Below are 115,343 nucleotides of genomic sequence, written 5' to 3'. Positions count from 1 at the left end.
CGATGACGATGGAGAACTCGCCGCGCGCGACCAGCGTGCCGCCGGCCCGCCAGGAGCCCTTCGCCGAGATCCCGTTGCGCCGCGCCGCCCAGTAACCGGTGGCGATCTTCGTACCGGCGGTGACCACCGCGAGCGCCAGCGCGGGCAGCAGCACCGGCGGAATGCTCGTCGGGTCCGTGTGCAGGCCGAAGAAGACGAAGAACACGGCCGCGAAGAGATCCCGCAGCGGGCTGAGCAGGTTGTGCGCGCCCTCGGCGACCTCACCGGACAGGGCGATGCCGACCAGGAACGCGCCGACCGCCGCCGACACCTGGAGCTGCTGGGCGATGCCCGCCACCAGCAGGGTCAGGCCCAGGACGACCAGGAGCAGCTTCTCCGGGTCGTCGCTGGAGACGAAGCGGGAGATCAGCCGCCCGTACCGGACGGCGACGAAGAGCACCAGACCGGCCACGCCCAGCGCGATGGCGAGGGTGACGCTGCCGGCCGCGAGACCGGCACCGGCCAGCAGCGCCGTCACGATCGGCAGGTACACCGCCATCGCCAGGTCCTCCAGGACCAGGATGCTGAGCACCACCGGCGTCTCGCGGTTGCCCAGCCGGCCGAGGTCCCCGAGGACCTTGGCGATGACGCCGGACGACGAGATCCAGGTGACGCCGGCCAGCACGACCGCCGCCACCGGACCCCAGCCGAGGAGCAGGGCCATCGCCGCGCCGGGCAGGGCGTTCAGCGCCCCGTCGACGAGACCGGCCGGGTACTGCGTCTTGAGATTGGTGACCAGATCGGTCGCCGTGTACTCCAGACCGAGCATCAGGAGCAGCAGGATGACGCCGATCTCGGCGCCGATGGCGACGAACTCCTCGCTGGCGCCCAGCGGTAGCAGTCCTCCCTCGCCGAAGGCGAGTCCGGCCAGGAGGTACAGGGGTATGGGCGAGAATTTCAGCCGCCCGGCCATGCGGCCGAGCAGGCCGAGACCGAGGATGATCGCTCCGAACTCGATGAGGAATACGGCGGACGAATGCACCGATCACTCCCTTCCAAGGATCGCGGCGGCGGCGTCGACGCCTTCATGGGTACCGATGACGATGAGGGTGTCCCCGCCGGCCAGCCGGAAGCCGGGCCCGGGGGACGGGACGGCGTCCGCGCGGCGCAGTACGGCCACGATCGACACGCCGGTCTCCGTGCGCATGCGGGTCTCGCCGAGGGTCCGTCCGTTCCAGTGCGAGGCGGAGGAGAGCTCGATCCGCTCCGCGACGAGCCCCAGCTCGGTGGTGTGCAGCAGGTTCGGACTGTGGTGGGAGGGCGTCAGCGCGTCGATGAGCGCGGCGCTCTCCCCGGCGGTCAGGTGCAGCGACTGGAGGCAGTCGTCGGGATCGTCCGACCGGTAGACGTTCACGCTCCGCGTGCCGTCCCGGTGGGCGATCACCGACAGGTGCCGGTGTTCTCGTGTGGTCAGGTCGTACTGGACGCCGATGCCGGGAAGCGGCGTCGAGCTCATCCGTGAAGTGGGCACAGCCCCGACTCCTCGTGTTCGTCTCCGTGTGAGCGCGCGCGGCGAGGAGGCCGGTGCCCCTCCCACGGGAGGGCGGGCCGGGGCCGCGGCCGGAACATCATGCCATCTACCAGGGATTTCGCGCATGGGTGTCGTCACGGATGGACACGGCCCCGGACCGCCGCCAGGATGAGGCGGGGACGTAGGCTCCCTCGCAGGCCACGAGGCCCTCCACGCGCCGGGAAGGACCCGGCGGCATCCGGTGGAGCCACAGGGGAGAGCGGGACGGTGTCACTGTACGGACGGATCTTCCTCCTGAACGCGGCCGTCCTGGTGCTCGCCACCGGGCTGCTGCTCGGGCCCGTCACCGTCTCGTCGCCGGTCCTCGCGGGCGAGGCGATCGTCCTCCTCGTCGGCCTGGTCCTCATGCTGGTCCTCAACGCGGCCCTGCTCCGGGTGGGCCTCGCCCCGCTCGGCCGGCTCGGCCGCGCCATGGCCACCGCCGACCTCCGCCGGCCGGAACCCCGCCCCGAGGTCACCGGGCGGGGCGAGATCGCCGACCTCACCGCCGCGTACAACGCCATGCTCGACCGCCTGGAGGCCGAGCGGACCACCAGCAGCGGCCGGGTCCTCCTCGCGCAGGAGGCCGAGCGGCAGCGGATCGCCCGCGAGCTGCACGACGAGGTCGGCCAGACCCTCACCGCCGTCCTCCTCCAGCTCAAGCACACCGCCGACCACGCTCCGGTGGAACTGCGCGAGGACCTGCGGCAGGCGCAGGAGACCACCCGCGCCGGCCTGGAGGAGATCCGCCGCATCGCCCGCCGGCTCCGCCCCGGGGTCCTGGAGGAGCTGGGCCTGCACAGCGCGCTGCGCTCGCTGGCCGGGGAGCTGTCCACCTCCCGGCTGCGGGTCACCACCCACCTCGCCCCCGGCACCGGCCCGCTCGACCCGGCGACCGAACTCGTCGTCTACCGGGTCGCCCAGGAGGGCCTGACCAACGCGGCCCGGCACGCGGGCGCCGCCCACGTCGAACTGCGCCTCGGCCCGGCCCCCGGCGGCGGCGTCCGGCTCCTCGTCCGCGACGACGGCCGGGGCACGGCGGGCGCCGCCGAGGGCGCCGGCATCGGCGGGATGCGCGAGCGCGCCCTGCTGGTCGGCGCCGACCTGCGCATCGGGCCGGGGGAGACGGGCGGCACGGAGGTCCGCCTCGACCTGCCGGCCTACCCGGAGACGGGTCCCGTACCGCCCCCGTCCGCTCCGGCCTCCGTCCGCTCCCTCCGGCCGCCGACCCCTGGACACGAGAGATGACCACCCCCGCACGCACGCCCGCCCGGATCCTGCTCGTCGACGACCACGCGCTGGTCCGGCGCGGGGTCCGGCTGATCCTCGACGCCGAACCGGACCTGGAGGTCGTGGCGGAGGCCGGGGACGGGGCCGAGGGCGTCGCCGCCGCCCGCCGCGACGACGCGCTCGACCTGGCCGTCCTGGACATCGCCATGCCCCGCATGACCGGCCTCCAGGCCGCCCGCGAACTGGCCCGGCTCCGGCCCGGCCTGCGCATCCTCATGCTCACCATGTACGACAACGAGGAGTACTTCTTCGAGGCGCTGCGGGCCGGCGCCAACGGCTACGTCCCGAAGTCCGTCGCCGACCGGGACCTGGTGGAGGCGTGCCGGGCCGCCCTGCGCGACGAGCCGTTCATCTACCCCGGCGCCGAGACCGCGCTGATCCGCAGCTACCTCGACCGGGCGCGGTCCGGCGCGGGCCTGCCCGAACGGCCGGTCACCGAGCGCGAGGAGGAGATCCTCAAGCTGGTCGCGGAGGGCCACACCTCGAAGGAGATCGGGGACCTGCTCTTCATCAGCCCGAAGACGGTGGAGCGGCACCGCGCCAACATCCTCCAGAAGCTCGGCCTCAAGGACCGCCTGGAGCTGACCCGGTACGCCATCCGGGCCGGGCTCATCGAACCCTGACACCCGCCCGGGGCGTCCTCTCCCCATTTCCCCCGCCGCCCCGCCCCCGTGCGGCACACTGACCGGGTGCGCATCGTGATGATGACGGCGGGGTCGCGGGGCGACGTCGCGCCGTACACGGGTCTGGGCGCCGGTCTCGTACGGGCCGGGCACGAGGTGACGCTCGCCACGCACGGGGTGTTCGAGCCCCTGGTGGCGGGATCGGGCGTGCGGTTCCACCCGCTGCCCGTCGACCCCAGGGCCGAGTTGCACTCCGCGCGCGGCCGGCGGCTGCACGACGCGAGCAGCGGCGCCGGGAAGCTCGTCCGGCTGGCCTCCATGGCCCGGACGGTGGCCGACGCGATGACCGAGGGCCTGGTGGCGGCGGCCCGCGGGGGCGACGTCCTGCTGGTCGGCGGAGCGGTGGGACCGCTCGGATACGCCCTTGCCGACGCCCTGTCCGTGCCCGCCCTCGGACTGCACCTCCAGCCGCTCCACCCGACCCGCGAGTTCCCCGCCCCCGTCCTGGGCACCCGCTCCCTGGGCGCGGTGGGGAACCGGCTGAGCGGCCGCGTCGTCATGGGCGCGGTGGAGCTCCTCTTCACCGAGCCCGTGCGCTCCCTGCGCCGGTACGGGCTCCGCCCCACGGGCCGCCGCCGCCGGCCGAGGCCGGTGCTGCACGGCTACAGCGGACTCGTCGTCCCCCGCCCCCGGGACTGGCCCGCCGAGCTGGAGATCGCCGGATACTGGTGGCCGCACGAGACGGGACGGCTCTCCCCGGAGCTGGAGGACTTCCTCGACGCCGGGCCCCCGCCCGTCTTCGTCGGCCTGGGCAGCGCCACCGTGCCCGACCCCGAGCGGACCAGCCGCGAGATCGTCGCCGCGCTGCGCGCCGCGAAGGTGCGCGGGATCGTCCAGCGCGGCTGGGCGGGGCTCGGGGCCGGCGACGACGACATCCTGACCGTCGACGAGGTGCCGCACTCCCTGCTCTTCCCCCGGACCGCCGCCGTCGTCCACCACGCGGGAGCGGGCACGACCGGCGCCGTCCTGCGCGCCGGAGTGCCCGCCGTGCCGGTGCCGGTCCAGTTCGACGCGGCGTTCTGGGCGTCCCGGCTGACCGCGCTGGGCACCGCCCCCGGGGCGATTCCGCTGCCCCGGCTCACCGCCGGGACCCTGGCCCCCGCCCTGCGCCGGGCGACGCGGGACGGCGTCCACGGCGAGCGGGCCCGCGCGCTCGCCGGCCGGCTGGCGGCGGAGGACGGCGTGGCGCCGGTCCTCGCCGCGCTGGAGCGGTCGGCGCGCTGACCCCGCCCGGCGCCGGGCTTCCCCGGGAGACCCACCGGACTTCCCCGGGAACCCGCCGGAGGGCGACCCTCTAGGATCCTGATCCGTGAGGCGTCCGAGCGGGCGCCTCGGGGGAGTCGTTGCTACGGGGGAACCGCCTTGTTCGGAATCATCAGACCGTGCCGTCACCGCCTGGGCGAGGGCCTGCGCACCGAGTGGATGGCGCACCTGTGCGGGCTGTGCCTGGCGCTGCGCGGCGAGTACGGGCAGTTCGCGCGGGTGGCCACCAACTATGACGGCCTGATCGTCTCGGTGCTGACCGAGGCGCAGTCGGAGCGCACCGGGGACTGGCGGAGGGCCGCCGGACCCTGCCCGCTGCGCGGCATGCGGTCGGCGGACGTGGCCCGGGGCGAGGGCGCGCGGCTGGCGGCGACGGTGTCGCTGGTGCTGGCCGCGGCGAAGATCCGCGACCACGTGGCCGACGGCGACGGCCTGGTGGCACGCCGCCCGGTCGCCCTGGCGGCGCGCAGGGTCGCCCGGGGCTGGGAGCGCGCGGGCGCCGCCGGCGGCGAACGGCTCGGCTTCGACACCGGGGTGCTCCTCGGGGCGGTCGAGCGCCAGCAGGAGATCGAGCGCGGGATCCTCCCGGGCGGATCGCTGCTGACGGTCACGGAGCCCACCGAGACGGCCACCGCGGCGGCCTTCGCCCACACCGCGACCCTCACCGGCCGCCCCGGCAACGCCGAACCGCTCGCGGAGGCCGGGCGCCTCTTCGGACGGCTGGCGCACCTGCTGGACGCCGTGGAGGACCTGGAGGAGGACGCCGCGTCGGGCGCCTGGAACCCGGTCGCCGCGACGGGCACGGACCGCGCCGAGGTCCGGCGGCTCTGCGACGACGCCGTCCACGGCATCCGACTCGCCCTGTCCGAGGCCGACTTCGTCGACGGCCGTCTGGTACGGACCCTGCTCGGCGGCGAGTTGGAGCGCGCCGTCGACCGCGCCTTCGACCCCCGCCACCGCCACCACCGCGACCACCGCCGGTCGGCCGACGCCCCCCGCTTCCTGCCCCGGCTGGGCCGCCGCACCGAGGAACCCGAACACGCCTGCGGAGTCGGGGCGCTCACCGGTACGGCCCCGCGGGGCGGCGCGGAGGCGGCGAACCGCCCGCCGGACGGGGAGTGCCGGCGATGCCGCGCCTGGCGCCGCCTGTGCGCCGACTGCCGGCTCTGCTACGAGTGCTGCCGCTGCGCCGACGACACGGACGACGGCGACGTGGAACCCGTACAGTTCGGCGACGGGAACCGCGACGGCGGCTCGGGCCGGGACGGTTCCGGAGACGGCTGGTTCGGCGGCCGGGGCGGCGGCGGTGGCCATTCGGGCGGCAACTCGGGCGGCTGGTCCGGCGGTTCGGGCGGCGGCCACGGCTCGGGCGGCTCCGGCGGCTCCCGCGGCGGCTCGGGCGACGGTTGCGGGGACGGCTGCTGCAACCCCTGCAAGTGCTGCTGCGACTGCTGCGACTGACCCGGCTCCGCCCCGCCCCCGGTGGGGACGGGGCGGAGCCGGGGCCGGTCAGGCGTCGACGACGGGGGAGGTGCCCAGCCGGATGTTGTCCACGGCCCAGAACCAGTTGTTGCCCGCGTGGTGGACCCGGAAGCCCACCTTCACCGAGCGCGCGTCGGCCGGCACCGGGAAGGAACAGGTGACGAGGCGGTTCTGCTGGTCGCGGCCGCCGTTGGTGTTCCCCGACGCGGCACCGGAGTAGTGCAGCACCCGGGAGGTGGCGCCGGTGTCGAAGACCACGGTCACCTCGGCCTCCTGCGGGCTCTCCTGCCGGTAGTGGGAGTCGAAGCCCAGGTACAGCGTCGGGGTCCCCGCCGGGATCGCGACCGGGGGCGTCGTCAGCGTCGAGTCGAAGGCGCCGCGGGCGGACGGGCTGCCCGTGTCGTCCCAGTCGTCGGGGTCGGCGACGGCGACGACGCCCAGGGACCGGCTGAACGCGCCGCGTTCCTGGCCGGCCGGGAACCAGAACTGCCGGGACAGGAACGACCAGCCGTCGAGTTCCTCCGTGCCCCGCGGCATCCCGGCCGCGTTGGTGACCGTCCACCCCTCGGGCGCGGTCCGCGTCCAGCCCCGCAGCCCCGGACGGCTCAGGTCGGTGGCCGGGGCCAGCCGGTCGGCGAGGGACTCGAAGTTCTCGCCGAGCAGGTAGCCGGTCATCACCGGCCCCACCCGGACGGCCAGTGTCCCGGTCCGCTCCACCGCCGCGCCGCCCGCGCCGCGTCCGCCGACGGTCGCCGTCAGCGTCGCCGCGGTCCGGGCCGCCGAGGCGGGCGCCGTGACCTTCCAGACCACCTTCACCGACGTACGGGCCGGAACCGAGCCGGGGGTGCCGTCGGCCGGTTCGGCCCGCCACCCCTCCGGCACCGCCAGCGCCGCCGACAGGGCGGTGAGCGGGGCGCTCCCCGCGTTGGTGACGGTCGCGGTCACGGCCAGCGGCTCCCCCGGGTACAGCGCGCAGCCGTCGGTGCCGGGAGAACTCGCCGGCGCGGTCAGGGCGAGGCTCACCGCGCGGGCGACCTCGGCCCGGCCCCGGGTGTCCGCGATCCGCAGCAGGCCGTCGCCCTCGGCGCGGGCGGCGACGGCGAGCGTGCCGGCGGTGGCGTCCGCCGCGGGCGTGACGGTGAACCGCAGGTCCGCCGAGCCGCCGCCGGGCAGGGTCCGCGGGACCGGCCCGGCGGGCTCGACCGTCCAGCCGGCCGGGGCCGACAGCGACACCGCGAGGTTCCGCAGCCGGCCGCTCCCCTCGTTGCGCACGCGCACCGCCACCTCGGCGGGGCTGCCCTGCACGAACGGGGCGGTCAGCGGGGGCAGTGGCTCCGGCAGGGTGAGCGCCGCGCTCAGCACCGGTCCGGTGCCGATCGCCGGGTCGGTGGCGCCCGGTCCGGCGTCCGCGGGCCGACCGGCCATCCGCCGCAGGAAGCGCGGGTCGTCCTCGTCGAGCACCACGATGTCGTACCAGCCGTGCCGGGCGAGCGGCACGGACACGGTCCGCTTCCGGCCGGGCGCCAGCCGGACGGTCCGTACGCCGCCCTCGCCGTGCCGCGGATGGGTGGACTCGCCGATCAGGAGGGTCCGGGTCCGTCCCGACGGGTTGGCGCACTCCACGTCCACACTGCGGGCGTGGGCGCGCTCCACGACGTGCGCCTCGGCGCCGATGCCTGAGCCGCGCAGTTCCCACAGGGCCCAGCCGGGGCCGTGCACCTGGAGGTCGTAGCCCCCGGGGCCGTACGGCAGGCTGTCGGTGGCGCGGTCCCGGCCGGCCACGGTCCAGGTGCGCGGGGCGGTCCCGTCCCCCGGGTACGCGGTGATCGCGGCGGTCCGCCGCCCCTCGTTGCCGAGCCCCAGCCGCACCTCGGTGTCGGTGACGGTGGCGCGCAGCGAGAGCCGGTACGGGGAGGGCCGGGTGGCGCGGACGCCGGGCTCCTGGACGGATCGCTCCTGTGCCGTCGGCGGCACCGGGTTCCAGCGGCCGACCGGCGCCGGGACCGCGCCGGGCCGTTCCACCTCGGGCTGCCGGTGGGCGCGGTCGAAGTCGAACACGGAGGTCAGGTCGCCGAAGACGCTGCGCCGCCAGGCACTGATGTTCGGTTCCTGGACCCCGGTCCACTTCTCCAGGAACCGGATCACCGAGGTGTGGTCGAAGAGTTCGGAGTTCACGAATCCGCCGACCGTCCAGGGGGACACCACGGTCATCGGGACGCGCGGTCCCGGGCCGACGGGACGGCCGCCCACCCAGTCGTCGCCGTCGCCGCCGTCCGGCCGGGGGGCGGTGGGGGCGGGGACGTGGTCGAAGTAGCCGTCGTTCTCGTCGAAGTTGATGAACAGCGCGGTCTTCGACCAGGTCTTCGGGTCCGAGGCGATGGCGTCCAGCAGGTCGTGGACGAGGCCGGCGCTGCCGACGGGCGTGGAGGAGCTGGGGTGTTCGGACAGCGCGGCCGTGGGGACCACCCAACTGACCTTCGGGAGGGTCCCGGCCTTGATGTCGGCCTTGATCCGGGTGATCAGGGTGCCCGGTTCGGAGCGGTGGGCGCCGCGCAGGAACAGCCGCCGCTCGCCCTCGGGGAGGGCGTCGACCGCTGTGCGGAACCGGGCCAGGTCGGCCCGCCGCTCGCCCTCGCCCTTCGCCCACAGCTTGTCGTAGAACTCCTCGGTGGTGGCGTACGGGAACCCGGCGGAGGTGAGGATCTTCCGGCCGATCCGCTTCCACGGCTTGAAGTACTCCACCGCGTTGTCGGTGAAGTTGTCCCACTCCTGGTAGATCTGCCAGGACACCCCGGCGGCCTCCAGCCGCTCCGGATAGGTGGTCCAGTCGTAGCCGGCGTGGCCGTAGGAGTAGGCGGCGTTGGTGACGGCCCGGCCCCCGCCGCCGGGCTCGAAGCCGGTGGTGCCGGTCCACAGGTAGTTGCGGTTGGGGTTCGTGGAGCCGAAGACGGAGCAGTGGTAGGCGTCGCAGAGGGTGAAGCGGTCGGCGAGTTCGTACTGGAGCGGGATGTCGCGCCGGTCGTAGTGGGCCATGGTGCTCTGGCCCTTGGCCGCGACCCAGTCGTTCCACCAGCCGTTCGCGCGGGCCTGCACCCCGTCGGCGAAACCGTGCGGCAGCGAACCGAGGTACTGGATGTCGCTCTCGGGCCGTCCGGCCTCGACGGCCGCCCGCCGCGCGGAGAACGGCGGGACGGCGGGCCCGCCGGAGCGGGGCTGCTCGAACACGCTCGTACCGTCGGGCAGCCGCAGCGCTCTCGGGTCGCCGAAGCCGCGCACACCCCTGAGCGCACCGAAGTAGTTGTCGAAGGAACGGTTCTCCTGCATCAGCACGATGACGTGCTCGATGGTCCGCAGACCACCGCGCGGCATGGGGGCGGCCATGGCCGTCAGGAGGGAGGGCGGCAGGACGGAGAGCGCGGAGCCCGCGGCGAGGGTGCCGAGGACCTTGCGGCGTGAGAAGTCGGACATGGCGGGGAGGCTATGACGCGCTACGGCGCCTCCGACACCCGTCGCGCCAGGGGTTCGCCCACTGTTCACGCGGGAGACGCGTACGAAATCCGCAGGTCAAAGCCATGATCGCGATGAACTGGAGGGTGCGGAGGGAGTACGGCGGCCCGGCCCCGGCCCGGTCCGCCGCGCGCGTTCCCCCGACCTCGACCGCGCCCCGCCTCCCTCCCGGCACCTGCCCCGCTCCGGGGGATCGGCCGCCGGTGTGCGGCCGGCGGTGTGGCAGGGTGGTGCGCACGTGGGCCTCTGGGGCCCGTGAACGTGAGAGAGGTATGCCGTGAACGAGGCCGAGCTCAGGGCGCTGTTCGACGAGATCGACACGGATGGCGACGGGCGGATCAACATCGTCGAGTTGGCGGAGGGCTTCAAGGCCGAGGGCGCCCACGGGCACCTCGCGGAAGAGGTCAAGAAGGCCATGGCGGCCGACGCCAACCGCGACGGGGTCCTCGACTTCGACGAGTTCCGCACCCTGCTGAAGTAGCACCGGACCTGACGGCACGGGCGCCCGGACCCCGCTCCGGGCACCCGCGCCGACGCGGCCTCCGTCCGCGTACCCCCTACGGCCTGTGTGTCTTCGCGGGCCCCACGAAGACGCGCAGGACAGCCCCTAGAAGAACCCGAGCTTCTTTGGGGAGTAGCTGACCAGCAGGTTCTTCGTCTGCTGGTAGTGGTCGAGCATCATGCGGTGGTTCTCGCGGCCGATGCCGGACTGCTTGTAGCCGCCGAAGGCCGCGTGGGCCGGGTAGGCGTGGTAGCAGTTCGTCCAGACGCGGCCCGCCTGGATGGCGCGGCCCGCGCGGTAGGCGGTGTTGGTGTCGCGGGTCCAGACTCCGGCGCCGAGGCCGTACAGGGTGTCGTTCGCCGTGCGGATCGCGTCGTCGAAGTCCGTGAAGGAGGTCACCGCCACGACCGGGCCGAAGATCTCCTCCTGGAAGATCCGCATGCGGTTGTCGCCCTCGAAGATCGTCGGCTGGATGTAGTAGCCGCCCTCCAGGTCGCCGCCGTGGCCCACCTGCTGACCGCCCGTCAGGATCTTGGCGCCCTCCCGCTGGCCGATCTCCAGGTAGGAGAGGATCTTCTTCATCTGCTCCGCCGACGCCTGCGCGCCGATCATCGTCGCCGGGTCCAGCGGGTGGCCCGCCACGATCGCCTCGGTGCGGGCGACCGCCGCCTCCATGAACTCCCCGTAGTGGCCGCGCTGCACCAGCGCCCGCGAGGGACAGGTGCAGACCTCGCCCTGGTTGAGGGCGAACATGGTGAAGCCCTCCAGCGCCTTGTCGCGGAAGTCGTCGTCCGCCGCCCACACGTCGTCGAAGAAGATGTTCGGCGACTTGCCGCCCAGCTCCAGCGTCACCGGCTTCAGGTTCTCGGTGGCGTACCGCATGATCAGGCGGCCGGTCGAGGTCTCGCCGGTGAAGGCGATCTTCGCGACCCGGGGCGAGGAGGCGAGCGGCCTGCCCGCCTCCTCGCCGAAGCCGTTGACGATGTTCAGCACGCCCGGCGGCAGCAGATCGGCGACCAGGCTCAGCCAGAAGTGGACCGAGGCCGGGGTCTGTTCGGCCGGCTTCAGCACCACCGCGTTGCCCGCGGCCAGCGCCGGCGCCAGCTTCCACACCGCCATCAGGATGGGGAAGTTCCACGGGATGATCTGCGCCACGACGCCCAGCGGCTCGTGGAAGTGGTACGCGACGGTGTCCTCGTCGAGCTCGCTGAGCGTCCCCTCCTGGGCCCGCAGCGCCCCCGCGAAGTAGCGGAAGTGGTCGATGGCGAGGGGGATGTCGGCGGCGAGGGTCTCCCGGACCGGCTTGCCGTTGTCCCAGGTCTCCGCGACCGCCAGCGCCTCCAGGTTCGCCTCCATCCGGTCGGCGATCCGCAGCAGCACCGTCGACCGCTCGGCCGCCGGGGTGCGGCCCCACGCCGGAGCGGCGGCGTGCGCCGCGTCCAGGGCGCGCTCCACGTCCGCGGCCGTACCCCGGGCGATCTCGGTGAACGGCCTGCCGTCGACCGGACTCGGGTTCTCGAAGTACCGTCCCTCGGCCGGGGCGACGTACGCGCCGCCGATCCAGTGGTCGTAGCGCGGCTGGTACGCCATCAGCGCGCCCTCGGTGCCGGGTGCGGCGAAACGGGTCATGGGCAGACCTCCCTGCGGGTCGGACGGTTCCGGGCCGCCGCGGCCCGCCGGGGACCGGTGCGCGGCGGCGGCCGGACGGCGCGCACCCGTCGTCCCGACCGGCGCGCTCTCACCGCCGAGTGTGCGGAAGGGGACGTTGCAGTCCCGTTGCGCCATGGGCGAGTTCGGCCTCCAGGGCGTCGAGCCGGGCCCGTACGGGGGCGAGTTGGGCGGCCGGGACCGCCGCGCACAGGGCCCGCCACACCTCCAGGTCCTCCTCGCCCCAGGCGCTGTGTGCCCAGTCCGCGAGCAGCAGCGGATCCGCCCGCGCCACCAGCGCCGCCCGCAGCCGGCCCGCCAGCCGTTCCCGGAGCCGTACGACCCCGGGGGCGGCCGAGCCGGGCAGCAGCGGGCCCGGATACTGCCCGGCGGCGGACGTCACCGCCCCGGCGGCGAGCCGGCGGTCCACCGCCGCGAAGTCCGCGTCGACCGGTGCGGCGAGCCGGTACGGGCGCGAGCGCAGCAGCGCCGGGCCGAGCAGGGGCCGCAGCCGGGACAGCTCCGCCCGCAGTGTCACCGGCGTCGCCGCCCCGTCCTCGTACAGCAGGGTCAGCAGCCGGTCGCCCGGCACCCCCTCCGGGTGGTGGGCGAGCAGGACCAGGATCTCGCTGTGCCGACGGCTCAGCCGGAGCCGCCGCCCGTCCACCGCGAGCAGCGCCTCGTCCCGGCCGAGCGCGGTGAGCCGGGCCCGGCCGGGCGCCGGGGCGGGGGCGAGCAGCGCCAGCTGGGTCTCGGCCGCCCGCGCCACCGCCCGTACAAGGCCGAGGCTGTGCGGATGGGCGAGGGGCGCGCCGCCGGTCAGGTCGACGGCGCCGAGCAGCCGCCCGCTGCGGGGGTCGTGCAGCGGGGCCGCCGCGCACGTCCAGTCCCGCACGGGCGGCCGGAAGTGCTCGCCCGACACCACCTGCACCGGCCCGTCGACGGCGAGCGCCGTCCCCGGCGCGTTCGTGCCGGCGGCGGACTCCGCCCAGCTCGCGCCGGCCACGAAGTTCATCCGCCGGGCCTGCCGCAGCGCCGCCGGGTCCCCCTCGACCCACAGCAGCCGCCCGGCCGCGTCGCAGACGGCGAGCAGGTGCCCGCCGTCCCGGGCGTCCGCGCCGAGCAGTTCTCTGATCACCGGCATCGCCGCCGCCAGCGGATGCCCCTCCCGGTACGCGGCCAGCTCCTCCTCGTCCAGCTCCACGGCCGCCGCGCCGTCCCGGCTGACCCGGGCCCGCTCGGACCGCCGCCACGACTCCGCGACCAGTGCCCGCACCGCCGGGCGGACCCCCGGCCGAGGCCCCGCGCCCGGCTTCACGCCCGGCCTCGTCTCCGGTCCGGCTCCCGGACCGCACGGCTCGCCCCGCCGCGCCGTCGGCTCGCCCCGCCGCGCCGTCGGCTCGCTCACATCGGCCTCCCCGTCGAGGACGTACGGCTCGTGGCGCACATCGTCGTGGCCCCGGCCGCCGCCGACAAGGTCCCCGGGAGGGGAGCACATGTGTTCCGGCCGGGGCGCGCTCGCGCCGGGAACGCACCCCGGCGCGGGGGGCGGGAAGCGCGGGCCGGGGGCGGGCCAGGGCCGCCAGAGCCGGGGGAGGTGCGGGTCAGGGGCCGTCCGGACCGGAGAAGGTGCGGGTCGGGGTCCGTCCGGGCCGGAGAGGCGCGGTTCGGGGTCCGTCCGGACCGGGAAGGCGCGGTTCGGGGGCAGGGGTGGGGCAGGGTCAGAGGCCGTCCGGGGCGGGTTTTCCGCGCCGCGACGCCATCAGGAGCTTCTGGAGCTCGCGGGCGGCCCGCGGCGGGGCCACGTCGCTGCGGTGCGCCAGGGCGATCGTGCGGCGCAGGCCGGGGCGGGCCAGGGCGGTGACCCGCAGGTCGCGGCCGGCCCGGGCGGCGACCATGGCCGGGACGACGGCGAGGCCGAGCCCGGCCCGGACGAAGCCGAGGACCGCGTCCAGCTCGCCGCCCTCGACCGTGAAGGTGGGCTCGAAACCGGCCGCCCGGCACGCGCCGACGGTGAGTTCCCGCAGGTCGTAGCCGTGCCGGAACATGACCAGGGGCTGATCGCGCAGGTCCGTGATCCGCACCGGCCGGCGCGGCGGCGGCGCCGAGGCCGCCGACACCACCACCAGGTCCTCGCGGAGCAGTTCCACCGTGGTCAGCGCGGGGGACGGGGTCGGCAGCGGCAGCACCACGAGCGCCAGGTCGAGGGCGCCGCGCGCCAGCTCCCGCACCAGGTCGTGCGAGCCGCCCTCCTCGATGAGCAGCTCGATCCCCGGGTGCAGGTCGTGGAAGGCGCGCAGCACGTCGGGCAGGAGGCCGGTGCAGAGGCTGGGGGTCGCCCCGAGCCGCACCCGGCCGCGCTTGAGCTGCGCCAGCTCCTGCACCTCGCGGCGGGCCGTCTCGGTGTCGGCGAGGATGCGGCGGGCCAGCGGGAGCAGGGCCTCACCGGCGTCGGTGAGCGCGATGTTGCCCCGGGCCCGGCTGAACAGCTCCGCGCCGAGCTCCTGCTCCAGCGCCTTGATCTGCTGGGAGAGCGAGGGCTGCGAGACGTGGACGCGCTCGGCGGCCCGGGTGAAGTGGCGGGTCTCGGCCACGGCCACGAAGTAGAGGAGCTGCTGGAACTGCATACGTCCCAGCCTAGGGCACACGAATAGCTCCAGCCTATGGAGATCAGCCGGACCATGTCTTGGACCTCTCGGGCCCTTCGGCCCTAGCGTCGAAGGCATGGCTCTGGCATCCAGCAAGGAGGCGGCGGCACCCGCCCGCCCGCCGTCCGGCACCCCCTCCCGAGGCTTCTGGTCCTCCACCCTCGGCAAGAAGACCGTGATGGCCGTGAGCGGCCTGATCATGCTCGGCTACCTCGTCGCCCACGTGGCCGGAAACCTCAAGGTCTTCTTCGGCCCCGAGGAGTTCGACGGCTACGCCCACTGGCTGCGCGTCATGGGCGCCCCCGTCCTGCACCACGAGTGGGCGCTGTGGATCGTCCGGATCGTGCTCCTCGCCGCCGTCGGCGCCCACGCCGTCTCCGCGTACCAGCTCAGCCGCCGCGACGTCCGGGCCCGACCCACCCGCTACGCCCACCGGCGCAAGGGCTCCTCCTACGCCACCCGCACCATGCGCTGGGGCGGGATCATCGTCGGACTCTTCATCGTCTGGCACGTCCTCGACCTCACCACCGGAACCGTGCACCCCGGCGGCTTCGAGCAGGGCAAGCCCTACCAGAACGTCATCGACACCTTCTCCACCTGGTACGGCAACACGATCTACATCGTCGCGATGCTCGCCGTCGGACTCCACGTCCGGCACGGCTTCTGGAGCGCCGCGCAGACCCTCGGCGCCGGCAGCGCGCGCCGCGACCGCGCCCTGCGCCTCGTCGCGAACGGCCTCGCGCTCGCCTTGACCGCGGGCTTCATCGCCGTCCCCGTCGGCGTCATGACCGGAGTGGTGAACTGACCATGGAATACACCGACTTCACCGTCGGCGAGCCGATCGCCGACACCAAGGCCCCGGCCGGACCGATCGCCGAGCGCTGGGACACCCGCCGCTTCGAGGCGAAGCTGGTCAACCCCGCCAACCGGCGCAAGCACCGGATCATCGTCGTCGGCACCGGCCTCGCGGGCGGCTCCGCCGGCGCCACCCTCGCCGAACAGGGCTACCACGTCGTCCAGTTCTGCTTCCAGGACTCCCCGCGCCGCGCCCACTCCATCGCCGCCCAGGGCGGCATCAACGCCGCGAAGAACTACCGCAACGACGGAGACTCCGTCCACCGCCTCTTCTACGACACCGTCAAGGGCGGCGACTTCCGCGCCCGCGAGTCCAACGTCCACCGGCTCGCCCAGATCTCCGTCGAGATCATCGACCAGTGCGTCGCCCAGGGCGTGCCCTTCGCCCGCGAGTACGGCGGCCTCCTCGACACCCGCTCCTTCGGTGGCGTCCAGGTCTCCCGCACCTTCTACGCGCGCGGCCAGACCGGGCAGCAGCTCCTCCTCGGCGCCTACCAGGCCCTCTCCCGCCAGATCGCCGCCGGGAACGTCGAGATGCACCCCCGCACCGAGATGCTCGACCTGATCGTGGTCGACGGCCGGGCGCGCGGCATCGTCGCCCGCGACCTGATCACCGGCGCGGTCACCACCCACTACGCCGACGCCGTCGTCCTCGCCACCGGCGGCTACGGCAACGTCTTCTACCTCTCCACCAACGCGATGAACTCCAACGCCACCGCCGTCTGGCGGGCCCACCGGCGCGGCGCGTACTTCGCCAACCCCTGCTTCACCCAGATCCACCCCACCTGCATCCCGCGCACCGGCGACCACCAGTCCAAACTGACCCTGATGAGCGAGTCGCTCCGCAACGACGGCCGCATCTGGGTCCCGAAGGCGAAGGGCGACGCCCGCCCCGCCGCCGAGATCCCCGAGGACGAGCGCGACTACTACCTGGAGCGGATCTACCCCTCCTTCGGCAACCTCGTCCCCCGCGACATCGCCTCCCGCGCCGCCAAGAACGTCTGCGACGAGGGCCGGGGCGTCGGTCCCGGGGGCCAGGGCGTCTACCTCGACTTCGCCGACGCCATCGGCCGGATGGGCCGCGCCGCCGTCGAGGAGAAGTACGGCAACCTCTTCGACATGTACGAGCGGATCACGGCGGAGAACCCGTACGAGGTCCCCATGCGGATCTACCCCGCCGTCCACTACACGATGGGCGGACTCTGGGTCGACTACGACCTCCAGACCACCGTCCCCGGCCTCTTCGCCATCGGCGAGGCCAACTTCTCCGACCACGGCGCCAACCGGCTCGGCGCCTCCGCCCTCATGCAGGGCCTCGCCGACGGCTACTTCGTGCTGCCCGCCACCATCAACGACTACCTCGCCCGTCATCCGGGCGGCGAGCCCGTCACCGACGACCACCCGGCCGTCCGCGAGGTACTGGCCGAGACCGAGGACCGGCTGAACCTCCTCCTCGCCGTCGACGGCGACCGCACCCCCGACTCCTTCCACCGCGAACTCGGCGAGCTCATGTGGGAGTTCTGCGGCATGGCCCGCACCGAAGAGGGCCTGCGCACCGCACTGCGCCGCATCCCCGAGATCCGCCGGGAGTTCTGGGCCCGCGTCAAGGTCCCCGGCACCGGCGAGGAGTTCAACCAGTCCCTGGAGAAGGCCAACCGGATCGTCGACTACCTCGAACTCGCCGAACTCATGTGCCTCGACGCCCTGCACCGCGCGGAGTCCTGCGGCGGCCACTTCCGCGAGGAGTCCCAGACCCCGGACGGCGAGGCGGCCCGCGACGACGAGTCCTTCGCGTACGCCGCCGCCTGGGAGTTCACCGGGGAAGCCCCCGTCCTCCACCAGGAGGACCTCGCCTTCGAGTACGTCCACCCCACCCAGCGGAGCTACGCATGAAGCTCAACCTGCGCGTCTGGCGCCAGAAGAACGACGCCGCCGAAGGCGCCATGGCCACCTACCAGGTGGACGGCATCTCCCCCGACATGTCCTTCCTGGAGATGCTCGACACCCTCAACGAGGACCTGATCCTGCGCGGCGAGGACCCCGTCGCCTTCGACCACGACTGCCGCGAGGGCATCTGCGGCGCGTGCAGCCTCGTCATCAACGGCGACGCCCACGGCCCCGAGCGCACCACCACCTGCCAGCTCCACATGCGCTCCTTCCGGGACGGCGACACCGTCGACGTCGAACCGTGGCGCGCCTCGGCCTTCCCGGTCGTCAAGGACCTCGTCGTGGACCGCTCCGCCTTCGACCGGATCATCCAGGCCGGCGGCTACGTCACCGCCCCCACCGGCGCCGCCCCCGAGGCGCACGCCACCCCCGTCCCGAAGGCCGACGCCGAATCCGCCTTCGAGCACGCCGAGTGCATCGGCTGCGGCGCCTGCGTCGCCGCCTGCCCCAACGGCTCCGCGATGCTCTTCACCTCCGCCAAGGTCAACCACCTCAACGTCCTGCCCCAGGGCGCCCCGGAACGCGAGACCCGCGTCCTCGACATGGTCGCGCGGATGGACGCCGAGGGCTTCGGTGGCTGCACCCTCACCGGCGAATGCGCCACCGCCTGCCCCAAGGGCATCCCCCTGCCGTCGATCTCCGCCATGAACCGCGAATGGCTGCGGGCACGGCGGAAGGCGAAGGGATAGCGGCGCCGGAGGCCGGCTGAGGGGGAGGGCCACTACTCCCGACCGGCCTTCCCGAGCCCCAGGGCCTTCGCCAGATAAGGCGCCGTGCGGCTGTCCCGCGAGGCCGCGACCTCGCGGGGCGGGCCCTCGGCGACGACGCGGCCACCGGCCTCGCCGGCACCCGGACCGAGGTCGATCACCCAGTCGGCGGCGGCGACGACGTCCATGTCGTGCTCGACGACGACCACCGTGTGCCCGGCGTCGGACAGGCCGCGCAGCTGCCGCAGCAGGACCTCCGCGTCGGCGGGGTGCAGACCGGTGGTCGGCTCGTCGAGGACGTAGAGGGTGTGGGAGCGGCGGGGCCGCTGGAGTTCGGAGGCGAGCTTGATGCGCTGGGCCTCGCCGCCGGACAGTTCGGTGGCGGGCTGTCCGAGCCGGAGGTGGCCGAGGCCGACGTCGAGGAGGGTGGTGAGGCTGCGGGCCGCCGCCGGGACGCCGGCGAAGAACTCCGCCGCCGACTCCACCGTCAGGTCGAGGACTTCCGCGACCGTCAGGCCCCGCAGCCGCACCTGGAGGGTCTCCGGGTTGTAGCGGGCGCCGCGGCAGTCGGGGCAGGGGGCGTACGTGCTCGGCAGGAACAGCAGCTCCACCGAGACGAAGCCCTCGCCCTGGCAGGTCTCGCAGCGTCCGCCCGGCACGTTGAAGGAGAACCGCCCGGCCTTGTACCCCCGGGCCCTCGCCTCCTCGGTGTCGGTGAAGAGCCTGCGCACCACGTCGAACAGGCCGGTGTACGTGGCCAGGTTGGAGCGCGGGGTGCGGCCGATCGGCTTCTGATCCACCGTCACCAGCCGCTCCACGCCCGGCGTCTCCTCGGTGAGCGCGCCGACGAGCGTCGACTTGCCGGAACCCGAGACGCCGGTGACGGCGGTGAGCGCGCCCCGGGGGAAGGCGCCCTCCGTGCCGCGCAGGTTGTGCCGGGTGACGGGCCCGGTGCGCAGCCACTCCCGGGGCGCGAGGGCGGGCCGCGCGGGCACCGGCGTCCGGTCGAAGAGGAAGCGCCGGGTGGACGACTCCTCGACTCCGGCGAGGAGTTCGGGCGGTCCGCTGTGCAGCACCCGGCCGCCGTGCTCCCCGGCGCGCGGGCCGACGTCCACGAGCCAGTCGGCGTGCCGGACGACGTCGAGGTGGTGCTCGACGACGAAGACCGTGTTCCCGGCCGCCTTGAGCCGGTCGAGGACGACGAGCAGGGCCTCGGTGTCGGCGGGGTGGAGTCCGGCGGACGGTTCGTCGAGGACGTACACGACGCCGAAGAGGCCGGAGCGGAGCTGGGTGGCGAGCCGGAGCCGCTGGAGCTCGCCGCTGGAGAGGGTGGGGGTGGCGCGGTCCGTGGAGAGGTAGCCGAGGCCGAGCTCGGTGACGGTGGCGATCCGGGCGAGCAGGTCCTCGGCGAGGACGCGGGCGGTCTCGCCGCCCCGCCCGGCGGCGGCCGGGGCCAGCACCTCGGCGAGCGCCGTCAGCGGCAGCGCGGCCAGTTCGGCCACGGTCCGCCCCGCGAAGGTGACCGCCAGCGCCTCCGGGCGCAGCCGGCCGCCGCCGCAGACCGGGCAGGGCGCGCTGGTCAGGAAGCGCTCCGCCCTGGCCCGCAGCGCGGGGCTCTTGGAGTCGGCGAAGGTCCGCAGGACGAGCGTGCGGGCGCCGGTGTACGTGCCCTGGTACGGGCGCTGGATCCGGCCCGCCTCCCGCACCGGGTGCACGGTGATGACCGGCTGCTCGTCGGTGAAGAGGATCCACTCCCGGTCCTTCGGGTCCAGCTCGCGCCAGGGCCGGTCGACGTCGTACCCGAGCGCGTCGAGGACGTCCCGCAGGTTCTTCCCCTGCCAGGCGCCGGGCCAGGCGGCGATCGCGCCCTCCCGGACCGAGAGGGACGGGTCGGGGACGAGCAGTTCCTCGCTGGTCTCGTGGATCCGGCCCAGGCCGTGGCAGGACGGGCAGGCTCCGGCGGCCGTGTTGGGGGAGAAGGCGTCGGAGTCGAGGCGCGGCGCCCCGGCCGGGTAGTCGCCCGCGCGGGAGAGGAGCATCCGCAGCGAGTTCGACAGGGTGGTGACCGTGCCCACGGAGGAGCGGGCGGACGGCGTGGAGCGGCGCTGTTCGAGGGAGACCGCCGGGGGCAGTCCGGTGATCTCCCCGACCTTCGGCGCGCCGATCTGGTGGATGAGCCGGCGGGCGTAGGGGGCGACGGACTCGAAGTAGCGGCGCTGGGCCTCCGCGTAGACCGTCCCGAAGGCGAGGGACGACTTTCCGGACCCGGACACTCCGGTGAAGACGGTGAGGGTGTCGCGGGGGATGTCGACGTCCACGTTCCGGAGGTTGTGCTCACGGGCGCCCCGGACGCGGACGAACGGGTCGGGGGCGGTGGGACCGCCGGGGGAGGCGGCGGCGGGCTCGGGGGTGGGGCCGGTGCCGAGGCCAGGGCCGGGAACGGAGGTCGGATCCTGCATCCGAATATATTATCCAATATCCCTTTCCCCGCCCGAGTGCCTCGCGGACCGTCCCACCCGGAGGACGCGGGCACTCACGTCGTCCGTCTCCACTTCTGGATCATGGCGATGAGCCGGTCGGGGTCGACGGGTTTGGGGATGTAGGCGGAGGCTCCGGAGGCGAGGGCCTTCCTGCGGTCGTCCTTCATGGCGTTGGCGGTCAGCACGATGATCGGCAGGTCCGTGAACTGGGGCATGAGCCGGATGGCCTTGATGGCGGTGTGCCCGTCCATGCGCGGCATGGCGATGTCCATGAGCACGAGGGAGACGTCGGTGTGCGCTTCCAGCGTCTCGATGGCCTCCATGCCGTTCTCGGCGTACAGGACGTTCAGGCGGTGATCCTCCAGCACCGTGGTGATCGCGAACACGCTGCGGATGTCGTCGTCGACGATCAGCACCCTTTCGCCCCTGAAGACGGGGCCGGAGCGGTGCCTCCCTCCCGACCGCGCCAGGGCATCGGCCCGCTCCTCCGGCAGCCGGACGGGTGACGGAGCGGCCGGCCCCGGCAGCGGAGCCGGCACCTCCGGGTGGCCGCCGTCGAACGGCTCCGGTTCCAGGGCGTGCGGCGGCAGGTAGAAGGTGAACGTGGAGCCACGGCCCGGTTCGCTCACCGCGCAGATCTCCCCGCCCAGCAGCCGCGCGATCTCCCGGCTGATCGCCAGGCCCAGCCCCGTGCCCCCGAACCTGCGGTTCGTCGTGCCGTCCTCCCTGAAGGACTCGAAGACGCCGTCCAGCTTCTCCGGGGCGATGCCGATGCCGGTGTCGCTCACCGAGAACGCGATCACCGTCTCGTCGTCCTCCCGGAGCGCTCCCGCGTTCCGGAACCGCTGCCGGGCCGGACCGGGCACCTCCTCGACGACCGGCTGGATCGCCAGGGTCACCGTGCCGGAGAGGGTGAACTTCACCGCGTTCGACAGCAGGTTGCGCAGCACCTGAAGGATCCGCTGCTCGTCGGTGTGGAGCGTGGGAGGCGTCTCGGGCGAGATCCGCAGGACCAGGTCGATCCCCTTCTCCGCCGCCAGCGGCCGGAACACGGTGTCCACGTAGTCGGCCAGCTGGAGCACCGCGATCCGGGCGGGGGACACCTCCATCCTGCCCGCCTCGACCCTGGACAGGTCGAGGATGTCGTTGATCAGGGCGAGGAGGTCGGACCCGGCACCGTGGATGGTCTCGGCGAACTCCACCTGCTTGGGGGTCAGGTTGGCCTCGTCGTTGGCCGCCAGGAGCCTGGCCAGGATCAGCAGGGAGTTGAGGGGCGTGCGCAGCTCGTGCGACATGTTGGCGAGGAAGTCGGACTTGTAGCGCATGGAGACGGCGAGCTGTTCGGCGCGTTCCTCCAGGACCTGCCGGGCTTCCTCCGTCTCCATGTGTCTGAGTTCGATGTCGCGGTTCTGCCGCATCAGCTCGTTCGCCCGCTGCTCCAGCGCGCTCGAACGCTCCCGGAGCTGCTCGGTCAGCACCTGCGACTGGCTCAGCATCTCCTGGGTCCGCTGCTGCTGGAGTATCTCCGAGCTGCTGTGCTCGATGAGCCTGCGGACGGCTTCGGGGATGTCGGCGTGGCGCTCGCCGAGCCAGCGCTGGGCCTCGGCCACGCGGGTGGCGGACAGCAGGTCCGCCTCGCTCGCGCGCTCCTCCACGACGGCGAGCCACTGCTGGAAGTCGGCGTCCTCGTCCACCCAGCCGGCCAGCCGCTTCCACTCGCGGATCAGCGCTTCGTGGGCGATCTCCGCGGTGTCGGCACCGCCCGGCCCGATGACGACGAGCCGGTGCTCGGGCTGGGCGAGGAGCTGGGCGATGAACCAGTCGGCGCCCAGGTGGGCCCGGAGGGCCGTGACGCGGACTGCGCTCGCGGAGCCGCCGCGGGCGCGCACCATGGACAGCAGGACCCGCCGGATCCGGGTCTCGGAGAACTGCTCGGCCAGGAAGGTGTAGACCTTTTCCGCATGCCGGTTCAGGGCTCCGGAGACGCCGTCGACGCTGTGGTAGCTGTCGAAGCTGAGGTGGCGGTCGCGTTGCAGCGGCCACAGCTCGGTCAGGGCGAACTCCAGGAGGGGCAGGCTGCCCGCGGACTTGCTCGCCTCGTTGGCGATGGCTTCGGCGAGGCCGGGGGTGAACGCGACGCCCGCGCGCCTGGCGGGTTCGACGATCACCGTGGTCAGCGCGTCCTCGTCCAGCGGGGACACGTTCAGCTGGCGGTCCTGGAAGCGCGAGCCGACGTCGGGGAGTTCGAGGAGGTCGGGCAGGAAGTCCGCGCGCAGCGTGCAGACGAGCCGTACGCCGGCGCTCGGCAGCGTGTCCGCGGGAGGGAAGAGGTGCCGCAGGAGCGCGAGCCGTTCCTGCGCGTCCGGCCCGCCGCCGAACACCTCTTCGAACTGGTCCCCGATGAGGAGCAGGCGCCTGCCGGTGAGGACGGACAGGCGTTCGGCGACCTTCCAGAAACCTTCGTCGCGCAGGGAGGCGGTACGGGCCTCCAGCTGTTCGAGGGTGTGCGCGCCGTCGGGGTGTTCGAGGTGCAGCAGGGCGCGTGCCACGGATTCATAGGGCGAGGAACCGGGACGGAAGGTGGCCACCGTCCAGCCCTCGTCCTCCAGGGCCGGCTGGAGGCCGGCGGCGACGAGGGACGACTTGCCGACGCCGGAAGGGCCGGTCACCATCGCGAGCGGCTGGATCCTGACCATGTCGCGGAGCCGCTGGACCTCCCAGTCCCGGCCGACGAACAGCCCCGCCTCGGCGTCCGCGGCGGTGAACGCCTGTAGCCCGCGGTAGGGGCAGGGCGGCAGGACGGTCCGGCCGAGGACCTCGGGCCACGCGGCGGCGATCCGCGCGAGCGGCAGTGCGTAGGCGTCCGCGGCCGCGCCGTCCTTGGCGGCGATCACGAGCATGCCCACGACGGCGTCGCCCCACCGGTCCCTGACCACGACCGGTGATCCGCTGTAGCCGGGCTGCACGCGTAACGCGGCCTCGTCGCCGGCGTCGAGCTGGATCAGACCGCCTCCGACCGCGCCGCGCAGGACGCAGGAACTCCAGGCGCCGTTCACCCCGCGGGCGGGACGGCTCGGATAGCCGAACGCCGAGACGTCCGTGTCACCGGCCTGGGTGTCCAGCAGGCGCGCGGGGCCCGCGCGGGAGGGGAGTTCGTCCCCTCCGACGATCGTCAGACCGGCGACGTCGCGCCCTTCCTGCCCCGCCGAGGCGGGCGGGTCCCACGCGCTGATCCGGAAATTGCGGACGGGGCCGCCCTCGGCGTCGCCCAGGAGGACGAACTCGACCTGCACCCGGGCGTCCTCGGGCGGCCGGCTCCGGTCCGGTTTGGACCGCCCCAGCGCCACGTTGACCACGTGGGCGCACGTGACGATCTGCTTGTCGCCCACGACGAAGCCGACGCCGACGGCTTCGTCCGAGGTCCCCAGCCGGACCTTGACGATGAATCCCTCGCGCTGAACTCGCATGCGGCTCAGGCGGAACGGTGCCAGACCAGACGGACGGCGAAGTTCACCTCTGCCGTTCCCTTCGCGATGATCACGCCGGTCTCTCCCCCCATCTTCAGGCCGAACTGGATCTCGACCTCCTCCGGGCCGAGGTCCCGCGTGGTCTCCACGACACGGGCCAGAACGGGCCGCACCTGGTCCAGTGCCTCGGACAGGGAGGCCCGGGCCCTGACGGCCACGCCGCCGGCCGCGAGCTCCAGATCGGATCCCGCGTCGCCGTCCACCTCGAAGACGGCGGTGCCACCGCCTTCGGCGTCCAGCTCCATCGTGAACAGCCGACCGTCGCTCATCGCACCCTCCCTCACCCGTCGGCGCCAGCTCCCTGCCGCCGAAGCCCTCATCCTCGGGTACGGCCCCCGCTCCGCGCAGCGGTATCCGCCGAAAGATCGACGGGGGTGGCACAACCGGTCGGCGGGGCAAGGGGATCAAGCCATGCGCGGGCGCCCCGGGAGGGTGGCGGCGGGGGTCAGAGGGCGCGGGCGGCGGTGGTGACGGCGGCGCAGCGGCCCGCCGCCCATTCCAGGGCCATGCGGTGCTCGCGTTCGGAGAAGTCGGCCACGGCGTCGGCGACGACGAAGGCCCGGATGTCGTGCGTCCAGGCGTCGCAGGCGGTCATCAGGACGCCGATGTGCGCGTACACCCCGGTGATCACGAGCTGGTCGCGGCCCTGGGAGCGCAGGAGGTCCAGGAGGTCGGTGCGGGCGAAGGCGCTGTACTTCCACTTGGTCAGGAGGTGGTCGCCGGGGCCGGGGGCGACGGCGTCCGCGACGGCCGCGGCGTGCGGGTCGTCCGGGATGCCGGGGCCCCAGAAGTCCTGCTGGAGGCCGCGCTGTTCGGGGGTCTGGCCGCCGGGCTGGGCGGTGTAGACGACGGGAACGCCGAGCCGGGCGGCCCGCTCGCGGAGCCCGTTCAGGTGGGTGAGCAGCGCGGTGAGCGGTTCGGCCTCCGGGTCGAAGGGGGCCAGGAAGTGGTTCTGGAGGTCGTGCACGAGGAGCACGGCGCGGTCGGGGTCCACGGTCCAGTCGACCCGGTTGGCCGGCAGGTCGGCGGGGCGGGGCATGGGGTACGGCGGTACGGCGGGGAGGCTCATGGCGGTCCGTTCACAGGTGCGGGAAAGGGGGCGGGCGGGGGTCAGGCGGGGGCGCTCTCCGCGCGGAGGTCCTTCTTGGAGATCTTCCCGACGCCCGTGGTGGGGAAGGCGTCCACGAAGACGATCCGGTCGGGGACCTTGTAGGCGGCGAGGCCGCGCTCCCGGACGAAGCGCTTGAGGGCCGCCGCCCCGGTCTCCTCGGCCCCCTGACGGCGGATCACGTACGCGCAGCTGCGCTCGCCGAGGTACGGGTCGGGTTCGGCGACCACGTTGGCGTCGTGCACCGACGGGTGGGCCAGGAGGTGGTTCTCGACCTCCTCGGCGGCGATCTTCTCGCCGCCCCGGTTGATCTGGTCCTTGGCTCGGCCCTCGACCACCAGGTGGCCGCCGGGGGTGAGCCGGACGAGGTCGCCGGTGCGGTAGAAGCCGTCCTCGGTGAAGGCGCGGGCGTTGTGCTCGGGCGCGTTCCAGTAGCCGCGGATGGTGTACGGGCCCCGGGTCAGCAGGTGGCCGGTGGCGCCGGTGGGCAGGTCCCGGTCCTCGTCGTCGACGATCCTGATCTCGTCGTCGGGGGAGATCGGGCGGCCCTGGGTGGTGACGACCGTCTCGGGGTCGTCGTCCAGGCGGGTGTAGCAGACCAGGCCCTCGGCCATTCCGAAGACCTGCTGGAGGGCGCAGCCCAGGGCGGGCCGGATCCGGCGGGCCGCCTCGTCGGAGAGCCGGGCGCCGCCGACGAGGAGCACGTCGAGGCTGGAGAGGTCGTACGGGGTGCCGGTGGCGGCGGCGGTCCAGGCGAGCGCGAGCGGCGGGACGAGCCCGGTGATGGTCACGCCCTCGTCCTGGATGAGGGGGAAGGCCACGTCGGGGGCGGGCCGCGGGCACATGACGACCCGGCCGCCCGCGTACAGGGTGCCCAGGGAACCGGGCGAGGAGAGCGGGAAGTTGTGGGCGGCGGGCAGCGCGCACAGGTAGACGCTGTGCTCGTCGAGCCGGCAGATCTCGGCGGAGCCGCGCAGCGAGTAGACGTAGTCGTCGTGGGTCCGGGGGATGAGTTTGGGCACGCCGGTGCTGCCGCCGGAGAGCTGGAGGAAGGCGGTCTCGGAGGGGTCGCGCTCGGGCAGCGGGACGGGGACGGCGGGGACGTCGGCGAGGGACTCGAAGGGACCGGGGTCCCCGCCGGTGACGAACACGTGCCGCAGGGCGGGGGAGCGGGCGAGGACCGTGGTGGCCAGGGTGCGGTGGTCGAAGCCTTCGTGGACGCCGGGGATCACGTAGGCGACGGCGCCGGTGAAGGAGCAGAAGTAGGAGATCTCCGACGCGCGGTGGGCGGGCAGGGCGAAGACGGGCAGGGCGCCGAGGCGGAAGAGGGCGAAGACCAGTTCGAGGAATTCGGCGGTGTTGGGCAGTTGGACGACGACCCGGTCGCCGGCGGTGATGCCGCGGGCGGCGAGACCGGCCGCGAGCCGGTCGGCGCGCAGGTCGAGGTCGGCATAGGTCAGGGCGCGCCGGGTGCCGCCGGGGCCGGCGTGGTCGACGACGGCGACCCGGTCGGGGTGGGCGGCGGCCCGGTCGCGGAGCATCGCGCCGAAGGTGAGGCCCTCCCACCAGCCGGCCGCCCGGTAGCGCGCGGCGACGTCGGCGGGCCAGGTCGGCGTGGTGTACGGAGTGCCGGCGGGCGTGCTGGAAGGCGTACCGGAGGAGGGGCGGGACGGGGCGGTCACAGGTCGGCTCCCACGGCGTGGAGGAAGGTGCGGAACTTGGCGGCGGTCTCGGCGGTCTCGTCGGCGGGCACGGACGCGGAGACGACCCCTGCGCCCGCGTAGAGGCGCAGGGTGCGGTCGTCGGCCTCGGCGCAGCGGATGGTGACGACCCATTCGCCGTCGCCGTCGGCGTTGCCCCAGCCGACGATGCCGGTGAAGAACCCGCGGTCGAAGGGCTCGGTCTCCCGGATGACCTCGCGGGCCAGCGGGGTCGGGGTGCCGCAGACGGCGGGGGTGGGGTGGAGCGCGGAGGCGATCTCCAGGGCGGACGCCTCGGGGTGGGCGAGGGTGCCGGTGACGGTGGTGGAGAGGTGCCACATGGCGGCGGTGCGGATCAGGGACGGCCGGGTGGGGACGTCGATGGCGGAGCAGTACGGGGCCATCGCCTGGTGCACGGCGTCCACGACGACCGCGTGTTCGTGCAGGTCCTTGGCGGACTCCAGGAGGGCCGCCGCGCGCCGGACGTCCTCGGCGAGGTCGTCGCTGCGGGGGGTGGAGCCGGCCAGGGGGTTGGAGACCAGCCGGTTCCCGTGCCGGGAGACGAGGAGTTCGGGGCTGGCCCCGAGCAGGGTGCGCCCGGCGTGGGTGGGCAGGGCGAAGGTGTGGCCGTGCGGGTCGCGGCGGGCGAGCCGGCGGACCATGGCGGCGAGGTCGAGGCCGTCGGGGCCGGTGACCTCCAGGGTGCGGGCGAGCACCACCTTGCTGAACTCGCCGTTCCACATGCGGTCCACGGCGGCGGCGACGCCCCGGGCGTACTCCTCCGGGTCCGGGTGGGGGCGCACGGTCCAGGCGCGGGCGCGGGGGGCGTCGGCGGGCAGCGCGACGAGCGGGTCGGAGGCGAGGGCCGGTCCGGTGCGGACCGTCTCGGGGACGACGAGGGCGGCCGGGGCGGTCTGGTCGAAGGGGATGGCGCCGAGGACGACGGGGGAGGGGTGGCGGCGCGCGTCCCGGGCCTCGGCGAGGGCGGCGGCGGCCCGCGCGGCGACCGGGGCGGTGCCGTGCGGCACCTCGGTCAGGACGCCGTGGGCGAGCAGGGTCCGGGTGGGGGTGGCGAGGAGGCGGTCGCCGGCGCGGAAGGCGTCGAGCAGCCCGGTGGCGGCTCCGACGGCGGAGGGGACGGGGGCGGTGGCGCGGGCGGGCGCCGGGGCGGGCGGGGGTACGGGCGCGGGCGGGTGCGCGGCGACCCGGGGGACCGTCGACACGGGTGGGCTCCTTGGTTCGGTGGGTTGAGGGTTGAGGGGGGCGTGCCGCGCGGGCCGTCAGCGCAGGGTGGCGCCGCCGTCGACGTACAGGTCCTGCATGGTGATGTGGCGGGCCCGGTCGGAGGCGAGGAAGACGACGGCCTCCGCGATGTCCTCCGGCCGGGCGAGACGGCGCAGGGGGATGCCGGTGCGGTGGGCGGCGAGGTCGCCGTCGAGGACGCTGTCGGGGACGGAGTCGCCGTCCCACAGGGCGCGTTGCATCGGGGTGTCGGTGGAGCCGGGGCAGACGGCGTTGCAGCGCACGCCCCGGGCGGCGACCTCCAGGCCCAGGCATTTGGTGAAGGCGACGGCCGCCGCCTTGGAGGCGGCGTACACGCTCATGTCCGCCCGGGGGATGCCGGCGGCGTTGGAGGCGACCGTCACCACGGAGCCGGAGCCCCGGGCGGCCATCCCGGCGACGACGGCCCGGGAGAGGTGGAAGACGCCGGTCGTGTTGACGGCGAAGACCTCGGCCCAGTCGCGGTCGGTGGTCTCGACGGCCGGTCCGGTCCGCAGCACTCCGGCGACGTTCACCAGGATGTCCACGGGGCCGAGTTCGCGGGAGACGCGTTCCACGGTCGCCGCCACGTCGTCCGGCGCGGTGACGTCGAGCCGGTAGGGGACGACCGGGCCGGCGGCCGGGGCCGTACCGGTCCTTCCGGTCAGCCGGGTGACGCTCCGGATGAGTTCCCGCTCCGAGAGGTCGGTCGCCGCCACGGCGGCGCCGCGGGCGGCGAGGGCGTGCACCACCGCCGCGCCGATGCCCTGGGCGGCGCCGGTGACGAGGGCCACGCGGCCCGCCAGCTCGCCGTCCGGCGCCGGGCGGCCGGGTTCGTTGTCGTCCATGACGGAATCCCCTTCTACTTAGGTAAGCCTACCCTAAGTTCTTCTGATTTCTGGTCAGTTCCCCGGCGTCCGGGGCCGGTCGTGTTCCGGGGTCCGCCGGGGCGCGACCGCCGCGGCGGCACGCAGCGCCTCGTCCAGGAGCGGACCGATCTCCGCCAGCGACTCCGGGGCCATCAGCTCGTCGTGCCCCCGGTCCAGGACGTGCTCGGTGAACGCCCCCGCCACATGCGCCGGCCACACCGCGCCCGGTGCGTCCTGCGGCGCGGTCGTCCGGGAGGCCGTGAAGAACAGCACATCGCCGTCGAAGTGCCGGGTCGTGCTGCGCGAGAGCAGCCGCACGCAGTGCACGTTGGTGTCCACGATCGCCCGCAGCAACTCCTCGTCGAACCCGGCGAGCAGACCCTGACTGTCCCGGATCGCCGCGACGGCCTCCTCCCGCGTCACCCCGCCGCGCCCGGACTCCGCCGCGCCCAGCCCCGCCACCGAGAGCAGGAAGCCGTTCTCCTCCCGCTCCAGGCGCGCGCGCCAGTCCGGCCCGTCCAGGTACGACCAGTCGTCCCGCTCCGGCGGATAGGCGTCGAGCAGCGCCAGGAAGGCGACCTCCTCGCCCCGCTCCCGCAGCATCGACGCCAGCGTGTGCGCCACCGTCCCGCCGAAGGAGTAGCCCGCGAAGTGGTACGGACCCTCCGGCTGCACCTCCCGGACCGCCGTCAGGTACAGCTCGGCGAGCTCCGCCACGTCGGCCGCGTCCGGCAGCTCCCCGGCCAGCCCCGGCGACTGCACCGCGTACAGCGGCCGGTCCGGGTCCAGGTGGCGCAGCAGCCCCGTGTACTGCCAGCCGAAGCCGGACGCGGGGTGGAAGCAGAACAGCGGCTCCTTCGTGCCCCGTTCGCGCAGCGGCAGCAGCGTCCGCAGCGCGTCCCGGCGCGAGTCCGACCCGATCCGGGCCGCCACGTCCGCGACCGTCGGCGCCGACATGACCGTGCCCACCTGCACCGGCACACCCAGCTCGTCGCGGATGCGCCCCACGAGCCGCATCGCGAGCAGCGAGTGCCCGCCCAGCTCGAAGAAGTTGTCCTCCACGCCGACCCGCTCCAGCCCCAGCACGTCCGCGAAGATCCCGCAGAGCAGCTCCTCGCGGGCGTCCTTCGGCGGCCGGCCGCCGCCCGCGTCCGCGAACACCGGGGCGGGCAGCGCCGCCCGGTCCACCTTGCCGTTCACCGTCAGCGGCAGCGCCGCCAGTTCGACGAACGCCGACGGCACCATGAACTCCGGCAGCGTCGCCGACAGCAGGGCGCGCAGCTCCGCCGCCTCCGCCTCCGCGTCGGTGCGGACCGCGTCCGAGGCGGGCACGGTGTACGCCACGAGCCGCTTCACGCCGTTCGCCCCGGTGTGCACGACCACCGCGGCGGAGGCCACCCCCGGAGCGGCGGCGAGCGCCGACTCGATCTCGCCCAGCTCGATCCGGAAGCCGCGGATCTTCACCTGGTGGTCGGCCCGGCCCAGGTAGTCGATCTGCCCGTCCTCGCGCCGGCGCACCAGGTCGCCCGTGCGGTACATCAGCGTGCCCGGCTCCCCGAACGGGTCGGCGACGAACCGCTCCGCCGTCAGCGCCGGACGCGCGAAGTAGCCCCGGGCCAGACCCGCGCCCGCCAGGTACAGCTCGCCCGGCACCCCGCACGGCACCGGCCGCAGCGCGCTGTCGAGCACATAGGCCCGGGTGTTGTAGATCGGCCGGCCCACGCAGGACGAGACGCTCATCTCCACGTCGGCGCCCAGCGCGTTGATCGTGTACTCGGTGGGCCCGTACAGGTTGTAGCCCATCGTGCCCTCGGTCTCCGCCAGGAGCGACCAGAGGGAGTCCGGCACCGCCTCGCCGCCGAGCAGGACCAGCGTGGGGCGGTGCCGGTCCGCGTCGAGCAGCCCCGCGTCGACCAGCTGCTGCCCGTACGACGGGGTGACGTTGACGACGTCGATGCCGACCCGGTCGTAGTGCGCCGTCAGGGCCGCCGGGTCGAGCCGCAGCTCCTCGCCGATGACGTGCACCTCGTGCCCGTCGACCAGCCAGAAGAACTCCTCCCACGACATGTCGAACGCGAACGACACCGTGTGCGCCACCCGCATCCGGCGCCCGCCCGCCAGCTTCACCGCCGGCTCGAAGATCCGCTCCCGGTGGTTGAGCAGCATGTTGACCAGACCCGAGCCCGGCACCACCACGCCCTTGGGGCGGCCGGTCGAACCCGAGGTGTAGATGAGGTACGCCGGGTGGCGGCCGTCGCGCGGCGCGGTCAGTTCCTCCTCCGCGACCGGACCGCCCGGCAGCGCCGCCAGTTCGGCGACGACCGCCGGGTCGTCCAGGGCGAGCGGCGGCACGCCGTCCACGACCGGGACCCGGCCCTTCACGGCGTCCACGGTGACCAGGCAGACCGGCAGCGCGTCCTCGACCATCGCGGCGAGCCGGTCCACCGGGTGGTCCAGGTCCAGCGGCAGGTACGCCGCCCCCGCCTTGAGCACCGCGAACAGCGCGACCACGAAGTCCGCCGAGCGCGGCAGGCCCAGGGCCACCGTCCGCTCCGGACCGGCCCCGCGCGCGATCAGCGCCCGCGCGAGCCGGTTGGCCCGCTCGTCCAGCTCCGCGTAGGTCAGCCGCTCGTCCTCGAAGACGAGGGCCGTGGCCTTTGGGGTCCGCGCCGCCTGCCGGGCGAACAGGTCCACCAGCGGCACGTCCGGCACGTCGTGCCCGGTGTCGTCGCCCAGGGCGAGCAGTTCCGCCCGCTCGGTGTTCTCCAGGGTCCGCAGCCGGCCCACCGGCACCGCCCCGCCCGCCGCGAACTGCTCCACGAGCAGCCGCAGCCGGCCCGCGAGCCGCTCGGCGGTCTCCCGGTCGTACAGGTCCGGCCGGTAGGCCAGGCTCAGTTCGAGCGAACGCTCCGGGGTCACCGCCAGGGTCAGCGGGTAGTGCGTGCCGTCGACGCTGTGCATCCAGCCGATCTGGTGCCGCTCCACCGCCTCCTCGCGCGCCGCGTCGTCCAGCGGCGTGTTCCGGAACACGTACAGCGTGTCGAAGAGCTGTCCGATCCCGGTCTCCCGCTGGATCGTCCCGAGCCCCAGGTAGTGGTGGGGCAGCAGCTCCGCGTGCTCGCCCTGCGTCCGTACGAGCAGGTCCCGCAGCGTCTCCGAGGGACGCAGCGTCACCCGGAACGGCAGCGTGTTCATGAACATGCCGATCATCTGGTCGACGCCCGGCACGTCCGCCGGACGGCCCGAGACCGTCGCGCCGAACACCACGTCGTCCCGCCCGGTCAGCCCGGACAGGGACAGCGCCCAGGCCGCCGAGAGGACCGTGTTCAGGGTGACGCCGCAGCCCCGCGCGAACGACCGCAGCCGGTCGCTGGTCTCCTCGCCGAGCGCGATGTCCACCACCTCGGCGGTCACCGGCTGCCGGGTGGGATCGGCCGGCGCGACCAGGGTCGCCTGGTCCAGGCCCGACAGGTGGCCGCGCCAGGCGGCCCGCGCCGCGTCCCGGTCGGTGCCCGCGAGCCAGCGCAGGTACTCCCGGTACGGCGTGACCGGAGGCAGGATCTCCTCGCGCCCGCCCGCCCCGTACAGCGCGAACAGCTCCTCGAAGAACAGCGACTCCGACCAGCCGTCGGTGAGGATGTGGTGCTGGGTCACGCACAGCATCCAGCGGTCCTCGGCGAACTTCAGCAGCGTCACGCGCATCAGCGGCGGCGCCGCCAGGTCGAAGCGGGTCGCCGCGTCCGCGAGGGAGAACTCCCGCTGCGCCTCGTCCTGCGCGGCCCGGTCGAGCCCCGTCAGGTCGCGGACCTCCCACGGCAGCTCCCACGCGGCGGGCACCACCTGCACCGGGCCCGGCAGGCCCTCGTGCCAGAACGCGGACCGCAGGTTCGGGTGGCGGCGCAGCATCGCGTCGAACGCCGAGCGCAGCGCGGCCGTGTCCACGGCGTGCCGCAGCTCCACGAAGTTCTGCATCAGGTAGACGTCGAGCGCCCGGTCGTCGTACTGCGCGTGGAAGTACAGGCCCTCCTGGAGCGGCGCCGGCGGCAGCACCTCCTCGGCGCCCGGGAAGACCCGCTCCAGGACCTTCCGGCCGGCCTCGTCGAGGTCCACCAGGGGGGCGCCCGCGTCGACCGCCGAGGCGGCCGCCGCCTTCTCCTCCGGCGTCCGGGCCGCGAGCGCCAGCGCCGCGACCGTCCGCCGCTCGAACACGTCGCGCGGGGAGAGCACCAGGCCCTCCTTGCGGGCCCGGGTCACCAGCTGGATGGAGACGATGCTGTCGCCGCCCAGGGCGAAGAAGTCGTCGTCCACGCCCACCGACGCGAGCCCCAGGACGTCGGTGAAGACCCGGCACAGGGCCTCCTCGCGCTCCCCGGACGGCGCCCGCGACCCCTCGGAGCCGCCGAACACCGGCGCGGGCAGCGCCGCCCGGTCCAGCTTGCCGTTGACCGTGAACGGCAGCGCGTCCAGCACCACGACCGCCGCCGGGACCAGATGGTCCGGCAGGGTCGCGGCCAGCTCCTCGCGGACCGCCACCGGGTCGGCCGTGCCCGTCACGTAGCCGACGAGCCGCTTCACCCCCGGCGTGTCCTCGCGCACCACCACGGCCGCCGCGCCGACCCCGCCGACCGCCGCGAGCGCGGACTCGACCTCGCCGGGCTCGATCCGGAAGCCCCGGATCTTCACCTGGTCGTCGCTCCGGCCCAGGTACGCGAGCTGCCCGTCGGCGCGCAGCCGTGCCAGGTCGCCCGTACGGTACATCCGCGACCCCGGGGGGCCGTACGGGTCGGCCACGAACCGCTCGGCCGTCAGCGCGAACCGGCCCAGGTAGCCGCGCGCGATGCCGTGCCCCGCGAGGTACAGCTCGCCGGTCGCCCCGGCGGGCACCGGCCGCAGCGCCGCGTCGAGCAGGTACGCGCGCGTGTTGCCGATCGGCCGGCCCACCACCGGGGCGGCCGAGGCCGCCAGGTCCGCCGCGAGCGCGTCCACCGTGTACTCGGTCGGCCCGTACAGGTTCACCGACATGACGCCGGTCGCCGCCCGCACCGCCGACCACAGCGCCTCCGGCACCGCCTCGCCGCCGAGCAGCAGCAGCGCCGGACGGTGCGCGGCCGGGTCCAGGAGCCCCTGGTCGAGCAGCCCGAGCGCGTACGTCGGGGTGACGTCCATCGTCTCGATCCGGTGCTCCCGCACGTACGACACGACGAACTCGGCGTCCCGGCGGCCCACCTCGTCCAGGACGTGCAGCTCGTGCCCGGCGACCAGCCAGAACAGCTGCTCCCAGGAGGTGTCGAAGCTGAACGACGCCGTGTGCAGGGCCCGCAGGCGCCGGCCGCCGGTCGCCTCGACCACCGGGCCGAACACGTCCGCGATGTGGTTGGCGTACAGGTTGGACAGACCGCCGTGGGTCAGCACGACGCCCTTGGGGCGCCCGGTCGAGCCGGACGTGTAGATGACGTACGCCGGATGCCCGTCCGCGACGGCCGGGGAGGCGAACTCCGCCGGGGCCGCGGCCAGGGCGGCGGCCGTCCCCGGCGCGTCCAGGACGATCCGCTCCGGCCCGTCACCGGCCTCCGGCAGCAGCTCCAGGCCGCGCGCGGTGGTCACCACGCACGCCGGCCGCGCGTCGTCGATCATCAGGCCGAGCCGCTCCGCCGGGTGGTCCAGGTCGAGCGGCAGGTATGCGCCGCCGGACTTCAGGACGGCGAGGATCGCCACCACCGTCTCCGCCGAACGCGGTACGGCCAGCGCCACCACCGACTCGGGGCCCACGCCCCGCGCGGCGAGCAGCGACGCGAGCCGCGCGGCCCGCGCGTCGACCTCCGCGAAGGTGAGCGACGCCGCGCCGCACACCACCGCCACCTCGTCGGGGGCCTGGGCGACCCGCTCCGCGAACACGTCCGCGACCGTGCCCGACGGCACGTCCCGCACCGCCCCCGGCCAGCTCCCCCGCACCCGCGCCGACTCGGCCTCCGGCAGCAGCGGCAGCGCCCCCACCCGGGTGCCGGGCTCCTCCGCGATCCGGTCCAGGACATGGGCGAGCCGGTCCGCGATCAGCCCCGCGCGCCGGTCGTCGAAGACGTCCGGGCGGTACTCCAGGCGCAGCAGGGCCCGCTCGTCCAGGGAGACGGCGAGGGTCAGCGGGTAGTGGGTGGCGTCCTCCGCCTCGACCCCGGTCACCCGCACCCCGGCGGCGACGGTCTCGCGCGCCGCCGGGTCCACCGGATAGTTCTCGACGACGACGAGGGTGTCGAACAGCTCGCCCGCGTCGCTCTGCTTCCGGATCAGCCGCAGCCCCAGGTGGTGGTGGGCGAGGAGGGCGTTCTGCTCGTCGCGGAAGCGCCGCAGCAGCTCCTCGACGGTCTCCTCGGGGCGGACCGAGAGCCGCACCGGCACGGTCGTGATGAACAGGCCGAGCATCGACTCGACGCCGGGTATCTCGTCCGGACGGCCCGACACGGTCAGCCCGAACAGCACGTCCCGGCGGCCCGTCAGACCGCCCACCAGCAGGCCCCAGGCGCACTGCACCAGGGTGCTCGGCGTGGTGCCCAGGCGGCGGGCGGCCGCCGTCAGCCGGGCGGTGGCCTCCGCCGACAGCTCCAGCGACCGCACGCCGGGCCGCACCGGGACGCGCGCCGGGTCGGGCTCCGCGACCAGAGTCGCCTCCTCGACCCCGGCCAGCGCCGTCCGCCAGGCGGCCTCGGCGGCCGGCGCGTCCTGCTCCTTCAGCCACTTCAGATAGGTCCGGTACGGGCGCACCGGAGGCAGCCCGGAGGCGTCGCCGTCCGCCGCGTACAGGGCGAGCAGATCGCCCACGAGCAGCGGCATCGACCAGCCGTCGACCAGGATGTGGTGGACCGTGATCACCAGCCGGTGGTCGTCCTCGCCCACCCGGGCGAGCACCAGGCGCAGCAGCGGCGGCCGGTGCAGCGGGAAGCGGCGGGCCAGCTCGGCCCGGCGCAGTCCGGCGAGCCGGTCCTCCACCGACGGACCCGCGGCGCCCGGCGCGCCGCCCTCCGTCAGGTCGGCCCGCTCCAGCCCGAAGGAGACCTCCGCCGGCACGAACTGCACCGGCTGCGGCACCCCCTCGTGCCAGAAGCCGGCCCGCAGGTTCGGGTGCCGGCGCAGCAGCGCGGCGGCCGCCCGCTCCATGCGGTCGGCGTCGACCGGGCCCGCGAGCCCCACCGACACCTGCACGGTGTACACGTCGGCCGCCCCGTCGTCGTAGACGGAGTGGAACAGCATGCCCTGCTGAAGGGGGGACAGCGGCAGCATGTCCTCGATACGAGCCTGCGTCACTGCTGGGCCCTCCACATTTCTTCGAGCATGGTGATCTGGTTCTGGTCGAGGTCGAGCAGGTCGAGGTCGGACGGGGTGTGCCCGGCCCCGGCCCCGCCCGCCGCCCAGGCCGCGAGCGCGTCGAGGGCGGCCGTCCAGCCGTCCGCGAGCGCCGCGACCGTGTCCTGGGGGAGGGCGTCGCCCGCCCACAGGAAGGAGGCGGTCAGCTCCGGCCCGTCCGGGCCGTGCTCCACCTCCGCGTCCACCTGGAGGGGGTACGCGAGCGGGGCGTCCGGCTCCGGGCCGACGGCGAGCGCGCCGGACTCCTCGGCGGGCCCCCACGGGGTCTGCCGGGCGGCGGTCTGCCGCCCCAGGTAGTTCCACAGGATCTCCGGGCGGTCCGCCGGGTCGAACAGGCCGGCGGTCGCGGCGTTGGCGTACCGCAGCAGCCCGGCGCCGATGCCGCCGTCCGGGACCCCGCGGATCCGCTCCTTGATCTCCTTGAGGGCCGCCCCGGCGTCCTGCGTCCCGCCCACGACCGCACGCGCGTCGTAGGAGTCCGCGGTGAGCCGCAGCGGATACACGCCGGTCAGCCAGCCGACCGTACGGGTCAGGTCGGCGCCCGGCACGAGGTCCTGCTCCCGGCCGTGGCCCTCCAGCTCCACGGTCAGGCCGTTCGCCGGCTTCCCCCGCCGGGCCGCCCAGTCGCCCGCGGCGAGCGCGAGCGCGGTGAGCAGCGTGTCGTTGACCGTGCCGTGGAACGCCTGCGGCACGGCCGTCAGGAGCGGTTCGGTGCGCGCGGCGGAGAGCCGCACGGTCAGCCGCCGCGCGGTCGCCACCGTGTCCCGTACGGGATCGAGCGCACGGTCCGTCAGGAGCCGCCCGCCGGTCGCGGACTCGGCCAGCCACCGCCCCAGCTCGGCGGTCCTGCGCGCGCTCTGCGCCTCGGCGAGCAGTCCCGCCGTCCAGGTGCGCAGCGCCGTCGGCACGGCGTCGAGGACGGGCGTCCGCCCCTCCGCCGCCGCCTCGCACGCGGCCCGCAGGTCCGGCAGCAGGATCTGCCACGACACCTCGTCCACCACCAGGTGGTGGGCGACCAGCAGCAGCCTGCCCGGCGCGCCGGGACCGGCGTCGAAGCGCACGGCCCGCACGGTCCGCCCGGACTCCGGGTCCAGTTCGTCCGCCGCCCGGTCCGACTCGCGGGCGACCAGCTCCCGCAGGGCCCCGGCGCCGAGCCCGGCGGCGTCCACCGTCCGCAGCACCGACGCGGCCGTCAGCGAACCCACCGGGGCGACCTCGGCGCTCCACACCCCGGGCCGGGCCACGGTCAGCACCTGCCGCAGCCCGTCGTGCCCGTCCAGCACCGCCTGGAGCGCCGCCTCCAGGTCCGCGTGCCGCACCCCCGCGGGCAGCAGCACCAGACGGGCCTGGCAGAACCGGCGGTACGGGCCGCCGCGCGCCGCGAACCAGTGCGCCACCGGCGGCAGGACCAGCGGGCCCGTCGCCCGCTCGGCCGGCCGCTCCGGGGCCCTGCCCGCCGGGGCGGCGGGCGCGGCGACGGCGGCCAGACCGGCCGGCGTCGGGTGCTGGAACACCTGGCGGGCCGTCAGCGTGAACCCGGCCTTGCGGGCCAGGCTGACGTACCGGATGGAGACGATGCTGTCGCCGCCCAGCTCGAAGAAGTTGTCGTCGGGCCCCACGGCGGGCAGCCCGAGGACCTCGGCCATCAGCCGTGCCAGCAGCACCGCCGGGGTCTCGGCGGCGGCCTCGGGACCCGCCGCCGGACGGGCCTCCGGCGGTGCGGGCAGGGCGCGGCGGTCGAGCTTGCCGTTGGGGGAGAGGGGGACGGCCGGGATCTCCAGGATCACGGCCGGGACCATGTACTCCGGGAGTCGCGCCGCCGCGTGCGCCCGCAGCGCGTCCGCGTCGAGCGGTCCGCCGCCCGCCGGGACGGCGTAGCCGACGAGCCTGCGCACGCCCGGCCGGTCCTCGCGGACCACCGAGACGGCGCGGGCCACCCCGGGCGCCCCGGAGAGCACCGCGTCGATCTCGCCCAGCTCGATGCGCAGTCCGCGGAGTTTGACCTGGTCGTCGGTGCGGCCGAGGTACTGGAGCCGTCCGTCGTCGTGCCGGACGACGAGGTCGCCGGTGCGGTACATGCGGGAGCCGGCCGGACCGTACGGGTCCGCGACGAATCGTTCCGCCGTCAGGTCGGGTCGGGAGAGGTAGCCGCGGGCGAGCTGGACGCCCGCGAGGTACAGCTCGCCGGGGACGCCGACCGGGACCGGCCGCAGCCGGTGGTCCAGGACGTGGACGCGGGTGTTCCACACGGGGGAGCCGAGGGAGGCCGAGGCTGCCGTCGCGCCGGGGAGGGCGGTGGCGGCGGTGACGTCGACGGCTGCTTCGGTGGGGCCGTACAGGTTCTCCAGGGTGACTGTCCGGTCTCCGGCGGAGGTGTGGAACCGGTTCACCAGGTCGGTCGGCAGGGCCTCGCCGCTGCACACCACGAGCCGCAGGCTCGGGCAGTCCGCGACCTCTGTGTCCGCGACGAACGCGGCCAGCATCGACGGCACGAAGTGCAGCACGCTGACGCGCCGCTCACGGATCACCTCGGCCAGGTACTCCGGGTCCCGGTGCCCGTCGGGCCGGGCGACGACGAGCGGCACGCCCTGGGCGAGGGGCCAGAAGAGTTCCCAGACGGAGACGTCGAAGGTGGTCGGGGTCTTCTGGAGGACCCGGTCGGCGGGCGTGAGCCCGTACGCGCCCTGCATCCACTGGAGGCGGTTGACGATGGCCTCGTGCTCGACCATGACGCCCTTGGGGCGGCCGGTGGAGCCGGAGGTGAAGATCACGTACGCCGGGTGGCGCGGCAGGAGCGGCGCCCGCCGGTCCGCGTCCGTCACCGCGTGCGCGTCCGCGCCCGCCCACTCCGCCGCCACGGCGGCCGAGTCGAGCACGATCCGCTCCGCCGTGAGCCCCGCCGGGAGGTCCGGTGCCGAGGCCGTGTCGGTGAGGACGGCGACGGGCCGGGCCGTCGCGCACATGTGGGTGAGGCGGTCGGCGGGCAGGGTGGGGTCGAGCGGCAGGTAGGCGCCGCCGGCGCGGACCACGGCGTGGATCGCGACGAGGAGGTCGAGCGAGCGAGGGAGGGCCACGGCCACGACCGACTCGGGGCCGACGCCCCGGCCGATCAGCAGTCGGGCGAGGCGGTTGACCCGCGCGTCGAACTCGGTACGGGACAGCTCCTCGTCCTCGAAGATGAGCGCCGGACCCTCGGCCTTCGCCGCGCCCGCCGCCACCAGGTCCGCGAGGGTCCGGGGACCGTCGACCACACGCCCGGTCGCGTTCCACCCCTCCAGGGCGTGCCGCTCGTCCCCGTCCATCAGCTCCAGGGCGGAGACCGGGGTGCCCGGGTCGGCCGCCACGGCGTCCAGGAGGCGGCCGAGCCGCTCCACGAGCCGCTCGGCGCCCGCCCGGCCGAAGAGGTCGGTCGCGTACCGCAGACCGCCCTCGATCCGCCCGTCGTCCTCCGAGCCGCCGAACGCGAACTCCAGGTCGACCTTCGACCCGCCGATCTCCACCGGCAGTTCACGGGCCGCGACCCCGAAGAGCGAGGACACCTCGGTGGACACCGAGTGGTACGTCACCATCGCCTGGAACAGCGGGTTGCGGGCCTGCGAGCGGGCCGCGCCCACCGCCTCCGCCACCGCCTCCAGCGGCAGGTCGGCGTGGGCGAAGCCCGCGAGCCCGATGTCCCGCACCCGGCCGACGAGTTCGGTGAACGTCGGCTCGCCCGACAGGTCCGCGCGCAGCACGAGCGTGTTCAGGAAGAAGCCCACGAGCCCGTCGAGCCGCTCGTCGCCGCGCCCGGAGACCGGGGTGCCGAGGGGGATGTCGTCCCCGGCGCCGAGCCGGTGCAGCAGGGCCGCGACGGCCGCGTGCACCACCATGAACATCGTCGCGCCGGAGGTGCGGGCGATCCGGGCGAGCCCGGCACCCGTCGCGGCGGAGACGGCGAACGGGACCACGTCACCGCCGTGCGTCGGCGTCACCGGGCGCGGGGTGTCGGTGAAGAGGCCCAGTTCCTCCGGGAGTCCGGCCAGGGCCTCCCGCCAGTAAGCGGTCTGGCGCGCCGCCGGAGAATCCGACTCCGCCGCGTCACCCAGGAGTTCGTACTGCCACAGGGCGTAGTCGGCGTACTGGACGGGGAGTTCGGGGAACTCCGGGGCCCGTCCGGCGGCGCGGGCGCCGTAGGCGGTGTCGAGATCGGTGAGGAGCGGCCCGGTGGACCACTCGTCGGTCGCGATGTGGTGCAGCAGCACCACGAGGACGTGCTCCTCGTCGGAAGCGCTGAGCAGCGTCACCCGTACCGGAATCTCCCGGGCCAGGTCGAAGACGTGCCGGGAGGCGGCCTCCGCCTCGGCGGCCAGCTCGCCGGCGCGCACGCGGCGCGCCGCGAACGGCACCCGGGCCTCGCCGGGCGCCAGGACCCGCTGGTACGGCTCGCCGTCCGCCTCCGCGAACACGGTCCGCAGCACCTCGTGCCGCGCCACCACGTCCGCCACGGCGGCCCGCACGGCCTCCGCGTCCACGGGCCCGTCGAGCCGGACCGCGAAGGGCACGTTGTACGCGGTCCCCGGCCCCCGCACGCTGTCGAAGAGCCACAGGCGACGCTGGGCGTACGACAGCGGCAGCCGCTCGGGCCGCACGGCGGGGGCGAGGGCGGGCCGCCCGGAGGCGGTGCGCTCCGCGAGCCGGGCCGCGAGCGCCGCGACCGTCCGCGCCTCGAAGACGTCCCGCACCGAGCACTCCACGCCGAGCGCGGACCGCATCCGGCCCGCCGCGCGGGCCGCGAGCAGGGAATGCCCGCCGAGGTCGAAGAAGTCGTCCTCGACACCGGCCGTCTCCAGACCGAGCACGGCCGAGACGATCCCGAGCAGGATCTCCTCCCGGGCGTCCCTCGGCGCCCGCGAGGGCCCGGCGACGGCGTCCGGCGGTGCGGGCAGGGCGCGGCGGTCGAGCTTGCCGTTGGGGGAGAGCGGCACGGCCGGGATCTCCACGAGTACGGCCGGGACCATGTACTCCGGCAGGCGGGAGGCCGCGTGGGCGCGCACCGCGTCCACGGGGACCGGCCCGTCACCGGTGCCGACGACGTACCCCACCAGCCGCTGCACGCCGGGCCGGTCCTCGCGGACCAGCGTCACCGCGTGCGCCACGCCGGGGGCGGACGCCAGGACCGCGTCGATCTCGCCGAGTTCGATGCGCAGTCCGCGCAGCTTGACCTGGTCGTCGGTGCGGCCGAGGTACTGGATCCGGCCGTCCGCGTGCCGGACGACGAGGTCGCCCGTGCGGTACATGCGGGAGCCGGCCGGACCGTACGGGTCCGCGACGAATCGTTCCGCCGTCAGGTCGGGTCGGGAGAGGTAGCCGCGGGCGAGCTGGACTCCGGCGAGGTACAGCTCGCCGGGCACGCCGACCGGGACGGGCTGGAGGCGCCCGTCCAGGACGTGGACGCGGGTGTTCCAGACCGGGGAGCCGAGGGAGGCGGAAGCCGTGGTGGCGCCGGGGAGGGCGGTGGCGGCGGTGACGTCGACGGCGGCTTCGGTGGGGCCGTACAGGTTCTCCAGGGTGACCGTCCGGTCTCCGGCGGAGGCGTGGAACCGGTCCACGAGGTCGGTCGGCAGGGCCTCGCCGCTGCACACGACCAGCCGCAGGCTCGGGCAGTCCGCCACCGTCGCCGAGTCCAGGAACGCGGCGAGCATCGACGGCACGAAGTGCAGCACGCTGACGCGCTGTTCGCGGATCACCTCCGCGAGGTGTTCGGGGTCCTTGTGGCCGTCGGGCCGCGCGATGACCAGCGGCACGCCCTGGGCGAGCGGCCAGAACAGTTCCCAGACGGAGACGTCGAACGTGGTCGGGGTCTTCTGGAGGACCCGGTCGGCCGGGGTCAGCCGGTAGGTGCCCTCCATCCAGGCCAGGCGGTTGACGATGGCCTCGTGCTCGACCATGACGCCCTTGGGGCGGCCGGTGGAGCCGGAGGTGAAGATCACGTACGCCGGGTGGCGCGGCAGCAGGGGGGAGCACCGGTCCGCGTCCGTGATCCCGGTGTCCGCGAGAGCGGCCAGCTCCGCGCGCACCTCGGGCGCGTCCAGGGCGACCGGCCCGGTCACCGCACCGGCCGGCAGCGTGCCGAGCGACGGCAGGTCCGTCAGGACGCACACCGGACGCGCGGTGTCCGTCATGTGGGTGAGGCGGTCGGCGGGCAGGGTGGGGTCGAGCGGCAGGTAGGCGCCGCCGGCCCGGACCACGGCGTGGACGGCGATCAGTAGGCCGAGCGAGCGGGGCAGGGCCACGGCCACGACCGACTCGGGTCCGACGCCCCGGCCGATGAGGAGCCGGGCGAGGCGGTTGACCCGCGCGTCGAACTCGGTACGGGACAACTCCTCGCCCTCGAAGACCAGGGCCGGGCCCTCGGCCTTTTCGGCACCCGTCGCCACCAGGTCCGCGAGGGTCCGGGGGCCGTCCACGACACGGCCGGTCGCGTTCCACTCCTCCAGGACCCGGCGCCGCTCGTCCCCGTCCATCAGAGCGGCCGAGGACACGGGAGCGTCGGGCGCGGTCGCCACGGCGTCCAGGAACAGGACGAGCCGCTCCGTCAGGCGCTCGGCGCCCGCACGGTCGAAGAGGTCCGTCGCGTACCGCACGCCGCAGGTCATCCCGGTGCCGTCCGCGTCCCGCGTGCGCCGGAACAGGATCTCCAGGTCGAACTTGGCGGCCCCGCCCCGCACCGGGAACTCGGTGGCGTCGGTGCCGAGCAGCCGGGAGAGGTCCGGGCCGCCGCCCTCGTACGCCACCATCGTCTGGAACAGCGGGTGGCGGGCGAGCGAACGGACCGGCGCGACCGCCTCCACGACGGCGTCGAAGGGTAGGTCGGCGTGGTCGAGGGCCGCGAGTCCCGCCGTGCGGGCGCGGCCGAGCAGTTCGGTGAAGGACGGGTCGCCGGACAGGTCGGTGCGCAGGACGGCCGTGTTCACGAAGAAGCCGACGAGACCGTCCAGGGCCGGGTCGGAGCGGCCCGCGACCGGGGTGCCGAGGGGGATGTCGTCCCCGGCGCCGAGCCGGTGGAGCAGGGCCGCGACGGCCGCGTGCACCACCATGAACATGGTCGCGCCGGAGTCCGCCGCCAGCCGGTCGAGGCGGGCGACCAGCCGCCCCGGGAGCGCGGTGGTGACGGTGTCGCCCCGGTGGGTCGGGGCGGCGGGCCGGGGCCGGTCGGCGGGCAGTGCCAGCTCCTCCGGCAGCCCCGCGAGGGCGTCGCGCCAGAAGGCGGACTGGCGGGCGGCGAGGGAGGACGGGTCCGCCGCGTCACCGAGGAGTCCGTCCTGCCAGAGGGCGTAGTCGGCGTACTGGACGGGGAGTTCGGGGAAGTCCGGGGACCGGCCCGCGAGACGCGCGGTGTAGGCGGTGTCCAGGTCGGTCAGGAGCGGTCCGGCGGACCACTCGTCGGTCGCGATGTGGTGCAGCAGCACCACGAGCACGTGCTCGCCGTCGGGCGTTTCGAACAGGGTGACGTGGAGCGGGAGTTCGTCCTCCAGGCCCAGAGGCTCCGCGATCGCCGCCTCCACCGCGTCCGCGAGCGCCTCGGGAGCCACTTCGCGGACCGCGAACGGCACCCGGGCCTCGCCGGGCGCCAGGACCCGCTGGTACGGCTCGCCGTCGGCCTCCACGTATACGGTCCGCAGCACCTCGTGACGGGCCGTCAGGTCGTCGAACGCGGCGCGCAGGGCGTCGGCGTCGGGCCGTTCCCGCAGCCGCAGGGCCAGCGGGACGGTGTAGGTGGAGCTCGCGCCGTCCATGCCGTACTGGAACCACAGGCGACGCTGGGCGTGCGACAGCGGCAGTCGCTCGGGCCGCACGGCGGCGGGGGCGAGGGCGGGCCGCCCGGAGGCGGTGCGCTCCGCGAGCCGGGCCGCGAGCGCCGCGACCGTCCGCGCCTCGAAGACGTCCCGCACCGAGCAGGCGCGGCCCGCCGCCCGCACCCGGGCCACCAGGCGCGTCGCGAGCAGCGAGTGCCCGCCGAGCGCGAAGAAGTCGTCCTCGGCGCCGATCGACGCCAGGCCCAGCACCTCCGCGAACGCCCCCGCGAGCCGCTCCTCCGTCTCGCCGCGCGGGGCGCGGGACGGCGCGGCGGCCGTCACGGCGGGCGCGGGCAGGGCGGCCCGGTCCAGCTTGCCGTTGACGTTCACCGGCAGCGCGTCCAGGGCGACGACCGCCGCCGGGACCATGTACTCCGGCAGCCGGGCCGCGACCGCGCGGCGCACCGCGTCCGGGTCGGCGCCGCCGGTCACGTACGCCACCAGGCGCGGTATCCCCGGGACGTCCTCGCGGACCAGGACGGCCGCCGACGTCACCCCCTCACAGGCCGTCAGTTCGCTCTCGATCTCGCCGGGTTCGATCCGGAAGCCGCGGATCTTCACCTGGTCGTCGGCGCGGCCCAGGAACTCGATCAGGCCGTCGGGGCGGTGGCGCGCCAGGTCGCCGGTGCGGTACATGCGGGAGCCGGGCGGGCCGTACGGGTCGGCTACGAACCGCTCGGCGGTGAGCGCCGGACGGCCCAGGTAGCCACGGGCGTTCTGGTCGCCCGCCAGGTACAGCTCGCCGGGCACGCCCGGCGGCACCGGCCGCAGCCGGGCGTCCAGGACGTGCGCCCGGGTGTTGTCGAGCGGCCGGCCCACCACCGGGGTCGCGCAGTTGGTGACCCGGGCGACCAGGGCGTCCACCGTGAACTCGGTGGGACCGTAGTAGTTGACGGTCTCCACACCGGGGACCGCGCGCAGCTCCGTCCACAGCGCGGGCGGCACGGCCTCGCCGCCGAGCAGCAGCAGCGGGGGCCGGTGGCCGCCGGTGAGGAGGCCCGCGTCGATCAGGTGGCGGCCGTACGACGGGGTGACGTCGAGCGCGTCGATCCGCGCCTCCCGCACGTGCGCGACGACCGCGTCCGCGTCGCGCCGCCCGTACTCGTCGAGGACGTGCAGCTCGTGCCCCGCGATCAGCCACAGGAGCTGCTCCCACGAGGAGTCGAAGGAGAACGAGGCGGTGTGCAGGGCCCGCACGCGCCGCCCGAGCCGGTCCGCGACCGGGCGGTGGAGCCGCCGCTCGTGGTCCCGGTACAGGTTCGTCAGACCGGCGTGGGGCAGGCCCACGCCCTTGGGACGGCCGGTGGAACCCGAGGTGTAGACGACGTACGCCAGGTCGTCCGGGCCCGGCGCGCGGAGCATCGTGCCCCGGGCGGCCGCCCGCCGGTCCCGTACCGCCGGATCGTCCAGGACCAGCCGGGGCGCACCGGTCGCGTCCGGCACCCGCCCGGCCACGGCCCGGGTGGTGACGACGAGGACGGGGGCGGCGTCGGCCAGCATGTACGCCAGCCGCTCCTCCGGGTGGTCCAGGTCGAGCGGCAGGTAGGCGCCGCCGGCCTTGAGGACGGCGAAGGCGGCGACGACCGAGTCGGCCGAGCGGGGCACGGCGAGCGCCACGACCGCGTCCGGCCCGACGCCCTCCCCGGCGAGCAGCAGCGCGAGCCGGGTGACCCGGTCGTCCAGCTCGGCGAAGGTGAGGCTCAGGTCGCCGCAGACCAGGGCGGTGGCGTCCGGGGTCTGCCGGGCGCGCTCGGCCAGGATCTCCACGACGGTCGCGCCGGGGCGGTCGGTGCCGGTGGTGCCCGGGTGGTCCACGGCGGTGTCGTTCCACCGCTCCAGGAGCGCCCGCTCCTCGTCGGAGCACAGCTCGTACGCGGAGACCGGGAGGTCCGGGGCGGCGACGGCCCGGTCCAGGAGGCGGAGGAGCCGGTCGGCGAGCGCGTCGGCCGTGGCCCGGTCGAAGAGGGCGGACGCGTAGAAGAGCTCCAGGTCCAGCGCGTCGCCGTGGGCGCTGTCGGAGAAGGTGATGTCGAGGTCGAACTTGGTGACGCCCGGATCGGTGCGGTCCACGGCCGCGTCCAGGCCGAACAGGGCGCGCACGTCCTGGGTGACGGTGCTGTGCGACACCATGGTCTGGAAGACCGGGTGCCGGGTGAGGGAACGCTCCGGGGCGACCGCCTCCACCACCGCGTCGAACGGCAGGTCGGCGTGGTCGAGCGCGGCCAGGTCGGCGCCGCGCACCCGCTCCAGGAGGGCGGCGAACGACGGATCGCCGGACAGGTCGGCGCGCAGCACCACCGTGTTCACGAAGAAGCCGACGAGACCGTCCAGGGCCGGATCGGAGCGGCCCGCGACCGGGCTGCCGAGCGGGATGTCGTCGCCCCCGCCGAGCCGGTGCAGCAGGGCGGCGACGGCCGCGTGCACGACCATGAAGACGCTGGTGCCGGACGTGCGCGCCAGGCGGCGGACACCGGTGGCGAGGGCGGCGGGCACCTCGCGGTGCACCATGCCGCCCGCGTGGTCGGGCGCGGCGGGCCGGGGCCGGTCGGTGGGGAGGGGCAGCTCGGCGGGCAGCCCGGCGAGCGCCTCCCGCCAGAAGGCGGCCTGCCGGGCGGCCGGGGACCCGGGGTCCGCCGGGTCGCCGAGGGCGGCGCGCTGCCAGAGCGCGTAGTCGGCGTACTGCACCGGCAGCGGGGCGAAATCGGGCGCCTCGCCCCGGAGCCGGGCCGCGTAGGCGTGCTCCAGGCCGTGCAGGAACGGGCCCATCGACCACTCGTCGCTCGCGATGTGGTGCAGCAGCACCACCAGGGCGTCGGCGCCGCGCTCGGCGTCGCGGACCAGGGTGACCCGGACCGGGGCCTCGGCCGACAGGTCGAAGAGGTGGCCGAGGGCCGCCGCCACGGCCGCGTCGACACGGTCCGGGGAGGTCTCCTCCACGCGCAGCCGCACCCCGGCGTCGGCCGGGGCCAGGATCCGCTGGTACGGCGCGCCGTCGCGCTCCGCGAAGACCGTGCGCAGCGCCTCGTGCCGGGCCACCACGTCCCCGAGGGCCGCGTCCAGGGCCGCCGGGTCCAGGAGCGTGCCGAACCGGGCCACGAACGGGATGTTGTACGTGGCGCTGGGGCCTTCGAGCTGGTGCAGGAACCAGAGGCGGTGCTGCGCGTCGGACAGCGGAAGGACCTCGGGCCGCTCCCCGGCGGTGAGCGGCGGGCGGGCGGCCGGCGCGGCGCGGGCGGCCAGCCGCTCGGCCAGGGCCGCCGGCGTCCTGGCCTCGAAGACGTCCCGCACGCCGCAGTCGGCGCCCAGCGCGGTGCGCAGCCGGGCGGCGACCCGGGCGGCGAGCAGCGAATGCCCGCCGAGGTCGAAGAAGTCGTCGGCGGGGCCGGCCGAGGCCAGCTCCAGGACGTCCGCGTACACCCCCGCGACGATCTCCTCGCGGGCGTCGCGCGGGGTCCGGCCCGCGGTCGCGGCGGCCCCGGCCAGGTCGGGGGCGGGCAGCGCGCGCCGGTCCACCTTGCCGTTCGCGGTGAGCGGGAAGGCGTCCAGGACCACCACCGCCGACGGCACCATGTGCGCGGGCAGCCGCTCGCCCGCCGCCGCGCGCAGCCCGGCCGGGTCCGGGGCGGAGCCGGCCGCGCCGGTCACGTACCCGACCAGGAGCGGGGAGCCGGGGACGTCCTCGCGGACCACGACCACGGCCCGGTCCACCTCCGGACGGTCCGTCAGGACGGTCTCGATCTCGCCGGGTTCGATGCGGAAGCCGCGCACCTTCACCTGGTCGTCGGCGCGGCCCAGGAAGTCGAGGACGCCGTCGGGGCGGCGGCGCACCAGGTCGCCGGTGCGGTACATGCGGGAGCCGGGCGGGCCGTACGGGTCGGCGGTGAACCGCTCGGCGGTCAGTGCGGGGCGGCCCAGGTAGCCGCGCGCCAGCTGGTCGCCCGCCAGGTACAGCTCGCCGGGGCGGCCGTGCGGGACGGGGCGCAGCGCGGAGTCGAGGACGTGGGCCCGGGTGTTCGGGAACGGCAGGCCGATGTCCGGGGTGCCGGTGTGGTCGGGGGCGAGGCCGGCGGAGGTGGCCCAGACGGTCGCCTCGGTCGGCCCGTACACGTTGGTGACCGAGGAGGCCGTGCGGGCGAGGCGCTCGGCGAGGGCGGCGGGCAGCGCCTCGCCGCCGACGAGGACCCGGGTGCCGGCCAGGGCGCGCGGGGCCCCCTCCTCCAGCAGGGCGTGCCACAGCGACGGCGTCGCCTGCATGACGGCCGGCCGGTGGGCCTCGACCAGGGCGGCGAGCGCCGCCGGGTCGCGGACGGTGTCGCGGCCCGCGAGGACGACCGCCGCGCCGCTGATCAGCGGGACGTGGATCTCCAGGGCGGCGATGTCGAAGGAGACCGTGGTGACGGCGACGAGCCGGTCGCCGGGACCCATGGCCAGCTCGCGGGCCTGCGTGCGCAGGAAGGTGGCGAGCGCGGAGTGCGGGATCACCACGCCCTTGGGGCGGCCGGTGGAGCCCGAGGTGTGGATGACGTACGCCGGGTGCGCGCCGTCCGGGACCGGCAGCGGTCCGGCCGTCGGGGCGGCGGGGTCCGCGAGGGCGGCCAGGACGTCGGGGGAGTCCAGGACGAGGGTCTCGGTGCCGGGCACGTCGGGGGCGTCGGGCGCGGCGGCCAGGGTGGTCAGGACGCAGACCGGGCGGGCGTCCTCGACCATGAACTCCAGCCGCTCGGCCGGGTATTCGAGGTCGAGCGGCAGATAGGCGCCGCCCGTCCTGAGGACGGCGAGCAGGGCGACGATCAGCTCGGGGCCGCGCGGCAGGGCGAGACCGGCGAACCGCTCGGGGCCGACGCCGTGCGCGGCGAGCAGCCGGGCCAGCCGGTCGACGCGGGCGTCGAGTTCCGCGTACGTGAGCTCCTCGCCGCCCGCGACGAGCGCGACGGCCCCGGGGTTCTCCCGCACCCGGGCGGCGAAGCCCTCCACGACGGTGCCGGGCGCGGGCTCGCCGGAGGCCGCGGCGGCCCGTTCCGCGAGCCCGCGCAGGGCGGCGGCGTCGAGGAGGTCGGGGCGGCCCACCGGGGCGTCCGGTCCCAGGGCGGCGGCCTCGGTGAGGAAGTGGACGAACTCGGCGCCGCGCGCCTCCAGTTCGGATTCGTCGTAGGCGCGCGGGTTGCCGTCGAGTTCGAGGACGATGCGGCCGGTGGGGGTGTCGTGGCGGACGGCCAGGGTGAGGTCGTCGACCGGCCCGGCGGCCACGTTGTGCACGGTGCCGGGGGCTCCGGCGAAGTCGAGGGCGTTGTCGAACGCCTTGACGTTGACCATCGGTCCCAGCGGGCCCCGGTCGCGGCCGACGAGCCCGAGGTCGCGGCGGATGTCCTCGGCGCGGTGGCGCTGGTGGCGGCGCAGGTCGCGGACGCCTGCGGCGACCTCGGCGACCAGCTCGCCCAGGGGGAGGTCCGGGCGGACCGCGACGCGCAGCGGCAGCACGTTGACCACCATCGCCGGGACGGCGAGGGCGGCCGAACCCAGACGGGCCATCGCGGGCAGCGACAGCACCACGTCCCGGTCGCCGGTGGAGCGGTGCAGGAAGGCGGCGAAGGCGGCCGTCACCACGTCCGCCCAGGTCGCCTTCGCGGCGCGGGCCAGCGCGAACACCCCGGCGGTCGCCTCGGGCGTGAGGGCGGCCCCGGTGCGCAGGAATCCGGGCGCGGCCGGGAAGGAGGCGCCGGACAGCGGCTCGTGGTCGCCCAGGTCCGCGAGCCGGTCCCGCCAGTAGGCGCGGTCGGCGGCGTACCGCTCGCCGTCCCGGTGGGCGGCCTCCTCCTCGACCACGGCCGACAGCGGGCCGAACGGCGAGGGAGCGGGCTCCTCGCCGCGCGCGAGCGCCGTGTAGACCTCGGCGGTGCGGCGGGACAGCAGGGAGAAGCCGTAGGCGTCGAGCGCGATGTGGTGGACGCGCTGGTACCAGAGCGTGCGGTCCGGGGCGACCCGGTGCAGGGCGAAGCCGAACAGCGGGGCGGTGGCCGGGTCGGCGGGCGCGGCCATGTCGGCGCGCATCGCGGCGAGCGCGGCGGCTTCCGGATCGGCCGCGCCGAGGTGGTCGACGACGGTGACGACGGGGCCGTCCGGGGGAGTGTCGGCGAGGAGCTGGAAGGGCTGCCCGTCCTCGTCCTCCCCGAAGCGGACGGTGAGGGCCTCGCACTCCCCGACGACGCGGCGCAGGGCCGTCGCGAAGAGGTCCGGGTCGAGCGCGCCGTCGACGGCGACGTACTGGCCGACGTTGTAGACCGGGGAGTCGGGGTCGAGCCGCTGGCCGTACCAGACACCGGTCTGGGCCCCGGTCAGGGCGAGGCGTCGCAGGGCACGCTCGGTCATGGGTCTTGCTCCAGGGGTCATCCGCGGCGGCTCGGGGCCGGACGCGGGACGGGACGGGAGGGACGGGAGGGGGGTGTCTTCCGCCGGGCCGGGATCAGCCGGCGGCGGCCCGCGGGGCTTCTTCGGCGGGGGAGGGGGCCGGGGCGGGGTCACCGGGCGGGCCGTCGGGCCCGGCCTCCTCCTCCTTCTCGCGGGGGAGGGTCGCCCCGCGCAGGCCGGGGACGGTGACGGCCACGACCACGGCGGCCGCCGCGCACACCACGCCGTTCACGACGGCGGCACCGGCCGGGTTGAACCACCGTGCGACCAGGGCGACTTCGACGTCGCCGACGATGTCTCCGGTGGTTCCCTGGGCGGTGAGGACGCTCACCATGCGGCCGCGCAGCCGGTCCGGGGTGCCGTGCTGGACGAGGGCGTATTCGAGGATCTCGTACACCGTCCCGGCGGCGCCGCCCAGGGCCAGCGCGGCGAAGGCGACGGCGGCGCTGCCGCTGAGGCCGAAGCCGACGATGGCCAGGCCGCCGACGAAGGCGGCGGTGAGCAGCAGGCGTCCGGGGCGGGCGGCGCGGGTGATCCAGCCGCTGGTGGCGGAGACGAGGATCGCGCCGACGGCCGGGGCGGTGTACAGCAGGCCGAGCATGACCTCGCCGCCGCCGAACCGCTTGTCGACCAGTTCGGGGAAGAGTACGACCGGCATGTTGAACAGGGCGTTGATCCCGCCGAGGACGAGGAGGCCGCCGACGACGCGGTCGCGCACGGCGAACCGGAAGGCCGCGAGCGGCGACCCCGTGTCCCTGTCCCCGTCGCCGTCCGTGTCGTCCTCGTCCCCGTCGTCGCCGACGGGCGGCAGCGGCCGGAGGCGGAGGAGGAGCAGGGTGGTGACGGCGGTGGTGGCGGCGGTGAGGGCGAAGACCGGTCCGGGGCCGGAGAGGGCGAGCAGGATGCCGCCGAGGAAGGGGGCGGCGACCGAGCCGATCTCGCCGGTGAGGGAGATCAGGGCGCCGGCGGCGGGGAGTTGGTCGGGGCGGACCAGGGTGGGGGCGACGGCCATCAGGGCGGTGACGCTCACCCCGGTGGCGAGTCCGTCCCACGCGACGCACAGGTAGACCGCCCACAGGCTCGGCTCGGGCGTGAAGGCGTTGACCGCCAGGCCGGCGAAGGCGAGGGCGGCGGAGGCGCGCGCCCACAGGATCAGCTTCCGCCGGTCCATGCGGTCCGCGGCCCAGCCGCCCCAGAGGGAACCCGCCAGCACGGTGACGCTCATGATCATGCCGGAGACGGCGACGCCGAAGGTGGTCCCCGTCAGGTCGTAGACCTGCTTGGACAGGGCGACGGTGGCCATGCCGAGGCCGAAGAGGGACACGATCCGGGCGAGGAAGACCGCCCGGAAGTCGCGGCTGGTCCGCAGCGGGCCGATGTCGACGAGGAGGTCAGCCGCGCGCACGGGGCGCTCCCGACGGCCGCCCGAGGAGGGCGGCCCACTCCCGGAGGGTGGGGTGTTCGGCGAGTTCGACGAAACCGGTCTCGGCGCCGTCGGCGCGCCAGGTCTCGACCAGCGACATCAGCCGGATCGAGTCCAGGCCCTGGTCGATCAGGCTCTCGTCGGGGTCGATCTCGCCGGGCTCGACGTAGAGCACGCCGGCGACGTCGCGGACGAGCCGCTCCAGGGCGAAGGTCTGCGATCCGGCCGTGTCGGCCATGGGGGTGCCTCTGCTTTCCCGTCCGATGGATCAAGATTACTTAGGTAAGGCTTACCTAACTTACTATCGTGCAGTCAAACGGCCGCCGTGGTCCCGCGGTGGTCCGCCGAGTCGTCAGTCACCCGAGAGCGAGAAGAAGTTGAACCCTGTGCTGCCCCGCCCGGAGCTCCCCCCGCTCCCCGTCGTCGCCGTCCGGGCCGCCGGGAGCGGGGACGCCGAAGCGGTCCACCGGCTGTCCCGGCCGTTCGTGCGCGAAGGGGCCCTGCGCGACCGCTCCCTCGCCGAACTGGCGCGCGGTGCGCGGGACTTCCTGGTAGCCGAGAGCGAGGGCGGGGAACCGGTGGGCTGCGTGGGGGTCTGCGGCCGGACCGACGCGCGAGGGCGCGGGGCGGCCGTGCTCTACAACTTCTGCGTGGCGTCCGGGAGTCAGGGCCGGGGCGTGGGCTCCGCGCTGCTCGCCGCCGCCCTCCGGGAGGCCGGGGCGCGCGGCGCCGTCCGGATCTTCGCGGCGACCACCGGCGGCGCGCTGCTGTTCCTGCGGCACGGGTTCGCCGCGGGCGGCGAGGAGGAGGCGCCGCCCGGGTGGCGGGCCTCGCTCGACCCCGCGCGCGGCTCCCGGATCCTGGTCCGCGTCCTGGGGTGACGCGGAGCGCTCCCGGCCGGCCGGGAACGCTCCCTCCCCGGGGGCGTCAGGGGCGGGCGGCGAGGCTCGCCGGGCGCAGGTCCGTCCAGTGCTCCTCGGTGTACGCCGCGCAGCCCTGCCGGGAGTCCTCGCCGTGCACCACGGTCCAGCCGTCCGGCACCTCGGCGAAGACGGGCCAGAGCGAGTGCTGGTTCTCGGCGTTGACGAGCACGTAGTAGCGGGCGTCGTCGTCCTCGAAGGGGTTGGTCGCGGTCATGGGTCTCTCCTCGCGCCGGTACGGCCCCGGGGCCCGCCCGGCGGGCGGGGTGCGGGAGCCGTGGGTTCGGGTCGGTGGGGCGCCCAGGAGCTGGGCGTATTAGGTAAGGCTTACCTAAGATTGCCTGGGTCGCGGTGGCTGTCAAGTCGCCTCCCGACGGCCGCCCTTCGGGCGCGCGGGGCGCCCGGAGGGGCTCCGCTCACCGCGCGGAGCGCCCCGTGTGCTCCCTGGTCCAGGCGCCGGGCGTCCGTCCGAAGTGCCTCCGGAACGCCATGATGTAGCCGTTGGCGCTGGTGAATCCGACCCGGGCGGCGACCGTGCCGACCTGCTGGCCCCGGGTCAGCAGGTCGAGCGAGTGGTTGAGGCGGGCCCGGGTCCGCCACTCGGAGAAGGCCAGTCCGGTCTCGGTGCGGAAGGCCCGGCGCAGGCTGGTCGAACTCACGTAGAGGCTCTCGGCCCACTCCGTCGCGGTGCGCGGATCGTCGGGCCGCCGGAGCAGGGCCCCGGCGACGGCGCGGGTCGCCTCGCCGGTCGGGTGCGGCAGCGGCAGCCGGGCGGCGTGGCCGGTCCCGGTGCGGGTCAGGGCGGCGAACAGCCCCGCCCGCCCGTCCTCCTCGCCGTCCCCGCGCGTCCGGGCCAGCAGCCGCCGATGGGCGTCGCCGTCGAGGCGGACCGCGGTGGCCCGGGCGAACGGCAGCGGGTGCGCGACCGGGTCGAACGGCTCGGCCAGGACCAGCGATTCGGGGTCGAAGCGGGCGCTGTGCGGGGTCCCCGCCGGCAGCCACAGGGCCACGGGCGAGGAGAGCGCGTGCTCGCCGTCCGGCGTGGTGACGGTGATCCGCCCCAGCGGGGCGTACAGGAGCTGGTGGAAGTCGTGCGTGTGCGTCGGGTGTCCCGTCGCGGTGATGCGGACCTCGTCCGGCGTCCGTGTCCTGTGGTCGGCCATGAGGCCACCCCCCCGGGTGCGGGGGCCGGCCGGACGCCGACCCCTCGGTGTGATCGGTCGACCTCCGAGTGGGATCCCCGAAGGTTAGGCAAGGGTAACCTAAGTTGCTGTACGAGTGGTGAGAACAAGGACGACACATGACACAACCGCCCAGACCGGTGGTAAAGGGTCCGGAACCGGAACATCCCCCGGACATCCACCCGGTCCGCACCCGGGCCTCACGGGGGACGGCCGTCGCCGTCCTCGCCGTCCTCGCGGTCGCCGCGACCCTCGTCGCGGGCATCGGACTCGGCGCCCGCCCCCTCCCGCCCGGCGAGGTCGTCCACATCCTGCTCCACCCCGGGGAGCAGGCGTTCGACACCCACGTCCTGTGGACCGAACGCATCCCCCGCACCTTCCTCGGCCTCGCGGTCGGCGCGGCGCTCGGCGCCTCCGGTCTGATCATGCAGGCGCTCACCGCCAACCCCCTCGCGGACCCGGGCATCCTCGGCGTCGAACAGGGCGCCTCGATGTTCGTCGTCCTCGGCATCATGTTCCTCGGCGTCACCGACGCCGGCGGCTACTTCTGGCTCGCCCTCCTCGGCTCCTCCGTGGCCGCCACCCTTGTCTACCTCATCGGGACCCGTACCGACGCCGGAAGTTCGGCCGTCGGCCTCGTCCTCGCGGGCGTCGCCCTCGCGGCCGTGATGTCCTCCCTCATCACCCTCCTCGTCGTCCGCGACAAGGAGGCCTTCGCCCACCTCCGCTTCTGGTCGGTCGGCCAGCTCACCGGCCGCGCCGAGGTCCTGAGCCAGGTCATGCCCTTCGTGATCGTGGGCCTGCTCCTCGCCCTGCCGCTGGGCCGCACCCTCAACATCCTCGGCCTCGGCGACGAGACCGCCCGCGCCCTCGGCGTCCGGGTCGAACGGGCCCGCCTCACCGCCGCGGCCGTCGCCGTCCTGCTCTGCGCCGCCGCCACCGCCGCCGTCGGCCCCGTCGCCTTCGTCGGACTGGTCGCCGCGCACTGCGCCCGGCTCCTCGTCGGACCGGACCACCGCTGGTCCCTGCCGGTCTCCATGGCCGCCGGCGCCGTCCTCCTCACCGGCGCCGACACGGCCGGCCGGCTGGTCCTCGACCACGGCGAGGTCCAGGTGGGACTCATGACGGCCGTCGTCGGCACCCCCTTCTTCGTCTGGCTGGCCCGCCGCCGCGACCTGGTGCGGATGTGATGACCGCTCTCGACACCCGGTCCCCGCGGCCGGACTCCCCGACCACGCCCGCCGTCGTCGCGCACCTGCGCTCCGGCCGCCGCGTCCGCGACCGCCGCGCCGCCGTGACCGCCGCCGTGCTCGTCGTCGCGCTGCTCGGACTCACCGCCGCCTCCGTCCTGCTCGGCGGCATCGGCCGGCTCGACCCCGCCGACGTCCTTCCCGCCGCCCTCGGCATGAGGGACGGACTCGCCGACTACATGATCTTCCAGCTGCGGATGCCGAGGGCGCTCTCCGCGCTCCTCTCCGGAGCCCTCTTCGGCCTCGCCGGATCGCTCTACCAGCGGCTGATCCGCAACCCGCTCGCCACCCCCGACATCGTCGGCATCTCCGCCGGAGCCGGCGCCGGAGCCGCGACCGCCCTGCTCTACGCCCCCGCCGCCTTCACCCTCGGCGTCCCGGTCGCCGCCGTCATCGGCTCGTTCGTCCTCGTCGCCGCCGTCCAGGCGCTCAGCTGGCGCGGCGGGATCGACACGTACCGCCTCGTCCTCGTCGGCATCGGGCTCAGCGCGGTCTGCACCGCCTACACCAACTACCTGTTCACCGTGGCGAACCAGCAGACCATCGCCATCGCCATGCGCTGGACGGTCGGCAGCACCAGCGCCGCCGACTGGGACGGCGTCACCACCCTCGCCGTCGGCTTCGGCGCCTGCGCGCTCGCCGCGCTCTTCATCGGCCGCCCCCTCGCCACCCTCACCCTGGGCGACGAGTTCGCCTCCGGCCTCGGCACCCGGGTGACCGCTTCCCGCGTCGGCGTCCTGCTCCTCGGCGCCGCCGCCGCGGCCCTCGCCACCAGCGTCGTCGGCCCCATCGGCTTCGTCTCCCTGGTCAGCGGACCCATCGCCGTGCGCCTGGTGGGCACCGAACGCTCCACCCTCCTCGCCCCGGGCATCGGCGCCGTCATCGTGCTCGGCGCCGACGTCCTCGCCCAGCACGCCCCCCTGGTCAGCCCGGTGCCCACCGGCGTCCTCACCGCGCTGCTCGGCGCCCCCTACTTCGTCTGGCTGATCCTTCGACGCAGGCAGGGAGCCTCGTGACACACACCGTGACCCCGCAGACCGAGAGCCCCGAGGCCACCGCGCCCCACCAGCTCGAAGCCCGCGGCATCAGTGCCGGGTACGGGAAGACGCCCGTCATCGAGGACCTGTCCCTGCGGATCGAGAAGGGCCGGATCACCGCCCTCGTCGGCCCCAACGCCTGCGGCAAGTCCACGCTCCTCAAGTCCATCGCCCGACTGCTGCCCCTGGCCGCCGGATCGGTCCTCCTCGAGGGCGCCGACATCCACCGCCTGCCCACCCGCGAGGTGGCGCGCAGGCTCGGCGTCCTGCCGCAGTCTCCGGTCGCCCCCGAGAGCATCACCGTCGGGGACCTGGTCTGGCGCGGCCGCCACCCGCACCGCCAGTTCGGCCGGCGCCGCGACGAGCACGAGGACGTGATCATCGCCGAGGCGCTCAAGGCCACCGGCACCGCCGAGCTCGTCGACCGCCCCGTCGACCAGCTCTCCGGCGGCCAGCGCCAGCGCGTGTGGATCGCCCTCGCCCTCGCCCAGGACACCCCCACCCTGCTGCTCGACGAACCCACCACCTACCTGGACGTCGCGCACCAGATCGAGGTCATGGACCTCCTCGCCGACCTCAACGAACAGACGGGCAAGACCATCGTGCTCGTCTCCCACGACCTCAACCAGGCGGCCCTGTACGCCTCGACGATCGTCGCCCTGCGCGACGGCCGGATCATCCGGCAGGGCCCGCCCGAAGAGGTCCTCGACGAACGGACCGTGGCCGACGTCTTCGGCCTCAAGTGCGTCGTCGTACCCCACCCCTACACCGCCAGGCCGCAGATTTTCCCCCTCGGCCGCCGTCACCACCCGCAGGAGAACAGACCATGAACCGCCTTCCCGTACGGCGCTCCGCCGCCCGCACCCTGCTCGCCGCCGCGTGCGCCGTCCTCCTCGCCGGCTGCGGCGGCACGGACGACAAGGGCGGCGAGAAGCCGTCCGGCGGCGCGAGCACCGGCGCCGCCGAGGCCGCCTTCCCGGTCACGCTCCCCAACGCCTGGGGCAAGACGGAGGTCGAGAAGAAGCCGCTCAAGGTCGCCACCGTCTCCGACGGCGACACCGACATCGCCCTCGCCCTCGGCCTCGTCCCCGTCATCACCCCCGACGCCGAGGACGGCGGCCCCGTCCCCGAGTACAAGCAGCGCGCCATCACCAAGCTCGGCGTCGGCAAGCTCAAGACGTACGACGACACCGACGGCACCGACTACGAGGCCATCGCCGCCGAACAGCCGGACGTCATCCTCGGCATGAACACCTGGTCGATGGAGACCGACTACGCCAAGCTCGCGCCGATCGCCCCCGTCGTCACCTTCACCGACAAGGCGCACTCCGACACCCTCACCTGGCAGGAGCGCCTCAAGACCGCCGCCAAGGCGCTCGGCATGACCGCCGAGGCCGAGAAGGTCATCGCCGCCAACGAGAAGGCCACCGCCGACGCGGCCGCCGCGCACCCCGAGTTCAAGGGCAAGACGTACACCTACGCGGTCGTCCACCCCGAGCAGATCACCTTCATGTCCTACGCCGACCAGGACCCGGGCGTCTTCGAACAGCTCGGCTTCGAGAAGACGGCCAAGGCCAAGAGCTACAAGGCCGACAAGAACGCCGTCAGCCTGGAGAACCTGGACGAGCTGGAGGCCGACGTCCTCCTCATGACCTACCCCTTCGGCGACAACGGCCTGCTCAGCGCCAAGGAGCTGGAGACCAACAAGCTGTTCCAGTCCCTCAAGGTGGTCAAGGGCAAGCACTACGCGGTCATCCCCTCGGAGAACACCCTCTCCTCCGCCGTCGCCTACCCGGACGCCCTCAGCGCCCCCTGGGTCGTCGAGAAGCTGACGCCGATCCTCGCCTCCGCCGTCGCCGGGAAGTGACCCCCGCTCCCGCCCGGGAGCACCACCGCCACCCCTCCACGGGCCGGGCGGGCCGCGCCACCGGCCCGCCCGGCCCGCCCGTCCCTCCGCGGCGCCCGCCCGGCACCGCGCGCGAAGGAGCCGTACCCATGCCCACCCGCAGCCCCCGCCCGGTCGTCACCTTCCCCATCGTGCTGCGCGAACTGACCGTGCTGCGCGCCGAGAACCTCACCCCCGGCATGCGCCGCCTCACCCTCGGCGGCCCCCAGCTCGCCGCCTTCACCAAGGACGGCCTGGACCTGCCCGCCCTGCGCACCGAGGGCTTCGACGACCACGTGAAGTTCTTCTTCCCCGACGAGACCGGCCGCCTGGTCCTGCCCCGGCAGCGGGTGGGCAGCCTCGACTGGTCCGACGGTCGGCCCGTCGCCAAGGACTACACCCCCGTCTCCCACGACCCCGGGAAGGGCGAGATCGTCTTCGACTTCGTCCGCCACGAGGGCGGCGTCGCCTCGGCCTGGGCCGAGAGCGCCGCACCGGGCGACAGCGCCTGGATCGCCGGACCCAAGATGTCCCACGGCCATCCCGAGGGCGCCGACTGGCTCCTCGTGATCGGCGACGAGACCGCCCTGCCCGCCATCGGCCGCTGGCTCGCCGAGATGCCCGAGGGCACCAGGGCCCGCGTCTTCATCGAGATCGGCGACGACAGCCACCGCCAGGACCTGCCCACCAAGGCCGACGCCGAGATCGTCTGGCTCTCCAGGAACGGCGCCCCGGCCGGCACCACCGACCTCCTGGAGCGGGCCGTCCGCGCCGCCGACTGGCTGCCCGGCACCGTCTTCGCCTGGGTCGCCGGCGAGGCCGTCGCCCTCAAGGGCATCCGCCGCCACCTGGCGACCGAGCGCGACGTGCCGCGCGAGCACACCCACATCACGGGGTACTGGCGCCGCACCGCGCCCGCCGCCCCCGCCGAGGCGGTGGAGGAGGACGAGGACACCGCCCACGAGCGCCTCCACCGACTGACCGACCTGGCACCGCCCTACGCCATCCGCACCGCCGTCACCCTCGGCGTCTTCGACCTGGTCGACCGGGGCGTGCGCGACGCCGCCGGGATCGCCCGGAGCGCCGGGGCCCACCCGGCCACCCTCAAGGCCCTCCTGGACTACCTGGTGGGGATCGAGCTGCTCGCCACCGACGGCGAGGGCAACTACAGCCTCACCCCGATCAGCGAGGAGCTGGTCGAGGACGACCACTCGGCGGAGGAGTACCACCTGGAGGGCGCCGAGGCCGCGTTCGACGCCTCCCTCTCCGGTCTGCTGCACACCGTCCGCACCGGGAGGGCTGGCTACCGCACCCTCGCCGGGCGCACCCTGACCGAGGAGATGGCCCGGGAGTCCCGGATCGCCGACACCGCCCGCGCCGCCGTCGAGGACGAGGCCCGCTGGATCGCCCCCGGCGTGCTGGGCGCCCACGACTGGCCGTCCGTCACCGAGCTGACCGCCACCGGCCACGGCGTCGCGACCGTCGTCGAGGTCCTGGTCAGGGAGTTCCCGGAGCTGCGCGCGCGGATCGTCGCGATGCCCTCGGTGCTCCGGGTGCTGCGCGAGACGATCCTCGACCGGGAACTGCTGCCCAGGATCGGCCTGGTCGCCGGCTCCGGCACCGTACCGGCCGGCACCCGCACCCTGCTGATGTCGCGTCAGCTGGAGTGGCAGGACGACGAGGACGCGCTGCACACCCTCTCCGGGGCCGCCGCCTCGCTCGCGGCGGACGGCACCCTGCTCCTGGTCGAGCAGGTCGCGACCGGTGACCCCGAGGACGGGGAGGCGGTCCTGCGCCACCTGCGCCTCAAGTGCGCCTTCGGCTCCGGGGTGCGCGCCGCGGAGGAGATCGAGGACCTCGCCGGGCGCGCGGGGCTCGCGGTGCGCTCCCGCGCCGACATCGGCTGGGACCACCGCCTCTGGACCCTCGGCCGCTCCGGTTCCTGAGCCGCGCGGACGCCGGACGCGGACGGGCCCGGACGACCCTCCTAGGGGTCGTCCGGGCCCGTCCAGGCCGGGAAGGGGGGAACGGAGCCGTCGGGCCCTCAGCGGCCCCCGGCGGCGAAGTACTCCTCGGCGCGGGCCTCCCCGCCGCCCTCCGCACCGCTCCCGCCGCCGGTCTCGGGGCGGACGAGGCCGAGGACGACGCCGGGCCGGGGTTCGCCGTGGTCCGGCCCGGCGACGACGACCACGCCCTCGTCCCCGTTCCGCAGGACGAGGCCAGGCTCGCCGGTGTGGCGGCCGTGGGAGACCGACGCGGTGAGGACGCCGAGCCGCCGGCCGCCGTGGTGGGTGAAGGCGGTCGGGCACAGCGCGCGCCGGGCCCCGACGAAGCGGGCGATGTCCTCGGCCGGGCGCGTCCAGTCGATCCGGCCGTCCTCGTCGGAGCCGCCGGACAGGACCTCCACGTCCCGGGAGGGGTCGTGGACCACGCTGGCCGGGCTCGGTTCGAGGTGCCGGTGGACCCGGCGGAGCAGGGCGGCGAGCGTCTCGCGCTCCCGCGCGTCCAGCGGCGCCAGCACCTCGTCGTCGGCCGAGGCGATGTCCGCGTTGAGCCGGGCCAGGTAGGTCCGGCCCTCGGGGGTCGGACGGACCAGGACCCGGCGCCGGTTGGCGGGGTCCCGGGCGCAGTCCACGTGGCCGGTCCGCACCAGGTCGTTGACGATCTTCACCAGGTCGCTGGGGTTCATGTCGAGCCGCGCGGCGAGGACGGTCTTCATCTGCGGGCCCAGGTCGGCCACCAGGGCCAGGACGGTCAGGTGCCACAGGCGCAGGTTGTGGGCGGCCAGCCGCTCGGTGAGCCGGCGGCGGGCGGCCTTGCCGACGGCGTACATGAGGTACGCGTTGAGGTTCAGCACGCCGGGGGGCGTCATGCTCAGGCGGGGGGAGGTCTCGGCGCCGGACGCGGTCCTGGACCCGGCCGGCGGCGGGGGCGGGACGCCGTCCGGGAGGGTGAGGCCGGTGCCGGCCAGGGCCCGGAAGACCTGGGACCAGTCGGTGCCGGGCATGTTCGAGATGCCGACGACGGCGAAGGAGGCTCCGGAGGCGTCGTACGCGACGCCGGAGAGGGCGGGTTGTTCCACAGGGGGGTGTCCCTTGCTCGCGGTGCGAGTGAGGCGTCTCTGACCTACTCGTGTCATGGGAAGGCCCCGGAAGGGCCTTTCGGGGTGCGGTGACCTCGTGTCCGGTGGTCGAACACGACGATCCGCAGGGGGATTCCTCCGCGATAGGGTGAATGATCACCTAAAGTAAAGCAAGGCTTACCTAACAAGGCAAGCGCCTTGATTTCCGAGCGAGTTCACGGGGCGCGGATTCCGTGCTTCCGGTCGGGTTGGTCGACAGCTCGATCTGAATCAGGTTAGCCTTACCTAAGTTGCGACGTGATGGCGGTGGCATCCGACCGGGTGCCGCGTCCCTTTCTTTCCGCTCTTTCCCGACCCTTCCCGCGCCTCGCAGGCGGCAGTTCCGCACGATGGGAGTGACATGTCTCAGGGCCTTCCTGGCGACGCCCCTCTGGTCCACGACCTCATAGGCATCGGCTTCGGGCCGTCCAATGTGGCCATGGCGATAGCTCTGAGCGAGCACAACACCCGGGTCGGCAGGGAGGAGGCCGTCACCGCGCACTTCTTCGAACGCCAGCCGGACTTCGGCTGGCACCGGGGCATGCTGATCGACGACGCCACGATGCAGGTGTCCTTCCTCAAGGACCTGGTGACGCTGCGGAACCCGGCCAGCGAGTACAGCTTCCTCTGCTACCTCCAGAGCAGGGGCCGGCTGATCGACTTCGTCAACCACAAGAACCTCTTCCCGCTCCGCGTCGAGTTCCACGACTACTTCGAGTGGGCGGCGGCCAAGGTCGACGACATGGTCTCCTACGGCCACGAGGTCGTCTCCGTCGAACCCGTGGTGCGCGACGGGATCGTCGAACACCTCGACGTCACCGCCCGGTACGGCACCGGGACCGTGGTCCACCGCGCCCGGAACCTCGTGATCGGCACCGGCCTGAGCCCCCGGATGCCCGAGGGCGTCGAGCGGACCGGACGGGTCTGGCACACCTCCGAACTCCTCGCGAAGGCCGACACGCTCGACGGCACCGACCCCACCCGCTTCGTCGTCGTCGGCGCCGGACAGAGCGCGGCCGAGAACGTCGCCTACCTCCACCGCCGCTTCCCCGGCGCCGAGGTCTGCGCCGTCTTCTCCCGCTACGGCTACAGCCCGGCCGACGACAGCGGCTTCGCCAACCGCATCTTCGACCCGGCCGCCGTCGACGAGTACTTCACGGCCCCCGACGACGTGAAGCGCAAGCTGATGGAGTACCACGGCAACACCAACTACTCCGTCGTGGACATCGAGCTCATCGACGACCTGTACCGCCAGGCGTACCGGGAGAAGGTCCTCGGCGCCGAACGCCTGCGCTTCCTCAACGTCTCCCGCCTCACCGGGATCGAGGAGCACGACACCGGGGTCCGGGCCCGCGTCACCTCCCTGGTCACCGGCGAGGAGACCCTCCTCGACGCCGACGTCGTCGTCTACGCGACGGGCTACCGCCCCGCCGACCCCGGGGGAGTCCTCGGCCGGATCGCCGACCACTGCCGGCACGACGCGGAGGGCCGCCTCCTCGTCGGCCGCGACTACCGCCTGGCCACCGACCCCGAACTGCGCTGCGGCATCTACCTCCAGGGCGGCACCGAGCACACCCACGGCATCACGTCGTCCCTGCTCTCCAACACCGCCGTCCGGGTCGGCGAGATCCTGGACTCCGTCCTCGGCCACCGCCCGGCACCCGTCCCGGACACCCCCCGGCCGGTGGCCGACGGCATCGGCTCACCCCTCTAGAACAGCCGCCCCAGAACCGCCCCCCCCGGGAGGTTCTGGAGAACGCCGCGGCACACCGCGCGCCCCGGCCGCCCCGGTCACCCGCAGGTGACCGGGGCGGCCGGGGCGGCGTCGGTACGGCTCACGCGCCGTCGGCCGCCGAGGCGTCGAGGATGCCGGGCAGCGCCGCCACCAGCGCGTCGGCCCGGTCCTCCGGCAGGGTCAGGGCGGGCGCCAGCCGTACGACCCCGGGACCGGCCGTGGTCACCAGGAAGCCGGCGTCCTGGGCGGCCCGCCGGACCCGCTCGGCGACCGGCTCGGCGAGGACGACGCCCAACAGCAGCCCCCCGCCCCGCACCTCGCGGACCAGGGGGTGGCCGAGCGCCTCGACGCCGCGCCGCAGCCGCTCGCCGGTCCGCGCGGCGCGGTCGAGCAGTCCCTCCTTCTCCACGGTCTCCAGGACGGCCAGTCCGGCCGCGCAGGCGAGGGGGTTCCCGCCGAAGGTGGAGCCGTGCTGGCCGGGGGTCAGCAGCCCGGCGGCCGGCCCGAAGGCGACCGTGGCGCCGATCGGCAGCCCGCCGCCCAGCCCCTTGGCCAGAACGACCACATCGGGATCGATGCCGGGGTCCGCCTGATGCGCGAACCAGTGGCCGGTGCGGCCGATCCCGGTCTGCACCTCGTCGAGGACGAGGAGGGCGCCCGCGGTCCGGGTGATCTCACGGGCGGCGCGCAGATAGCCCGCGGGGGCGGGCCGAACGCCGCCCTCGCCCTGGACCGGTTCGAGCACCACGGCCGCCGTCCGCTCCGTGACGGCCGCCCGGAGCGCCGCCGCGTCGCCGAAGGGGACGTGCGTCACCTCGCCGGGCAGCGGCAGGAAGGGGGCCTGCTTGGCGGGCTGGCCGGTGAGGGCCAGCGCTCCCAGGGTCCGCCCGTGGAAGCCGCCCTCGGCCGCGACCAGATGGGGACGCCCGGTCCGCCGGGCGATCTTGACGGCGGTCTCGACCGCCTCGGCCCCCGAGTTCGAGAAGAAGACCCGGCCCGGCCGCCCCAGCAGGGACAGCAGCCGCTCCGCCAGCGCGACCGCGGGCTCCGAGACGAAGAGGTTCGACACGTGCCCGAGCCGGGCCGCCTGCTCGCGGACGGCCGCGACGAGCGCCGGGTGGGCGTGCCCGAGGGAGTTGACGGCGATTCCGCCGGTGAAGTCGGTGTACGCGCGCCCGGCCTCGTCCCACACCGTGCTGCCCTCGCCCCTGACGAGGGCCAGCGGGGGAGTGCCGTAGGTGTCCATCATCACCGCGCGCCACCGGTCGGTGAGCGGGGCCGTGCCGTCGGGGGTCATGCGTCGTCCTTCTTCCCGCCGGGCCGTCGCGGCCCGGCGCTCTCGTCCGGCACCACTGTCGTACCGGTTCCGTTCTCGGCCCGGACGCCGCGCAGCAGCGCGTGCGGCACCCGGCCGTCGACCACCTGGGCGCGGGCGACGCCCGCCCGGACGGCCCGCAGGCAGCCCTCCATCTTCGGCAGCATGCCGCTGGCGAGCCCGGGGAGCAGCGCGTCCAGTTCGGCGGCCGTCAGCCGCTCGATCACCTCGGTGCCGCGCGGCCAGTCGGCGTACAGCCCCGGGACGTCGGTGAGGACGACGAGCCGGGCGGCGCCGAGCGCGACCGCCAGGGCCGAGGCCGCGAGGTCGGCGTTGACGTTGTAGACCTGGCCGTCGTCGCCCCGGGCGGTCGGCGAGACGACCGGGACGCGGCCCTCCCGCAGCAGCGCCCGTACGGTCCCCGGCGCCACGGCCACGACCTCGCCCACCAGTCCGATGTCCACGAGCCGCCCGTCGACCTCGGCCCGGCGCCGGACGGCGGTCAGGGTGTGCGCGTCCTCGCCGGACAGGCCCACGGCGAGGGGGCCGTGGGCGTCGATCGCGCCGACCAGTTCGCGCTGGACGCTCCCCGTCAGCACCATCCGGACCACGTCGAGGGTCTCCGGCGTCGTCACCCGCAGACCGGCCTCGAAGCGGGTTCGCAGGCCCAGCCGGTCGAGCATGGAGCTGATCTGGGGGCCGCCGCCGTGCACCACGACCGGCTGCGCCCCGGCCTGACGCAGCGTCACGACGTCCTGGGCGAACGCCTCCAGGAGCGACGCGTCCACCATGGCGTTGCCGCCGAACTTCACGACGACCGTGCGGCCCCGCAACTCCTCGCGCCAGGACGCTGTTCCGGCCGGCCGCGCCGTCACCGTCTCCTTTGCCACTGTGCCGCTCATGAGCTGTAGGCGCTGTTCTCGTGGACGTACGCGGCGGTGAGGTCGTTGGTCCAGACGACCGCCGAGGCGTCACCGGCGCGCAGGTCGACCGTGACGGTGATCCGGCGGCCGGAGAGGACGGCCTTCTCGCGCGGTTCGCCCGCCGCGCCGTCCCGGCACACCCACACGCCGTTGATCGCCACGTCCAGCCGGTCGGGGTCGAAGACGGCGTCCGTGGTGCCGATCGCGGACAGCACCCGGCCCCAGTTGGGGTCCTCCCCGTGCAGCGCGCACTTGAGGAGACTGTTCCTGGCCACGGAGCGGCCGACGGTGACGGCGTCCCGCTCGGAGGCCGCGCCGGTCACCGTGATCTCGATCTCCTTGGACGCCCCCTCGGCGTCCGCGACCAGCTGGAGCGCCAGGTCGCGGCAGACGGTGTGCACGGCGTCGGTGAACTCCCCGGCGTCGGGCACCCGTCCGGAGGCGCCGGAGGCGAGGAGGAGGACGGTGTCGTTGGTGGACATGCAGCCGTCGGAGTCGACCCGGTCGAAGGTGGTGCGCACGGCGGCGCGCAGTGCGGAGTCGAGCAGCCCGGCGTCGGCGTCGGCGTCGGTGGTGAGGACGACGAGCATGGTGGCGAGGCCGGGGGCGAGCATGCCCGCGCCCTTGGCCATGCCGCCGACGGTCCAGCCGGACCGGGAGACCGCGGCGGTCTTGCGCACCGAGTCCGTCGTCCTGATGGCGGTGGCCGCGTCCGCGCCGCCGGCGGGCGACAGGGCGTCCGCGGCGGCGTCGATGCCGGCCGTGACGCGGTCCATGGGCAGGGGGACGCCGATCAGGCCGGTGGAGCAGACGGCGACCTCGCCGGGGTCCGCGCCCAGCGCCGCCGCCGTCCGCCCGGCCATGGCCAGGGCGTCGCGGTCGCCCGCGCGGCCCGTGCAGGCGTTGGCCCCGCCGGAGTTGAGGACGACGGCGGCGAGCCGTCCGCCGGCGAGCGCGCGCCGGGACCAGCGGACCGGCGCGGCCTGGACCCGGTTGGAGGTGAACACCCCGGCGGCGGCGCGGGACGGTCCCCGGTTCACCACCAGGGCGAGGTCGGGGTCGCCGGACTCCTTGATCCCGGCGGCCACGCCGCTCGCGAGGAATCCCTGGGCGGCGGTCACGGTCACAGTGCCCCTCCGTTCGCTTCTTCGCCCGCGCGGCGCGCGGGCGTGGGTCTCGTCGTGGCCGCGGCGGGGCGGCCGCCCCGGCTCACGGCGCCGTTCCGTTCACGGGCAGGCCCAGCCCCTCGGGGAGGCCGAGGGCGAGGTTCATGCACTGCACCGCGCCGCCGGCGGTGCCCTTGGTGAGGTTGTCGATGGCGCCGACGCAGACGAGGCGGCGGGCCGCGGGGTCCACGGCGATCTGCACCAGGGCGGTGTTGGAGCCGAGCACCGAGGCCGTGGAGGGCCACCGGCCGGGCGGGAGCAGCCGGACGAACGGCTCGTCCGCGTAGGCCGCTTCGAAGACCGCGCGGACCTCCTCCTCGCCGCCGTCGGCGGCCGTGCCGGGCCGGAGCCGGGCCGAGCAGGTGACGAGGATGCCGCGCGGCATGGGGGCCAGGGTCGGGGTGAAGGAGACGGTGACGCGCTCGCCGGCCGCCCGGGAGAGGTTCTGGACGAGTTCGGGGGTGTGCCGGTGGCCGCCGCCGACTCCGTACGGGGTCATGGAGCCCATCACCTCGGCGCCGAGCAGGTGGGGCCTGAGCGCCCGGCCGGCCCCGGAGGTGCCGCTGGCCGCGACGACGACGGCCTCGGGCTCCACCAGGCGGGCGGCATGGGCGGGGAAGAGCGCCAGGGTCGCCGCGGTCGGGAAGCAGCCGGGCACGGCGACACGGGTGGCGTTCCTCAGTTCGGCGCGGGCGCCCGGCAGTTCGGGGAGTCCGTACGGCCAGCTGCCCGCGTGCTCGGAGCCGTAGAACCGCCGCCAGTCGGCCGGGTCGCGCAGGCGGAAGTCGGCGCCGCAGTCGATGACGGGGGTGTGCGGCGGCAGGGCGTCGGCCAGGGCGGCCGACCGGCCGTGCGGCAGGGCGAGGAGGACGGCCTCGTGTCCGGCCAGGGTGTCCGCCGTGGTCTCCTCCAGGACCCGGTCGGCCAGGGAGGTCAGGTGGGGGTGGACCTCTCCGAGCGTCCGGCCCGCGCTGGTGCGGGCGGTGACGGCGCCGATCTCCACCCCGGGATGGGAGGCGAGCAGGCGCAGGATCTCTCCGCCGGCGTAGCCACTGGCTCCGGCCACGGCGACCCGTGGAGTCATGTTCGTCGGTCTCCTGTTGTCGGGGGGAACGCGGAGCGTCCGCACCTGTGGAAGCCCCAGAAGCTTCGAACTGAGGTAAGGCTAACCTTAGTTGCTCTGTGGGTCGCGTTCGCCGCCGGGAGCGGGCGGTGACGTGTGTCACGCCCGGCCCCGGGCCGGTCGGGCGCGGCGGCTCAGGCGAACAGGTGGGAGTGGGACGCGCGCCGCGCGGTGCTCAGGAGGGAGCGGATGCGGGGGCCGACCTGCTCGGCGTCCGAGAGGGGGCTGGGGAAGGGTAGTCGCAGGTCGTACTGGGTGGTGGGGCGTTCGAGGCGCAGGGTGATCCCGTACCGGTCGATCGCGAGCGGCAGGGCCCGGACGAGGTCGCGCTTGAGGTGCGACGCGGCGAGGCGGAGCAGACGGGTGACCAGGTCCGGGTGGTCGGCGGCGAGGTGATGGAGCATCGCCGCCTCGCAGCCCGCGAGAGGATCGGGCTCCGCGGCCCTGAGCTGGGCCGCCGGGACGTACGTGCGCCCCTCGTCGTCCTCCAGGACCGCCTGGCCGAGCGCCACGCAGGTGCTCTCGGTGCTTTCCGGGCCGTAGGGGGCGGCGACGAGGCCGGTGAGCGTCACCCGGGCGCGCACCCGGTCGCGCACCGGGGTGGGGGCGATGTCGGTCAGCTCGATGCGCAGGGGGACGCGCGGCACCCCGTGACGGCCGTCGAAGTCCTCGGCGGAGTCGTGCAGATGGACGCGGCCCGTCGCGGGCGCGCCGCCGGAGCCGTGGACCTCGTACCGGCGGCCGTCGACCACGACGGTCATGGAGGGGGCCACCGCGATGATCGACCGCATCCGCTCGGCGGGGGTCGGTCGCGAGGTACGGGCAGGGCGAAGCCGCATGGGTGCTCCAGGGGAGGGCGGAAGCGAAGGCTTACTTAGGTAAGCCTAACTTAACTTCTCACGCCCGAAAGGGTGCCGGCGGCCCGGGGCGGCTCCGGGGGCGCCACGGCTTCCGGGAAGCGCGCGGGACGGTTGTCGGAGGCGGCTCCTAGGCTGGACCCGTGACACGGGACACCCGGCCGCTGGCCGTCTTCGACCTCGACAACACGCTCGCCTCGACCGCCCACCGGCAGCACTTCCTGGAGGGCTCCCCGCGCGACTGGGACGGGTTCTTCGCGGCGGCGCCCGCCGACCCGCCGCTGGCGGAGGGGGTGGCCCTGTGCCGGTCCGCCGCAGAGGAGTGCGAAGTGGTCTACCTCACGGGCCGCCCCGAGCGCTGCCGCCGGGACACCCTGGACTGGCTCGCGGCGCAGGGGCTCCCCGAGGGGCCGCTCCACATGCGGCGGCCCCGCGACTTCCGGCCCGCCCGGGTGACCAAGACGGAGATCCTGCGGCGGCTCGCGGCCGACCGGGAGGTCCGGATGCTGGTCGACGACGACGCGCTCGTCTGCGACGCCGCCGAGGAGGCCGGCTTCACGGTCGTCCGCGCCCGCTGGGCCGCCTCCTCCGAGGCGCTGAGCGACGCCCAGGAGCGCGAGGGCCGGACCTGACCGGACCCGGTCCCCGCCCGCCGGCACGCGCGCGTACCGGCGCCTCGTGCCGCCCGGAGGGCGTACACCCGGGCCGTACGCCCTCCCGGGACCGTGCGCGGCCCCGGGGCCGTAAGGTGTCCGCCGGAGCGGGTCAGGCGTCCTCGTCCAGCCGGAAACCGACCTTCAGGCCCACCTGGTAGTGCTCGATCCGCCCGTCCACCAGGTGGCCGCGCACCTGGGTGACCTCGAACCAGTCGAGGCCGCGGAGCGTCCGGGAGGCGCGCTCGACGCCGTTGCGGATGGCCTGGTCGACGCCCTCGGTGGAAGTGCCGACGATCTCGGTGACGCGATAGGTGTGGTTCGACATGGGGGCCGGACTCCTCTCGTGCGGTCCCTCCACCGTGCCCCAGGGGCGTGCGGCGCGCGACGCGGGGCCGGTCCTCTTCGCCCGTACCCGGGGGTAACCGTTCCGATTGTCCCGCCCTCGACAGAAACGAGATGGTCAAGGACTTGACCATTTCTGATGGTCCAGACCAGAATCCAGGCCACATACCCGCGCGAACATCCCGTTCGGTCCCCCCATGCCGGGTCAGTCCCCTGCCGTCGTGTAGTGAACCGAAGGTGACGTCGTGAAGAACCGCTCTCTCGCATGCCCGCTGGCCGCCGCCGCAGCGCTCTCCCTCGCGGGCTGCGGACTGTTGCCGGGCTCAGGGAGCCAGACCCGTACGGTCGACATATGGCTCATGCGGGACAGCGTCAGCGAGGACTTCCTCAACCGCTTCACCAAGGCGTACGAGGACGAGCACGACGGCGTCAAGCTCAACGTCACGATCCAGGAGTGGACCGGCATCGGCAAGAAGGTCACCGAGGCCATCAAGGGCGGCGGCGGCCCCGACGTCATCGAGGTCGGCAACACCCAGGTCGCCCAGTACGCCGACACCGACCGGCTCTACGACCTCACCCTGGAGTCCGTCCGCGACCTCGGCAGCTCCGACTGGCTGCCCGGTCTCGCCGAGCCCGGCAGCATCGGCGGCTCCCAGTACGGCATCCCCTGGTACGCCGCCAACCGCATCGTGATCTACAACAAGGACCTGTTCGCCCAGGCGGGCGTCGACAAGCCGCCGGCCACGCGCGCGGAGTGGCTCACCACCACCGAGAAGCTCAACAAGCAGGGCTCCCAGGGCATCTACCTGGCGGGCCAGGACTGGTACACCCTCGCCGGCTTCATCTGGGACGAGGGCGGCGAGCTCGCCGACGACGAGAACGGCGAGTGGACCGGCGCCCTCCACACCCCCGCGGCCCTGCGCGGCATGGACTTCTACAAGAGCCTCCAGTCCCTCGGCTCCGGCCCGAAGAACGCCGACGAGCAGAGCCCGCCGCAGGCCGAGGTCTTCGCCCGGGGCGACGTCGCCCAGCTGATCGCCGTGCCCAGCGCCATCCCCGCCATCCTCAAGGCCAACCCCGGCCTCAAGGACAAGCTCGGCTACTTCCCCCTCCCCGGCAAGAAGGCCGGCACCCCCGGCGCGGTCTTCATCGGCGGCTCCGACCTGATCATCCCGGAGAACGCCCCCGACCGGGCCGCCGCACTCGACGTCGTCAAGGCGCTGGCCGGCGAGAAGTGGCAGACCGACCTCGCCCGCTCCATGGGCTACGTGCCCAACAAGAAGGGCCTCGCCTCCGTCGTCTCCGGCCAGGAGGCCACCGCCGCCATGGCCGCAGGCGCCGCCAACGGCCGCGCCACCCCGAACTCCCCGCAGTGGGCCAACGTCGAGGGCGACAACCCGATCAAGCCCTTCATGACCGCCGTCCTGGAGGGCAAGGACGCCGCGAAGGCGGCCCGCACCGCCTCGCAGGCGATCACGGAGACCCTCGCCGAATAGCGGCCCCGGGAAGGCCGCCGCAGAGCATTCAGCCTTCCCACACCCGCGATCCCCCGGCCGGTCATGTCGAATCCAGCCGGCGGCGGAAGAAGTAAGGGGCCGGCCCGCACCACGCGCGGGCCGGTACCGCCCCTTCCCCTTCCGTACGCCGGAGGAGACCGCCATGCCCGCTCCCTCGCACGCGCTCGCCGACTCCACCGCCCCCGCCGTCCCCCTGCCGGCGGGCATCCAGCCCGCCTTCGGGCTCCCCGCGCAGCCCGGCCCGGCCGACGGCGGCGGACGGCCCGAGCCCCGCTACGTCGTGGGGCTCGCCCGCGACCAGGAGGAGGTCCGCGCCGCCCAGCGGCTGCGCCACCTGGTCTTCGCCGGGGAGATGGGCGCCCGCCTCGACAGCCCCGAGCCGGGGCTCGACGTCGACGCCTTCGACGACCACTGCGACCACCTCCTGGTCCGCGAGGAGACCACCGGCGAGGTCGTCGGCACCTACCGCATCCTGCCGCCCGAGCGGGCCGCCGCCACCGGCCGGCTCTACTCGGAGACCGAGTTCGACCTCTCCCGCCTCGCCCCGCTCCGCCCCGGCCTGGTCGAGGTCGGCCGCTCCTGCGTCCACCCCGCCCACCGCAACGGCGCCGTGATAGCCCTCATCTGGGCCGGCCTCGCCCGCTACATGACCCGCACCGGCCACGAGTGGCTGGCCGGCTGCTGCTCCCTCCCGCTCGCCGACGGCGGCGCGCTGGCAGCCGCCACCTGGGACACCGTCAAGGCCCAGCACCTCGCCCCCGAGGAGTACTGGGTCACCCCGCACCGGCTCTGGAACGCCGACGGCGTCGCCCGCCCCGAGGGCCGCACCGAACTCCCGCCGCTGCTCCGCGGCTACATCCGGCTCGGCGCCCGGGTCTGCGGCGCCCCCGCCCACGACCCCGACTTCGGCGTCGCCGACCTCTACGTGCTGCTCTCGCTGCGCCGGACCAACCCGCGCTACCTGCGCCACTTCCTCTCGCTCGTCCCGGCCCCGTGACCGCCGCCGCGCCGCCGTCGCCGTGGCTCCCCACGGCGCCCTGCACCCCGGGCGTCCGGTGCGCGGCCCATCCGGACCCCGCGGGGGAGCCCGCGGCGGCGCCGGTGCCCGCGCCGCTCGCCTGCGCCCGCCTCGCGGCCGGCTGCGCGGCCGTCCTGCTCGGCGTGGTCCTCCTCCCGGCGGCCGGCCTCCTGCCCGCCGCCGCCCGGCTCGCCCTGGTCCGGCGCTGGGTGCGGGCGGTGGTCCGCGCCTTCGGCGTCCGGCTGACCGTCCACGGCGCCCCGCCGCCCGCCGGCCGGCCGCTGCTCGTGGTCGCCAACCACGTCTCCTGGCTGGACGTCCCCCTGGTCGCCGCCGTCCTGCCCGGCCGGATGGTCGCCAAGGCCGAGGTGCGCGGCTGGCCGCTGCTCGGCGCCCTCGCGGCCCTCGGCGGCACCGTCTTCATCGACCGCGACGGGCTGCGCCGGCTCCCCGGCACCGTGCGCGAGGTCGCCGGCGCGCTCGCCGCCGGCGGCCGGGTGACGGCCTTCCCGGAGGGCTCGACGTGGTGCGGACGGGCGGGTGGGCGGTTCCGTCCGGCCCTCTTCCAGGCCGCTGTGGACACCGGATCCGATATCCAGCCGGTACGGATCGGCTACCGGCCGACCGGAGCGGCGGCGTACGTGGGGGAGGACCCGCTCGGTGCGTCGCTCTGGCGGATCGCGCGGGCCCGGGGGCTTGTGGCCGAGATACGAATATTGGATCCGATATCCGTGATTCAGTATCCCGACCGCAGGAGCCTGGCCACCGCCGCCCAGCACGCCCTCGCCTCCGCCGCCGTCCCCGCTCGTGTCCCGGGCCCTGTTCCCGCTCCTGCCCCGGTTCCCGCTCCGGCCGCTGTCCCCGTCTCCGTTCCCGTACGTCCCACAGCCCCCGTACGCCCCTCGCTCCCCGTCTCCGCCCCCGCCCGCTACCGGGCCGTCGCCAGCGAGAGCGCGAACCGGCCCTCCTCGTCCGTCCACCACCGCACCAGGTCGAGCCCGGCCGCCGCCAGCTCCGCCCGCACCCCTTCCTGACGGAACTTCGCCGACACCTCGGTCCGCAGCTCCTCGCCCGCCGCGAACGGCACCGCCAGGTCGAGGCCGGGGATCTTCACGGTCAGCGCGTGCCGGGCGCGCAGCCGCATCTCGATCCACTCCCGCTCCCGGTCCCAGCGGGCCACGTGGTCGAAGTCGTCGGGGTCGGCGTCCGCGCCGAGCTCCCGGTCGATCACGGCCAGCACGTTCTTGTTGAACGCCGCCGTCACCCCGGCCGCGTCGTCGTACGCGGCCACCAGGGTCGGCTCGTCCTTCACCAGGTCGGTGCCGAGCAGGAAGGCGTCGCCGGGCGAGGTCATCGCCCGCACCGACCGCAGGAAGGCCCGCCGCTCCCCGGGCAGCAGGTTCCCGATCGTCCCGCCGAGGAAGGCCACCAGCCGGGGCCCGGGGGTGTCCGGCAGGGAGATCCCCCGGGTGAAGTCGGCGACCAGCGCGTGCACCCGCAGTTCGGGGCGGTCGGTGAGCAGCGCCTCGGCGGCCCCCTTCAGCGCCGACTCGCTCACGTCCACCGGCACGTACGCGGCCAGCCCCGGCCGCAGCGCGTCGATCAGGAACCGGGTCTTCTCCGACGAGCCGGACCCCAGCTCCACCAGGGTCCCGGCCCCGGTCGCCGCCGCGATCTCCGGCGCCCGCGCGACCAGGATCTCCCGCTCGGCCCGGGTCGGGTAGTACTCGGGCAGCCGGGTGATCGCGTCGAACAGCTCGCTGCCGCGCGCGTCGTAGAACCACTTCGGCGGCAGCGCCTTGGGCGTGCCGGTCAGCCCGCGCAGCACGTCGGCGCGCAGGTCGGCGGCGGCCGCGTCGGGGGCGAGGGTACGGGTCAGCTGGAACGTGCTCACGCGGACGACTCCTTGAGCGGGGTGAGGACGACGGCCGCCCGGGTGGCGGTGACCAGCGTGTGCCCGGGCACCTCCCGCCAGCGCGGATCGTCGTCGTACGGTTCGGACGCCACGACCGCCAGGCCGGGCTCCGCCAGGTACCACAGGCTGTTCCCCCACGCGGTCGCCGCGATCACGGCACCGTCGGTCAGCAGCAGGTTGAGCCGGGCCCCCGGCGCGGCCTCGGCCGCCGCCGTCACGGTCCCGGCGAGCGCGTCCCCCGGCCCCTGGCCGGACCGCAGCCGGCGCAGCACGAGCGCCCACAGCAGCGCCGAGTCGGTCCGCGCCGCCAGCTCCAGCAGCTCGGCCGCCGGCAGCGCCGCGGCCAGCGGCGCCAGCGACCCGGGCCAGCCCGGCACGGCGCCGTTGTGGCTGAACAGCCACCGCCCCGAGGCGAACGGCGCCGCCGCGGCCTCCCCGTCCGCGCCCGGCAGCGTCGCGCCCCGCACCGCGCCGAGCAGCGCTCCGCTGCGCACCACCCGGGCGAGGTCGGCGAAGGACAGGTCGCCCCAGATCGGCCCGGCGCGCCGGTACCGGGCCGGGACCGGGTCCCCGTCCGCGTACCAGCCGACGCCGAAGCCGTCCGCGTTCACCACCCCGCTGCTTTGCGTCCGGGGCTCCCACGCCTGCCGGAGCAGCGCGTGCGGCGGCCGGACGAGGAGCGCGCCGAGCGCCACCGGATCGCCCAGATAGGCGAGGTGACGGCACATCAGCCCGGCTCCGTGGAACGGGCGGTGCGGAAGCCGGAGAAGATCTGCCGCCGCACCGGATGGTCCCAGTTGCGGAAGGTCCCCCGGCAGGCCACCGCGTCCACCGCGAAGGAACCGCCGCGCAGCACCTTGTGGGCGGCGCCGAAGAACACCTCCGAGTACTCCTTGTACGGGAACGCCCGGAAGCCCGGGTACGGCAGGAAGTCGCTCGCCGTCCACTCCCACACGTCGCCGATGAGCTGGCGCACCCCGAGCGGCGAGGCGCCCGCCGGATAGCCGCCCGCCCGCGCGGGACGCAGGTGCCGCTGCCCCAGGTTGGCGTGGTCCGGGCCCGGGTCGGCGTCGCCCCACGGGTAGCGGCGCGAGCGGCCGGTGACCGGGTCGTACCGGGCCGCCTTCTCCCACTCGGCCTCCGTCGGCAGCCGCCGCCCCGCCCAGCGGGCGTACGCGTCCGCCTCGTACCAGCTCACGTGCAGGACGGGCTCGTCCTCCGGCACCGGCTCGGTCACCCCGAACCGGCGGCGCAGCCACCGCCCGCCCTCCTGCCGCCAGAACAGCGGCGCCACCAGGGCGTGCGCGCGCACCTGCTCCCACCCCTCCGGGCGCCACCACCGCCGGTCGGTGTAGCCGCCGTCCGCCATGAACGCCAGATAGGCGCCGTTGGTGACCGGCACGGTGTCGATGTGGAAGGCGGCCACGGAACGGGTGTGCGCGGGACGCTCGTTGTCCAGCGCCCACGGCTCGTCCGAGGTGCCCATCGTGAACGGACCGCCCGGCACCAGGACTTCGGCGGGGAGCGGTACGGAGGGGTGCGCCGGGGGCGGAGGAGCGTGCAGCACCGCAGGACCCTTCCGCAGCTGATGGGTGATCAGCATGGTCTCGTCGTGCTGCTGTTCGTGCTGGGCGACCATCCCGAAGGCGAAGCCGTCCGCGAGCAGGGGGCGGCCTTCCATGCGGGATCCGGCCAGCACGTCGAGGACCCGGTCCCGCACCCCGGCGGCGTACGCCCGCGCCTCGTCCGGCGGCAGCAGCGGCAGCGACGGCCGCTCGGACCGGGGGTGCTCGAAGGCGTCGTACAGCGGGTCGATCTCGGGCCGCAGCGCCTCCCGGCCCCCGACCGCCCGCCACAGCCACTGCTCCTCCTGGTTCCCGATGTGTGCCAGGTCCCACACCAGAGGCGACATCAACGGCGAGTGCTGGGCGGTCAGTTCGCCGTCGTCCACACACTCGGTCAGCAGCGCGGTACGGGCCCGGGCGGCGGTCAGCGCCTCAAGGGCCCGGGTCCGCAGGGCCTTTGCCCCGGGGGCGTCCGGGCCGCTCACGGGGCGCTCGCCCCCAGCTCGACGGCCGGACAGCCGCCGGGCTCCACGTACCGCTCCCGGAAGGCGTCCACCGCCCGCCGCACCGGCTCGTTCGCGCCGACCCGCCGCAGCGCCGGACCGGCCGCCGCGAACACCTCCAGCGCCGCCGCGTGCAGCGCCGGATCGGCCAGCCCGTCCCGGGCCGCCCGCGTCCACAGCGGATTGCGCGGCGCCGGCTCGGGACCCGCCAGCTCCGCCAGCGGCCGCACCGCCCGGTGGGCCGCCTCGGCCGCCTCGGGGTCCTCGAAGACCGCCGTGGCCAGCGCCACCGGCACCATCCAGCCGTCCGCGCCCGGCTGCGCGTCGATCATCCGCAACTCCAGGTGGCCGCGCGGCCGGACCGGCGGGAAGAGCGTCGTCATGTGGTAGCGCAGGTCGTCGGCGTCGGCCGGACGCGGCAGCCCCGTCCGCAGCCACTCCCGGAACGTCAGCCCCTCCGGCACCAGCCACGGACCCTCCTCGGCGCGTACGCAGAGCACCGGCGTGTCCAGGACGTGCGCCGCCCAGCGGGTGCGCGGCTCCCGGTCGGCCGGCGGCGCCAGCGTCCGCCGGGGGTCGAGCCCGGCCCACAGCGCCTGCCGAGTGGAACGCCAGCCGGTGCGCCGCCCGCCGTGCTGCGGGGAGTTGGCGAAGACCGCCACCAGGACCGCGCCGAGCAGATGGGCCAGCTCCCAGCGGCGCAGGTGCCCGAGCGGCCCCGGCTCCTCGTACCCCGCGTCCAGGCAGACCTGGACGGAGGCCGACTCGCACATCATGGCCCGGCCCCCCGGGCCCGTCCGCCCGAGCGCGGTCTCCATCGCGTCGTACCGGGGTTCGCGCAGCACGCGCTCGCGCGGCGCGTGCCACGGGTCCACGCCGTACCCGCTCAGCGTCAGACCGAGCGGAGCCAGCGCCGCGCGCACCGCCGCCAGGTCGGAGGCGAGCGAGTCCAGGCACTCCATCAGGGAGCCGGCCGGCCGCGAGCTGAGCTCCAGCTGCCCGCCGGGCTCGAAGGTCAGGGCCGACACCAGCGGCAGCGACCGCACGCTGTCGAGGGCGGCCGTCAGCCGGGCCGGCGGCACCGGCTCGCGCGGGTCGCGCAGATCGTGGACGAGCCACTCCAGCTCCGCCCCCACGGTCCGGGGCGGGCCGGTCTTGAAGCAGATGCAGCGCAACAGGTCCTCCGCCGCCTCCTCAGTGAGGGGCGGTCCGCCGCGCGGGGTACCGCTGGGCGCCATCCGTGCACCTCCAGGTGCTGGTCGCGGAACCGGTCGGGAAGCCGCTGCCTTCCACCTAAAGCCACCGCCGGACGGCGTGCAAGAGCGCCTGGGCGCCCCCTCGCGCGCCCCCTGTGCCCCCGATCGTCCGTAAAACGCCCCCGACCCCGCGACGCGCCCGGGGCACCTCCGCGACGGGGGCCGGAAAAACCGTTTGTCCGGCGGCGCGTACGACGATCATGCTGCCGGACATGAGTGCACGACTGCGCGAGACCGCGCGGCACACCGAGGAGATCGTCGCCTCGGGTGCCTACACCGCCCCCGACGGGCGGACCGTCTCCCTCGCGGAGGACCTCGCCGCCGCCCTGGCGGGAACCCGTCTGTACGGCCCCGAGCCCGTCCCCGCCACCCCCAGCACCGGCCGCGCCGGCCGGATCGAGGTCACCGGCGAGAGCAGCCTCGCCGCCGCCCGCCGGATGACCGCCGCCGACCCCGGCAGCCCGGTCGCCGTCCTGAACTTCGCCTCCGCCCGCAACCCCGGCGGCGGCTACCTCAACGGCGCCCAGGCCCAGGAAGAGGCCCTCTGCCGCTCCTCCGCCCTGTACGCCACCCTGCTCCGCGCCCCCGCCTACTACGAGCACCACCGCGCCGACCGGGACACCTTCTACACCGACCGGGTGATCCACTCGCCCCGAGTGCCGGTCTTCCGCGACGACCGGGGCGACCTGCTCACCACCCCCTTCACCGTCGGCTTCCTCACCTCGCCCGCGCCCAACGCCGGCGTGATCCACCGCACCGCCCCCGAGCGGGCCCACCTGATCCCCGCCGCCCTGGCCTCCCGCGCCGAACGGGTCCTGGAGACCGCCGTCGCCGGGGGGTACCGCCGGATCGTCCTGGGCGCCTGGGGCTGCGGAGTCTTCCGCAACGACCCCGCCCAGGTCGCGGGCGCCTTCCACGCGCTGCTGACGGGGGAGGGGCGGTTCGCCGGCCACTTCGACGAGGTCGTCTTCGGGGTGCTGGACCGGGGGAGGGGGACACCGACGCTCGCGGCCTTCCGCCGGATCCTGGATCCAGAATCCTGAACATTGGATCCGAGATCCAGAACCTTGGATCCTGGCCGCTGGATCCGGGATCCCGGATCCCGGACATTGGATCCAGTAGCCAGGACATTGGATCCACCCCACCCCGAATACCCCACCATGCACCTTTCCTCCTTCCGTGCGAGCCTGAAGGGACACGGAGGCGCGTTCCGAACGCGCCCCACCCCCGTCGCACGGGAGGCACGATCGTGGGCAGGAAACAGACCCGGGTGAACAAGGGCGCCCGCAGCGGCGGCCACGAGCACCGCGAGGGAGCGCCCGCCAAGGAGAAGGGCACCAGTCCCGAGAGCAGGACGCCCGCACCCCTCTTCGACCAGCCGTCCCACCGCAAGGAGCGGAAGTTCGGCCACAACTGAGCGCGAAGGTCCGGGAGTCGGGGAAGCGGGGTACGGGGGTACGGGCAGGGCCCGGCGCACGACGGCGCCGGGCCCTGCCCGCGTACCCCACTCGTCACATTCGCCTCGCCCGCTTCACCCTCCTCGGGGAGACGTGTCCCGCCGGGTCACTCCTCCTCAAGGCTGATCCTGACGACGGTCTCGTCCGGGGACCGCGGGCCGGTGGACTCCGCCCCGGCGCGGGCCGGGGGCACCGGGGTGGCCGGGCGGTCCGCCGCGTCCGGGCCCATCGAGGCCAGGAGCTGACGGGCGAGCCCGAGGCCGGTCCCGCCCATGGTCAGGGCCTTGGCGAACATGTCGGCCATGCCGTCGGCGCCGTTCAGGAGGACCATCTGGTCCACGTTCCCGAAGGCGGAGGCTCCGGCCTGGACGATCTCCGGCCACTTCTCGGCGAGCTGCTGCGCGACGACGGCCTCCTGGTTCTCGGCGAGGGCGGCCGCGCGCGCCTTGATGGCATCGGCCTCGGCCAGGCCCTTGGCCCGGGTCGCCTCGGCCACCGCGAGACCCTTGGCGTGCGCGGCCGCGGCCTCGGCCTCACCGGTGACCCGGGTCGCCGTCGCCGTCGCCGCGCTGGCCAGCTCGGTCTCCCGGGCCTTGGCCTGCGCCGCCGAGATCCGGGCGTCGCGCTCGGCCTCGGCCAGGGTCCGCTTCTCGTACGCCGTCGCGTCGGCCGGCTTGCGGACGTCCGCCTGGAGCTGCTGCTCCTTGCGCTGCGCCTCCAGTTCCGCCACCCGGGTCTCCTGCACGACGACCTCCTGGCGGGAGGCCGCCTCGGCGAGCGGACCGGCCTGCCGGGACCGCGCGCTGGCCTGGTCCCGCTCGGCCTGGTAGCCGGCCTGGAGGATCTCGCTGTCGCGGGTCGCCTCCGACATCCGGGCGGCGGCCTGCTGCTCCGCCTCGGTCGCCCGCCGGTTCGCCTCCGCCTGCGCGATCCGGGCGTCCCGCTGGACGGCCGCCGCGTGCGGTGCGGCCAGGTTCTTGATGTAGCCGGTCGGGTCCTCGATCTCGTGGATCTGGAGCGAGTCGACGATCAGACCGAGCTTCTCCATCTCCGTGCCACAGGCCGAACGGGCCTGCCCGGTCAGCTTCTCCCGGTCACGGATCATGTCCTCCACGGTCAACCCGCCGACGATGGCGCGCAGATGGCCGGCGAAGACGATGTGGACCCGCTCGGACATCAGCTTCTGCTGGTCCAGGAAGCGGCGGGCCGCGTTGGCGATCGACACGAAGTCGTCGCCCACCTTGAAGATCACCACGCCCCGCACCTTGAGCGGAATGCCCTGGTGGGTGACGCACTCGACGGACAGCTGGGTCTCGTTGAGGTCGAGCGAGAGCTTGCGCACCGCCTGCACGCCCGGCAGCACCAGCGTGCCCCGGCCGGTGACGATGCGGAAGCCCATGCCCTCGCCGAGGCCCTCGTTCTTGTGGTTGGAACCGGAGATGATGAGCGCCTCGTTGGGTTCCGCGACGCGCCACATCATCTTGAACAGCACGATCAGGACGACGACGGAGCCGACGACGGCGCCCGCCAGAATGCCGATGCCCATGGGCAGGGGTCCCCCTTCACCGGAACCGCGCGGACCCGGTGAGGGGAGTGTGCGCCCGCGCGGGGCGCCGCTCAACGGTCGTGTCAGACGTCGTACACGGCTGTGACATAGACGGTGCGCGGAGGGAGGTGTTCCATCACGGTCACCAGCGTGCCGACCTCGATCCGCTGCTTCGGCGTGGCGGCGTACGCGAGGAAGTGCTCGGCCCCGCCGCGGATCCGCAGGATCACCTCGCCGACGAGACCGGGCCCGATCGTCCCCGTCACCCGGCCGAGCAGTCCCACCATCGAGCTCTCCATCGACGCGTCGTCCATGCCCGAACGGTACGTCAGAACCCCTGCCCGCGGGACCGGGCGGACCGCGCCGCCCGACCGGACCGCGCCGCCCGGCGGGAGCCGCGCCGAGCGCTTAGCGTCGGTGCATGAGCACTCATCCGAAGCGTTACGAGGTCCTGCTGGTGCCGGCGCACGTCGAGGACCGGGGCGGGGCGAGCGTCGCGGACAGCGCCGTCCGGTCCGCCGTCGTGGAGTGGACGGGGCGGTACGGGGAGTCCGGCTACCCCCGCTACGAGGGGCACGGGATCGCCGCCGACGTGGACCAGGAGACCCGCACGGTGGAGGCGCTGCTGGTGGACGGCCGGGAGCTCGACTACGGCCTCGTCGCCCTGGTGCGGGACGCCCCCGGGAGCTGAGCCGCCGGGGGCGGCGTTGACAGGGCGGACCGGCGGGCCCAGACTCTGCGCGCGCAACCGCGCGAAACTTGCTTCCACCAGGCGAACAGAGCCGTCCGCCGGTCCCCCGGGAGAGAAACCGATGAGCATCCGCGACGTGTACATCGTCGACGCCGTCCGCACCCCGATCGGAAAGTTCGGAGGCGCGCTCTCCCCGGTCCGCCCCGACGACCTCGCCGCCCATGTCGTCAAGGCGCTCGTGGACCGCACCCCCGACCTCGACCCGGCCCGGATCGACGACGTCTACTTCGGCGACGCCAACGGCGCCGGCGAGGACAACCGCGACGTGGCCCGCATGGCGGTCCTCCTCGCCGGGCTGCCCGTCACCGTCCCCGGCGTCACCGTGAACCGGCTCTGCGGCTCCGGCCTGGAGGCCGTGATCCAGGCCGCCCGCGCGGTCGCGCTCGGCGACGCCTCGGTGGCGGTCGCCGGCGGCGTCGAGTCGATGTCCCGCGCCCCCTGGGTGCTCCAGAAGCCCGAGCGGGCCTTCCCCGCCGGCCACCAGCAACTCCACTCGACCACCCTCGGCTGGCGCATGGTCAACCCGCGGATGCCCGCCGAGTGGACCGTCTCCCTCGGCGAGGGCGCCGAGCTGATCGCCGACAAGCACGCCCTCGGCCGCGAGGCCCAGGACGCCTTCGCCCTCGACAGCCACCGCAAGGCCGCCGAGGCATGGGCCAAGGGGCTCTACGACGCCGAGGTCGTCCCCTACCCGGGCGTGGACCTCGCCCGCGACGAGTGCGTCCGCGAGAACACTTCCCTGGAGGCCCTGGGCGGCCTCCGGCCGGTCTTCCGGGCCGAGGGCGGCACCGTCACCGCCGGCAACGCCTCGCCGCTCAACGACGGCGCCGCCGCCCTGCTCCTCGTCGACGAGGAGGGGCTGCGGGCCACCGGCCGCGAGCCGCTCGCCCGGGTCCGCGCCTCCGCCGTCACCGGCGTCGAGCCGCAGCTCTTCGGCCTCGGCCCGGTCGCCGCCGTCCGGCGCGCCCTGGAGAAGTCCGGCCGCTCCTTCGCGGACCTGACGACCTTCGAACTGAACGAGGCGTTCGCCGCCCAGGCCCTCGGCTGCCTCGCCGAGTGGCCGGAACTCGACCCCTCGGTCGTCAACCCGCGCGGCGGCGCCATCGCGCTCGGCCACCCGCTCGGCGCCTCCGGAGCCCGGCTCGCGGGCTCGGTCGCCCACCAGCTCGCCGCCGCGGGCTCCGGCACCGGCCTCGCCGCGCTCTGCATCGGCGTCGGCCAGGGCCTGGCCCTCGTCCTGGAGCGCTGAGCCCGGGCGGGAACGGCCGGGACACGGGTGAGCCCCCGCCGGAGCGGGGGCTCTCACCGCGTGCGCGCGGCCCGGGGCGCGCCCGGCGGATCACGGCCGGGGACGGCCCCGGCTCACTCGGCCGCGCCCGCCTGCTGCTCGGCGACGGACTTGCGGACCTCGTCCATGTCCAGCTTGCGGGCCTGGCCGATGACGTCCTCCAGGGCGGCCTCGGGCAGCGCGCCGGGCTGCGCGAAGATCGCCACCTTCTCCCGGACGATCATCAGGGTCGGGATGGAGCGGATCTCGAAGGCGGCGGCCAGCTCCTGCTGGTCCTCGGTGTCGACCTTGGCGAAGACCAGGTCGGGGTGGCGCTCCGAGGCGGCCTCGAAGACCGGGGCGAACTGACGGCAGGGACCGCACCACGAAGCCCAGAAGTCGATCAGGACGAAGTCGTTCCCGGCCACGACCTCGTCGAAGTTTTCCTTGGTGAGCGCGATGGTGCTCATCGTTCCGCCTTTCGGTCTTTCCGTCTCCGGTGGTGTCCTCACGGTCCCCTGGGGACTCGCCCCGCACAACGGCGTATCGGGCCGCGCTATTCCGGCCCCTACCCGCCAGACTGGTTCCCATGACACGAACCGTGGAGAACGCGCACGCGTACGACGTGGTGGTTCTGGGCGCCGGACCGGTCGGGGAGAACGTCGTCGACCGCGTCCGGGCGGCCGGGCTGACCGCCGCGATCGTCGAGTCCGAGCTGCTCGGCGGCGAGTGCTCGTACTGGGCCTGCATGCCCAGCAAGGCGCTGCTCCGCCCGGTCCTCGCCCGCTCCGACGCCCGCCGGGTCCCCGGCCTGGCCGAGGCCGTGCGCCGCCCGCTGGACGCCCCGGCGGTCTTCGCCCACCGGGACGAGACCGTCGGCCACTGGAAGGACGACGGCCAGGCCGACTGGCTCGGTTCGATCGGCGTACGGGTCTTCCGCGGCCACGGGCGGCTCGACGGGCCCCGCCGGGTCGCCGTCGAGGGCCCCGAGGGCGAGCGCCACCTCCTCACCGCCCGGCACGCGGTCGCCGTCTGCACCGGCAGCCGCGCCGCCCTGCCCCCGCTGCCGGGCCTGGCCGGGGCCCGCCCCTGGACCAGCCGGGAGGCGACCAGCGCCGACCGGGTGCCGGGCCGGCTCCTTGTGGTCGGCGGCGGGGTCGTCGGCGTCGAGATGGCCACCGCCTGGCACGCCCTGGGCGCGCACGTGACCATGCTGGTCCGGGGCGACGGGCTGCTGCCCCGGATGGAGCCCTTCGTGGGCGAGCGGATCGCCGGGGCGCTGCGGGCGCGCGGCGCCGACGTCCGGACCGGGGTCGCGGTCGAGGCCGTCGTACGGGACGGCGGCAGCGGCCCCGTCACCCTGGTCCTGGAGGGCGGCGAGACGGTCGAGGGCGACGAGGTCCTCTTCGCCACCGGCCGCGCCCCGCGCACCGAGGACGTCGGCCTGGAGACCGTCGGCCTGGAACCCGGCTCGTGGCTGGACGTCGACGACACCCTCCGGGTCACCGGCAGCGACTGGCTCTACGCGGTCGGGGACGTCAACCGGCGGGCGCTCCTCACCCACCAGGGCAAGTACCAGGCGCGGATCGCGGGCGCCGCGATCGCCGCCCGCGCGGCCGGCGACCCGCTCGACGGGGCCGCGCCCTGGGGCCCGTACGCGGCCACCGCCGATTACGGGGCCGTCCCGCAGGTGGTCTTCTCCGACCCGGAGGCCGCCGCCGTCGGACTGAGCCTGGCCGAGGCCGGGCACGCCGGGTACCGGGTCCGCGCGGTCGACGTCGACATGCGCTCGGTGGCCGGCGCCGGGCTCTACGCCCAGGGGTACTCCGGCGCGGCCCGCCTCGTCGTCGACCTCGACCGCGAGGTGCTGCTCGGCGCCTCCTTCGTGGGCCCGGCCGTCGGCGAGCTGCTGCACGCGGCCACCGTCGCGGTCACCGCCGAGGTGCCGCTCTCCCGCCTGTGGCACGCGGTCCCCTCGTACCCGACGATCAGCGAGGTCTGGCTCCGTCTCCTGGAGGCGTACCGGGACCGCGCCTGAGCCGGTCCCCACACGCGTGCGCGCGGGTGCCTGAGGTACTCCCGGCATCCCCCGCGCACGCGCGCGTGGTCAGTGGTGCTCCTTCCCGGAGGTCACCGCCATCCGGCGCTCGAAGGTGTGGCCCGCGTCCCGGGACTCGTACACGCCGTCCCCCGTGGCGACCAGCAGCCGCCGCGCGTCCACGGCGGTCAGTGCCTGCGGGGCGCCGCCCGGCACGGTGCCGACCCGGGTCCAGTCGCCCCCGCCGTCGGCGGAGCGGAAGAGGACCCCGTCCGGATCGATCCCGTACAGCGCGTCGGCCGTGCCCCAGGAGAGGTGCGCCAGGATCCGGCCGTTCCCGGGGGAGAAGGTCCGGCCGCCGTCCGTGCTGCGGACGACGCCCCGCTCCGTGGTGGCGAGGACGGTGCCGGGGTCTGCGGGGGAGACCGCGATGTCGAGGGCGCGCAGGGCGGCCCGGTCCTCCCAGGCCACCTGGTCCCGGGTGACCCGCAGCAGGCCGCGGGCGCTGTCGTACCCGTAGACGGTCCCGCCCGACGTGTCGAGGGAGTGGAAGTCCACCTCGCCCGCGAGCGACTTCTCCCGCCAGTTGCGGCCGGAGTCGGTGGAGGCGATCAGGCCGAGGTCCGCCGGGCCGTCGCCGCCCGACGGCGGATGGCCGCTGGCCAGGAAGGTGCCGTCCGGGGCGATCGTGAAGCCCATGAAGTCGTCCCGCCGGTCGCCGACGAGGACGGGGCGGCCGTCCGGCCCGGGGGAGTGGAGGCCCTGGTGGGTGGCGACGTACAGGACGCCGTCGCGCAGCCCGACCCCGTGGATGTGGGAGAGGGCGGTGTCCGGGGACGCGGATTCGGCGGCGGCGGATTCGGGGGCGGTGGGTCCGGCGCAGGCGGTGAGTGCGAGGGAGAGCGCGAGGACGGCGGCCGCGGTCGCGGCGGACCGGGCCCCGGGCCGGGAGAAGCGGTGCGTGGGCATGGTTCTTTCGTTCGCCGGGAGCAAGAAGGACGGAAGCGCGCGGAAGAGCGCGGAAGGGATCGGAGGAGAGCGCGGGGAGGGCCGGGGCGTTCCGTGCGGGCGCGCCCCGGCCCTCCGTACCGGCGTCAGAGCCGGTCGAGGATCTTCCTCAGCTCGGCGATCTCGGCGTCCTGGGCGCGGACCACCTCACCGGCGAGGGCCTTGGCCTCGGCGTTCGCGCCGTCCTTCTGCTCCTGCTTCGCCATCTCCACGGCGCCCTCGTGGTGCGCGATCATCAGCTCGGCGAACTTGCGGTCGAAGTCCTTGCCCTTCACGGCGGCGAGGTCCTTCATGTCCTGCTCGGACATCATTCCGGCCATGGAGTGGCCCATGCCCGCGGACTCGGGCTTGTTCCAGCCCTTCAGCCACTCCTTCATCGTGCGGATCTCGGGGTCCTGCGCCTTCTCGACGGCGGCGACGATCTTCTTGATGCCGGCGTCCTCGGCCCGCCCGTCGCCGAGCTTCGCCATCTCCAGGGCCTGCTGGTGGTGGGGGATCATCATCTGCGCGAACATCACGTCCGCGTCGTTGAAGGAGCCCGCGGACGCGTCCGGGGCCGAGGGGGCGGCGGACGCGGAGGAGCCGCTGTGGTCCATTCCCGTCATGGGGGCGTCGTCCGTGCCGCCGCAGGCGGCCAGGAGCAGGGCGGCGGCGGTGACCGCGCCGGCCAGGGCGAGGGTGCGGGGGGTGCGGCGCTGGAAGGCACGCATGGTGATACCTCGAATGCTGTCGGCGGACGCGCGGAAGGCACGCCCGTACGGAGTCGGAAGACCGGTACCGGTGGGGCGCGGGCGGCGTGGAGCGGCCCGCGGCCGGGGCGGTACGGCCTAGATCCGCAGGACGGACAGCCGGGCGAGGTCGGGCGGGCGGCGCGGCGGGGCGTGCGGCCCGAGCGCGGGGACCAGCCGCGCGAGGAGGAGGACGAGCCAGTCGGGGCGGCGGCCGAGCGCGGCCCGGACCAGACCGGCGAGGAGCCAGCCGGCGAGGACGGCCACGCAGAGGGTGGCCATGTCCATCCCGGAACCGGGACCGTGGTCCCCGTCCCGCTGCCGGTCGGCTCCGTGGGAACCGTCCCCGGCCGGCGCGGCGGCGTGCGCTCCCGGCGCCGCGGCCGCGGTCGGGGCGGGGGCGGACTCGGACCCCTTGGGGTGCCCGACGCCGTGCATCATGAAGATCCCGAGCGCGAGCACGACGACGAGCAGGAGGTGCGCGAGGGCACCTCCCGCTCGTCCGCCGTGGTGCGACCGGGGTGTGGGCATGATCAAGGACCTCCTGGCCCGACCATACCGTGCCGGGGTATCAGATCCGCGTCAGTGCCCGGCCGGGAAGCCCGGCGCCGGGGCGTCAGGCCGGCAGGTCGCCGCTCATCGCGGCGGCCATCCGCAGGTGCGGCGCGGCCTCCTCCGGCCGGTTCTGGCGCTCCAGCGTGCGGCCCAGCATCAGCCGCGCGTAGTGCTCCACCGGGTCGCGGTCCAGGACGGCCCGCAGCTCGGTCTCGGCCTGCGAGAGCTGCGCGGAGTGGTAGTAGGCGCGGGCGAGGAGCAGTCGCTGGGCCGTCTGGTCCGGGTGCTCGGCGACGAGACCGCGCAGGATCCGGATGGCACTCCGGTACTCCTTCGCGTCGAAGAACAGGCGCGCGCGGTCCCAGCGGTCCGCGGCCGTTCCGAACTCGTAGTACGTGTCGCTCACTTGCTCTCCCTGTTCCGGGGGCCTCATCTGCCACCCTGGGGGTGGTTCGCCCTCGTCAACACCGAAGAGTAGTTGAACATTCCACGACCTCTTCGTTCCCGCGCTCCCCCCACCGGATCCACTTTCACTCCACCCCCCCCACGAGAGGCATCGATCCGCCATGAGCAACCTTGACCGCCAGGCAGAGCTCTCCGTCTGCGGCGGCCGCGGCTTCGTCGTCGCCGAGCCCGTACGCGAACTCCTCAGCCCCCGCCACGTCCGGCTCGGCGAATCCACCGAGGTGCGCCGCCTGCTGCCGAACCTCGGCCGGCGGATGGTCGGCGCCTGGGCCTTCGTCGACCACTACGGCCCCGACGACATCGCCGACGAACCCGGCATGCAGGTCCCGCCCCACCCCCACATGGGCCTCCAGACCGTCAGCTGGCTCCACGAGGGCGAGGTCCTGCACCGCGACTCGACCGGCGGTCTCCAGACGATCCGCCCCCGCGAACTCGGCCTCATGACCTCGGGCCGGGCGATCTCCCACTCCGAGGAGAGCCCCCGCCCGCACGCCCGCCTCCTGCACGGCGCCCAGCTCTGGGTCGCCCTGCCCGACGCCCACCGGCACGTCGAACCCCACTTCCAGCACCACGCCGACCTGCCCCGGGTCACCGCCCCCGGCCTCACCGCCACCGTGATCCTCGGCTCCCTCGACGGCGCGGTCTCGCCCGGCACCGCGTACACCCCGATCACCGGCGCCGACCTCGCCCTCACCGCCGGCACCGAGACCGCCCTCCCCCTCGACCCCGACTTCGAGTACGCGGTCCTCGCCATGTCCGGCGAGGCGCACGTCGACGGCGTCCCCGTCCTGCCCGGCTCCATGCTCTACCTCGGCTGCGGCCGCACCTCCCTCCCCCTGCGCGCCGCCTCCGACGCGGGCCTGATGCTCCTCGGCGGCGAACCCTTCGAGGAGGAGATCGTCATGTGGTGGAACTTCATCGGCCGCACCGGCGACGAGATCGCCCGGGCGCGCGACGACTGGGAGAAGGGCGCGCGATTCGGCGAGGTCCACGGCTACGCCGGCTCCCGCCTCTCCGCCCCGGACCTCCCCGCCGCCCCGCTGAAGCCGCGCGGACGGGTGCGCTGACCCCCGGTCGCACGGAGGCGACAGCGGCCGTCGGCCCCCTACATGTGGGAGGGCGGGGGTGGGGTGCGCCCAGATGTAGTGTGTGGGGTGCCGGTGGTTCGTCGGGGGCTCTCGCCCTCGGGGCGCATCGGTGAACAGGCCGCCGGGCGGTGGGGCGGCTCGCTCTCCCGCCGCGCGCGGCGCGTCGGGAGAGAAGCGAGGAATGGCAGTGATCTGTGTCGGAGGCATGATCGGCATCGGCAAGACGAGCGTCGCCGAACTGATCGCCGGGGAACTCGGCAGCGAGGTCTTCTACGAGAGCGTGGACGACAACCCGATCCTGCCCCTCTTCTACTCCGCGAGCCCCGAGGAGATCGAGGCGAAGCGGTACCCCTTCCTCCTCCAGCTGTACTTCCTCCGGACGCGGTTCGCCTCGATCAAGGAGGCGTACCGGAAGAACGACAACGTCCTCGACCGGTCCATCTACGAGGACTGGTACTTCGCCAAGGTCAACCACGACCTCGGCCGGATCAGCTCCCTGGAGATGGAGCTGTACGAGGGGCTGCTCGACGAGATGATGCGCGAGATCGACGGCCTGCCGTACCGCAAGGCGCCCGACCTCATGGTCTACCTCAAGGCCGACTTCGAGACCGTGCTGCACCGCATCGGACTGCGCGGGCGCGACTTCGAGCAGGACGAGAACCTCGTCGCGTACTACCGGACGCTGTGGTCCGGCTACGACGACTGGGTGCACCGGCACTACTCGGCGAGCGACGTCCTCGTCATCGACATGAACAGCACCGACGTGGTGAACGTCCCGGAGGACGCGGCGCGCGTGGTCCGTCAGGTCAGGGAGGCCCTCGCCAAGGTGGCCTAGGCCCCTGCCCCGCGAAGGTCCGCCGGACAGGGCCTAGAGTGCGGACGTGGCGTCGTACAGCATGGGGCAGGCCGCGCGGCTGCTCGGAGTGAGTTCGGAGACCGTCCGCCGGTGGGCGGACGGCGGCAAGCTGGCCGTGGTGCGCGACGGGGGCGGCCGGCGGGTGATCGAGGGGGTGTCCCTCGCGGCCTTCGCCCAGGAGCGGGGGGCCGGGCTGCACGCGGTGCCGGAGGACGGCGTGCCGACGTCGGTGCGGAACTCCTTCGTGGGGATCGTGACCGCCGTACGGGTCGACGAGGTGGCCGCGCAGGTGGAGGTGCAGGCGGGGCCGCACCGGCTGGTGTCCCTGGTGACCCGCGAGGCCGTCGAGGAGCTCGCGCTCGCCGTCGGGGTCACGGTGACCGCCCGCGTGAAGTCGACCAGCGTCCACATCGACCTGCCCTGAGGCCCCGGGCCCGGCCGCTCAGCGCGTCAGGAGCGCGGCGCGCAGGTCCAGCCGGTCGTCGAGGCGGGACAGGTCGCGGCCGGTGAGGGTCTCGATCCGCCCGACGCGGTAGTGGACCGTGTTGACGTGGATGTGGAGGGCCTCGGCGGTCCTCGCCCAGGAGCAGTCGTGCGCGAGGAACACCTCCAGGGTCTCCAGCAGCATGGCGCCCGACCCCCGGCCGGCCTTCGCCAGGGGGCCCAGGACGGTCGCGCGGTAGACCTCGCGCACGGACGCGGGGACGCCGGCGAGGAGCGTCGCCAGGCCGTCGAGGTCGCGGAGCCGCGCGACACCCGGTGACGGCGGCGCGGCGGCGCGGGCCCCGGCGAGGGCGTAACGGGCCTGCGCGAGGCCGCTGTTCAGGGCGGTCGCGTCGCAGGGTTCGCTCAGGCCGGCGTGCCAGGCGCTCCCCGGCCGGCAGGCCCGGATCAGGGGCGCGGCCTCGCGCAGCCGCCCCGCCGCCTCTGTCGAGACCGCCGGGTCGGCTTCGTCCGCGGTGTCCGCCGTCGTGTCCGGGGTGTCGTCGTGCGCGAGGACGGCCGTCGCCGTGCCGTCGCCGTCCCGGGCGACGGCGAACGCGGCGGACGGCAGGTGCCCGAGGGCCTCGGCGAGCGCGGCGGCGCCGTCGGCGCCGGTGTCCCCGTCCGGTTCCAGGGCGGCGGTGACGACCGTGTACGAGGACCGGCCGGCCAGCCCGCAGGCGGCCAGCGCGCGGTGGAGGCGGCCCGGGTCGGCGCGCGGCGCGCCGACGAGCTCCATCAGCCGGGCGGCCGCGGGGCCGCGCCCGGCCCGGTTCCCGTCCTCCCGGCGCCGGTGGCGGGCCAGCAGTTCGGCTATCTCCTGGAGGACCCTCGGCGGCACCTGCCCCTCCTCGGGCAGGTGCAGGTACCAGGTGTCGAAGTCGGTGCCCCCGGCGTCGATCCGCAGCGTCGTGCCCCGCGTCCCGGTCAGGGCCTCCCGGGCCTCCCGCGCGGGGAGCCCGCCGGTGCCGCCGGTGCGGGCGACGGTCCGGCCCGTGGCGGTGAGGAGGTGGCAGACGGGCGTGCCGAGGTGGGAGAAGGCGCGGTCGAGGAGTTCGCCGGCCGTCGCGCGGTGCTCCAGCGCGCGGCCGAGGTCCCGGCGGACGTTCTCCGGCAGGGCGTGGTGGTCCGCGCGGTGGCGGTTGAGGTCGCCCCACCGGCGCAGGTAGACGGCCTCGGTGACGGCCCGGAAGCTGGTGTGCGGGGGCACGGCGACGAGCGGGACGCGGTGCCTGCGGCAGGCGTCGACGAGTTCGCGCGGCACCTCCCCGTGGGTCTCCTCCCCGGCCAGCAGCGCCACCGCGCCCGCCTCCCGCAGCGCGGAGACGAAGCGGTCGGTCTTGGCGGCGGCACCGTCGGGCGTCCACCAGACGAGCCCGCTCAGCACGACCTCCCCCGGCTGGAGGAAGCGCGCCGGGTCCTCCAGGTCGGTCGCGGTGACCCCGGCGATCTCCCGGCCGAGCAGCGCCTCGTCGCCCCAGACGAGGAGGAGGTCCAGGCGGTCGAGACGGAGGAGGTGGTCGACGTGCATACGGGGCTCCTTGCGCGGTCGCGGACCCGGGGGCCGCACCCACATTCACGAGGCAGATGCGAGTGGCTGCATCGTAAGTGCACGGGGCGAGGCGGAAAACGCCTCTTGGGTGATCCTCCAGGCAGGGGCGCCGTCCGAGGGGCGTTTTCCGGGTTCCCGTCCAGTCGTGCGGGCGGTCCCCGCCGGGCTTCACTGGCCTGAAGACATCGGTCGGAAGACGGGGACGGCATGGACCTGAACACGGTCGTCGACGTGCGGGACGCGCGGCGGCGGGAGCCCTGGCGGGACGGGGACGCCTGGCTGGGCGGCGGGACGTACCTCTTCTCCGAACCCCAGCCGCACCTGCGGCGGTTGGTCGATCTCGGCCGGATGGGCTGGGAGCCGCTCGCGCGCCGCCCGGACGGCTCGCTGGAGATCGCGGCGACCTGCACCGTCGCTCAACTGTCGCGCTACGGAAGGCGTTTCCTGGACGCGCCCGCGGCGCCGCTCTTCGAGCAGTGCTGCCGGGCCTTCCTCGCCTCGTTCAAGATCTGGAACATGGCGACCGTCGGCGGGAACCTGTGCAACGGCCTGCCGGCCGGCCCGATGATCTCGCTCACCGCCGCCCTCGACGGCGTCTGCCTCCTCCTGGCCCAGGACGGGTCGACGCGCGAGGTGAAGGTGACCGATTTCATTCGGGGCGCGGGCGTCAAGGACCTCGCCGAGGGCGAACTGCTGCGCTCGGTCACGCTGCCGGGACGGGCGCTGGAGTGCCGTACGGCCTTCCGGCAGGCGTCGCTCTACGGCCTCGGGCGGTCCGGCGCCCTGGTGATCGGGACGCTCGACCCGGCGGACGGCTCGCTGGCGGTGACGGTCACCGCCGCCACCACCCGCCCGTTCCGCTTCTGGTTCCCGCTGCCGCCGACCGCCGGGCGGCTCCGCGCGGAGATCGACACGGCGGTGTCCGGCGCCGAGTGGTTCGACGACATCCACGGACTGCCCGAGTGGCGCCGGCACATGGCACTGCGCCTCGCCGAACAGGTCCGCCGGGAACTGGTCACCACGACCGCCACCACCACGACCGACATCGCCGAGGAGGACGCCCGATGAGTTTCGGCATCCAGGTCAACGGCCGCCCGTTCGACACCGAGCCGCGCGCCGGCCAGTGCCTGCGCACCTACCTCCGGGAGCGGGGCTGGTTCGGCGTGAAGAAGGGGTGCGACGCGGGCGACTGCGGGGCGTGCACCGTCCACGTCGACGGGGAGCCGGTGCACAGCTGCCTCTACCCGGCCGTACGGGCCGAGGGGCGCGCGGTGACGACCGTCGAGGGGCTGGCCTCCCCGGACGGCGAACTCCACCCCGTGCAGCGGCGGTTCCTCGACGCGCAGGGCTACCAGTGCGGCTTCTGCACGGCCGGTTTCCTGATGACGACCGCCGCCCTGGAGGCGGAGCGCGGCACCCCGCACGACGACGGCAAACTCGACGACCTGCCCCGGGCGTTCAAGGGCAACATCTGCCGCTGCACCGGCTACCGGGCGATCGAGGACGCCGTCCGGGGCGTGGCGCACGTCGAACGGCCGTGCGCGGGAAGGGCGGTGGGCCGGAACGTCGGCGCCCCGGCCGGCCCGCGGGTGGTGACCGGCACCGCCCGCTACACCTTCGACGTCGAGGTGCCGGGGCTGCTGCACATGAAACTGCTGCGCTCCCCGCACCCGCACGCCCGGATCCTCGCGATCGACACGGCGGACGCGCTGCGCGTGCCCGGCGTCGTCGCGGTCCTCACCCACGAGGACGCCCCGGCGGTCCTGTACTCCTCCGCCCGGCACGAGCACCCGACCGAGGACCCCGACGACACCCGCGTCCTGGACGACGTGGTCCGGTACGTGGGCCAGCGGGTCGCGGCCGTCGTCGCCGACAGCGAGGGGGCCGCCGAGGAGGGCTGCCGCCGGATCGCGGTGACGTACGAGGAACTGCCGTACGTCACCGATCCGGAGGAGGCCATGCGCCCCGGCGCCCCCGTCGTCCACGCCGGAAAGGGGCCGGAGGCCCGTATCGCCCGGGTGGAGGCCAACGTGGCGGGCGAGGCGCACGGCGAGATCGGCTCGGTCGAGGACGGGTTCGCCGAGGCGGACGCCGTCTACGAGGAGACCTTCCGCACCCAGCGGGTGCAGCACGCGAGCCTGGAGACGCACGGCTGCGTGGCGTACTTCGAACCGAAGGAGGACGGCACCGGCGAGCGCCTCACCGTCCGCTCCTCCACCCAGACGCCGTTCCTGACCCGGCGGGCGCTGTGCGCGCTGTACGGCCTGCCGGAGGACGAGGTGCGGGTGGTCGCGGGCCGGGTCGGCGGCGGCTTCGGCGGCAAGCAGGAGATGCTCACCGAGGACGTCGTCGCCCTCGCCGCGCTGAAGCTGCGGCGCCCGGTGAAGCTCGAGTACACCCGCGCCGAGCAGTTCTACGGGGCGACCACCCGGCACCCGTTCACCATCGCGGTCAAGGCGGGCACCCGCTCCGACGGCACCCTCACCGCCGTGCGGATGCGGGTGGTGGCCGATACCGGTGCGTACGGCAACCACGGCCCGGCGGTGATGTTCCACAGCGTCGGCGAGTCCTTCGCCGTCTACCGCGCCCCGCACAAGAAGGTCGACGCGTACTCCGTCTACACCAACGTCGTCCCGGCAGGCGCGTTCCGGGGCTACGGCCTCGGCCAGGTGACGTTCGCCGTGGAGTCGGTGATGGACGAACTGGCCCGGCGGATCGGCATGGACCCGCTGGTCTTCCGCGAGAAGAACGTCATCGGGCCGGGGGAGGGCATGCACAGCCCGATCGGCGAGGAGGAGGACCTGCACATCGCCTCGTACGGCCTCGACCAGTGCCTCTCCGTCGTGCGCGCGGCCATCGCCGAGGACCGGGGCGCCGAGGAGGAGGTGCCCGAGGGGTGGCTGGTCGGGCAGGGCACCGGCCTGGCGATGATCGCGACGGGCCCGCCCGGCGGCCACTACGCCGACGCCCGGGTCTCGCTGCGGGAGGACGGCACGTACGACATCGCGGTGGGCACCGCCGAGTTCGGCAACGGCACCACCACCGTCCACCAGCAGATCACCGCGGGCGCGCTGCACACCACCGAGGACCGGACCACCGTCCGCCAGTCCGACACCGACGTCGTCCGCCACGACACCGGCGCCTTCGCCTCGGCCGGCACCGTCGTCGCCGGGAAGGCCGTCCTCCTCGCCGCCACCTCGCTCGCCGAACGGCTCCGCACCCTCGCCGCCCGCCACACCGGCACCGCCCGGCACCTGTGCGTCCTCGGCGCCGAGTCCGTCGACTGCGCGGGCCGGACGGTGCCCCTGAAGGAGCTGTACGAGGCGGGGCACGCGCTCGGCGCGGCGGAGGAGCTGGCGGCCGACGGGCACTGGGGAGGCACGCCGCGTTCGGTGGCCTTCAACGCGCAGTGGTTCCGGATCGCCGTCGACCCCGGCTCGGGCGAGATCCGCGTGCTGCGCAGCGTCCACGCGGCCGACGCCGGGAAGGTGATGAACCCGATGCAGTGCCGGGGCCAGGTGGAGGGCGGGGTGGCGCAGGCGCTCGGCGCCACCCTCTTCGAGACGGTCCGGACCGGCGAGCGGGGAGAGGTGACGACGGCCGCGTTCCGGCGCTACCGGCTCCCCCAGTACGCGGACGTGCCCCGGACCGAGGTCCACTTCACGGAGACGTCCGACGCGATCGGCCCGCTCGGCGCCAAGTCCATGAGCGAGAGTCCCTTCAACCCGGTCGCCCCGGCCTTCGCCAACGCCCTGCGGGACGCGACGGGCATCCGCTTCACCGAGCTGCCCCTGACCCGCGACCGGGTCTGGCGCGCCCTCCACCGGCACACCGGAGGCTCCGATCGTCAGGGCGCGCATCTGTGAGGAAGAGATCGGTCATCCGGCCACAGATGCGGTGAGGAAGTGTGAATAGCCATGGCAATCAAGGTTCCCCGGACCGGTGGTCGGGTATCACTGCGCGCAGCAGCCGCACCCGACCGCCGGGAGGGGACCCCCGATGAGCCGCCAGGACGCCGCACCCCGCGCCGTGCCCGCACCCGACACCTCCGCCGGAACCCTCGCGCTGTGGGGGGAGGTGGCCCGCCCCGGCACGCTCACCGTCGCCGACCTGCGCCGGGGCTGGGAGCAGCGGCGGGCCGAGGTCGTCTTCGACTGCGCCACCGCGGGCCCCCAGCGCCACACCTTCACCGGACCGCTGCTGCGCGAGGTGGTGGCCGCGGCGCGCCCGCGCTTCGACCCCGCGCGCCGCAAGGAGCGCTCCCGCTTCCTGCTCGCCGTGAGCGGCGGGGACGGGCACCACGCGGTCCTGTCCTGGGCGGAGGTCGACGCCGACTTCGGCGACGCCCCGGTGCTCCTCGCGACCCGCGTGGACGGCCGGGACCTCGACGCGGTCGGCGCCCACCTCGTCGTACCGTCCGACCGCTGCGGCGCCCGGTACGTCAGCGCCGTCACCGGCATCTGGACCGGCCTCCACCGCTTCGGCGGGGCCGTCCCGTCCGAGGCGTGAGACCGGCCGACAGCCCCCTCGTGGGTTCCTACGACCGATCTCTCATCCGCGATGGAGAGTCCCACGATCTTGTTGCAGATGAGGCTGATAGCGCCCTACGGTGTCGCATATGCAGTCCTACACCATCGGACAGGCCGCACGTCTGCTGGGCGTCAGCCCGGACACGGCGCGGCGCTGGGCGGACGCGGGCAGGGTCGCGACCCACCGCGACGAGAGCGGCCGGCGCGTCATCGACGGCGCGTCGCTCGCGGCCTTCTCCACGGAACTCGCGCAGGCGGACGACGAGGACGCGTCGTACACCTCGGCGCGCAACGCGTTCCCCGGCATCGTCACCGGGATCAAGCTCGGCGACATCGCGGCCCAGGTCACCATCCAGGCCGGTCCGCACCGACTCGTCTCCCTCCTCACCCGCGAGGCCGTGGAGGAACTGGGACTGGAGGTCGGCATGCGGGCCACCGCCCGCGTGAAGTCGACCAGCGTGCACATCGACCGCACCTGACCACTCCCCACGCACCACGACGCACCACCCCCGGCCGTCGGCGCGACCGGCCCGTTCCCCTTTTCTTCCGTTCCTCTCCAAGGAGTGCCCGCGCTCATGTCCCGCACCCTCACCGGACGCCGCACCGCCACCGCCGCGCTGACCGCCGCCCTGCTCGTCCCGCTCGCGGCCTGCTCCTCCGACACCGGCTCCGGGAAGGCCGCCGCGGGCTCCACCCCCGCCGGGTCCGCGAGCGCCGCGCCCCGGGCGGACCTGACGGTCCTCGCCGCCGCCTCCCTGACCGACGTCTTCAAGACCGCCGGCGCCGCGTACGAGAAGGCGCACCCCGGCACGAAGCTCACCTTCTCGTTCGCCGGTTCGCAGGAGCTCGTCGCCCAGGTGTCGCAGGGCTCGCCCGCCGACGTCCTGGTCACCGCCGACACCAAGAGCATGGACAAGGTGAAGGCCGACACGACCAGCCCGGCGATCATCGCGAAGAACCGGCTCGTCATCGCCACCGGCAAGGGCAACCCCTTCAAGGTCGACGAGCTGAAGGACCTGGCCGACACCAAGCTGAAGGTCGTCCTCGCCGCGCCCGAGGTGCCCGCGGGCAAGTACAGCAAGCAGATCCTCGACAAGCAGGGCGTCACGGTGAAGCCGGTCTCCCAGGAGTCCAACGTCCGCGCGGTGCTCAGCAAGGTCGAGCTCGGTGAGGCCGACGCCGGTCTCGTCTACAAGACCGATGCCGAGAGCGCGAAGGACAAGGTCGACGCCGTCGAGATCCCCGACGACCAGAACGCCATCGCCCAGTACCCGGCCGCCACGATCAAGGAATCGAAGAACGCCGAGGCCGCCGCCGCGTTCGTCGCCTGGCTCTCCTCGCCCGAGGGACAGAAGATCCTCCAGGACGCGGGCTTCCAGAAGCCGTAACCCCCCCCAGGAGCACCTCTACCGTGAGGGGCCGTCCGCACCCGGGCCGGACCGCCCCTCCGGCCCTGTCCCCACCTCCCCAGGATCTCCCGATGAAACGAGCAGGCGTACGAACCCCGGGGGCGCGCCCGCCCCTCGCGCTGGCCCTGCCCGCGCTGCTGGGCGTGGCCCTCCTGGCCCTCCCCCTCGTCGGGATCCTCGCCCGGACCGAATGGGGCGCCCTCGCCGGCCACCTCACCTCGCCCGGCACCGTCGAGGCGCTGAAGCTGTCGCTCCTCGTCTCCTTCTGGGCGCTCGGCCTCTCGCTGCTCCTCGGAGTGCCGCTGGCCTGGCTCCTCGCCCGGGTCCCCTTCCGCGGCAAGGCCCTGGTCCGCTCGCTCGTCCTGCTGCCGATGGTGCTGCCGCCGACCGTCGGCGGCGTCGCCCTGCTGCTCGCCTTCGGCCGCCGCGGACTCCTCGGACCGTGGCTGGAGCGCACCTTCGGCCTCACGCTCCCCTTCCACACCTCCGGCGCCGTCCTCGCCGCCACCTTCGTCGCCATGCCCTTCCTCGTCATCAGCCTGGAGGGCGCCCTCGGCGGACTGCGTCCCCGGTACGAGGAGACGGCGGCGTCCCTCGGCGCCTCGCCGTTCCGGGTCTTCCGCACCGTCACCCTGCCGATGGTGGCCCCCGGCGTGCTCGCCGGAGCGGCCCTCACCTGGGCCCGGGCCCTCGGCGAGTTCGGCGCCACGATCACCTTCGCCGGAAACCTGCCCGGCACCACCCAGACCCTGCCCCTCCAGGTCTACCTGCTGCTCCAGGACGAGCCCGAGGCCGCCACCTCCGTCTCCCTGCTGCTCCTCGCCATCGCCCTCGGCGTCCTCATCGCCCTGCGCGGCCGCTGGACGGGCACCCCCGGCGGACGGAGCCCGCGCGCCACCGCCCCCGCCGAGGAACCGGCCCCCGCGCCCGCCCCGGCGGCGGGGGAGGGGAAGACCGCCCCCGGCACCGGCCGCTGGGCGCTGCACGCCGAGGTCACCGGCTTCAACCAACTCGTCCTGGACGCGGAACCGGGCACCGGCATCGCGGTCGTCGGCCCCAACGGCGCCGGGAAGACGACCCTGCTGCGCGCCCTCCTGGGCCTCACCGACCGCTCCCACGCACGGCTCCGGCTCGGCGGCCAGGACGTCACCGCCCTGCCCCCGCACCGCCGCCGCGTCGCCTGGGTCCCCCAGGACGGCGCCCTCTTCCCCCACCTGTCGGCCCTCGCCAACACCGCGTACGGGCTGCGCGCCCAGGGCGTCGGACGCGCCGAGGCCCGCCGCGAGGCACGGGCGTGGCTCGACCGGCTCGGCGTCGGCCACCTCGCCCACCGCCGCCCCGCGCAGCTCTCCGGCGGTCAGGCCCAGCGCGTCGCCCTCGCCCGCGCGCTCGCCGCCCGCCCCCGGCTCCTCGTCCTCGACGAACCGCTCGCCGCCCTCGACCAGACCACCCGCGCCCACGTCCGCCACACCCTGCGCACCCACCTCGCGGGCTTCGGCGGCGTCTGCCTCATCGTCACCCACGACCCGGTCGAGGCCGTCTCGCTCGCCGACCGCGTCCTCGTCCTCCAGGACGGCCGCGCCCTCCAGGACGACACCCCCGCCGAGGTCACCCGGCACCCGCGCTCGCCGTGGGTGGCCCGCATGCTGGGCCGCAACGCCTGGCCCGGCACCGCGACCGCCGACGGCCTCGCCCTCGACGGGGGCGGCACCCTGGTCGCCGCCGAACCGCCGCCGCCCGGCACCCCGGCGCTCGCGATCGTCGCGCCCGAGGCGGTGTCGGTGCACCGCGAGAAGCCCGCGGGCAGCCCCCGCAACGTCTGGCCCGGTACCGTACGGGAGATCACGAGCAGCGGCAGCCGGCTGCGCGTCCTGGTGACCTCCGCCGAGGCCCCCGACCTGGTCGCCGAGATCACGCCCCAGGCCGCCGCCGAACTCGGACTCGCCGACGGCGTGTCCGTCTGGACCAGCGTCAAGGCCACCGAGACCACCGTCGTCACCCTCTGACCTCCCGGGAGGACCCCGTGCCGGAGAACGATTCCCCGACCGTCCGCGACCGGCTGCGCGGCATCCAGGTCTTCGCCCGGCCGCTGCCCGGCTTCGACCCGGAGGGGGCACCGGCCGAGCCCTCCGCGCTGTTCCTGGAGTGGCTGACGGAGGCCGTCGACGCCGACGTGCCCGATCCGCACGCCATGACCCTGTCCACCGTCGACGGCGACGGGAACCCCGACGCCCGCGTCCTGATCCTCAAGAACGCGGACGCCTCGGGCTTCCAGTTCGCCTCCCACGCCGCCGGCCCGAAGGGCACGCAGCTCGCGGGCGCGCCGAGGGCCGCGCTCACCTTCTACTGGGCGGAGTTCGGCCGCCAGGTACGGATCCGGGGCGCGGTGGTCCCCGACACGCCGGAGCGCTCCGCCGCCGACTTCCTCGCCCGGGGGGCCACCGCCAGGGCGGAGGCCCTGCTCGGCCGGCAGAGCACCCGGCTCACCGACCCCGACGCGGGCGCCCGCGCCCTGCGGGAGAGCCTGGCCCGCATCGAGGCGGACCCCGGTCTCGTCGACCCGGACTGGACGCTCTACACCGTGGTCCCCGACAGCGTCGAGTTCTGGCAGGCCGTCGCCGACCGCGCCCACGTCCGCCTGCGCTACGAGCGCGGCGCCGACGGCTGGCGGCGAGGGCGGCTCTGGTCCTGAGCCCGGGGCGGAGGATCAGGCGGGCGGGGGAGTCACGTCACTTCCCAGGTGCAGCAACTCGTGTGCCCGGCCGGGGCGAAGCAGTGCTCGGTGTCGAGCGCGTGCGGGGGGCCGGACATCTTTCCGCACGCCGGACCCGCCGTGAGGGAGGTCTCGCCGGTCCGGACGTTCCAGGTGAGCCAGAGGTCGATGTCGTCGCCGACTCCGGCGACATGGTCCTCGTGCCCGCCATCGGCGAACACACACCGCGCGATCTGCCCGCCGGGCGTCCATGTCGTCACTGCGCACCACATGCCGCCGACCCTACCGACTTCCGCGGCACCGCACGCCCCGTTCGCCGCAGCCGACCCCCGCACACCTCCGTGAACGGCCCCGACGCCCTTCCATCGAACGAATGTCGGAAGCGCGGGGCGGCAGCGTCGGTGGTGACGGATGCCGGGGCGGAGGGGCCGCCGGACGCGGAAGGCGCTCCGCCCGGCACGTCGCCCCCGCGCGGCCGGCGTGCGTGCGCGGGCCGCGCGGGGGCTGTGGCGGTGCGGCTACTTCGCGGTGTTCAGGGCCGCGAGGGCCTGGGCCCAGCGGGCGTACTTGAGGTTCGCCAGGTCCGCGACGGTCTTGACGCCGAACGCCTCCTCCAGGAGCTCGCCGTCCCGGTCGGAGACCCCCTTCAGGGCGGCGACGGGTGCGGCGAGGATCTCCGGGAGGCTCTTGTCCGCCCATGCGGAGTCCAGCACCTTGTCGAGATCGATCGAAGCCATGACGTACCTCCGGCAACCGAGAGGCGCGACCCTCGCGCCTCTACACGCTTGTAGAGGATAGGTGGAGACGCGCCCCCGACAGGGTGCGTGGGCGGTTCTCCGCCAAGATCGTCCGAAACCGTGCGGGAGGACGGGCGTGCCGCCGCCGGGCCCGCGCCCCGGCCCTCCCGGGGCCTCGGGGAAGGCCGGTGCCGGCGGCGCGGACCCCGCCCGCGCCGCCGGCACCGATGACCACGACCTCAGGCCCCGTCCCCGGCCCGGCTCCCGCCCGCGTCCTCGCCGAACGCCCGCAGGATGCTCTCCGCCGCCAGGGTCGCCGTCAGTTCGCCGTCACGCAGGCGGCGTTCGACGTCCGGCGCCAGGGAGCGGACCGCCGGGTGGGAGTGCAGGCGGGTGAGGAGCTCCTCGCGGACCATCGTCCAGGCCCAGTCCACCTGCTGGTCGCGGCGGCGGGCGTCGAGGCGGCCGGTGGCGTCCAGGATCGCGCGGTGCTTCTCCAGCCGCTTCCACACCTCGTCGAGACCGGTGGACTCGCGGGCGCTGCAACTCAGCACCGGCGGCGTCCACGCGGCCTCCCGGCCGTGCATCAGCCGCAGGGCGCCCGCGAGTTCGCGCGCGGCCGCGCGGGCGTCGGCCGTGTGGGGACCGTCCGCCTTGTTGACCGCGACGACGTCCGCCAGCTCCAGGACGCCCTTCTTGATGCCCTGGAGCTGGTCGCCGGTGCGGGCCAGGCTGAGCAGCAGGAAGGAGTCGACCATGTTCGCCACGGCCGTCTCCGACTGGCCGACGCCGACCGTCTCCACCAGGACGACGTCGTAGCCCGCCGCCTCCATCACGATCATCGACTCACGGGTCGCGCGGGCGACCCCGCCGAGCGTGCCGGCGCTCGGCGACGGCCGGACGAAGGCCGCCGGGTCCACCGCCAGCCGCTCCATCCGCGTCTTGTCGCCGAGGATCGAACCGCCGGTACGGGTGGACGACGGGTCGACGGCGAGGACCGCCACCCGGTGCCCCAGACCGGTCAGCATGGTGCCGAAGGCGTCGATGAACGTCGACTTGCCCACCCCCGGCACGCCGCTGACCCCGATCCGCCGGGCCCGGCCGCTGTGCGGCAGCAGCCGGGTCAGCAACTCCTGGGCGAGCGCCCGGTGATCGGGACGGGTGGACTCCACGAGGGTGATGGCGCGCGCCACCAGGGCGCGCTTCCCGTCCCGTACGCCCTTCTCGTACGCGTCGATGCCGAGGGCCATCGGCTACAGCCCGTGGCCCAGGCCGGCGGCGAGCCGCCGCACCAGATCGGCCGCCGCGTCCGGGATCACCGTGCCGGGCGGGAAGACGGCGGTCGCCCCCATCTCCAGGAGCGTCGGCACGTCCTGGGGCGGGATGACCCCGCCGACCACGATCATGATGTCCTCCCGGCCCTCCGCCGCCAGCTCCTCCCGCAGCGCCGGGACGAGCGTGAGGTGACCGGCCGCCAGCGACGACACGCCCACGACGTGCACGTCCGCCTCGACGGCCTGCCGGGCCACCTCGGCCGGCGTCTGGAACAGCGGGCCGACGTCCACGTCGAAGCCCAGGTCGGCGAAGGCGGTCGCGATCACCTTCTGGCCCCGGTCGTGCCCGTCCTGCCCCATCTTGGCGACCAGGATGCGGGGGCGCCGCCCCTCGGCCTCCTCGAAGGCGTCGACCAGGGCCCGGGTGCCGTCCACGGAAGGCGACTCTCCTGCTTCGTTGCGGTACACGCCGGAGATCGTACGGATCTGGCCCGCGTGCCGTCCGTACACCTTCTCCAGCGCGTCCGAGATCTCCCCGACGGTCGCCTTGGCGCGGGCCGCGCGCACGGCCAGCTCCAGCAGGTTCCCGTCGCCGTCCGCCGCCCGGGTGAGGTCGTCGAGCGCGTCCCGGCAGGCCCGCTCGTCCCGCTCGGCGCGCAGCCGGCGCAGCTTCTCGATCTGCTGGGCCCGCACCGACGAGTTGTCGACCTTCAGGACCTCGATCTGCTCGTCGCCGTCCACCCGGTACTTGTTGACGCCGATGACCGGCTGGCGGCCCGAGTCGATCCGGGCCTGGGTACGGGCCGCGGCCTCCTCGACGCGCAGCTTCGGGATGCCCGCGTCGATCGCCCGCGCCATGCCGCCGGCCGCCTCGACCTCCTGGATGTGCCGCCAGGCGCGCCGGGCCAGGTCGTGGGTCAGCCGCTCCACGTACGTGCTGCCGCCCCACGGGTCGATGGTCCGGGTGGTGCCCGACTCCTGCTGGATGAGGAGCTGGGTGTTGCGGGCGATCCGGGCCGAGAAGTCCGTCGGCAGAGCCAGCGCCTCGTCGAGCGCGTTGGTGTGCAGCGACTGGGTGTGCCCCTGCGTCGCGGCCATCGCCTCCACGCAGGTGCGGGTGACGTTGTTGAAGACGTCCTGGGCGGTCAGCGACCAGCCCGAGGTCTGCGAATGGGTGCGCAGCGACAGCGACTTCGGGTTCTTCGGCTCGAACCGGTCGACCAGCTTGGCCCACAGCAGCCGGGCCGCCCGCAACTTGGCGACCTCCATGAAGAAGTTCATGCCGATCGCCCAGAAGAACGACAGCCGGGGCGCGAACGCGTCCACGTCCAGCCCGGCCTCACGGCCCGCCCGCAGGTACTCGACGCCGTCCGCGAGCGTGTACGCCAGCTCCAGGTCGGCCGTCGCCCCCGCCTCCTGGATGTGGTACCCGGAGATCGAGATCGAGTTGTAGCGGGGCATGTTCCGCGAGGTGAAGGCGAAGATGTCGGAGATGATCCGCATCGACGGCTTCGGCGGGTAGATGTAGGTGTTGCGGACCATGAACTCCTTGAGGATGTCGTTCTGGATGGTCCCGGCGAGCTTGTCGGCGGAGACGCCCTGCTCCTCCGCCGCCACGATGTACAGCGCGAGGACCGGCAGCACCGCGCCGTTCATCGTCATCGACACCGACATCCGGTCCAGCGGGATGCCGTCGAACAGCTGCCGCATGTCGTAGATCGAGTCGATCGCCACGCCCGCCATGCCGACGTCGCCGGTCACGCGCGGGTGGTCGCTGTCGTACCCCCGGTGCGTCGGCAGGTCGAAGGCGACCGACAGGCCCTTCTGGCCGGCCGCGAGGTTGCGCCGGTAGAAGGCGTTCGACTCCTCGGCCGTCGAGAAGCCCGCGTACTGCCGGATCGTCCACGGCTGGTTGACGTACATCGTCGGGTACGGGCCCCGCAGGAACGGCGCCGTCCCCGGGAACGTCTCCAGGAAGTCGAGGCCCTCCAGGTCGCGCCCCGTGTACAGCGGCCGGACCGGGATGCCCTCCGGCGTCTCCCACGGCTCGGTGCCGCCGGCAAGCTCAGCGGCGGCCCGCCACTCCTCGGGGCCGCCGGACGGGGACGGCGTACCGAGGCCGATCCCGGTGAAGTCGGGGATTCCCATCAGGACACTCCCATGCGGTCGAGGGTGGCGGAGAGGACGGCGACGGCGTCGCACCCCGCGAAGACGTACGAATCGACACCGGCGTACGCGCCGGGCCGGCCGGCCAGCGCCACGTGCCCGGCGCCCGCGGCGCGCAGCGCGGCCGCCTCGGCCTCCGCCCGCTCCGCGTACACCGCGTCGCTGGAGCACAGGCACGCCTCGGCGGCCCCGCTGTCGGCGAAGGAGCCCTCGGTGACCGGCTCGACGCCGCCCGCCTGGAAGAGGTTGGCGGCGAAGGAGAGCCGGGCGGTGTGCGCGGCGGCCGGGCCGAGCGCGGCCAGGAAGACGCGCGGCCGGGCACCGGTCGCGGCCAGGTGGGCGTCCGAACGGGCGCGCAGCGCCTCGAACGCCTCGTCCCGCCGCACCCGCGGCAGACCCCCGCCGGGAGCGGCCGGAGCCGGCTCGCGGACCACCGGCTTCTCCGCCAGGTGCGGGAACTCGCTGACCCCGGTCACGGGCTCGCGGCGGGTGGCCAGCCGGGCGGACCGGGCGGCCCACACCTCCGCCAGCCGCTCGCCGGTCCACCCCGAGCGCAGCGCCCGCGCCTGACCGCCGGCCCGCTCGGTCTCCTGGAAGAAGTCCCAGGCCGCGCGGGCGAGCTCGTCGGTCAGCGACTCCACGTACCAGGAGCCGCCCGCCGGGTCCACGACCCGGGCCAGGTGCGACTCCTCGACGAGGATGGTGGAGGTGTTGCGCGCGATCCGGCGCGCGAACGCGTCGGGCAGGCCGAGCGCGTGGTCGAAGGGCAGCACGGTCACCGAGGCGGCGCCGCCGACCCCGGCCGCCAGCGTGGCGACCGTGGTGCGCAGCATGTTCACCCACGGGTCGCGGGCCGTCATCATCACCGGCGAGGTGACGGCGTGCTGGAGCTGGGCCCCGGCCGCCGGGGCGCCGCACGCCTCCGCGACCCGCGCCCACAGCCGGCGCGCGGCCCGCAGCTTCGCGATCGTGAGGAACTGGTCGGCGGTGGCCGCGTAGCGGAACTCCAGCTGGCCGAGGGCCCGCTCGACGTCCAGCCCGCCGTCGGTGAGCGCCCGCAGATAGGCGACGCCGGTCGCCAGCGAGGCACCCAGCTCCTGCGCGGCCGAACCGCCGGCCTCGTGGTACGGCAGGGCGTCCACGGTCAGCGCCCGCAGCTCCGGGTAGGTGGCGGCGAGCCGGGCCAGCGCGACCGTCGAGGCGAAGCCGTCGCCGTCGTACGCGGCCCCGGTCCTGGCCTCGGTGCCGAGCGGGTCCGCGCCCAGGTTGCCGCGCACCGCCTCCGGGGCGACGCCCCGGCGGTCGTACAGCGCGAGCAGCTCCTGCGCGGCGGCCGAGGTCTCGGCGCCCGCGTCCAGCACCACCGGCGCCAGGTCGAGGTAGACGTCCCGCAGGGCGCCGTCGAGGGCGTCCAGCGGGATGCCGCCGGGTCCGGCGGCCAGCCACAGCGAGGTGGCGCCGTTCTCCAGGTCGGTGAGGATCGCCCCGGCGTCCGCCGTCGTGTGGCGCTGCCGGACGTCCCAGCCGCCGTCGGTGGTGCCCGTGGCCCGCGCGGAGCGGACGAAGGGGGCGAAACCGGGGAAGCCGGGGTCGGGCGCGCCGTCGGCGGCCGTGTACAGGGGGCGGGCCCGCAGGCCGTCCTCCAGCGCGGTCGACAGGACGGCCTCGGCCTCGTCGGCGGGAACGTCCTTGCCCGACCGGCTCAGGACGCCCGCCGCGAGGCGCTGCCACTGGGCACGGGTCGCTGCGGGGAAATCGGCGGCCAGCGAGAGGCCGTCGTCAGGCAGCACAGTCATGCCCGGAGCCTAGGTCAGCCGCGCAAAGGAGCAGCAGCCCGATCAGCTGTGACCTTGGCCTCTCCGGGTCGCCCTTGATCCATCGCACCGGCCGTGCATGGTGCCGGACGGACCGTGCCCGGGGTCACGCACCGGCGGTCCGCCGCCGGCAGTGCAGGAAGACGTGCGGCTCCGGGACCGCGTCCGGATGGTCCGGGGTGAACAGCGTCTCCTCGCTCTCCAGCACGTCGAGACCGGCCTCCTCCGCCACCGCGACGAGGTCCGCCGCCGCGAAGCTGCTCACGCGCACCGGCTGCCCCATGAAGACCGCCTCCACGCCCTCCACGTCCAGCGGCACGGTCGCCAGCACCAGGTACCCGCCCGGCCGCAGCGCCCGGACCAGCCGCCGGACCGTCTCCCGCTGCTCCTCCCGGTCGAGCTGGAGCAGCGAGAAGTAGACGCAGACCGCGTCGAAGGAGGCGTCGTCGAGCGGCAGCGTCCGGATGTCGGCCCGCCGGAAGGAGGCGTCCGGCACCTGCCGGGACGCCAGCTCCACCATGACGGGGGAGACGTCCACGCCCAGCACCTCGTGCCCGGCCGCCGCCAGGGTTCCGGCGGTGGGCCGGCCGGTGCCGCTGCCCACGTCCAGCACCCGGCTGCCCGGCGCGAGCCGCCCCAGCAGCCGCTCCAGCGAGCGCCGGTGCGCCTCGGAACCGGCGAACGCCTCCTCGTAGGCGGCGCCCAGCGCGTCGAAGACGACGGCGGCGGGCGGTCGGGGCTGCGGGTCGGTCACGGGGTTCCCTCCGGTACGACGGGGCGGTGCGCGGGGTCCGACGCACGGGCATCGTTCCACCGGCGGGGAGCCGCTCACAAGACGTCCGCCCGGCGCGTCACGACCGGACGGAGACGCCGTCCCGACCTCCCCTCCCCGCCCCTGTCCACATCACCCGAACGAGGGATGGGGAAACGCCGGAGCCGGAGCTTCTCCACAGGAATCGGCGGGCGGCCCGGAGCGTCGGTGCGGGCGGATAGGCTTTTCGGGTGGCACTCACCGACACTTCCCCCGCCCCCTCCTCCGGCCCGGCCCCCGACGGCCCCGACGGCTCCTCCGAGGCGCTGGAGGTGCTGCACCGGATCTTCGGCTACGGCTCCTTCCGCGGCGAGCAGCAGGAGATCATCGACCACGTCGTGGGCGGCGGCGACGCCCTCGTGCTCATGCCGACCGGCGGCGGCAAGTCGCTGTGCTACCAGATCCCCGCCCTGGTGAGAGAGGGCACCGGCGTGGTGATCTCCCCGCTGATCGCCCTCATGCAGGACCAGGTGGACGCGCTCACCGCCCTCGGCGTCCGGGCCGGCTTCCTGAACTCGACCCAGGACCCCTACGAGCGCCAGGCCGTCGAGCAGGCCTTCCTCGCCGGTGAGCTGGACCTCCTCTACCTCGCCCCCGAGCGGTTGCGCACCGAGGGCACCCAGCGGCTCCTCGACCGGGGCACCGTCTCGGTCTTCGCGATCGACGAGGCGCACTGCGTCTCCCAGTGGGGCCACGACTTCCGGCCCGACTACCTCGGCCTCTCGATGCTCCACGAGCGCTGGCCCAAGGTGCCCCGGATCGCGCTCACCGCCACCGCCACCGAGGCCACCCACGGCGAGATCGCCACCCGCCTCGGCCTGGAGGAGGCCCGGCACTTCGTCGCCAGCTTCGACCGGCCCAACATCCAGTACCGGATCGTCCCCAAGAACAACCCGACCCGCCAGCTCCTCGACCTCCTGCGCGCCGAGCACGCCGGGGACGCGGGCGTCGTCTACTGCCTCTCGCGCTCCTCGGTGGAGAAGACCGCCGCCTTCCTCGCGGAGAACGGCGTCGACGCCGTCCCGTACCACGCGGGCATGGACGCCGCGACGCGCGCCGCCAACCAGGCGCGGTTCCTGCGCGAGGACGGCGTCGTGGTCGTCGCCACCATCGCCTTCGGCATGGGCATCGACAAGCCCGACGTGCGCTTCGTCGCCCACCTCGACCTGCCCAAGTCCGTCGAGGGCTACTACCAGGAGACCGGCCGCGCCGGCCGCGACGGCGAGCCCGCCACCGCCTGGCTGGCGTACGGCCTCCAGGACGTCGTCCAGCAGCGCAAGATGATCGACGGCTCCGAGGGCGACGAGCAGCACCGCCGGGGCCTCGCCGCCCACCTCGACGCCATGCTCGCGCTCTGCGAGACCGTCGAGTGCCGGCGCGTGCGGCTCCTCGCCTACTTCGGCCAGGCGTCCGGGCCGTGCGGCAACTGCGACACCTGCCTCACCCCCGCCGAGTCCTGGGACGGCACCGTCCCCGCGCAGAAGCTGCTCTCCACCGTGTGGCGGCTGGCCCGCGAGCGGCGCCAGAAGTTCGGCGCCGGGCAGATCATCGACATCCTCCAGGGCAAGAAGACCGCCAAGGTCATCCAGTTCGACCACGACAACCTGTCGGTCTTCGGCATCGGCGCCGACCTCGGCACCGCCGAGTGGCGCGGCGTCGTCCGCCAGCTCCTCGCCCAGGGCCTGATCGCCGTCGAGGGCGACTACGGCACCCTCGTCCTCACCGAGGCCAGCGGCGAGGTCCTCGGCGGGCGGCGGCAGGTCCCGATGCGCAAGGAGGCCGTGCGGGCGGCGGCGCCCCGCAAGGAGAGCGGCGGCCGCAGCGGCAAGGCCCGCGTCCCCGTCGACCTGCCCGCCGGGTCCGTGCCCGTCTTCGAGGCGCTGCGGGCGTGGCGCGCGGCGACCGCCCGCGAGCAGGGCGTGCCCGCGTACGTCGTCTTCCACGACGCGACCCTGCGGGAGATCGCGACCACGCTCCCCACGACCGTCGCCGAGCTCGGCACGGTCGGCGGGGTCGGCGAGGCCAAGCTCGCCAAGTACGGCGAGGGCGTGCTGGAGGCCCTCGCCGGGATCGAGGGCGCGGCGCCCGCCCCCGCGGCGGAGGAGCCCGGGGCCCCGGAGCGGCGCGAGACCCCGCGGAGGCCCGCCGTCCAGGAGAAGGCCCCGGTCCGGGGGAGGTCCGCTCCGGCGAAGGCGGCCCCGGCCGCCGGGGAGCGCCGGACGGCCGCCGCGCAGGCCGCCCCCGCCGCCGGGGACGAGCCGCTGTTCTTCGACGACGAGACCGAGCCGTCCTGGGACGACTGGGAGTGAGCGCGGCGGGCCCCGGCCGGACGCGCCGTCCGGCCGGGGCCCGGCCCCGTGGTCCCGCTTCCGCGTGGCTCCCGCTGCCTCAGGAGGCCGCGGGTTCCACGGCGGCGGCCTGCCCGTCCCGGGGCACGGCCCGCGCGGTCTGCGGAGCCGCGCGGGTGAGCCCCCGGATGGCCGGGACGCAGAGCATGGCCGCCAGCAGCACGAAGGAGACCGCCGAGGAGAAGAGCAGCACCCGCTCCGCGCCGAAGGACTCCGCCGCGGGACCGGCCAGCGCCCGGCCCAGCGGGATCACCATGATCGACCCGGCGATGTCGTACGCGGAGACCCGGCTCAGCACCACCAGCGGGATGTGCGACTGCACGCTGGTCGCCCACATCACGCCCCAGAAGGCGAAGCCGCAGCCCGCGATCACACCGGTCGCGGCGGTGAGGGCGAAGTTCCAGCCCAGCGCCGGGGCCAGCGGGTTCAGCACGAAGAAGAACATCGCGCACACGCCCGCCACCAGCGGCCGGCGCGGCCGGACCCGCATGCCGAGCAGACCGCCGACGATCGTGCCCAGACCGTCCGCCGACGCGATCCAGCCGTAACCGGTGGCGCCGTGCTGCTCGGTCAGGAGGGCCGCGCCGAGCGGCACCGAGGGGCCGAAGACGAAGAGGCCGTACACCGCCCACAGCGAGATGACGCCCCACAGCCAGGAGCGGGAGCGGAACTCGTGCCAGCCGGTGGCGAGCCGCCGCCACATCGGCGCGTCCTCCTCCTCGCCCTCCTCCTTCGCGCCGGAGAGGTGCCGCAGCGGCAGCAGGCCGCCCGCGCTCACCGCGTAGGCCGCGGCGATCACCAGGTAGGAGCCGGCCGTCGTCCAGTACGCCACGAGGAAACCGGCAAGGCCGGGGCCGATCAGGGTGCTCAGCGACTCGGAGATCCGCAGCAGCGCGTTGGCCCGCTGGATGTCCTCGGCGACCTGCGGCACGATGCTCGCCAGACCCGGCTGGAACATCGCGGTCGCCGCGCCGCTGACCGCCATCAGGGCCATGATCTGCCAGAGCTCGACGCCGCCGAGCGCGAACAGCGCGGCCATGGCGAGCATGGTCACCACGCGGGCCGCGTCGGCGCCGACCATCATCAGCTGCGGGGTGAACCGGTCCGCGAGCACGCCGCCGAAGAGGATCAGCAGCACGATCGGCGCCATCCAGGCGGCGAGCGCGTACCCCACCCCGCTCGCGCCGAACCCGGCGGCCAGGATCGAGGTGGTCACGGAGACCATCAGCATGCCGTCGGCGAGCAGCGACGCGCTGCGGGCGGTGAAGAAGAGCCGGAAACGACGCGACCGCCACGGGCTGGGCAGTGCCCCGGACCCGTGTGCCGCGGCGGTGTCATCGGTGGTCATGTCGTATCTCCCGGCTCCGGCCGGTTCCTTCCCTGAGAATCCGCTGCGCCGCGGCGGACTGCCGCGGCGGGCCCTCGACGAACACGTACCGGTGCGGGGCCAGCACTCCGGGACGTCCCGGCAGCAGGCGCATCAGCGCCTCGTGGGCCTGGACCGGCGTCGGCCCGGCCTCGGGCCGGGAGCGCGGGTCGGCGCCGATGAGGGCGGTGAGCCGGGCCCCCTCGGGGGTCTCCTCCACGACGACCTCCACCGGGCAGCCGCCCAGCGCCTCGGAGAGCGTCCCGGCGACGGCCGCCGGGGAGACCCAGCAGCCGTCCACCAGGGCCCACCCCGGGCCGCGCTCGACCGGCCGCACCCCCGTCACCGCGGTCAGCGCGGGCGCGCCGAGCGGCAGGTCGTCCCCGGCGACCGCCTCCAGGAGCCGGACCAGGCCGGTCATCAGCTCCTCGGCCGCCGGACGGGGAAAGAGCGCGGGATCGGCCCAGGTGGCGAGGCGGAGCACCGGCTCGGTCTCGTACACGAAGGTCAGCAGCCGGGTGGGCAGCGACTGCCCGGCGCCCCAGACCAGCTCGCACTCCGGCGCGTCCGCGTCGGGGGCGGCGGCGCCGGCGAGGGTGCTGGGCAGGGCGCTGATGTCGTTGAAGACGGCGTCACGCGTGAACTGGCTGCCGCGCTCGGCGGTGACCCGGCCGATCAGCGCCCACAGGTCGAGGGCGTCGAAGCGGCTGTGCCGGTACGCGTTCATCGCCGCGCCCCACGCCTTGGCGAGGAGCGCGTCGAAGGACGGCGCGCGGACGTCGAGGTCGAGCAGCGCGTCCTGCGAGAGGGTGCTGACGGAGCGGGCCAGCTTCGGCAGGAAGCGGTTGGAGGTCGGCACCGCCGCCACGCAGACGGACTGCCCGGCCCGGTGGGCGGTGAGCACGCACCAGGCGGTGAGCAGCACCGTGTTGGGCAGGGCGCCGGTGCGGCGGGCGGCGGCGGCGAGCGCCCGCGCGCCGCGCGCCGAGCGCAGGGTGAGGCCGGGGGTGTCGGTCTCGGTGCCCCGGGCGCCGTCCTCGGCGAACATCGCCTGCGGTCCGGTGCGCAGGATCCGCTCCCAATGGGTCAGCGAGGCGGCCGACTTGCGGCGTCCGGCCGGGCTGTTCTCCTCGGCGGCGAGGTCGAGCGGGGTGAGCGAGGAGACCGGCGGCAGCACCTCGCCCGCCAGCAGGGCGAGCCATTCGTCGCGCAGGACGCCGAGGGCGCTGCCGTCGGTGACGGCGTGGCTGGCGGCGAGGGCGACGCGGACGGGCCGGCCGGCGCGGGCGAGGATCCGCAGCCGCAGCGGGAAGTCGAGGTCGAGCCGGAAGCGGGTCTCCCGGGCGGCGCGGGCGACCGCCTCCGCGTAGCCGTCGACGTCCTCGGGGAGCACGTCGTGGTCGAGGACGGTGACGGTGAAGCCGCCGTCCGGGGCGACGACCTGCTCGGCGGGGACGGCCCCGGTGCCGGCGTCGTACGGGAAGGTGGTCCGCAGCGCCTCGTGGCGGACCGCGAGGGCGGCGAGGGCGTCGAGGGCCCGGTCCATGCCGGTGCCGTCGGGGACCGGCCACACGTCGTGGATGTTGATGCTGTCGGGCTCGTCCCGCAGGATGCAGCGGATCATGTTCGCCTGGCCCATGGTGACGGGCCCCCGGCGCGCCCCGCCGCCCGTGTAGCGGACGGTGACGGTGCGGGCCGCGGTCACCCCGTCCGGGGCGAGGACGCCGCTCACGGGGTCACGGCCGGGGCGGTCCGGGGGCGCGGGAGGTGGTTCACGGCGGTGCCTTTCGCATGCGCGGTCAGGGAGCCCCAGGCGTCGGTGAGCAGGGCGAAGTCCGCCATGTCGGCACCGGCTTCGGCCAGGAGCCGGTCCCGGCGCCCGGCGAAGACGTCGGCGGCGGCGGCGTACCGGCCGCCGAGGGAGCGGTAGCGGCGGTCCAGGACGTCGAGCCGGGCCGCGCCGTCCGCCGGGTCGGCGGCGGCGCTCGCGCGGGCGAGGCCGGCGACGGTGCCGGGCCGGACCAGGCCCGCCGGGTCGAGGAGGTCGTCGCCGGCCGCCGCGAGGCCCGCGTACACCTCGTCGAGGCGGCCCGCGGCGAGCAGGTACTTGGCGAAGCGGATCTGGTAGGCGAGGAAGCCCTCGTCCGAACGCCGTTCCCGCGTGTAGTAGTTGACGATGTGCCGGTTGTGCAGCACGCCGGGGAGGCGGGCGTGCCGGACCAGGTGCAGGAGGAAGTAGTCGGTGCCGATGGTGTCGGTGGCGGGCGGCAGCGGCACGCGCGCGTACACCTCCCGGCCGAGGGCGACGTTGCACATGTCCACGCGGTTCGGGGCGACCAGGGACAGCGTGGTGCGGTCGGCGGTGAACGGCTCGGTGCCGCCGCCCCGGAACGCCTCGTCCACCAGGTGGCGGCGCCAGATCTCCGGGGTGCCGGCCGGCAGCGAGAGTCCGACGATCTCCTGGTACGCCTCCGGGTCGAGGGCGCGGATGCCGTCGACGTCCACGGACGGCTCGCCGATGAAGGAGGCGCCGACGAGGGCGACGGGCCGGTCGGCGAGGGAGGGGTCGAGCCGGGCGCGGGTGACGGCTCCGGCGACCTCGGACGCCGGGCGGCCGAGCGCGGCCAGCTCGTGGTGGATCGGGAAGACCGGTGTGCCGTCGAGGAGTTGGTAGCGGCTGTCGGAGTCGCGGCGGTGCACCGAGGAGCAGCCGAGGGCCTCGGCGACCAGGAAGGCGCGGTTGGTGCAGGCGCCGTACGACACGCCGTCGGGGAGCAGGAGTTCCAGCAGCCGGTCCGGCTCGCCCGCGCCGGAGGCGGTGACGGCCGCGCGCAGGAAGGCGCGCTGCTCCGCCTCGTCCAGGTGGTGGACGACGACGCCGGGCGCGGGCGGCAGCGCGGCCACCGCCGCCCGGTGGGCGGCGAGGTCGGCGGGGGCCGAGGAGTCCAGGACCAGCAGGTGCACCTCGGCACCGGACTCCCGCGCCCCGTGGGCGGCTTCCTCGGCGACGGCCGCGATCGTCGGCGTGCAGGCGCGGTTGGTGGGGAGGGTCAGGCAGACGCGTCGCACGCGGGCTCCCCGGTCGGCGCGGCGGCGGGCTCCGGGGCGGCGCCGGCCTCCTCGTGCCAGGAGGTGAGGCCGAGCAGGCGGCTGCCGAGGGGGGTGAGTTCGGCGGTGGGGTAGCGCTGGGACTCGTGGAGCACGGGGTCGCCGACGAGGGTGCGGTTCCAGCGGGGGGTGCGCAGGTGGCGCCAGGACTCGACGCGGGAGCGGCGCAGCTTCTCGTGTTCTTCCAGGGCGGGCATCATCGAGAGGTACTGGACGGCGCGGACGCCGTTCTCCGAGGTGTTGCGGGCCACGCCGTGGGCGAGCAGGCCGTTCCAGATGAGCAGGTCGCCGGGGTGCAGGTCGGGGCGGACCACGGGGTACTCGGCGCGGTCCAGGTCCGGCCGGATGGGGTCGCGGTCGCCGGGCTGGAGGGTCTTCCACTCGTCGAAGCGGCGGAAGAGTTCGGGGCAGCACTGGAAGCCGCCGGTCTCCGGGCTGGTGTCGTTGAGGGCGATGATGCCCTGGACGCGCTGCGGCGGGACGCCGAGGGTGGTGTCGATGTCCCAGTGCAGTTCGATGTCGAAGCCGCGGTCGGTGGGCTCGATGAGGGCCCGGTCGCGGTTGCGGACGTTCGGCGGGTTGAGGTTGAGCCGGTCGAGGGTGGTCCAGAGCTCCTCGCAGTCCCAGACGTCGACGAAGGCGTCGTAGACCCGCTGGGACTGCCGGCTGTTCCACAGGAGCTGGTGGTGGTAGGCCTCGACGAAGCCGTAGACGTGGAGCTGGCGGTCGAGCGCGGAGCGGAACGGGCGGTCGGCGTACCAGCCTTCGGGGTCATCGGGGCTGAGGTTCTGGAAGTCCCAGGTGAAGTCGAGGAGTTCGCGGGCGTCGGCGGCGGGTATCGCCTCGCGGACGATGACGTAGCCGTACGTCTGCCAGTGCGCGAAGTCCTCCTCGGAGAGGACGCGCAGGGGGCGGGTCTTCTTCAGTTCGCGCAGGGTCGTGGCGGCGAGGTAGGCCTCGCCGTCGTCGCTGAGGTAGGGGCGCTCGGTCGCCGCGCGGTGCAGGCGGGGGATGCGCGGGCGGCGCGGGAAAGCGGGCGCGGTGGCCGGGGCCGGGGCGGTGGCGGGCGTCGTCAAGGGTTCCTCCGGACGGGGTTCGGGCGGTGTGCGGGCGTGGGGGGGACGGGCGCGGCGGAACGCGCGGAGAGTGCGCGCGGCGGGACGGCGCGGGCACGGCGACGGTGGGGGGACCGCGGAGGACGAGGGAAAGAATTGGTGTAGACCATGTGCGGTGTCAAGTGACCCGTCGGTATGCCCCGCGTGTCGGCCAAACGCCCGAAAACAGGCCCCTGACATGCCTGTTGACCTCCCTTTCGTGGTCTAGACAACTACCGCTCGACTGTCCTAATGTCCCCCCTGCGCAGTGCCGGATCCGACCCGACCAATCGGCCCGGCGTGACCGCTGCGCCCCGGTCGACGGCGACCGCGAGCGTGGCCCCGGGCCCGTCGCCGCGCCCGTGTCCGCACCGGCCCGGAGGGCGGGACGACCCGTGCCCGCGCACCGCCGCAGACCGACCGTCCATGCCGAGAGGGAACGGTTTCCATGAGCACACCCAGCGCCACCGCCACGACCCCGCCCGTCCCCGTCCTGAAGAATTCCGGGCCGGGTCTGGTCACGCTGGATCCCGTCCACACCGCGTTGCTGCGGGGTCTCGACGGTCTTCTCAGTGGTCTCGCCGTCCGGCTGGCGGCTCCGGAGGTGACCGGGCCGCCGCTGCTGGCCGCCGAGGGTCTGGCCAAGCTGGACTACTTCCGCAACTTCCCCCATCTCGGCCTCTCGGCCGGACGGTTCGCCCCCGACGCCTATGACGGCCTCGCCGCCGGCCAGGCACCCGGCGACCGCGCCCTGGAGCCGACGGGGCATCTGCTGCCCTCGGCGACCTGTTACGGGCTGCTGCTCTCGCTGGAGGGTGCGGACGTGGGTGAGGAGGGGCTGCGGCTGTCGGC

The 115,343-nt window shown here is 74.8% G+C and carries 82 protein-coding genes and 3 pseudogenes (1 of these 85 running past the window's edge); 36 read left to right on the top strand and 49 right to left on the bottom strand.

Features of this window, described 5'->3' with window-relative positions; translation table 11 throughout:
- Both IE219_RS17040 and IE219_RS17035 read right to left on the bottom strand, forming a co-directional pair.
- On the bottom strand, nucleotides 1-1,021 hold the 5' portion of the coding sequence (locus tag IE219_RS17040; RefSeq protein WP_229849813.1) for a cation:proton antiporter. The gene continues 239 nt to the left of window position 1, outside the view; the window shows 1,021 of its 1,260 coding nt (coding positions 1-1,021); it begins with the start codon at nucleotides 1,019-1,021; its stop codon lies beyond the left edge, outside the window.
- 3 nt (nucleotides 1,022-1,024) lie between these two features.
- Nucleotides 1,025-1,495: a cation:proton antiporter regulatory subunit gene (locus IE219_RS17035; protein WP_189978541.1), complete on the bottom strand. Its 471-nt coding sequence runs from the start codon at nucleotides 1,493-1,495 to the stop codon at nucleotides 1,025-1,027.
- A gap of 282 nt (nucleotides 1,496-1,777) precedes the next feature.
- Here IE219_RS17035 and IE219_RS17030 point away from each other — a divergent pair, with 282 nt between their 5' ends.
- The 4 genes from IE219_RS17030 to IE219_RS17015 all read left to right on the top strand — a co-directional run bounded on the left by IE219_RS17030 (nucleotide 1,778) and on the right by IE219_RS17015 (nucleotide 6,246).
- Nucleotides 1,778-2,797, top strand: coding sequence for a HAMP domain-containing sensor histidine kinase (locus IE219_RS17030; RefSeq protein WP_189978198.1), 1,020 nt, complete (start codon nucleotides 1,778-1,780; stop codon nucleotides 2,795-2,797).
- Complete coding sequence (locus IE219_RS17025) at nucleotides 2,794-3,462, top strand: response regulator (protein ID WP_189978196.1); 669 nt, start codon at nucleotides 2,794-2,796, stop codon at nucleotides 3,460-3,462. The genes IE219_RS17030 and IE219_RS17025 overlap by 4 nt, the downstream gene beginning before the upstream one ends.
- Before the next feature lie 81 nt (nucleotides 3,463-3,543).
- Nucleotides 3,544-4,746, top strand: a complete 1,203-nt coding sequence (locus IE219_RS17020) for a glycosyltransferase (protein ID WP_189978539.1) — start codon at nucleotides 3,544-3,546, stop codon at nucleotides 4,744-4,746.
- Between the two features lie 138 nt (nucleotides 4,747-4,884).
- Nucleotides 4,885-6,246, top strand: coding sequence for a DUF5685 family protein (locus IE219_RS17015; protein ID WP_189978194.1), 1,362 nt, complete (start codon nucleotides 4,885-4,887; stop codon nucleotides 6,244-6,246).
- A gap of 48 nt (nucleotides 6,247-6,294) precedes the next feature.
- Here IE219_RS17015 and IE219_RS32425 read toward each other — a convergent pair whose 3' ends face one another.
- Nucleotides 6,295-9,735, bottom strand: a complete 3,441-nt coding sequence (locus IE219_RS32425; RefSeq protein ID WP_189978192.1) for a phosphocholine-specific phospholipase C — start codon at nucleotides 9,733-9,735, stop codon at nucleotides 6,295-6,297.
- Between the two features lie 316 nt (nucleotides 9,736-10,051).
- Between IE219_RS32425 and IE219_RS17005 the strand changes: the two genes are divergently transcribed.
- Entirely contained in the window at nucleotides 10,052-10,255 is a 204-nt protein-coding gene (locus tag IE219_RS17005; protein ID WP_189978190.1) for an EF-hand domain-containing protein, read from the top strand.
- 126 nt (nucleotides 10,256-10,381) lie between these two features.
- Here the strand turns inward: IE219_RS17005 and exaC are convergent, their stop codons facing one another.
- The 3 genes from exaC to IE219_RS16990 all read right to left on the bottom strand — a co-directional run bounded on the left by exaC (nucleotide 10,382) and on the right by IE219_RS16990 (nucleotide 14,550).
- A complete protein-coding gene (exaC, locus tag IE219_RS17000; protein ID WP_189978188.1) occupies nucleotides 10,382-11,905 on the bottom strand; it encodes an acetaldehyde dehydrogenase ExaC in 1,524 nt (507 codons plus the stop codon).
- Nucleotides 11,906-12,014: 109 nt separating this feature from the next.
- The gene (locus IE219_RS16995) at nucleotides 12,015-13,241 is read right to left on the bottom strand and encodes a GAF domain-containing protein (protein ID WP_229849828.1); all 1,227 of its coding nucleotides are present in this window, start codon (nucleotides 13,239-13,241) and stop codon (nucleotides 12,015-12,017) included.
- 403 nt (nucleotides 13,242-13,644) lie between these two features.
- Entirely contained in the window at nucleotides 13,645-14,550 is a 906-nt protein-coding gene (locus IE219_RS16990; protein WP_189978184.1) for a LysR family transcriptional regulator, read from the bottom strand.
- A 97-nt stretch (nucleotides 14,551-14,647) separates the two neighbouring features.
- On the opposite strand from IE219_RS16990, the gene IE219_RS16985 reads away from it, so the two are divergent.
- The 3 genes from IE219_RS16985 to IE219_RS16975 are packed head-to-tail and all read left to right on the top strand — an operon-like array spanning nucleotide 14,648 to nucleotide 18,062.
- Nucleotides 14,648-15,376, top strand: coding sequence for a succinate dehydrogenase (locus IE219_RS16985; protein WP_189978182.1), 729 nt, complete (start codon nucleotides 14,648-14,650; stop codon nucleotides 15,374-15,376).
- A gap of 2 nt (nucleotides 15,377-15,378) precedes the next feature.
- Nucleotides 15,379-17,319, top strand: coding sequence for a fumarate reductase/succinate dehydrogenase flavoprotein subunit (locus IE219_RS16980; protein ID WP_189978180.1), 1,941 nt, complete (start codon nucleotides 15,379-15,381; stop codon nucleotides 17,317-17,319).
- Nucleotides 17,316-18,062 carry a succinate dehydrogenase/fumarate reductase iron-sulfur subunit gene (locus IE219_RS16975; protein ID WP_189978178.1) on the top strand — a complete coding sequence of 249 codons (747 nt, stop codon included), beginning with the start codon at nucleotides 17,316-17,318 and terminating at the stop codon, nucleotides 18,060-18,062. The genes IE219_RS16980 and IE219_RS16975 overlap by 4 nt, the downstream gene beginning before the upstream one ends.
- A 32-nt stretch (nucleotides 18,063-18,094) precedes the next feature.
- Here the strand turns inward: IE219_RS16975 and IE219_RS16970 are convergent, their stop codons facing one another.
- From IE219_RS16970 to IE219_RS16920, 12 genes and pseudogenes are all read right to left on the bottom strand, one after another.
- A complete protein-coding gene (locus IE219_RS16970; protein WP_189978176.1) occupies nucleotides 18,095-20,539 on the bottom strand; it encodes an ATP-binding cassette domain-containing protein in 2,445 nt (814 codons plus the stop codon).
- A gap of 74 nt (nucleotides 20,540-20,613) precedes the next feature.
- A pseudogene (locus tag IE219_RS31755) lies at nucleotides 20,614-22,131 on the bottom strand (response regulator); the annotation flags it as partial.
- Nucleotides 22,132-22,257: 126 nt separating this feature from the next.
- Nucleotides 22,258-24,027 (bottom strand): annotated as a pseudogene (locus IE219_RS32560) (nSTAND1 domain-containing NTPase); the annotation flags it as partial.
- A gap of 5 nt (nucleotides 24,028-24,032) precedes the next feature.
- The gene (locus tag IE219_RS16960; RefSeq protein ID WP_189978172.1) at nucleotides 24,033-24,356 is read right to left on the bottom strand and encodes a CU044_2847 family protein; all 324 of its coding nucleotides are present in this window, start codon (nucleotides 24,354-24,356) and stop codon (nucleotides 24,033-24,035) included.
- Between the two features lie 176 nt (nucleotides 24,357-24,532).
- The gene (locus IE219_RS16955; RefSeq protein ID WP_189978170.1) at nucleotides 24,533-25,156 is read right to left on the bottom strand and encodes an isochorismatase family protein; all 624 of its coding nucleotides are present in this window, start codon (nucleotides 25,154-25,156) and stop codon (nucleotides 24,533-24,535) included.
- A 41-nt stretch (nucleotides 25,157-25,197) separates the two neighbouring features.
- Nucleotides 25,198-26,877: a (2,3-dihydroxybenzoyl)adenylate synthase gene (locus IE219_RS16950; RefSeq protein WP_189978168.1), complete on the bottom strand. Its 1,680-nt coding sequence runs from the start codon at nucleotides 26,875-26,877 to the stop codon at nucleotides 25,198-25,200.
- Nucleotides 26,874-28,118 (bottom strand): isochorismate synthase DhbC, encoded by a 1,245-nt coding sequence (gene dhbC / locus IE219_RS16945; RefSeq protein WP_189978165.1) that lies wholly within the window; start codon nucleotides 28,116-28,118, stop codon nucleotides 26,874-26,876. The genes IE219_RS16950 and dhbC overlap by 4 nt, the downstream gene beginning before the upstream one ends.
- Before the next feature lie 57 nt (nucleotides 28,119-28,175).
- Nucleotides 28,176-29,003: a 2,3-dihydro-2,3-dihydroxybenzoate dehydrogenase gene (locus IE219_RS16940; protein ID WP_189978163.1), complete on the bottom strand. Its 828-nt coding sequence runs from the start codon at nucleotides 29,001-29,003 to the stop codon at nucleotides 28,176-28,178.
- Between the two features lie 54 nt (nucleotides 29,004-29,057).
- Nucleotides 29,058-36,296, bottom strand: a complete 7,239-nt coding sequence (locus IE219_RS16935) for a non-ribosomal peptide synthetase (RefSeq protein ID WP_189978537.1) — start codon at nucleotides 36,294-36,296, stop codon at nucleotides 29,058-29,060.
- 20 nt (nucleotides 36,297-36,316) lie between these two features.
- Nucleotides 36,317-50,581 carry a non-ribosomal peptide synthetase gene (locus tag IE219_RS16930; protein WP_189978161.1) on the bottom strand — a complete coding sequence of 4,755 codons (14,265 nt, stop codon included), beginning with the start codon at nucleotides 50,579-50,581 and terminating at the stop codon, nucleotides 36,317-36,319.
- 94 nt (nucleotides 50,582-50,675) lie between these two features.
- Nucleotides 50,676-52,025, bottom strand: coding sequence for an enterobactin transporter EntS (entS, locus tag IE219_RS16925; RefSeq protein ID WP_189978160.1), 1,350 nt, complete (start codon nucleotides 52,023-52,025; stop codon nucleotides 50,676-50,678).
- A complete protein-coding gene (locus tag IE219_RS16920) occupies nucleotides 52,012-52,281 on the bottom strand; it encodes a phosphopantetheine-binding protein (protein WP_189978158.1) in 270 nt (89 codons plus the stop codon). Before IE219_RS16920 ends, entS begins: the two co-directional genes overlap by 14 nt.
- Before the next feature lie 148 nt (nucleotides 52,282-52,429).
- On the opposite strand from IE219_RS16920, the gene IE219_RS16915 reads away from it, so the two are divergent.
- Nucleotides 52,430-52,924 carry a GNAT family N-acetyltransferase gene (locus IE219_RS16915; protein WP_229849811.1) on the top strand — a complete coding sequence of 165 codons (495 nt, stop codon included), beginning with the start codon at nucleotides 52,430-52,432 and terminating at the stop codon, nucleotides 52,922-52,924.
- 46 nt (nucleotides 52,925-52,970) lie between these two features.
- Here IE219_RS16915 and IE219_RS16910 read toward each other — a convergent pair whose 3' ends face one another.
- Nucleotides 52,971-53,180 (bottom strand): MbtH family protein, encoded by a 210-nt coding sequence (locus tag IE219_RS16910; RefSeq protein WP_189978156.1) that lies wholly within the window; start codon nucleotides 53,178-53,180, stop codon nucleotides 52,971-52,973.
- Between the two features lie 199 nt (nucleotides 53,181-53,379).
- Complete coding sequence (locus IE219_RS16905) at nucleotides 53,380-54,126, bottom strand: helix-turn-helix transcriptional regulator (protein WP_189978153.1); 747 nt, start codon at nucleotides 54,124-54,126, stop codon at nucleotides 53,380-53,382.
- 137 nt (nucleotides 54,127-54,263) lie between these two features.
- Between IE219_RS16905 and IE219_RS16900 the strand changes: the two genes are divergently transcribed.
- From IE219_RS16900 to IE219_RS16880, 5 genes are all read left to right on the top strand, one after another.
- Complete coding sequence (locus tag IE219_RS16900) at nucleotides 54,264-55,334, top strand: FecCD family ABC transporter permease (RefSeq protein WP_189978151.1); 1,071 nt, start codon at nucleotides 54,264-54,266, stop codon at nucleotides 55,332-55,334.
- The gene (locus IE219_RS16895; protein ID WP_189978150.1) at nucleotides 55,334-56,410 is read left to right on the top strand and encodes a FecCD family ABC transporter permease; all 1,077 of its coding nucleotides are present in this window, start codon (nucleotides 55,334-55,336) and stop codon (nucleotides 56,408-56,410) included. The genes IE219_RS16900 and IE219_RS16895 overlap by 1 nt, the downstream gene beginning before the upstream one ends.
- Nucleotides 56,407-57,261 (top strand): ABC transporter ATP-binding protein, encoded by an 855-nt coding sequence (locus IE219_RS16890; protein ID WP_229849810.1) that lies wholly within the window; start codon nucleotides 56,407-56,409, stop codon nucleotides 57,259-57,261. The genes IE219_RS16895 and IE219_RS16890 overlap by 4 nt, the downstream gene beginning before the upstream one ends.
- On the top strand, nucleotides 57,258-58,298 hold the full coding sequence (locus tag IE219_RS16885) for an ABC transporter substrate-binding protein (protein WP_189978148.1): 1,041 nt from the start codon (nucleotides 57,258-57,260) through the stop codon (nucleotides 58,296-58,298). Before IE219_RS16890 ends, IE219_RS16885 begins: the two co-directional genes overlap by 4 nt.
- Nucleotides 58,299-58,426: 128 nt before the next feature.
- Nucleotides 58,427-60,262 (top strand): siderophore-interacting protein, encoded by a 1,836-nt coding sequence (locus IE219_RS16880; protein ID WP_189978146.1) that lies wholly within the window; start codon nucleotides 58,427-58,429, stop codon nucleotides 60,260-60,262.
- A 98-nt stretch (nucleotides 60,263-60,360) separates the two neighbouring features.
- On the opposite strand, the gene IE219_RS16875 is transcribed toward IE219_RS16880, so the two are convergent.
- Nucleotides 60,361-61,398, bottom strand: coding sequence for a winged helix DNA-binding protein (locus IE219_RS16875; RefSeq protein WP_189978144.1), 1,038 nt, complete (start codon nucleotides 61,396-61,398; stop codon nucleotides 60,361-60,363).
- 400 nt (nucleotides 61,399-61,798) lie between these two features.
- Here IE219_RS16875 and IE219_RS16870 point away from each other — a divergent pair, with 400 nt between their 5' ends.
- Entirely contained in the window at nucleotides 61,799-63,151 is a 1,353-nt protein-coding gene (locus IE219_RS16870; protein ID WP_189978142.1) for a lysine N(6)-hydroxylase/L-ornithine N(5)-oxygenase family protein, read from the top strand.
- Between the two features lie 121 nt (nucleotides 63,152-63,272).
- On the opposite strand, the gene IE219_RS16865 is transcribed toward IE219_RS16870, so the two are convergent.
- From IE219_RS16865 to IE219_RS16845, 5 genes are all read right to left on the bottom strand, one after another.
- Complete coding sequence (locus IE219_RS16865; protein WP_189978139.1) at nucleotides 63,273-64,469, bottom strand: acetylornithine transaminase; 1,197 nt, start codon at nucleotides 64,467-64,469, stop codon at nucleotides 63,273-63,275.
- On the bottom strand, nucleotides 64,466-65,389 hold the full coding sequence (gene argB, locus IE219_RS16860; RefSeq protein WP_189978137.1) for an acetylglutamate kinase: 924 nt from the start codon (nucleotides 65,387-65,389) through the stop codon (nucleotides 64,466-64,468). Before argB ends, IE219_RS16865 begins: the two co-directional genes overlap by 4 nt.
- Nucleotides 65,386-66,537 carry a bifunctional glutamate N-acetyltransferase/amino-acid acetyltransferase ArgJ gene (gene argJ / locus IE219_RS16855; RefSeq protein ID WP_189978135.1) on the bottom strand — a complete coding sequence of 384 codons (1,152 nt, stop codon included), beginning with the start codon at nucleotides 66,535-66,537 and terminating at the stop codon, nucleotides 65,386-65,388. The genes argB and argJ overlap by 4 nt, the downstream gene beginning before the upstream one ends.
- An 82-nt stretch (nucleotides 66,538-66,619) precedes the next feature.
- Nucleotides 66,620-67,660 carry an N-acetyl-gamma-glutamyl-phosphate reductase gene (gene argC / locus IE219_RS16850; RefSeq protein WP_189978133.1) on the bottom strand — a complete coding sequence of 347 codons (1,041 nt, stop codon included), beginning with the start codon at nucleotides 67,658-67,660 and terminating at the stop codon, nucleotides 66,620-66,622.
- 173 nt (nucleotides 67,661-67,833) lie between these two features.
- Nucleotides 67,834-68,538, bottom strand: a complete 705-nt coding sequence (locus IE219_RS16845) for a DUF2470 domain-containing protein (protein WP_189978131.1) — start codon at nucleotides 68,536-68,538, stop codon at nucleotides 67,834-67,836.
- A gap of 161 nt (nucleotides 68,539-68,699) precedes the next feature.
- On the opposite strand from IE219_RS16845, the gene IE219_RS16840 reads away from it, so the two are divergent.
- Nucleotides 68,700-69,188 (top strand): phosphatase domain-containing protein, encoded by a 489-nt coding sequence (locus IE219_RS16840; RefSeq protein WP_189978129.1) that lies wholly within the window; start codon nucleotides 68,700-68,702, stop codon nucleotides 69,186-69,188.
- 133 nt (nucleotides 69,189-69,321) lie between these two features.
- Here IE219_RS16840 and IE219_RS16835 read toward each other — a convergent pair whose 3' ends face one another.
- Nucleotides 69,322-69,537 carry a dodecin gene (locus IE219_RS16835; RefSeq protein ID WP_189978127.1) on the bottom strand — a complete coding sequence of 72 codons (216 nt, stop codon included), beginning with the start codon at nucleotides 69,535-69,537 and terminating at the stop codon, nucleotides 69,322-69,324.
- A gap of 262 nt (nucleotides 69,538-69,799) precedes the next feature.
- On the opposite strand from IE219_RS16835, the gene IE219_RS16830 reads away from it, so the two are divergent.
- From IE219_RS16830 to IE219_RS16820, 3 genes are all read left to right on the top strand, one after another.
- The gene (locus IE219_RS16830) at nucleotides 69,800-71,050 is read left to right on the top strand and encodes an extracellular solute-binding protein (protein ID WP_189978124.1); all 1,251 of its coding nucleotides are present in this window, start codon (nucleotides 69,800-69,802) and stop codon (nucleotides 71,048-71,050) included.
- Between the two features lie 163 nt (nucleotides 71,051-71,213).
- Nucleotides 71,214-72,068, top strand: coding sequence for a GNAT family N-acetyltransferase (locus IE219_RS16825; protein ID WP_189978122.1), 855 nt, complete (start codon nucleotides 71,214-71,216; stop codon nucleotides 72,066-72,068).
- Entirely contained in the window at nucleotides 72,065-73,123 is a 1,059-nt protein-coding gene (locus IE219_RS16820) for a lysophospholipid acyltransferase family protein (protein WP_189978120.1), read from the top strand. Before IE219_RS16825 ends, IE219_RS16820 begins: the two co-directional genes overlap by 4 nt.
- On the opposite strand, the gene egtD is transcribed toward IE219_RS16820, so the two are convergent.
- From egtD to egtA, 4 genes are read right to left on the bottom strand one after another with little or no spacing between them, the layout of a single operon-like run.
- Nucleotides 73,018-73,983 (bottom strand): L-histidine N(alpha)-methyltransferase, encoded by a 966-nt coding sequence (gene egtD, locus IE219_RS16815; RefSeq protein WP_189978118.1) that lies wholly within the window; start codon nucleotides 73,981-73,983, stop codon nucleotides 73,018-73,020. The genes IE219_RS16820 and egtD overlap by 106 nt on opposite strands.
- Nucleotides 73,980-74,732 (bottom strand): ergothioneine biosynthesis protein EgtC, encoded by a 753-nt coding sequence (gene egtC, locus IE219_RS16810; protein ID WP_189978116.1) that lies wholly within the window; start codon nucleotides 74,730-74,732, stop codon nucleotides 73,980-73,982. Before egtC ends, egtD begins: the two co-directional genes overlap by 4 nt.
- Nucleotides 74,732-76,054, bottom strand: a complete 1,323-nt coding sequence (gene egtB / locus IE219_RS16805) for an ergothioneine biosynthesis protein EgtB (protein WP_189978114.1) — start codon at nucleotides 76,052-76,054, stop codon at nucleotides 74,732-74,734. Before egtB ends, egtC begins: the two co-directional genes overlap by 1 nt.
- The gene (egtA, locus tag IE219_RS16800; RefSeq protein WP_189978112.1) at nucleotides 76,051-77,310 is read right to left on the bottom strand and encodes an ergothioneine biosynthesis glutamate--cysteine ligase EgtA; all 1,260 of its coding nucleotides are present in this window, start codon (nucleotides 77,308-77,310) and stop codon (nucleotides 76,051-76,053) included. Before egtA ends, egtB begins: the two co-directional genes overlap by 4 nt.
- A 230-nt stretch (nucleotides 77,311-77,540) precedes the next feature.
- On the opposite strand from egtA, the gene IE219_RS16795 reads away from it, so the two are divergent.
- Nucleotides 77,541-78,371 (top strand): TIGR02452 family protein, encoded by an 831-nt coding sequence (locus IE219_RS16795; protein ID WP_189978110.1) that lies wholly within the window; start codon nucleotides 77,541-77,543, stop codon nucleotides 78,369-78,371.
- Between the two features lie 206 nt (nucleotides 78,372-78,577).
- The gene (locus IE219_RS16790; RefSeq protein ID WP_189978108.1) at nucleotides 78,578-78,745 is read left to right on the top strand and encodes a hypothetical protein; all 168 of its coding nucleotides are present in this window, start codon (nucleotides 78,578-78,580) and stop codon (nucleotides 78,743-78,745) included.
- Nucleotides 78,746-78,891: 146 nt separating this feature from the next.
- Here IE219_RS16790 and IE219_RS16785 read toward each other — a convergent pair whose 3' ends face one another.
- Together IE219_RS16785 and IE219_RS16780 are read right to left on the bottom strand one after the other, a co-directional pair.
- Nucleotides 78,892-80,331 carry a flotillin family protein gene (locus tag IE219_RS16785; protein WP_189978106.1) on the bottom strand — a complete coding sequence of 480 codons (1,440 nt, stop codon included), beginning with the start codon at nucleotides 80,329-80,331 and terminating at the stop codon, nucleotides 78,892-78,894.
- Between the two features lie 83 nt (nucleotides 80,332-80,414).
- Entirely contained in the window at nucleotides 80,415-80,645 is a 231-nt protein-coding gene (locus IE219_RS16780; protein ID WP_229849808.1) for an NfeD C-terminal domain-containing protein, read from the bottom strand.
- Nucleotides 80,646-80,752: 107 nt separating this feature from the next.
- Here IE219_RS16780 and IE219_RS16775 point away from each other — a divergent pair, with 107 nt between their 5' ends.
- The gene (locus IE219_RS16775) at nucleotides 80,753-81,022 is read left to right on the top strand and encodes a hypothetical protein (RefSeq protein ID WP_189978104.1); all 270 of its coding nucleotides are present in this window, start codon (nucleotides 80,753-80,755) and stop codon (nucleotides 81,020-81,022) included.
- 121 nt (nucleotides 81,023-81,143) lie between these two features.
- The gene (locus IE219_RS16770; RefSeq protein WP_189978102.1) at nucleotides 81,144-82,331 is read left to right on the top strand and encodes a thiolase family protein; all 1,188 of its coding nucleotides are present in this window, start codon (nucleotides 81,144-81,146) and stop codon (nucleotides 82,329-82,331) included.
- Between the two features lie 113 nt (nucleotides 82,332-82,444).
- On the opposite strand, the gene trxA is transcribed toward IE219_RS16770, so the two are convergent.
- On the bottom strand, nucleotides 82,445-82,819 hold the full coding sequence (gene trxA, locus IE219_RS16765; protein ID WP_189978100.1) for a thioredoxin: 375 nt from the start codon (nucleotides 82,817-82,819) through the stop codon (nucleotides 82,445-82,447).
- 119 nt (nucleotides 82,820-82,938) lie between these two features.
- Here trxA and IE219_RS16760 point away from each other — a divergent pair, with 119 nt between their 5' ends.
- Nucleotides 82,939-84,387, top strand: coding sequence for a dihydrolipoyl dehydrogenase family protein (locus IE219_RS16760; RefSeq protein WP_189978098.1), 1,449 nt, complete (start codon nucleotides 82,939-82,941; stop codon nucleotides 84,385-84,387).
- Between the two features lie 69 nt (nucleotides 84,388-84,456).
- On the opposite strand, the gene IE219_RS16755 is transcribed toward IE219_RS16760, so the two are convergent.
- From IE219_RS16755 to IE219_RS16740, 4 genes are all read right to left on the bottom strand, one after another.
- Nucleotides 84,457-85,356: a F510_1955 family glycosylhydrolase gene (locus IE219_RS16755; protein ID WP_189978096.1), complete on the bottom strand. Its 900-nt coding sequence runs from the start codon at nucleotides 85,354-85,356 to the stop codon at nucleotides 84,457-84,459.
- Between the two features lie 125 nt (nucleotides 85,357-85,481).
- Nucleotides 85,482-86,105, bottom strand: a complete 624-nt coding sequence (locus IE219_RS16750) for a DUF305 domain-containing protein (protein ID WP_189978094.1) — start codon at nucleotides 86,103-86,105, stop codon at nucleotides 85,482-85,484.
- Nucleotides 86,106-86,222: 117 nt separating this feature from the next.
- Nucleotides 86,223-86,654, bottom strand: a complete 432-nt coding sequence (locus IE219_RS16745) for a DUF6153 family protein (RefSeq protein ID WP_189978092.1) — start codon at nucleotides 86,652-86,654, stop codon at nucleotides 86,223-86,225.
- 85 nt (nucleotides 86,655-86,739) lie between these two features.
- The gene (locus tag IE219_RS16740) at nucleotides 86,740-87,084 is read right to left on the bottom strand and encodes a tetratricopeptide repeat protein (protein ID WP_189978090.1); all 345 of its coding nucleotides are present in this window, start codon (nucleotides 87,082-87,084) and stop codon (nucleotides 86,740-86,742) included.
- Between the two features lie 160 nt (nucleotides 87,085-87,244).
- Between IE219_RS16740 and IE219_RS16735 the strand changes: the two genes are divergently transcribed.
- The 3 genes from IE219_RS16735 to IE219_RS16725 all read left to right on the top strand — a co-directional run bounded on the left by IE219_RS16735 (nucleotide 87,245) and on the right by IE219_RS16725 (nucleotide 89,511).
- Entirely contained in the window at nucleotides 87,245-88,210 is a 966-nt protein-coding gene (locus IE219_RS16735; protein WP_189978088.1) for a pirin family protein, read from the top strand.
- 202 nt (nucleotides 88,211-88,412) lie between these two features.
- Nucleotides 88,413-89,066, top strand: a complete 654-nt coding sequence (locus IE219_RS16730) for a deoxynucleoside kinase (protein ID WP_189978086.1) — start codon at nucleotides 88,413-88,415, stop codon at nucleotides 89,064-89,066.
- Between the two features lie 46 nt (nucleotides 89,067-89,112).
- A complete protein-coding gene (locus IE219_RS16725) occupies nucleotides 89,113-89,511 on the top strand; it encodes a TOBE domain-containing protein (RefSeq protein ID WP_189978083.1) in 399 nt (132 codons plus the stop codon).
- Nucleotides 89,512-89,529: 18 nt separating this feature from the next.
- Here the strand turns inward: IE219_RS16725 and IE219_RS16720 are convergent, their stop codons facing one another.
- Nucleotides 89,530-91,101 (bottom strand): PucR family transcriptional regulator, encoded by a 1,572-nt coding sequence (locus tag IE219_RS16720; RefSeq protein WP_189978081.1) that lies wholly within the window; start codon nucleotides 91,099-91,101, stop codon nucleotides 89,530-89,532.
- 228 nt (nucleotides 91,102-91,329) lie between these two features.
- Here IE219_RS16720 and IE219_RS16715 point away from each other — a divergent pair, with 228 nt between their 5' ends.
- The 7 genes from IE219_RS16715 to IE219_RS16685 all read left to right on the top strand — a co-directional run bounded on the left by IE219_RS16715 (nucleotide 91,330) and on the right by IE219_RS16685 (nucleotide 99,752).
- Nucleotides 91,330-92,190 (top strand): FAD binding domain-containing protein, encoded by an 861-nt coding sequence (locus IE219_RS16715; RefSeq protein ID WP_189978079.1) that lies wholly within the window; start codon nucleotides 91,330-91,332, stop codon nucleotides 92,188-92,190.
- Nucleotides 92,187-94,988 carry a molybdopterin-dependent oxidoreductase gene (locus IE219_RS16710; RefSeq protein ID WP_189978077.1) on the top strand — a complete coding sequence of 934 codons (2,802 nt, stop codon included), beginning with the start codon at nucleotides 92,187-92,189 and terminating at the stop codon, nucleotides 94,986-94,988. Before IE219_RS16715 ends, IE219_RS16710 begins: the two co-directional genes overlap by 4 nt.
- A gap of 133 nt (nucleotides 94,989-95,121) precedes the next feature.
- The gene (locus IE219_RS16705) at nucleotides 95,122-95,631 is read left to right on the top strand and encodes a molybdopterin-dependent oxidoreductase (protein ID WP_189978075.1); all 510 of its coding nucleotides are present in this window, start codon (nucleotides 95,122-95,124) and stop codon (nucleotides 95,629-95,631) included.
- 109 nt (nucleotides 95,632-95,740) lie between these two features.
- Entirely contained in the window at nucleotides 95,741-96,130 is a 390-nt protein-coding gene (locus IE219_RS16700; protein ID WP_189978073.1) for a TOBE domain-containing protein, read from the top strand.
- A 96-nt stretch (nucleotides 96,131-96,226) separates the two neighbouring features.
- Nucleotides 96,227-97,039 carry a molybdate ABC transporter substrate-binding protein gene (modA, locus tag IE219_RS16695; protein WP_189978071.1) on the top strand — a complete coding sequence of 271 codons (813 nt, stop codon included), beginning with the start codon at nucleotides 96,227-96,229 and terminating at the stop codon, nucleotides 97,037-97,039.
- Between the two features lie 92 nt (nucleotides 97,040-97,131).
- Nucleotides 97,132-99,066 (top strand): ABC transporter permease, encoded by a 1,935-nt coding sequence (locus IE219_RS16690; protein WP_189978069.1) that lies wholly within the window; start codon nucleotides 97,132-97,134, stop codon nucleotides 99,064-99,066.
- Nucleotides 99,067-99,083: 17 nt separating this feature from the next.
- Nucleotides 99,084-99,752 (top strand): pyridoxine/pyridoxamine 5'-phosphate oxidase, encoded by a 669-nt coding sequence (locus tag IE219_RS16685; RefSeq protein ID WP_189978067.1) that lies wholly within the window; start codon nucleotides 99,084-99,086, stop codon nucleotides 99,750-99,752.
- Between the two features lie 32 nt (nucleotides 99,753-99,784).
- On the opposite strand, the gene IE219_RS16680 is transcribed toward IE219_RS16685, so the two are convergent.
- From IE219_RS16680 to IE219_RS16655, 6 genes are all read right to left on the bottom strand, one after another.
- Complete coding sequence (locus IE219_RS16680) at nucleotides 99,785-99,994, bottom strand: hypothetical protein (protein WP_189978065.1); 210 nt, start codon at nucleotides 99,992-99,994, stop codon at nucleotides 99,785-99,787.
- Between the two features lie 297 nt (nucleotides 99,995-100,291).
- Nucleotides 100,292-100,510, bottom strand: a complete 219-nt coding sequence (locus IE219_RS16675; RefSeq protein WP_189978063.1) for a hypothetical protein — start codon at nucleotides 100,508-100,510, stop codon at nucleotides 100,292-100,294.
- A 239-nt stretch (nucleotides 100,511-100,749) separates the two neighbouring features.
- Complete coding sequence (gene meaB / locus IE219_RS16670) at nucleotides 100,750-101,760, bottom strand: methylmalonyl Co-A mutase-associated GTPase MeaB (protein ID WP_189978061.1); 1,011 nt, start codon at nucleotides 101,758-101,760, stop codon at nucleotides 100,750-100,752.
- Nucleotides 101,761-101,763: 3 nt separating this feature from the next.
- Nucleotides 101,764-103,932, bottom strand: a complete 2,169-nt coding sequence (scpA, locus tag IE219_RS16665) for a methylmalonyl-CoA mutase (protein ID WP_189978059.1) — start codon at nucleotides 103,930-103,932, stop codon at nucleotides 101,764-101,766.
- A complete protein-coding gene (locus tag IE219_RS16660) occupies nucleotides 103,932-105,746 on the bottom strand; it encodes a methylmalonyl-CoA mutase subunit beta (RefSeq protein WP_189978057.1) in 1,815 nt (604 codons plus the stop codon). Before IE219_RS16660 ends, scpA begins: the two co-directional genes overlap by 1 nt.
- Nucleotides 105,747-105,870: 124 nt before the next feature.
- Nucleotides 105,871-106,518 carry a class I SAM-dependent methyltransferase gene (locus tag IE219_RS16655; RefSeq protein WP_189978055.1) on the bottom strand — a complete coding sequence of 216 codons (648 nt, stop codon included), beginning with the start codon at nucleotides 106,516-106,518 and terminating at the stop codon, nucleotides 105,871-105,873.
- A 248-nt stretch (nucleotides 106,519-106,766) separates the two neighbouring features.
- Between IE219_RS16655 and recQ the strand changes: the two genes are divergently transcribed.
- Nucleotides 106,767-108,884 carry a DNA helicase RecQ gene (gene recQ, locus IE219_RS16650; RefSeq protein WP_189978053.1) on the top strand — a complete coding sequence of 706 codons (2,118 nt, stop codon included), beginning with the start codon at nucleotides 106,767-106,769 and terminating at the stop codon, nucleotides 108,882-108,884.
- A gap of 79 nt (nucleotides 108,885-108,963) precedes the next feature.
- Here the strand turns inward: recQ and IE219_RS16645 are convergent, their stop codons facing one another.
- Genes IE219_RS16645 through IE219_RS16630 form a run of 4 tightly spaced genes read right to left on the bottom strand, consistent with a single transcriptional unit; the run spans nucleotide 108,964 to nucleotide 114,473 of the window.
- Nucleotides 108,964-110,271, bottom strand: a complete 1,308-nt coding sequence (locus IE219_RS16645; protein WP_189978051.1) for an MFS transporter — start codon at nucleotides 110,269-110,271, stop codon at nucleotides 108,964-108,966.
- Nucleotides 110,258-112,021, bottom strand: a complete 1,764-nt coding sequence (locus tag IE219_RS16640; protein ID WP_229849807.1) for a condensation domain-containing protein — start codon at nucleotides 112,019-112,021, stop codon at nucleotides 110,258-110,260. The genes IE219_RS16645 and IE219_RS16640 overlap by 14 nt, the downstream gene beginning before the upstream one ends.
- A complete protein-coding gene (locus IE219_RS16635) occupies nucleotides 112,018-113,358 on the bottom strand; it encodes a DUF6271 family protein (RefSeq protein ID WP_229849806.1) in 1,341 nt (446 codons plus the stop codon). The genes IE219_RS16640 and IE219_RS16635 overlap by 4 nt, the downstream gene beginning before the upstream one ends.
- Entirely contained in the window at nucleotides 113,340-114,473 is a 1,134-nt protein-coding gene (locus tag IE219_RS16630) for a phytanoyl-CoA dioxygenase family protein (protein WP_229849805.1), read from the bottom strand. The genes IE219_RS16635 and IE219_RS16630 overlap by 19 nt, the downstream gene beginning before the upstream one ends.
- 466 nt (nucleotides 114,474-114,939) lie before the next feature.
- Between IE219_RS16630 and IE219_RS16625 the strand changes: the two are divergent.
- Nucleotides 114,940-115,343 (top strand): annotated as a pseudogene (locus IE219_RS16625) (hypothetical protein); the annotation flags it as partial.

Source organism: Streptomyces termitum, assembly GCF_014650175.1.
Classification (GTDB): domain Bacteria; phylum Actinomycetota; class Actinomycetes; order Streptomycetales; family Streptomycetaceae; genus Streptomyces; species Streptomyces termitum.
This window is presented reverse-complemented; position numbering and strand designations above follow the sequence as displayed.

Bases quoted from the DNA above. Each gene is read 5' to 3' on its own strand.
- IE219_RS17035 (WP_189978541.1), bottom strand. From the start codon at position 1,495: ATGAGCTCGACGCCGCTTCCCGGCATCGGCGTCCAGTACGACCTGACC.
- IE219_RS17025 (WP_189978196.1), top strand. From the start codon at position 2,794: ATGACCACCCCCGCACGCACGCCCGCCCGGATCCTGCTCGTCGACGAC.
- IE219_RS17020 (WP_189978539.1), top strand. From the start codon at position 3,544: ATGACGGCGGGGTCGCGGGGCGACGTCGCGCCGTACACGGGTCTGGGC.
- IE219_RS32425 (WP_189978192.1), bottom strand. From the start codon at position 9,735: ATGTCCGACTTCTCACGCCGCAAGGTCCTCGGCACCCTCGCCGCGGGC.
- exaC (WP_189978188.1), bottom strand. From the start codon at position 11,905: ATGACCCGTTTCGCCGCACCCGGCACCGAGGGCGCGCTGATGGCGTAC.
- IE219_RS16990 (WP_189978184.1), bottom strand. From the start codon at position 14,550: ATGCAGTTCCAGCAGCTCCTCTACTTCGTGGCCGTGGCCGAGACCCGC.
- IE219_RS16985 (WP_189978182.1), top strand. From the start codon at position 14,648: ATGGCTCTGGCATCCAGCAAGGAGGCGGCGGCACCCGCCCGCCCGCCG.
- IE219_RS16980 (WP_189978180.1), top strand. From the start codon at position 15,379: ATGGAATACACCGACTTCACCGTCGGCGAGCCGATCGCCGACACCAAG.
- IE219_RS16975 (WP_189978178.1), top strand. From the start codon at position 17,316: ATGAAGCTCAACCTGCGCGTCTGGCGCCAGAAGAACGACGCCGCCGAA.
- IE219_RS16970 (WP_189978176.1), bottom strand. From the start codon at position 20,539: ATGCAGGATCCGACCTCCGTTCCCGGCCCTGGCCTCGGCACCGGCCCC.
- IE219_RS16960 (WP_189978172.1), bottom strand. From the start codon at position 24,356: ATGAGCGACGGTCGGCTGTTCACGATGGAGCTGGACGCCGAAGGCGGT.
- IE219_RS16955 (WP_189978170.1), bottom strand. From the start codon at position 25,156: ATGAGCCTCCCCGCCGTACCGCCGTACCCCATGCCCCGCCCCGCCGAC.
- IE219_RS16940 (WP_189978163.1), bottom strand. From the start codon at position 29,003: ATGGACGACAACGAACCCGGCCGCCCGGCGCCGGACGGCGAGCTGGCG.
- IE219_RS16935 (WP_189978537.1), bottom strand. From the start codon at position 36,296: ATGCTGCCGCTGTCCCCCCTTCAGCAGGGCATGCTGTTCCACTCCGTC.
- IE219_RS16930 (WP_189978161.1), bottom strand. From the start codon at position 50,581: ATGACCGAGCGTGCCCTGCGACGCCTCGCCCTGACCGGGGCCCAGACC.
- IE219_RS16920 (WP_189978158.1), bottom strand. From the start codon at position 52,281: ATGGCCGACACGGCCGGATCGCAGACCTTCGCCCTGGAGCGGCTCGTC.
- IE219_RS16910 (WP_189978156.1), bottom strand. From the start codon at position 53,180: ATGACCGCGACCAACCCCTTCGAGGACGACGACGCCCGCTACTACGTG.
- IE219_RS16905 (WP_189978153.1), bottom strand. From the start codon at position 54,126: ATGGCCGACCACAGGACACGGACGCCGGACGAGGTCCGCATCACCGCG.
- IE219_RS16900 (WP_189978151.1), top strand. From the start codon at position 54,264: ATGACACAACCGCCCAGACCGGTGGTAAAGGGTCCGGAACCGGAACAT.
- IE219_RS16895 (WP_189978150.1), top strand. From the start codon at position 55,334: ATGACCGCTCTCGACACCCGGTCCCCGCGGCCGGACTCCCCGACCACG.
- IE219_RS16885 (WP_189978148.1), top strand. From the start codon at position 57,258: ATGAACCGCCTTCCCGTACGGCGCTCCGCCGCCCGCACCCTGCTCGCC.
- IE219_RS16880 (WP_189978146.1), top strand. From the start codon at position 58,427: ATGCCCACCCGCAGCCCCCGCCCGGTCGTCACCTTCCCCATCGTGCTG.
- IE219_RS16870 (WP_189978142.1), top strand. From the start codon at position 61,799: ATGTCTCAGGGCCTTCCTGGCGACGCCCCTCTGGTCCACGACCTCATA.
- IE219_RS16865 (WP_189978139.1), bottom strand. From the start codon at position 64,469: ATGACCCCCGACGGCACGGCCCCGCTCACCGACCGGTGGCGCGCGGTG.
- argB (WP_189978137.1), bottom strand. From the start codon at position 65,389: ATGAGCGGCACAGTGGCAAAGGAGACGGTGACGGCGCGGCCGGCCGGA.
- argC (WP_189978133.1), bottom strand. From the start codon at position 67,660: ATGACTCCACGGGTCGCCGTGGCCGGAGCCAGTGGCTACGCCGGCGGA.
- IE219_RS16845 (WP_189978131.1), bottom strand. From the start codon at position 68,538: ATGCGGCTTCGCCCTGCCCGTACCTCGCGACCGACCCCCGCCGAGCGG.
- IE219_RS16835 (WP_189978127.1), bottom strand. From the start codon at position 69,537: ATGTCGAACCACACCTATCGCGTCACCGAGATCGTCGGCACTTCCACC.
- IE219_RS16825 (WP_189978122.1), top strand. From the start codon at position 71,214: ATGCCCGCTCCCTCGCACGCGCTCGCCGACTCCACCGCCCCCGCCGTC.
- egtC (WP_189978116.1), bottom strand. From the start codon at position 74,732: ATGTGCCGTCACCTCGCCTATCTGGGCGATCCGGTGGCGCTCGGCGCG.
- egtA (WP_189978112.1), bottom strand. From the start codon at position 77,310: ATGGCGCCCAGCGGTACCCCGCGCGGCGGACCGCCCCTCACTGAGGAG.
- IE219_RS16795 (WP_189978110.1), top strand. From the start codon at position 77,541: ATGAGTGCACGACTGCGCGAGACCGCGCGGCACACCGAGGAGATCGTC.
- IE219_RS16785 (WP_189978106.1), bottom strand. From the start codon at position 80,331: ATGGGCATCGGCATTCTGGCGGGCGCCGTCGTCGGCTCCGTCGTCGTC.
- IE219_RS16780 (WP_229849808.1), bottom strand. From the start codon at position 80,645: ATGGACGACGCGTCGATGGAGAGCTCGATGGTGGGACTGCTCGGCCGG.
- IE219_RS16775 (WP_189978104.1), top strand. From the start codon at position 80,753: ATGAGCACTCATCCGAAGCGTTACGAGGTCCTGCTGGTGCCGGCGCAC.
- IE219_RS16770 (WP_189978102.1), top strand. From the start codon at position 81,144: ATGAGCATCCGCGACGTGTACATCGTCGACGCCGTCCGCACCCCGATC.
- trxA (WP_189978100.1), bottom strand. From the start codon at position 82,819: ATGAGCACCATCGCGCTCACCAAGGAAAACTTCGACGAGGTCGTGGCC.
- IE219_RS16760 (WP_189978098.1), top strand. From the start codon at position 82,939: ATGACACGAACCGTGGAGAACGCGCACGCGTACGACGTGGTGGTTCTG.
- IE219_RS16755 (WP_189978096.1), bottom strand. From the start codon at position 85,356: ATGCCCACGCACCGCTTCTCCCGGCCCGGGGCCCGGTCCGCCGCGACC.
- IE219_RS16750 (WP_189978094.1), bottom strand. From the start codon at position 86,105: ATGCGTGCCTTCCAGCGCCGCACCCCCCGCACCCTCGCCCTGGCCGGC.
- IE219_RS16745 (WP_189978092.1), bottom strand. From the start codon at position 86,654: ATGCCCACACCCCGGTCGCACCACGGCGGACGAGCGGGAGGTGCCCTC.
- IE219_RS16735 (WP_189978088.1), top strand. From the start codon at position 87,245: ATGAGCAACCTTGACCGCCAGGCAGAGCTCTCCGTCTGCGGCGGCCGC.
- IE219_RS16730 (WP_189978086.1), top strand. From the start codon at position 88,413: ATGGCAGTGATCTGTGTCGGAGGCATGATCGGCATCGGCAAGACGAGC.
- IE219_RS16720 (WP_189978081.1), bottom strand. From the start codon at position 91,101: ATGCACGTCGACCACCTCCTCCGTCTCGACCGCCTGGACCTCCTCCTC.
- IE219_RS16715 (WP_189978079.1), top strand. From the start codon at position 91,330: ATGGACCTGAACACGGTCGTCGACGTGCGGGACGCGCGGCGGCGGGAG.
- IE219_RS16710 (WP_189978077.1), top strand. From the start codon at position 92,187: ATGAGTTTCGGCATCCAGGTCAACGGCCGCCCGTTCGACACCGAGCCG.
- IE219_RS16705 (WP_189978075.1), top strand. From the start codon at position 95,122: ATGAGCCGCCAGGACGCCGCACCCCGCGCCGTGCCCGCACCCGACACC.
- IE219_RS16700 (WP_189978073.1), top strand. From the start codon at position 95,741: ATGCAGTCCTACACCATCGGACAGGCCGCACGTCTGCTGGGCGTCAGC.
- modA (WP_189978071.1), top strand. From the start codon at position 96,227: ATGTCCCGCACCCTCACCGGACGCCGCACCGCCACCGCCGCGCTGACC.
- IE219_RS16690 (WP_189978069.1), top strand. From the start codon at position 97,132: ATGAAACGAGCAGGCGTACGAACCCCGGGGGCGCGCCCGCCCCTCGCG.
- IE219_RS16675 (WP_189978063.1), bottom strand. From the start codon at position 100,510: ATGGCTTCGATCGATCTCGACAAGGTGCTGGACTCCGCATGGGCGGAC.
- meaB (WP_189978061.1), bottom strand. From the start codon at position 101,760: ATGGCCCTCGGCATCGACGCGTACGAGAAGGGCGTACGGGACGGGAAG.
- scpA (WP_189978059.1), bottom strand. From the start codon at position 103,932: ATGGGAATCCCCGACTTCACCGGGATCGGCCTCGGTACGCCGTCCCCG.
- IE219_RS16660 (WP_189978057.1), bottom strand. From the start codon at position 105,746: ATGACTGTGCTGCCTGACGACGGCCTCTCGCTGGCCGCCGATTTCCCC.
- IE219_RS16645 (WP_189978051.1), bottom strand. From the start codon at position 110,271: ATGACCACCGATGACACCGCCGCGGCACACGGGTCCGGGGCACTGCCC.